The sequence below is a fragment of the Bacteroides sp. 1001302B_160321_D4 genome (assembly GCF_015667765.1).
In the GTDB taxonomy this organism is placed as follows: domain Bacteria; phylum Bacteroidota; class Bacteroidia; order Bacteroidales; family Bacteroidaceae; genus Bacteroides; species Bacteroides xylanisolvens.
In genome coordinates this window covers 1-115343 of the sequence record NZ_JADPLO010000001.1, presented here as the reverse complement: position 1 = coordinate 115343, position 115343 = coordinate 1, and the positions used below count along the sequence as shown (strand labels likewise).

The 115343-nt window shown below is 42.2% G+C and carries 86 protein-coding genes, 1 tRNA gene and 1 pseudogene (1 of these 88 running past the window's edge); 50 read left to right on the top strand and 38 right to left on the bottom strand.

The window, feature by feature from the left end; translation table 11 throughout:
• Both KFO40_RS00440 and KFO40_RS00435 read right to left on the bottom strand, forming a co-directional pair.
• Nucleotides 1-628, bottom strand: the 5' portion of a protein-coding gene (locus tag KFO40_RS00440) for a D-isomer specific 2-hydroxyacid dehydrogenase family protein (protein WP_211145958.1). The gene continues 257 nt to the left of window position 1, outside the view; only the first 628 of its 885 coding nucleotides appear in the window; its start codon is at nucleotides 626-628; its stop codon lies off the left edge, out of view.
• A gap of 170 nt (nucleotides 629-798) precedes the next feature.
• Nucleotides 799-1422, bottom strand: a complete 624-nt coding sequence (locus tag KFO40_RS00435; protein WP_211145957.1) for an HU family DNA-binding protein — start codon at nucleotides 1420-1422, stop codon at nucleotides 799-801.
• A 394-nt stretch (nucleotides 1423-1816) separates the two neighbouring features.
• On the opposite strand from KFO40_RS00435, the gene KFO40_RS00430 reads away from it, so the two are divergent.
• From KFO40_RS00430 to KFO40_RS00395, 8 genes are all read left to right on the top strand, one after another.
• On the top strand, nucleotides 1817-2383 hold the full coding sequence (locus tag KFO40_RS00430; RefSeq protein ID WP_211145956.1) for an RNA polymerase sigma factor: 567 nt from the start codon (nucleotides 1817-1819) through the stop codon (nucleotides 2381-2383).
• 146 nt (nucleotides 2384-2529) lie between these two features.
• Nucleotides 2530-3477 (top strand): FecR family protein, encoded by a 948-nt coding sequence (locus KFO40_RS00425; protein ID WP_004313822.1) that lies wholly within the window; start codon nucleotides 2530-2532, stop codon nucleotides 3475-3477.
• Nucleotides 3478-3699: 222 nt separating this feature from the next.
• Nucleotides 3700-6954, top strand: a complete 3255-nt coding sequence (locus KFO40_RS00420) for a TonB-dependent receptor (RefSeq protein WP_211145955.1) — start codon at nucleotides 3700-3702, stop codon at nucleotides 6952-6954.
• A 5-nt stretch (nucleotides 6955-6959) separates the two neighbouring features.
• On the top strand, nucleotides 6960-8246 hold the full coding sequence (locus KFO40_RS00415) for a RagB/SusD family nutrient uptake outer membrane protein (protein WP_004313820.1): 1287 nt from the start codon (nucleotides 6960-6962) through the stop codon (nucleotides 8244-8246).
• A 10-nt stretch (nucleotides 8247-8256) separates the two neighbouring features.
• The gene (locus tag KFO40_RS00410; protein ID WP_225450118.1) at nucleotides 8257-9198 is read left to right on the top strand and encodes a phosphodiester glycosidase family protein; all 942 of its coding nucleotides are present in this window, start codon (nucleotides 8257-8259) and stop codon (nucleotides 9196-9198) included.
• Nucleotides 9199-9210: 12 nt separating this feature from the next.
• Nucleotides 9211-10992, top strand: coding sequence for an IPT/TIG domain-containing protein (locus KFO40_RS00405; protein ID WP_211145953.1), 1782 nt, complete (start codon nucleotides 9211-9213; stop codon nucleotides 10990-10992).
• A 6-nt stretch (nucleotides 10993-10998) separates the two neighbouring features.
• Entirely contained in the window at nucleotides 10999-12258 is a 1260-nt protein-coding gene (locus KFO40_RS00400; protein WP_008023851.1) for an IPT/TIG domain-containing protein, read from the top strand.
• Between the two features lie 63 nt (nucleotides 12259-12321).
• On the top strand, nucleotides 12322-13224 hold the full coding sequence (locus KFO40_RS00395; RefSeq protein ID WP_008641676.1) for a glycerophosphodiester phosphodiesterase family protein: 903 nt from the start codon (nucleotides 12322-12324) through the stop codon (nucleotides 13222-13224).
• A gap of 137 nt (nucleotides 13225-13361) precedes the next feature.
• On the opposite strand, the gene KFO40_RS00390 is transcribed toward KFO40_RS00395, so the two are convergent.
• Both KFO40_RS00390 and KFO40_RS00385 read right to left on the bottom strand, forming a co-directional pair.
• Nucleotides 13362-14459, bottom strand: a complete 1098-nt coding sequence (locus tag KFO40_RS00390; RefSeq protein WP_211145951.1) for an SGNH/GDSL hydrolase family protein — start codon at nucleotides 14457-14459, stop codon at nucleotides 13362-13364.
• A 58-nt stretch (nucleotides 14460-14517) separates the two neighbouring features.
• A complete protein-coding gene (locus KFO40_RS00385) occupies nucleotides 14518-15738 on the bottom strand; it encodes a M16 family metallopeptidase (RefSeq protein ID WP_009040953.1) in 1221 nt (406 codons plus the stop codon).
• A gap of 105 nt (nucleotides 15739-15843) precedes the next feature.
• Between KFO40_RS00385 and KFO40_RS00380 the strand changes: the two genes are divergently transcribed.
• The 4 genes from KFO40_RS00380 (at nucleotide 15844) to KFO40_RS00365 (ending at nucleotide 19696) form a co-directional block, all read left to right on the top strand.
• The gene (locus tag KFO40_RS00380) at nucleotides 15844-16377 is read left to right on the top strand and encodes a TIGR00730 family Rossman fold protein (protein WP_004313813.1); all 534 of its coding nucleotides are present in this window, start codon (nucleotides 15844-15846) and stop codon (nucleotides 16375-16377) included.
• A gap of 4 nt (nucleotides 16378-16381) precedes the next feature.
• Nucleotides 16382-16987, top strand: a complete 606-nt coding sequence (locus tag KFO40_RS00375) for an SIS domain-containing protein (protein WP_004313812.1) — start codon at nucleotides 16382-16384, stop codon at nucleotides 16985-16987.
• Nucleotides 16975-17895 carry a carbohydrate kinase family protein gene (locus KFO40_RS00370; protein WP_008023844.1) on the top strand — a complete coding sequence of 307 codons (921 nt, stop codon included), beginning with the start codon at nucleotides 16975-16977 and terminating at the stop codon, nucleotides 17893-17895. The genes KFO40_RS00375 and KFO40_RS00370 overlap by 13 nt, the downstream gene beginning before the upstream one ends.
• A gap of 199 nt (nucleotides 17896-18094) precedes the next feature.
• Nucleotides 18095-19696, top strand: a complete 1602-nt coding sequence (locus KFO40_RS00365; RefSeq protein ID WP_008023843.1) for a DUF6377 domain-containing protein — start codon at nucleotides 18095-18097, stop codon at nucleotides 19694-19696.
• Nucleotides 19697-19798: 102 nt separating this feature from the next.
• Here KFO40_RS00365 and KFO40_RS00360 read toward each other — a convergent pair whose 3' ends face one another.
• The 3 genes from KFO40_RS00360 to KFO40_RS00350 are packed head-to-tail and all read right to left on the bottom strand — an operon-like array spanning nucleotide 19799 to nucleotide 24119.
• Nucleotides 19799-21328 (bottom strand): sulfatase-like hydrolase/transferase, encoded by a 1530-nt coding sequence (locus tag KFO40_RS00360; RefSeq protein ID WP_008023842.1) that lies wholly within the window; start codon nucleotides 21326-21328, stop codon nucleotides 19799-19801.
• Nucleotides 21329-21355: 27 nt separating this feature from the next.
• Entirely contained in the window at nucleotides 21356-22717 is a 1362-nt protein-coding gene (locus KFO40_RS00355) for a sulfatase (protein ID WP_008023841.1), read from the bottom strand.
• 22 nt (nucleotides 22718-22739) lie between these two features.
• Complete coding sequence (locus KFO40_RS00350) at nucleotides 22740-24119, bottom strand: sulfatase-like hydrolase/transferase (protein ID WP_118218530.1); 1380 nt, start codon at nucleotides 24117-24119, stop codon at nucleotides 22740-22742.
• A 409-nt stretch (nucleotides 24120-24528) separates the two neighbouring features.
• Between KFO40_RS00350 and KFO40_RS00345 the strand changes: the two genes are divergently transcribed.
• From KFO40_RS00345 to KFO40_RS00300, 10 genes are all read left to right on the top strand, one after another.
• A complete protein-coding gene (locus tag KFO40_RS00345) occupies nucleotides 24529-27684 on the top strand; it encodes a SusC/RagA family TonB-linked outer membrane protein (RefSeq protein ID WP_008023837.1) in 3156 nt (1051 codons plus the stop codon).
• Nucleotides 27685-27705: 21 nt separating this feature from the next.
• Nucleotides 27706-29559, top strand: coding sequence for a RagB/SusD family nutrient uptake outer membrane protein (locus tag KFO40_RS00340; protein WP_008023835.1), 1854 nt, complete (start codon nucleotides 27706-27708; stop codon nucleotides 29557-29559).
• Nucleotides 29560-29591: 32 nt separating this feature from the next.
• Complete coding sequence (locus KFO40_RS00335) at nucleotides 29592-31259, top strand: hypothetical protein (RefSeq protein WP_225450114.1); 1668 nt, start codon at nucleotides 29592-29594, stop codon at nucleotides 31257-31259.
• 114 nt (nucleotides 31260-31373) lie between these two features.
• The gene (locus KFO40_RS00330) at nucleotides 31374-32882 is read left to right on the top strand and encodes a sulfatase-like hydrolase/transferase (RefSeq protein ID WP_118218534.1); all 1509 of its coding nucleotides are present in this window, start codon (nucleotides 31374-31376) and stop codon (nucleotides 32880-32882) included.
• A gap of 44 nt (nucleotides 32883-32926) precedes the next feature.
• A complete protein-coding gene (locus tag KFO40_RS00325) occupies nucleotides 32927-34315 on the top strand; it encodes a sulfatase-like hydrolase/transferase (protein WP_118218536.1) in 1389 nt (462 codons plus the stop codon).
• A gap of 8 nt (nucleotides 34316-34323) precedes the next feature.
• On the top strand, nucleotides 34324-35829 hold the full coding sequence (locus KFO40_RS00320; protein WP_008023830.1) for a sulfatase family protein: 1506 nt from the start codon (nucleotides 34324-34326) through the stop codon (nucleotides 35827-35829).
• A 22-nt stretch (nucleotides 35830-35851) separates the two neighbouring features.
• Nucleotides 35852-37012 carry a glycoside hydrolase family 76 protein gene (locus KFO40_RS00315; RefSeq protein ID WP_118218538.1) on the top strand — a complete coding sequence of 387 codons (1161 nt, stop codon included), beginning with the start codon at nucleotides 35852-35854 and terminating at the stop codon, nucleotides 37010-37012.
• A gap of 38 nt (nucleotides 37013-37050) precedes the next feature.
• The gene (locus tag KFO40_RS00310; RefSeq protein ID WP_118218540.1) at nucleotides 37051-38520 is read left to right on the top strand and encodes a glycoside hydrolase family 125 protein; all 1470 of its coding nucleotides are present in this window, start codon (nucleotides 37051-37053) and stop codon (nucleotides 38518-38520) included.
• Nucleotides 38521-38682: 162 nt separating this feature from the next.
• Nucleotides 38683-39750, top strand: coding sequence for a tyrosine-protein phosphatase (locus tag KFO40_RS00305; RefSeq protein WP_118218542.1), 1068 nt, complete (start codon nucleotides 38683-38685; stop codon nucleotides 39748-39750).
• Nucleotides 39751-39864: 114 nt separating this feature from the next.
• Nucleotides 39865-41790, top strand: a complete 1926-nt coding sequence (locus tag KFO40_RS00300) for a DEAD/DEAH box helicase (protein WP_128858647.1) — start codon at nucleotides 39865-39867, stop codon at nucleotides 41788-41790.
• Between the two features lie 98 nt (nucleotides 41791-41888).
• Here KFO40_RS00300 and KFO40_RS00295 read toward each other — a convergent pair whose 3' ends face one another.
• From KFO40_RS00295 to ruvB, 5 genes are all read right to left on the bottom strand, one after another.
• Nucleotides 41889-44030, bottom strand: a complete 2142-nt coding sequence (locus KFO40_RS00295; protein ID WP_211145949.1) for a S46 family peptidase — start codon at nucleotides 44028-44030, stop codon at nucleotides 41889-41891.
• A gap of 19 nt (nucleotides 44031-44049) precedes the next feature.
• Complete coding sequence (locus tag KFO40_RS00290; protein ID WP_211145948.1) at nucleotides 44050-45405, bottom strand: TIGR00341 family protein; 1356 nt, start codon at nucleotides 45403-45405, stop codon at nucleotides 44050-44052.
• Between the two features lie 2 nt (nucleotides 45406-45407).
• Nucleotides 45408-46904, bottom strand: coding sequence for a polysaccharide biosynthesis C-terminal domain-containing protein (locus KFO40_RS00285; RefSeq protein WP_211145947.1), 1497 nt, complete (start codon nucleotides 46902-46904; stop codon nucleotides 45408-45410).
• Between the two features lie 30 nt (nucleotides 46905-46934).
• Complete coding sequence (locus tag KFO40_RS00280) at nucleotides 46935-47711, bottom strand: dienelactone hydrolase family protein (RefSeq protein ID WP_082436439.1); 777 nt, start codon at nucleotides 47709-47711, stop codon at nucleotides 46935-46937.
• A gap of 62 nt (nucleotides 47712-47773) precedes the next feature.
• Nucleotides 47774-48805: a Holliday junction branch migration DNA helicase RuvB gene (ruvB, locus tag KFO40_RS00275; protein WP_004313748.1), complete on the bottom strand. Its 1032-nt coding sequence runs from the start codon at nucleotides 48803-48805 to the stop codon at nucleotides 47774-47776.
• Nucleotides 48806-48932: 127 nt separating this feature from the next.
• Here ruvB and KFO40_RS00270 point away from each other — a divergent pair, with 127 nt between their 5' ends.
• A complete protein-coding gene (locus KFO40_RS00270; RefSeq protein WP_055278528.1) occupies nucleotides 48933-50165 on the top strand; it encodes a nucleoside recognition domain-containing protein in 1233 nt (410 codons plus the stop codon).
• Nucleotides 50166-50181: 16 nt separating this feature from the next.
• The gene (gene ybeY / locus KFO40_RS00265) at nucleotides 50182-50601 is read left to right on the top strand and encodes an rRNA maturation RNase YbeY (RefSeq protein ID WP_008770468.1); all 420 of its coding nucleotides are present in this window, start codon (nucleotides 50182-50184) and stop codon (nucleotides 50599-50601) included.
• A 168-nt stretch (nucleotides 50602-50769) separates the two neighbouring features.
• Here ybeY and KFO40_RS00260 read toward each other — a convergent pair whose 3' ends face one another.
• The 10 genes and pseudogenes from KFO40_RS00260 to KFO40_RS00215 all read right to left on the bottom strand — a co-directional run bounded on the left by KFO40_RS00260 (nucleotide 50770) and on the right by KFO40_RS00215 (nucleotide 68132).
• Nucleotides 50770-51186, bottom strand: a complete 417-nt coding sequence (locus KFO40_RS00260) for a lipocalin family protein (RefSeq protein WP_008770469.1) — start codon at nucleotides 51184-51186, stop codon at nucleotides 50770-50772.
• 5 nt (nucleotides 51187-51191) lie between these two features.
• The gene (locus KFO40_RS00255) at nucleotides 51192-53915 is read right to left on the bottom strand and encodes a prolyl oligopeptidase family serine peptidase (RefSeq protein ID WP_211145946.1); all 2724 of its coding nucleotides are present in this window, start codon (nucleotides 53913-53915) and stop codon (nucleotides 51192-51194) included.
• Nucleotides 53899-56253 (bottom strand): S9 family peptidase, encoded by a 2355-nt coding sequence (locus KFO40_RS00250; protein WP_211145944.1) that lies wholly within the window; start codon nucleotides 56251-56253, stop codon nucleotides 53899-53901. Before KFO40_RS00250 ends, KFO40_RS00255 begins: the two co-directional genes overlap by 17 nt.
• An 18-nt stretch (nucleotides 56254-56271) precedes the next feature.
• Nucleotides 56272-58632 (bottom strand): S9 family peptidase, encoded by a 2361-nt coding sequence (locus tag KFO40_RS00245; RefSeq protein ID WP_211145943.1) that lies wholly within the window; start codon nucleotides 58630-58632, stop codon nucleotides 56272-56274.
• 45 nt (nucleotides 58633-58677) lie between these two features.
• Complete coding sequence (locus KFO40_RS00240) at nucleotides 58678-60390, bottom strand: PKD-like family lipoprotein (RefSeq protein WP_004313742.1); 1713 nt, start codon at nucleotides 60388-60390, stop codon at nucleotides 58678-58680.
• Between the two features lie 17 nt (nucleotides 60391-60407).
• Nucleotides 60408-61166, bottom strand: coding sequence for a DUF4843 domain-containing protein (locus KFO40_RS00235; RefSeq protein WP_128858643.1), 759 nt, complete (start codon nucleotides 61164-61166; stop codon nucleotides 60408-60410).
• A 43-nt stretch (nucleotides 61167-61209) separates the two neighbouring features.
• Nucleotides 61210-62724 (bottom strand): RagB/SusD family nutrient uptake outer membrane protein, encoded by a 1515-nt coding sequence (locus KFO40_RS00230; protein ID WP_015531968.1) that lies wholly within the window; start codon nucleotides 62722-62724, stop codon nucleotides 61210-61212.
• Nucleotides 62725-62734: 10 nt separating this feature from the next.
• Nucleotides 62735-66076 (bottom strand): annotated as a pseudogene (locus tag KFO40_RS00225) (SusC/RagA family TonB-linked outer membrane protein).
• 39 nt (nucleotides 66077-66115) lie between these two features.
• Nucleotides 66116-67315, bottom strand: coding sequence for a FecR domain-containing protein (locus tag KFO40_RS00220; protein ID WP_211145942.1), 1200 nt, complete (start codon nucleotides 67313-67315; stop codon nucleotides 66116-66118).
• Between the two features lie 247 nt (nucleotides 67316-67562).
• Complete coding sequence (locus KFO40_RS00215; protein WP_004307824.1) at nucleotides 67563-68132, bottom strand: RNA polymerase sigma-70 factor; 570 nt, start codon at nucleotides 68130-68132, stop codon at nucleotides 67563-67565.
• Nucleotides 68133-69490: 1358 nt separating this feature from the next.
• Between KFO40_RS00215 and mnmG the strand changes: the two genes are divergently transcribed.
• From mnmG to KFO40_RS00180, 7 genes are all read left to right on the top strand, one after another.
• Complete coding sequence (gene mnmG, locus KFO40_RS00210) at nucleotides 69491-71377, top strand: tRNA uridine-5-carboxymethylaminomethyl(34) synthesis enzyme MnmG (RefSeq protein ID WP_211145941.1); 1887 nt, start codon at nucleotides 69491-69493, stop codon at nucleotides 71375-71377.
• A 50-nt stretch (nucleotides 71378-71427) separates the two neighbouring features.
• Complete coding sequence (locus KFO40_RS00205; RefSeq protein WP_004313735.1) at nucleotides 71428-71958, top strand: adenine phosphoribosyltransferase; 531 nt, start codon at nucleotides 71428-71430, stop codon at nucleotides 71956-71958.
• A 69-nt stretch (nucleotides 71959-72027) separates the two neighbouring features.
• A complete protein-coding gene (gene uvrC, locus KFO40_RS00200) occupies nucleotides 72028-73878 on the top strand; it encodes an excinuclease ABC subunit UvrC (RefSeq protein WP_211145940.1) in 1851 nt (616 codons plus the stop codon).
• Between the two features lie 166 nt (nucleotides 73879-74044).
• The gene (dtd, locus tag KFO40_RS00195; protein WP_074911122.1) at nucleotides 74045-74497 is read left to right on the top strand and encodes a D-aminoacyl-tRNA deacylase; all 453 of its coding nucleotides are present in this window, start codon (nucleotides 74045-74047) and stop codon (nucleotides 74495-74497) included.
• 39 nt (nucleotides 74498-74536) lie between these two features.
• Nucleotides 74537-74875, top strand: coding sequence for a nucleotide pyrophosphohydrolase (locus KFO40_RS00190; RefSeq protein ID WP_009041169.1), 339 nt, complete (start codon nucleotides 74537-74539; stop codon nucleotides 74873-74875).
• Entirely contained in the window at nucleotides 74862-75764 is a 903-nt protein-coding gene (gene deoC / locus KFO40_RS00185) for a deoxyribose-phosphate aldolase (RefSeq protein ID WP_117811792.1), read from the top strand. The genes KFO40_RS00190 and deoC overlap by 14 nt, the downstream gene beginning before the upstream one ends.
• Nucleotides 75765-76162: 398 nt before the next feature.
• The gene (locus KFO40_RS00180; RefSeq protein WP_211145980.1) at nucleotides 76163-76843 is read left to right on the top strand and encodes a DUF1266 domain-containing protein; all 681 of its coding nucleotides are present in this window, start codon (nucleotides 76163-76165) and stop codon (nucleotides 76841-76843) included.
• On the opposite strand, the gene KFO40_RS00175 is transcribed toward KFO40_RS00180, so the two are convergent.
• Entirely contained in the window at nucleotides 76844-77818 is a 975-nt protein-coding gene (locus tag KFO40_RS00175) for a polyprenyl synthetase family protein (protein ID WP_211145939.1), read from the bottom strand.
• 88 nt (nucleotides 77819-77906) lie between these two features.
• On the opposite strand from KFO40_RS00175, the gene polA reads away from it, so the two are divergent.
• Both polA and KFO40_RS00165 read left to right on the top strand, forming a co-directional pair.
• A complete protein-coding gene (polA, locus tag KFO40_RS00170) occupies nucleotides 77907-80756 on the top strand; it encodes a DNA polymerase I (RefSeq protein ID WP_211145938.1) in 2850 nt (949 codons plus the stop codon).
• A gap of 390 nt (nucleotides 80757-81146) precedes the next feature.
• A complete protein-coding gene (locus KFO40_RS00165; RefSeq protein ID WP_008023789.1) occupies nucleotides 81147-81542 on the top strand; it encodes a DUF3836 domain-containing protein in 396 nt (131 codons plus the stop codon).
• An 89-nt stretch (nucleotides 81543-81631) separates the two neighbouring features.
• Here KFO40_RS00165 and KFO40_RS00160 read toward each other — a convergent pair whose 3' ends face one another.
• Nucleotides 81632-82411 (bottom strand): LytR/AlgR family response regulator transcription factor, encoded by a 780-nt coding sequence (locus KFO40_RS00160; RefSeq protein WP_008023788.1) that lies wholly within the window; start codon nucleotides 82409-82411, stop codon nucleotides 81632-81634.
• Nucleotides 82408-84459: a histidine kinase gene (locus KFO40_RS00155; protein ID WP_211145937.1), complete on the bottom strand. Its 2052-nt coding sequence runs from the start codon at nucleotides 84457-84459 to the stop codon at nucleotides 82408-82410. The genes KFO40_RS00160 and KFO40_RS00155 overlap by 4 nt, the downstream gene beginning before the upstream one ends.
• 123 nt (nucleotides 84460-84582) lie before the next feature.
• Between KFO40_RS00155 and KFO40_RS00150 the strand changes: the two genes are divergently transcribed.
• The 17 genes from KFO40_RS00150 (at nucleotide 84583) to KFO40_RS00070 (ending at nucleotide 103685) form a co-directional block, all read left to right on the top strand.
• Nucleotides 84583-85488 carry a serine O-acetyltransferase gene (locus tag KFO40_RS00150; RefSeq protein WP_141408684.1) on the top strand — a complete coding sequence of 302 codons (906 nt, stop codon included), beginning with the start codon at nucleotides 84583-84585 and terminating at the stop codon, nucleotides 85486-85488.
• A gap of 16 nt (nucleotides 85489-85504) precedes the next feature.
• The gene (locus KFO40_RS00145; RefSeq protein ID WP_118196634.1) at nucleotides 85505-86944 is read left to right on the top strand and encodes a class I SAM-dependent RNA methyltransferase; all 1440 of its coding nucleotides are present in this window, start codon (nucleotides 85505-85507) and stop codon (nucleotides 86942-86944) included.
• Nucleotides 86945-87088: 144 nt separating this feature from the next.
• The gene (locus KFO40_RS00140; RefSeq protein WP_004313721.1) at nucleotides 87089-87637 is read left to right on the top strand and encodes an ORF6N domain-containing protein; all 549 of its coding nucleotides are present in this window, start codon (nucleotides 87089-87091) and stop codon (nucleotides 87635-87637) included.
• A 14-nt stretch (nucleotides 87638-87651) separates the two neighbouring features.
• Nucleotides 87652-89850: a S9 family peptidase gene (locus KFO40_RS00135; protein WP_141408683.1), complete on the top strand. Its 2199-nt coding sequence runs from the start codon at nucleotides 87652-87654 to the stop codon at nucleotides 89848-89850.
• Nucleotides 89851-89918: 68 nt separating this feature from the next.
• Complete coding sequence (gene purD / locus KFO40_RS00130; RefSeq protein WP_049701516.1) at nucleotides 89919-91193, top strand: phosphoribosylamine--glycine ligase; 1275 nt, start codon at nucleotides 89919-89921, stop codon at nucleotides 91191-91193.
• A gap of 114 nt (nucleotides 91194-91307) precedes the next feature.
• Complete coding sequence (locus KFO40_RS00125) at nucleotides 91308-92318, top strand: hypothetical protein (protein WP_117809303.1); 1011 nt, start codon at nucleotides 91308-91310, stop codon at nucleotides 92316-92318.
• Complete coding sequence (locus tag KFO40_RS00120) at nucleotides 92303-92782, top strand: YqaA family protein (RefSeq protein ID WP_117809304.1); 480 nt, start codon at nucleotides 92303-92305, stop codon at nucleotides 92780-92782. Before KFO40_RS00125 ends, KFO40_RS00120 begins: the two co-directional genes overlap by 16 nt.
• A gap of 58 nt (nucleotides 92783-92840) precedes the next feature.
• Nucleotides 92841-93638, top strand: coding sequence for a tRNA (5-methylaminomethyl-2-thiouridine)(34)-methyltransferase MnmD (gene mnmD, locus KFO40_RS00115; RefSeq protein ID WP_087317982.1), 798 nt, complete (start codon nucleotides 92841-92843; stop codon nucleotides 93636-93638).
• Between the two features lie 38 nt (nucleotides 93639-93676).
• Complete coding sequence (locus KFO40_RS00110; RefSeq protein ID WP_211145936.1) at nucleotides 93677-94606, top strand: metal ABC transporter solute-binding protein, Zn/Mn family; 930 nt, start codon at nucleotides 93677-93679, stop codon at nucleotides 94604-94606.
• Between the two features lie 37 nt (nucleotides 94607-94643).
• The gene (locus KFO40_RS00105; protein WP_211145935.1) at nucleotides 94644-95480 is read left to right on the top strand and encodes a metal ABC transporter ATP-binding protein; all 837 of its coding nucleotides are present in this window, start codon (nucleotides 94644-94646) and stop codon (nucleotides 95478-95480) included.
• A 562-nt stretch (nucleotides 95481-96042) separates the two neighbouring features.
• Nucleotides 96043-99456 carry a DUF2723 domain-containing protein gene (locus KFO40_RS00100; protein WP_211145934.1) on the top strand — a complete coding sequence of 1138 codons (3414 nt, stop codon included), beginning with the start codon at nucleotides 96043-96045 and terminating at the stop codon, nucleotides 99454-99456.
• A 110-nt stretch (nucleotides 99457-99566) separates the two neighbouring features.
• Entirely contained in the window at nucleotides 99567-100181 is a 615-nt protein-coding gene (locus KFO40_RS00095; protein WP_004313712.1) for a polysaccharide deacetylase family protein, read from the top strand.
• A 681-nt stretch (nucleotides 100182-100862) separates the two neighbouring features.
• On the top strand, nucleotides 100863-101093 hold the full coding sequence (locus tag KFO40_RS00090) for a hypothetical protein (RefSeq protein WP_004313711.1): 231 nt from the start codon (nucleotides 100863-100865) through the stop codon (nucleotides 101091-101093).
• 99 nt (nucleotides 101094-101192) lie between these two features.
• Nucleotides 101193-101684 carry a hypothetical protein gene (locus KFO40_RS00085; protein ID WP_165861457.1) on the top strand — a complete coding sequence of 164 codons (492 nt, stop codon included), beginning with the start codon at nucleotides 101193-101195 and terminating at the stop codon, nucleotides 101682-101684.
• A 20-nt stretch (nucleotides 101685-101704) separates the two neighbouring features.
• Nucleotides 101705-102340, top strand: a complete 636-nt coding sequence (locus KFO40_RS00080; protein WP_120067712.1) for an outer membrane beta-barrel protein — start codon at nucleotides 101705-101707, stop codon at nucleotides 102338-102340.
• Nucleotides 102341-102445: 105 nt separating this feature from the next.
• Nucleotides 102446-103165 carry a hypothetical protein gene (locus KFO40_RS00075; RefSeq protein WP_410489890.1) on the top strand — a complete coding sequence of 240 codons (720 nt, stop codon included), beginning with the start codon at nucleotides 102446-102448 and terminating at the stop codon, nucleotides 103163-103165.
• Nucleotides 103166-103214: 49 nt separating this feature from the next.
• The gene (locus KFO40_RS00070) at nucleotides 103215-103685 is read left to right on the top strand and encodes a lipocalin family protein (protein WP_004307810.1); all 471 of its coding nucleotides are present in this window, start codon (nucleotides 103215-103217) and stop codon (nucleotides 103683-103685) included.
• 117 nt (nucleotides 103686-103802) lie between these two features.
• Here KFO40_RS00070 and KFO40_RS00065 read toward each other — a convergent pair whose 3' ends face one another.
• The 13 genes from KFO40_RS00065 to KFO40_RS00005 all read right to left on the bottom strand — a co-directional run bounded on the left by KFO40_RS00065 (nucleotide 103803) and on the right by KFO40_RS00005 (nucleotide 115168).
• The gene (locus KFO40_RS00065; RefSeq protein WP_061447902.1) at nucleotides 103803-105044 is read right to left on the bottom strand and encodes a DUF4861 domain-containing protein; all 1242 of its coding nucleotides are present in this window, start codon (nucleotides 105042-105044) and stop codon (nucleotides 103803-103805) included.
• Between the two features lie 258 nt (nucleotides 105045-105302).
• Nucleotides 105303-106106, bottom strand: coding sequence for a gluconate 5-dehydrogenase (locus KFO40_RS00060; protein ID WP_049701506.1), 804 nt, complete (start codon nucleotides 106104-106106; stop codon nucleotides 105303-105305).
• A 40-nt stretch (nucleotides 106107-106146) separates the two neighbouring features.
• Nucleotides 106147-106989: a 5-dehydro-4-deoxy-D-glucuronate isomerase gene (kduI, locus tag KFO40_RS00055; RefSeq protein WP_008023755.1), complete on the bottom strand. Its 843-nt coding sequence runs from the start codon at nucleotides 106987-106989 to the stop codon at nucleotides 106147-106149.
• 409 nt (nucleotides 106990-107398) lie between these two features.
• Nucleotides 107399-107469, bottom strand: a tRNA-Gln gene (locus tag KFO40_RS00050).
• 107 nt (nucleotides 107470-107576) lie between these two features.
• The gene (gene tyrS, locus KFO40_RS00045) at nucleotides 107577-108869 is read right to left on the bottom strand and encodes a tyrosine--tRNA ligase (protein WP_211145933.1); all 1293 of its coding nucleotides are present in this window, start codon (nucleotides 108867-108869) and stop codon (nucleotides 107577-107579) included.
• A gap of 87 nt (nucleotides 108870-108956) precedes the next feature.
• Nucleotides 108957-109643: a TatD family hydrolase gene (locus tag KFO40_RS00040; RefSeq protein WP_118220203.1), complete on the bottom strand. Its 687-nt coding sequence runs from the start codon at nucleotides 109641-109643 to the stop codon at nucleotides 108957-108959.
• Nucleotides 109644-109667: 24 nt separating this feature from the next.
• The gene (gene yidD, locus KFO40_RS00035; RefSeq protein ID WP_008641574.1) at nucleotides 109668-109943 is read right to left on the bottom strand and encodes a membrane protein insertion efficiency factor YidD; all 276 of its coding nucleotides are present in this window, start codon (nucleotides 109941-109943) and stop codon (nucleotides 109668-109670) included.
• Entirely contained in the window at nucleotides 109940-110329 is a 390-nt protein-coding gene (gene rnpA, locus KFO40_RS00030) for a ribonuclease P protein component (RefSeq protein WP_009040713.1), read from the bottom strand. Before rnpA ends, yidD begins: the two co-directional genes overlap by 4 nt.
• Nucleotides 110330-110334: 5 nt before the next feature.
• On the bottom strand, nucleotides 110335-111081 hold the full coding sequence (locus tag KFO40_RS00025; RefSeq protein ID WP_008023747.1) for a uroporphyrinogen-III synthase: 747 nt from the start codon (nucleotides 111079-111081) through the stop codon (nucleotides 110335-110337).
• A gap of 4 nt (nucleotides 111082-111085) precedes the next feature.
• A complete protein-coding gene (locus tag KFO40_RS00020) occupies nucleotides 111086-111919 on the bottom strand; it encodes a DUF4271 domain-containing protein (protein ID WP_211145932.1) in 834 nt (277 codons plus the stop codon).
• Nucleotides 111916-112503: a TIGR00730 family Rossman fold protein gene (locus KFO40_RS00015; protein WP_049702242.1), complete on the bottom strand. Its 588-nt coding sequence runs from the start codon at nucleotides 112501-112503 to the stop codon at nucleotides 111916-111918. The genes KFO40_RS00020 and KFO40_RS00015 overlap by 4 nt, the downstream gene beginning before the upstream one ends.
• Before the next feature lie 499 nt (nucleotides 112504-113002).
• Complete coding sequence (locus tag KFO40_RS00010) at nucleotides 113003-113374, bottom strand: DUF3244 domain-containing protein (protein WP_008641569.1); 372 nt, start codon at nucleotides 113372-113374, stop codon at nucleotides 113003-113005.
• A gap of 126 nt (nucleotides 113375-113500) precedes the next feature.
• Nucleotides 113501-115168 (bottom strand): tetratricopeptide repeat protein, encoded by a 1668-nt coding sequence (locus KFO40_RS00005; RefSeq protein ID WP_008641568.1) that lies wholly within the window; start codon nucleotides 115166-115168, stop codon nucleotides 113501-113503.
• Nucleotides 115169-115343 lie beyond the last annotated feature (175 nt).

The following is a 115343-nucleotide window of genomic DNA, read 5'->3' as shown; positions in this document are numbered from 1 at the left end:
CTTCATGCAGCAGAACCGTATTTTTATTAAGGCAACAACAAATGACTTCACTCTCTGCAAGGAGTTTCTCCAATGGCAAAAAGCGATATCCTTTAGCAGTAGCTGCTTCTTTTTCACTGCGGGCATAATATGAAATATCAGCGCCAAAGAACTTCAAAGCGTCTGCTATCATGCCGCCCGACTTACCCAGTCCGACTATTCCGACTTTCAATCCGGTAATCTCACGTGGCAACTCCTCCCACGATTCCTGCCCGAAGCCATGCAAACAGCGCACCAATTCACTGACTACATATTCCACTACTCCCTCGTCACCATAATCCCGGATACCTGTTACCGTGATCCCCCGTTCATTGGCATAACGAATATCGACATTGGCACTTTCGGGAGAATAGAGTGAGCAACACATTCCAATGTATTTCACATTCGGACAACATTCAAGTACATACCGGTTGATACGGGAGGTGTAACTCAAAAGCACCGCATCAGCATCTCCGATACGGGCAATGATTTCATCATCACTCGCGGGTATATCAGGATACATCACCACCTGACTGGCAAATGAATACAACGCTTTTTCGGCCGACGGAACCAGGCTGACCGGTTCTATAGCTACAAGTTTCTGAAACATCGTTTTTTATTTTAGAAGTATTATAAAAACAAACATACACAGTTACCGGATTAGCAACCCAATATGGGCGCTAAGATACAAATTTCTAGCCATAATATCATTTAATGATAGACGATAACAGTATGTTTTAGACATACGAGCGCAAGTTAAACATATCCAATCAGAGTTCACTACTCGCCATCCGGTTCCTTTCGTGGCGGTGCTATGAAATGCATCTGATTACCCCGTCCCGCCCGCTTGATAATGCCTTCGGCTGCAAAAGATTTTAGATCGTCCAATGCAGTATTCTTCAAACGCCCGGTAAGTTCTGTATAAGTGGTTCTTGTGATGAAGCCATGCTCTCCGATATATTGCAGGACGAGTTTCTTCAGGTTCTCCCTGTCCCACTTACGCGAAGTGTTGAAATCGACACACTTTCTGCGCTCCAAATCTCCGCGAATACCTACACGCATACTCTTAGAGGCACGGAAATTCACCCCGTTGAAAGCTACGGATTCAGAACGAATATCATTCTTATTTGCCACCAATCGGGAAGCTTTCACTTTGGCTGAAAAGAAACCGAACTCTCCCAATTCGACACGGTATCCTTCACCCAGATATTGCAATACATCCTCTTTCAGTTCCATAAGGATACCTTCTATCACTCCTTCCTTAAATCCGGTTCTCTTAGCAACGCCACGGATCAATCGTTCTGCCGGAATCGTTCCACTGTAGACAATGTCGGCATACATTGTTTCCGTTTCTCCTTCCTTAGTAGTCAAGGCAGGCTTCTTCTTTAAATTGTAAAAGGCCATAATCTTATTGTTATATTTAAGACTTTTCAGTGCAGAGAATAAAGATTTTCAGTGCAGAGATTTATCATAGTTTATGCACTCGGGTAGTTGTCCAGTTGTAACGGGACAATAGTCACCTTATAGAAAAACAAATATCACCTTATAAAGTGATATTTATCACTGCATAAGATGACCACTTGTCTTTGCAAGGGTAAAAAACAGTAAAGATACAAAATTAATTAGCGGAAAGCAAGAGACGCTACAATAAAGCTCAATATATGATTGTAATATGATTGCAAAATAAAATTCATCTGCCAACTACCGGACATCGGTTTCTCTTTATTTATTCACATAGATTTGTTTATTTCTAAATTATTTCAGTACATTTGCCTGACCTACTTCTATTACAGAAAGGATGAAAATAGACGAAATACAGTGCATAAAAGAACTACGCAACGGCTCTTACCAGGCTTTTACCCAGATTTATGAAGCCTACGCCGACCGACTTTACAGCTTTGTTCTTAAACAACTAAAAAATCGTTCCCTGGCACAAGATATTGTTCAGGATACCTTTTTACGCCTATGGGACAACCGTAGCCAACTGAATAGCTTTGGCAACCTGCAAGCCTTTATTTTCACTATTGCCAAACATCAGGTAATCGATTATTTCCGCAAACAAGTCAACGAACTGCAATTCGAAGACTTTATGGAGTATTGCGAGAACCAAGAGAGCGATGTATCTCCGGAAGACCTATTATTGTATGATGAATTCCTGCAACAACTGAAGAAATCAAAAGATATTCTGTCACAACGGGAACGAGAGATTTATGAACTAAGCAGAGAAAAACAGATTCCAGTCAAACAGATTGCCAAGCAACTGGAGCTTTCCGAGCAAACAGTAAAGAACTATCTGACTTCCGCTCTGAAAATCCTTCGCAGCGAAATGCTAAAATACAACATTATCTTCCTATTCTTTTTATAATATCGTCACTGCAACACATCACAAGGGGGGCAATAATATCTTCTCCCACAAAAAAGATCTCTATCTGATTTTTATGTTATAAAACACAAAGAAATCATAGTACTCTCTTATTCCATTCACGTATAACCAATAGAAACACCTATAATATGGCTACACATTTTAAAGATTTATACCGCCGATATATGGAGAAGGGACTACCTTCTTCTGACTTGAGAGAGTTCAAAAAAGAACTTGAACACATACCGGATGAAGAACTTTGGAATACCATGATAAACATGGAAAAAGATTCTGCACCGGAAATCGGGATGCCCCCCATGATGAAAAAGCAGATACGTAAAGAACTTCATCAAATCATCTGGAGAAGACGCTGGTATCAATTTGCGAAATATGCCGCTGTCATTGCTCTACTCGTCACCTCTTCCTTCGGCATATATTCCTTATTCGATACTCCAAGTTCGCAACAAATGATAACTGCCAATGTAAAACCCGGCAGCAAATCAGAGATCATATTGCCGGACGGAACAAAAGTGCAACTGAATGGTGCCACTACCATCAGATATGACATCAATGATACAGAACAACGACTCGTACATCTATCAGGAGAAGCTTTCTTCGATGTAGCCAAAAACCCGGACTGTCCTTTCAGAGTCATGGTAAATGATTTCCAGATCGAAGTATTGGGAACTTCTTTCAATGTGAATACATATAAGAAAGATGTCATCGAAACCTCTCTGCTTACCGGAAAAATTAAAATATCCGGCGGCTCTCTCCCGCACGAATATACGCTTACTCCCGGTGAAAAAGCAACCTACTCCAGTGTAGACAAAGCCCTCAAAATTACAAAAGCTGATGTGCATGTAGAAACAGGCTGGTGTAATGATTATCTAATTTTCGACTCCGAGCCTTTAATTGATGTTATAGAGCAAATAGAACGGTGGTATGGAGTAGAAATAGAACTAAAATATCCACAGATTGCACAAGATTTACTGTCCGGTTCTTTCCGCCATGAAAATATACAGAATGTTATCCATTCATTGAGCCTTCAGTATAAATTCAAATATGAGATACATAAAGATAAAATCATTATTTATTAACCTCAAAAGAAAGGAGCCTATGAAAGATATAATATAAGCTATTTAAAGAAAAACAACCAAAGAATCGCCCAATCCTTTGGTTGTATGAAAGTCGATAAAATTAATCCATTAAAACATGAAAAAATAGTATCAACTATGAATTACACAAAGTTAATTTTTTCCTTTAAAAAGAGGAGACATAATCTCCTTATTTTTAGAAACTTTACCATTTTGCTCACTGGAATGATTTTACTATCCACAACAGGAGCATTGGCACAAAAAGGAAATGTGTCGGTAAACATCAATAATGGTACGGTGAAAACATTCATAAAGGAGATCGAGAAACAAACCCGGTATACATTCGTTTATCGGAACAATGTCCTCAACGACCAAGCGAAAGTGACCGTCAACTGTAAAAATAAGCCTCTCGATCAAGTACTGTCACAAGTATTCACTCCATTAAATGTTTCTTATTCGCTTAATAACAATACCATAGTATTAGTGAAGCAAGAAGTGCAACAACAGAAAAAAAACGAAAAGAAAACCATCAAAGGTACTGTGACAGATGGAAAAGGCGAACCGATTATCGGAGCCAATGTAATACAGGAAGGTGGCATCGGGACAATTACAGATGTTGAAGGAAATTTCACCGTCACAGCAGACCTATCCAAGCCGTTGGAAATATCCTACATCGGATACAAAAAGAAATCTATCCGCATCGGTGCTTCACCAACAATCAACATAGCGCTGGAAGAAGATGCACACGTCATGGATGAAGTTATCGTCATCGGATATGGCTCCAAAACCAAGCGGGATGTTACCTCTTCCATTGGAACTTATAAACCGGGAGAAGTCAATGTCCGCCAGGTATTAGGTGTTGACGAACTGCTGCAGGGACGCGTATCCGGAGTTAATATAACGTCAGCATCCGGTGTACCGGGAAGTAAAAATCGGGTCAGTATCCGTGGAATCGGTTCAATTACCGCAGGTAACGAACCACTATATGTAATTGACGGAGTACCTATCAACAATACGTCAGGAGATACTGGTGCCTGGGGAGCACAATCAATGAACGGTCTGAATGATTTCAATCCCTCCGACGTAGAATCTATACAGATCTTGAAGGATGCAGCTTCCGCTGCTATTTACGGCTCACGTGCAACAAATGGTGTTATCCTGATAACAACTAAAAAAGGAAGTAAGGGACAGGCCAAAGTAAACATTGACACAAATGTTAGTTTCTCCAACCTGACCAGAACAGACAAACTGGATATGACCGACACTGATCTGTTTCTGGAAGTTCTGAACGAAGCTATCGACAACTATAATCTGCAAACCAACAGTACGCAGGCACGTATCGATAACCCTGCACCGGGAAAAGCACAGACAAACTGGCTCGATCTGGTACTTCGTACGGCTGTTACCTACACAACTACCGCGTCTGTGTCAGGTGGAACAGATAAAACGAATTATTACTTGTCCGCCAATTACAAACACAACGAAGGTGTAATTATCAACAATCAGCTCAAACGTTACAATTTGAAGGTTAATCTGGACACGGAAATCAAAAAGTGGCTCAAGGTAGGAACCGCCCTAAATTTAAGTTACTCGCGTAATAACCGCGTTCCCACCGGCTATAATATAGGAACCAGTGTCATTACCCGCGCCATCGAACAACGTCCATGGGATTCTCCTTATCGTCCCGACGGAGAATATGCTGTCGGAGGACAGGAGTTGGCCAACCATAACCCGATACAGGCTCTTAACGAAGAAGATGTATATATCGATAATTACCGTGCCCTCGGTTCACTCTATATGCTGTTTAACATAACGAAAGACTTGAACTTCAAAACCACACTCGGAGAGGATTTCAACTATACAGAAGAACACATTTATTACACAGCCGATCACCCCTATGGCAATAAAGTAGGAAAGCTTATTGACGGACGAAAATCTTATGCGAGTACTTTATGGGAAAACGTACTCACTTATAAACACTCCTTTGAAGAAGATTTCTCTCTGGACGTCATGCTGGGGCATTCTATACAAAAGGATGTAACTTCCTCGGCCGCACAAACGGGTATCGGATTCCCCTCTCCTTCTTTTGACGTCAACTCTGTTGCTGCCGAATACTCGGATATAAGTACAGGACTTTCTTCATTCCTGCTCCAATCATTCTTCGGCCGTTTAAGTCTGAACTACAAGAACCGCTATTTACTAACGGGAACCATGCGTGCTGACGGTTCTTCCAAATTCATATCCAGCAATCGCTACGGATATTTCCCGTCTGTCAGCGCCGGTTGGAATTTGGGAGAAGAATCTTGGTGGAAATATCCACAAACCGATGCAAAGTTCCGCGCAAGCTGGGGTTGCACCGGTAATCAGGGAGGTATCGGCTCTTATGCTTATCAAGCATTAGCCGGTGGAGGATACAACTATAACGGTGAGAACGGTTTAGGACTGACTACTGCAGGCAACCGCGATCTTAAATGGGAAAAAGCCCAACAAGCTGACATCGGAGTAGACCTTTCTTTTTTCAGAGGTGCGATCACATTCACAGCAGATGCATTTATCAAAGATACCAAGGACTTGCTTTACCAAAAGCCAACTCCTGCTACATCGGGTTATACCAGCCAGGTATGTAATATCGGATCAATGCGTAATAAAGGACTCGAATTTACCTTAGGAGCCAACCTTAGCAAAGGTTCATTCTCATGGCATTCGGATTTCAATATCTCCTTTATCAGAAATAAACTGACTGCGCTCCTCGACAATAATGAGATATTGACAACCAGCTCGATGCACGCCCTTAAAGTCGGCGAGCCGATAGGGTCTTTCTATATGATTAAGTGGAAAGGTATTTACCAGTCGGATGATGAAATTCCTGCCAAGATTTACGATCAGGGCGTAAGAGCAGGAGACTGTATTTACGAAGATGTGGATGGCAACGATGTCATAGACGAAAACGACAAACAGTTTGTCGGCTCGGCTAATCCAAAGTTCACCGGTGGTTTCAATAACACATTCAAGTACAAAGGCGTTGACTTGAGCCTGTTCTTTACATTTTCGTCAGGCAACAAGCTCTATGAACTGTGGACCGGAGGTTTACGAATGGGTAACGGTACATGGCCGATACTGAAATCAGCTGCAGAATCCCGTTGGACGGGACCGGGCAGTACTAACGAAAATCCGCGTGCCATTTATGGTTATACGTGGAACTCAACCAAGTTTGTCAATACCCGAATGTTACACGATGCATCTTATATCCGTTGCCGTACAGCTTCTATTGGATATACCCTCCCAAAAAGTTGGATTAACCGGATACATATCGATAATCTACGCATATATTTCCAGGCAGATAACCTCTTCATATTAACGAAGTGGCCGTATCTGGATCCGGAAGTAAATGTAAGCCTCTCTGCAACCAATATGGGATATGATTATCTCTACCCATCCCAACCGCGTACGTTTACAATAGGTGTCAATCTTAAATTCTAACAGATATGAAGAATTTTATTATATCGTTATTAACAGTATTATTGGTGTTTGCCACTAGTTGCAACGAAATGGACCAATATCCGCATAATGCCGTATCCAGTGATAACCTCACCGAGGAGGATGCTCAATTACTGCTTACCGGACTCTACTTTTATATACAAAACAAACCAACAGTAAATGGTTATCTTACACAAGATATTGTCGGCGGAGATCTTGTCCGCGGCGGAGCGACAGGACTGAAAGATCCGGTATTATTGGTAAAAGACCTGGTTACCCCTGAAAGCGGTTTCGTCAGCGGACCGTGGGATGGATTTTATACTGCTCTCTACCAAGTAAATTCACTGATTGTCGCAGTTGACAAATTAGCAGCCAGCCAGTCACGAAACGAGATACTGGGAGTAGCCAGTTTCTTCCGTGGTCTGATTTATTATCACTTGGTTACCCGCTATGGAGAAGTTCCCATTCTCGAAGCTCCTTTTTCAGGAGACATCGCAGCATCTACCGAAACAGAAGGATGGAGTTTTGTAGAAAAGAATTTTCAGGTAGCAATAGATTATGCTCCTACTTTTTCCGACAAGTATTACGTCTCAAAACAAGCGGCAAAGGCTTTAATGGCAAGAACCAAACTTGCACAAGGCAAAATGACTGAAGCTGCCAAACTTGCTGAAGAAGTGATAGGTGATGCCAATTTCTCACTTGCCGACTTCGACCAGATCTTCCGTGGAAAAGCAAACCGAGAAGAAATATTCTCGTTTGTCAATCTGCTCAATGAATCAAGCGTAAACTTGAGTGCTTCCCTCTATTCACGTGCTTCTGCCAATGGAGGTAGCTATACATATGCGCCGACGACAAAAGTGATGAATATGTTCGAACCGGATGATAAACGAACCGCCATATCAATTGATATGCAGGAAACAAATGAAGTCATTAATAAATATCCCGGTGGAGAGGTGACTACCGATCCGATCATTATTACCCGTTTGGGGGAAATGTACCTGATTAGTGCTGAAGCACAAGGACTTTCCAAAGGGCTTACCCGTTTGAATGAGCTTCGGAACTTCCGTGGTCTTCCTTCTGTACACCCTGCCACTGAAGAAGACTTCATAGATGCAATTCTCAATGAGAGACATACGGAACTACTGGCGGAAGGTTTCCGTTGGTTCGACCTTGTCCGCCTCAACCGCCTGGAAAGTGATCTCGGCTTTGAGCGCAAGTATAACAAATTACCTATTCCTGCCAAAGAAAGGTCTCTCAATAAACTTTTAAATCAAAATTCATATTGGGCTAACTAAAACAATGAAAATGATGAACTTATTAAAATACATGCAGATTCTGTCATTTGTATTACCAGTGGCTTTCTTAAGTTGCTCAAACGATACAATTGAAGACGTACATTATACCCCGCAAACAAAAATCGGTCAAAAACTATTAGCGGGTAGTGAAACAGTGGCACGTGTATATACCGATACCAGCTTTGTTGTTGCATTGGGAGTTACGGAAACAGATGTCCACTTTCAAAAGGCAGACAGCCGCTCTACTCATATATTTATAATCGACATTGATTTGAATGAACCGGGGGTTTCATTAGAAGTAGGTATGCCGTATGATGCGGATGTACGCAACAACTTCCAGCGGCAGACACTAACAGAAATGGCAGATTACGCCGACCGTCCGTGGCACCGGGTAGCTGCCATGATTAATGCTGATTTTTGGGATGTCAGTACAATGGATATCAGGGGGCCCATTCATCGCAATGGAGTGATCTTAAAAAACTCATTCATCTTTAAAGAAACACTTCCCCAACAAGCTTTGAGTTTTATCGCGCTGACGAAAGACAACAAAATGGTAATTGCCGACTCTGTGGAGTATCGTGGGATGCAGTACAACCTCAAAGAAGTGACCGGGAGCGGAGTTATCGTGCTACGGGATGGAGAAATATCCGGCGCAACTTATCCAGGTATCGATCCGCGTGCTTGTCTTGGATATTCAGATGATGGTCATGTCTACTTCATGGTGGCTGACGGACGTGTAGAGTTTTATTCATACGGACTTACTTATCCGGAAATGGGTTCAATAATGAAAGCGTTAGGGTGCTCGTGGGCTGTGAACCTGGACAGTGGCGGTTCTGCCCAAATGCTTATACGACATCCGATAGCGGATATATTCCAAATACGGAACCGGCCTTCTGATGGACAGGAGCGGCCTGTGGTAAATACGTGGATGGTAACAGTCAATGAACCTTAAAAAACAGAAAATATGAAGAACTCAATATTTATTTTATCTATCCTATTTTGTTGTAACTTGTTCTGTGGATGTTCGGAATCGGACGAATCCGATTCCCGACAATTTCCTCCGAAACTCATTTCCATTATTCCGAAAGCTGGATCGACAGGAGGTACCGCAATTATTTCAGGAGTTCATTTTTCTGAAACAGCAATTGATAATGAGGTATTTATTAACGGAGTACAAGCGGAAATTATCGATGCAACCCAGAATCGTTTAGTGATTGCTCTTCCCAATAATCCGGAAGGTACTTATTCAATCAAAGTTAGTGTGAAAGGGGAAGTTGTAGAAGGACTCAAATTTACTTATGCAACACCTCAAGCCCCACCTGAACTTGCTGTATTACAGGTTATGCCCTCCTCTGCCTATGCAGGAGATTTAGTGACACTGATCGGTCAGTGTTTCAGCACAGTGGTATCAGAAAATCAGGTGACAATCAACGGAGTGACTGCTGAAGTTAAAGAGGCGACTTCCAGCCAACTCAAAATTATCATTCCCGACACCGAGGAAGGCAGTTACCCTATCCGTGTGAGAATTGGTACTAAAGAAGCTGAAAGCCCCCTGTTTACTTACCTTCACACAGTGACATTAACGACCTCTTCTCTAACCCCCGCACGTGGAAAAGCCGGAGAGGAAGTGGTGATTTCAGGAGAAGGATTTGGAACAACGGTCGAAGAGAACATGGTTTCCATAAACGGAAAGCAGGCAACCGTAAAAGTTGTAACCGCAACAACGCTAACCATTATTGCTCCGGAGAACCCTTCCGGTACCTATCCAGTCAAAGTTACTGTCGCAGATAAAACGGTAGAGAATCTAAGTTTCACCTACGAAGATTTATCTTACACAGTTGCAACAGTAGCAGGTAACTCCGCAACTACCTCTACTGACGGTAAGGGAACGGCTGCCTCTTTCAAATTCCCGCAGGGACTAGCTCTCGCACCCAATGGTGACATATGGATTGCCGAAAGAGGAAATAACGTCATCAGAAAAATGGATCAGGAATATAATGTTTCAACTGTTGCCCAAAGTGGCACCGTTACATTTAATGCTCCCTGGCAAGGTGGTTTCGATCTCTCGGGTATATATTATGTAGCCAATAAAGCTTTGAATAATATTATTAAGATTACACAGGAAGGCACTTGCTCTGTGTTCTCCACCGAAACGACCTTTAAAAGTCCGATGAGCGTCACTTTTGATAGTAACGGTAATATGTATATTGCGGACCGCGATAATAAGGCAGTAAAGAAAATAACATCCGGCGGTACTGTAACTAACTACGATATGTCTTCACTCAAAGCCGGTCCCAATTGTATGGCGGTAGATAAGAAGGGAAGAATTTTTGTAGGTACCGGCGGTACTTATCAGCTGCATATGTTCGATACGGACGGTACACTAAAAACTGTATTCGGAACTGGCGTAGTACCCACTGCCGCGACTTATTCTGATGGTGAACAGAACGACCTGTCAAAAGCAACCATGGGGGCAACATTCGGCATTGCATTCGGCCCGGATGAGGTACTTTATATCACCGATTATACAATGCATACCATACGTACGCTAACACCGGATGCAGAAGGCGACTATACGAAAGGAACATTAAAAACAATAGCCGGTATTCCGGGAACGAAAGGTAAAATTGATGGTTCTGCTCTGACAGCTACATTCAATTGCCCTGCAAGCGTACTGGTTTCGGATAAAGTATATATCGCTGATGAGCAAAACCATTTGATTCGTACCATAACAGTAAATAAATAAAAGACTATGAGAAAGATATACATACTACTGCTCGCCTGCTCACTCTTATCATTGTTTGTAGCCTGCAATGATAATGACTACAAAGCGTCAGTGACAGAGCTTAGGCTGGTCCTCGTGAAACCCACCAATGTTTATTCCGGTGAAATAGCTACAATACTGGGACGTAATTTCAGCACGGTGCCGGAAGAAAATGCTGTTTTCATCAACGACCAACAGGCAACCGTTATAGAAGCCTTCAAGGACGAACTGAAAATAATATTACCTGAAATGGCTCCGGGAAAATATTCCATCCGCGTCAAATCCCCCTCGGGTGAATTGACAGGCCTCGAGCTCAATTATCTGAAAACACCGGATCAGGAATATATCGTTCAAACAATCGTTGGACAGAAGGGAGTATTCGAAATGACAGACGGAGTCGGTACGGAAGCCACAACCAAGCTTCCCACTGGTATCGCTTTTGCTCCGGATGGCAGTTTATGGTTTACAGAACGAGGATACAACTATATACGACGTATCTCTCCGGACTTCCTGGTCACTTCACTCCTCGATGTGGCAGTAGACGGTAGCAGTGCTATCTGGCAAGGTGGATTCGATTCGAAAGGAAACTATTATTTCATCGATAAAGGAAAAGGAATGTTACGGAAAATAGAAACCGGCAGTATGTCTGTTTCAACCATAGCATCCGAAATGAAGAGTCCAATGAATGTTACATTCGATGATGAAGATAACATATATGTATCGGCACGCGACAATAAGGCGATTTATAAATTCACACCTTCAGGTACAAAAACAACTTTCGCCACTCTTAACGTATCTCCCAACTATATTGTGTTCGACAAAAACAAGAATATGATTGTTGGTACTTCTAATGGGTATGTGTTGATTCAAATCAGTCCGGATGGCACGCAAAAGACAATTGCAGGAGACGGAGTAAAAGGACAAGAGTATTATGACGGAGAACCCGGCAATCCGCTTAGTGCAAAAGTGGGTGCTACTTTCGGGGTAGCTGCCGGTTCAGATGGATGCCTGTATCTTTCGGATAACACGTACAACTGCATCCGCAAACTAACTCCTGACGCAAATGGAGACTACTCGAAAGGAACGCTGGAAACCATCGCTGGTTCTGGGAAAGCAGGTTTCTCCGACGGAAAAGGACTGAAGGCTACCTTCAACCAACCGTATGAAATCATAATTACGGAGGACTGCAAAACAATGTATGTGGCAGGCGCTGTCAATTACCTGATTCGCCGCATTACTGTCAAATAATAGCGAGCACCCGGGGCGATGCCCCGGGTGACTTTTATCATCATTAATGAATTCTATTAAGTTATGACGAAAAAACTTTTTTTCTTACTACCTATTCTGCTAACCGCATTTTCCATCAGCGCACAAACAAGGACTGATAAACTTTTGAAAAATCTACATGATAATGAATCGAAGTATATCTTTGTTATCGCTCATAGAGGAGACTGGCGCAATGCGCCGGAAAACTCCCTGCAAAGTATCGAAAAAGCAATTGCAATGAAAGTTGATATGATAGAACTTGACATACAACCGACTAAAGATGGCAACTTTATTTGTATGCACGACGAAACTCTCGACCGTACTTCTACGGGAAAGGGACCGATAAAAGATTATACGACCGAGGAACTAAAAAAGTTCGTCCTACGCAGCGGCAACGGAATCAAGACCCGCCAACCAATCCCCACACTGAAAGAAGCATTAAATGTCTGTAAAGGCCGTATTCTTGTCAATATAGACAAAGGAGGTACTTACATAAAAGAAATTATGCCTATCATCCAGGAATGTGGAATGGAGAAACAGGTCATCATCAAAGGATACTATCCTGTAGAGAAAGTGAAAAAAGAGTATGGCTCCAATGAAAGCATGCTTTATATGCCTATCGTTAATTTATGGGATAAAGAAGCAGTTGCCACTATACAAACTTTTATCAAAAACTTTACCCCAATTGCTTACGAACTATGCTTCAAAGATGATGCAAATCCGAATCTAAAAATAATAGATGAAATCGCTAAATCAGGTAGTCGGGTATGGATGAATACTTTATGGGATAGTCTATGTGGCGGACATGATGATGAGAATGCTCTATTGGAAAGTAAAGATAAACATTGGGGCTGGATGTTAAAGCATAAAGCGACAATGATACAAACAGACCGCCCACAAGAACTTATTCATTATTTGGAGGAAAAAGGATTGAGAGATCTGGAATAATCTTCTCTATAAGTCATTCGAAACATCTTATTAAAGAAGTAACGGGCTTCTTGTTTTCAGGAACAACTTAACACATTTGCAAAAAAAGGTCAATTCACCCCCATGAATTGACCTTTATTTCTTCTTATTTCTTTCCGTTATTCGTTTCTAAACTTAATTTTCAGAATCTTGCTGATAGCAGGTTTATACTTCTTCAGCATCCGGTCGAATCCCAAATCGTTCGGGTGAGTTCCGTCGATGGTTCCCTCGTGATCTGTTCCCAAGAAACGGTCTTCTTTGATGAAATACAAGTTCTTTACGCCTTTTTTACGCAGTACTTCTACTTGCTCGGCGATAGCCTCATTCTGTTGCTTTACATTCTCACGGGCTTTCTGATTAAAGTTTCCCGTTTCGCGTATCAATGTCTGTATGATAATAATAGGTATATCCGGATGTTTTTCCCGCAAGGTCATTACAAAGTCAACAGCCCGTTCGGTAATCTCTTTGGGAGAAGGATTAGGAATACAATCCAAGATAAAAGCGTCTGCATCAATATCCGCTAACATCCCGGCAACTTCTTTCTCCATTTTTCCATTGCCACTCAATCCCAAATTAATGAAATTATATCCACTGCTACGGGATAAGCGGGCCGGATAGGCCATGCCCGGACGGCTGGCAGACGCTCCCTGCAAAATACTGGATCCGTAGACTACTATTTTCTCTTTGAACGGATTTTCTCCTTTATGTATGTGAGCATCAGAAGAAACGCCTATCTCCAGACTCTTCAACTCATCGTATAAGGGCAGATATAACAAACATTCTTTCTCTTCGGTTCCCATATTATCGACAATCACTCTTTCCGTAGTCACGCCACCCGGCATCCCTACTCCGGCAAATTGCCATTTCCCATCCCGTTTGATATACAAGTCCAAGCCTTTCTGGGCTAGTCTGGTCAAGTTTGGCAATTGGTAATTGTCAGGAACAGTCCATTTAGCTTTTATCACTGGGCTGTTCGTTGTGAAGGAAATAGCCAAACCCGCAGAGTTGGTGAATAGCTTCTTTACTGCAGGAGGCATCGTACAATACTTTGCTGTGTCTACCCGATGGAAATATTCACCTTCGGTAGTCGCTTTTCCTACCAATAAAAGCTCTTGAGCCGGCACATAGGTAAAATTGTTCTTCTGCTGTCCGAATGTTGTAAGGGGAAATATTATCAGACCCAGGCAAATCCAGACATTTCGTGTTAAGTTTTTCATGGTCAGTTTAATATTAACAGTTTATTAATTGTCAGTGTATCGTAGCAGTATCAAAAAGCTACTTATAAATCAGCGTTGATAAATACTCTTCTGCAAACATTTCATTGGCAACCTCCAGTAGTTGCTCTGCTGTTAACTCTTCAATACGCTTAAAAACAAGCTCGGATGATTCATATTTATGATAATGAAGGTATGTTTTCGCCATTCCCAGTGCATTATTCTCAAAGTTATCAGATGCCACTCCAATTTGTCCGATCAATTGCTTTTTCGCTGCCGCCAACTGGGAGGAAGTCATTTTCACATCACGCATCCGCTTCAGTTCCTTATAGGTCAGTTTCAAACAGGTGTCCATATCATCTACATCCGTCCCGAAATAGATACAGAAAGCCCCTGTATCCGTATAGGAGGTCAGATTGGATTCGACGTTATAAACCAGCCCTCTGCGCTCACGAAGGGACACATTGAGTTTGCTATTCATCCCGGGACCTCCGAGGACATTGTTCAATAAATAGAGAGCTGTGCGTTTGTCGTCATACGCATTATAGCCACGGCTACCCATCATTACATGTGCCTGGTGTGTGTCTCTAGAAACCGTCAAATGTTCCGGCATATAAAGAGGCGGAGGTGTGCGACGATTCTCTACTCTTACATCAGGAATATCCGAAAGGTATTTTTCTACCAAGCGGATGATTTTCTTGAAATCATATTGTCCCTGAACAAAAAACACCATATTCCCCGGTTGGTAAAACCGGCGGGTAAACGATAGAACATCCTCTGTGCGAAAACTCCGCAGCAGTTCCGGTTTACCAAGAATGTTTCTTCCCAATGGATGATTGCGGAAGATCATATCTTCAAAATCATCGAAGATCAGTTCCGACGGAGTATCCTCATACGACTGGATTTCATCAATAATGACCTCCGTTTCTTTTTCTATCTCATGCTGCGGAAAGGTTGAATGAAATACAATATCCCCCAACAGTTCAAGCGCCCGTTCCAGATGTTCTTTCAGGAAAGCGGCATAGACCACCGTTTCTTCCTTATTAGTGTAAGCATTCAGGTCGCCCCCCACATTCTCCATCCGGTTGAGGATATGCCAGGCTTTCCGCTTCTCCGTTCCCTTAAAAATCAGGTGTTCTACAAAATGGGCCATTCCCTGCTCATTCTCCGCCTCATCGCGCGTTCCGGCATCGATCGCAAAACCACAATAAGCTACTTTTGAGAGGGTCGGTTCATGGATAATACGTAAGCCATTTGGCAATGTATATTCGTTGCAATGCATTGTTTTCTACTTCCTTATTGAATTAATGCCGCAAAAATACAATAAAACTTATTGCTGTTTATAGAAAATTGCAGATATTTGTGGACTATAACAGCAACAACGTATATGGAAAAGATAGGAATATTCTGTTCCGCTTCCGAAAACATTGACAAAGTGTACTTCGAAAGTGCCCGCCAAATAGGAGAATGGATGGGGCAGAAAGGCAAAACCTTGATATATGGAGGTGCCAGCCTCGGACTGATGGAATGTATCGCCCGCGCCGTGAAAGAAAACGGCGGCAAGGTCATCGGAGTTGTTCCCGCCAAACTGGAGGAGAACGGCAAAGTAAGCACTCTGTTAGACGAAGAAATTCACACCCGCAATTTGAGTGACCGCAAAGATATCATAACGGAGAAGTCGGAGGTGCTAGTCGCACTACCCGGAGGCGTTGGTACGCTCGATGAGATCTTCCATGTAATAGCCGCTGCTTCTATCGGTTATCACCGGAAAAAGGTCATCTTCTACAATGAATATGGTTTCTATGACGAACTATTGAAAGCACTCCACACGTTGGAGGATAAAGGTTTTGCACGGCAACCATTCTCAACCTATTACGAAGTAGCAAACACATTGAACGAATTAAAAGAAAAAATAAACTGATTATATGATAGACTCCATCAAACAACTTTTGCAACAGGAAGCACAAGCTGTGCTCAACATCCCAATAACAGACGCTTATGAAAAAGCAGTAAAACTGATTGTAGAACAAATACATCAGAAAAAGGGAAAACTGGTAACTTCCGGTATGGGAAAAGCCGGACAGATTGCCATGAACATTGCTACAACTTTTTGTTCCACCGGTATTCCATCTGTCTTTCTGCATCCCAGCGAAGCGCAACACGGGGATTTGGGTATTTTACAAAAGAATGATTTACTCCTGTTGATCTCCAACTCGGGCAAGACACGGGAGATTGTGGAATTAACCCGTCTGGCTCATAATCTGGATCCGGATTTGAAGTTTATTGTTATTACTGGTAATCCGGACAGTCCGTTGGCAAAAGAGTCGGATGTTTGTCTTAGTACCGGTAAGCCGGCTGAAGTCTGTGTGTTAGGCATGACTCCTACTACCTCTACCACTGCCATGACAGTGATCGGAGATATATTGGTGGTACAAACCATGAAAGAAACCGGATTTACGATCGCCGAATATTCAAAACGCCATCATGGTGGTTATCTGGGAGAAAAATCAAGATCACTATGCGAAAAGTAATCGGTATCGGAGAGACAATCCTCGATATCATCTTTCGAGGTGACCAGCCTTCCGCAGCCGTACCGGGAGGCTCTGTATTCAACGGCATCGTCTCATTGGGACGAATGGGAATAAACGTCGGCTTCATCAGTGAAACCGGGAATGACCGTGTAGGCAATATTATCCTACAGTTTATGCGTGAGAATAATATCCCAACCGATCATGTCAACGTATTCCCGGACGGAAAATCACCAGTATCTCTGGCTTTTCTCAACGAGCAAAGCGATGCAGAATATATATTTTACAAGGATTATCCCAAACAACGCTTGGACGTCCTATTCCCTAAATTAGAGGAAGATGACATTGTGATGGTCGGTTCGTATTATGCATTGAATCCGGTACTGCGGGAAAAGGTTCTCGAATTACTCGATCAGGCACGGGAAAAGAAAGCCATCATCTATTACGACCCGAATTTCCGCTCTTCTCATAAAAACGAAGCCATGAAACTGGCTCCAACCATTATTGAGAATCTTGAATATGCAGATATCGTACGCGGTTCATTAGAGGATTTCCTCTATATGTACAACATGCAGGATATAGACAAGATATACAAGGATAAAATCAAGTTCTATTGCCCACAATTCATCTGTACTGCAGGCGGGCAAAAGGTAGCATTGCGCACCAATCTAGTCAACAAAGATTACCCGGTAGAACCGTTACAAGCAGTCAGCACCATTGGAGCCGGCGACAATTTTAATGCAGGACTCATTTATGGATTACTCAAATATGATGTTCGATACCGCGATCTAAATAACTTGAATGAAGAAATCTGGGATAAAATAATCCAATGCGGAAAAGACTTCGCAGCGGAAGTTTGCGGAAGTTTCAGCAATTCTGTTTCGGTAGAGTTTGCAAAAAAATACAAATAACAATTATTCTTTAATTATACATAGACATTTCTGAAAAAGATTTCATATCATAAATTCCATATCAAACTGGTATTCTTTTACGGTTTGGTATGGAATTATAAATCTCAGACATGAGAATTAAATCACAAGCTAGCATTTATCAAATATTATATTTACCTTTATCCCAAATTCAGCTTTAGCGATAAAATCTAATATAATCATGAGAAAGTTTATTTTACCTGTGTTACTCTGCTTTATTTTTATCAATCCGGCTACAGCTAACGATGAAATCAAATCATTACTAAAAACATTAGATAAAGCCCTAAAGTATAAATTAGATTATGCAGAACAAAAGCAAGAGCAAATAGATAGTCTCAAAATAGAACTGAAGTTACACCATAAAATACACAAAAAAGTACAAATAGCCGAATTATTATGTTTCGCCTATTCTTCCTTTCAAAAAGATTCCGCTTTAACCTATGCTATTCATATGAATGAATTAGCTCAAGAAAGTGGAGATGGAGAGCTTATCATTGAAGCCAAGTTAGACTATGCACGTATTTTATCTTCCATGGGATTTTTCAAAGAAGCATTGTCCATTGTCAATCCCATACAACATGAATTATTGTCTCCCAAACTTAAAGTGGAATACTTCCTCGGGCAAGCCACTATCTACAATCACCAAAAGAATTTTGCTTCCAGTGAAATAGAATCACGCAAGAATGATTTGATAGAACAAACTTATCGTGACTCTTTACTTCAATGCGCAGAAGTCCCTTCCAATATACGGGCTTTCACAATTGCTCCTATCCTGCTACACAAAAAGAAATATAATGATGCCATCTATATGCTGGATAGTGCTTATTTAAGCTATCCCCAATATTCACGGAATGCCGGCATATTAGCTTATTCATTAGCCTCTGCCTATCAAGGCAAAGGTGACTCTAAGAATGCAATCAAGTACTTTGCCATATCTGCCATATCCGATGCAATAAGCGGAACTAGAGAGAACCGTTCTTTGCGAATATTGGCAAAACTTATTTTTGAGAGTGGAGACATAGATCGGGCATACACATACATGAAAAATGCAATGGAAGATGCCATCTTATGTAATGCCAGAATCAATACAATTGAAGCCTCGGATATGTACCTCTTCATCGACAAGGCTTTTCAAGAGAAAGAAAAACGCAAATTTGTTATTATTAGTAGCCTACTCAGTTCGCTGTGCCTTGTCTGTATCCTATTATTTATACTTTTCACCCAACTAAAAAAGCAAAAGAAAAAAGTGGAACAAGCCAATAAAAGCCTGTCATATCATTTGGATGAAATACAAAACATAAACTCTGCACTGGCTGATAGCAGTAAAATTAAGGAAGAATATGTGGGATTATATATGGAACAATACACCAACTATATCACTCAGATAGACAGTTTCAAAAAAAGAGCCCTTAAAATAGCAAAGAGTGAAGATATCAATAAAGTGGTTTCTTTCCTCAAATCTTCGTTGAACACGGAAGAAGACTTGGCCGAGTTCTACAATAATTTCGACAAAGCTATTCTCAACTTATTCCCCAACTTCGTAGCGGACTTTAACGCGCTCTTATCACCCGAAAATGCCATAATACCTGGTACTGGTAAACTACTGACTCCCGAACTGAGAATCTTTGCACTGATTCGGTTAGGAATCACAGATAGTGTGAAAATAGCCCATTTCCTGCAATACTCACTATCGACCATTTACAACTACCGCTCAAAAATGAGAAGCAAAGCCATTGGTGATCGTAACGATTTCGAGGAAAGAGTGGGACGTATCGGACAATAAAAAAACACCCACTGCAATAAGCTGTTTTTTTCTTATTGCAGTGGGAATGATTATTTTTCTCATATCGAGCTATACAAGCCCCCGAACACACATTCTTCTACATCAAGGATTGACTTTAACAACTTGTTCCCATTTCAGTTTCGTCGGATAGCCCCAATCCGGTTTAGTAGGATCACAGAAATCGCCAACAGACGCCATTCGAGCATAAAGTAATTTAGTAAGCTCTTCACGTTTTTTACTATACTTCGGATTGTCATAAAGATTATTCATTTCCATTGGATCCGCCTTAAGGTCAAAAAGCTGTGGATGACGCTGACCGTCCACATTGTAAAGTATAAGTTTGAAGCCATCCTTCTTGATGGCTCTTTGGAGGTTAATATATGTCAGCAATATGTCCTTGCGCTTTTTCACTTTCGGGTTCTGTATGGTTTGCGCTAATGAAATACCCTTAACAGTAGTTGGCGCCTTTATATTCGAAAGATCACAGAGAGTGGGGTAAAGGTCATAAAGATAACAGTAGGCATCGCTCATGACATTTTGCGGGATATTAGGTCCGCATATCACTAAAGGCACTCTCACCGCTGCTTCATATAAGTTCTGTTTCCCCAACAGTCCGTGTTCTCCGACACAAAGGCCGTTGTCCGCAGCAAATACGATGATGGTGTTATCGGCTTTGCCGCTTTTTTCAAGCATATCAAGGATACGTCCTATCTGAACATCTACCTCGTTCACCATACTGTAATAGCGGGCCCTTTCAGCAAGCACCTGTTCTGGTACACGCGGAGTAGGCAACAGTTTTTCATCACGTTCATTAAGATCACCATTATCAAACGGATGCTGTGTGACAAAATTCTTTGGCATCGTAATTTCCTTGCTGCCGTATTTGCGTCCGTAATCGGGTAATACGTTACGCGGATCATGCGGCGAAGTAAATGCGACATACATCAGAAACGGGTTATCATTCGATGCATTTGTTTCAATGAACTTGATGGCGGCATCGGCATACAACTCAGATGAGAAAGTATTGAGTGATGCATTTACCCATTGACCATTTTTGTATTTCCCTGTCGGGTCATACTCATGCAGATAAGGGCATCGGTGTCCCTTTTCTTCCTTTTCATTTCCATAGGGATGCATTCCTCCGAAAAAAATATTTGCACCCGTAGAGAACGAACGGTTGAATGCAGCTTTGTCACTATGCCATTTGCCGGTTCCGAAGGTTGTATAGCCGTTCTCGCGGAACAGTTCGGGAAATGTTTTCTCATTCTTGGGGATGATTTGTCCGTTGCGGTGTACATCCATCAGACCGCGCCCGGTAAGGAGCATCGCACGACTGGGCTGCGAGATGGCGCCATTGAGCCCGCCCATTACGTGAGTTTGGGTGAATGACATACCCTGATTGACAAGCCTATCCATATTCGGAGTCTGAATTTCGTTATTACCCCAGGCATGGATAGTGCTGAATGTCTGGTCATCCGTTAGTAATACAAGTACATTAGGACGTTTCGGGCTATTTTCTTTATTGACTTTTTCTGGATTTGCTCCGAATACGGAAGAGCCTCCAAAAGGGACATTTAATATAGCTGGAAGGCATAGGAACAGAGTCTTGTTTTTCATTTTTAAATTCATCATACTAGTTTTATTTTATGATTTAAGTTTCTATTTAGACGGTGCCTGGCAAGGGACTGCCCCCCAAGCACGGTAATGTTTAGTCATTGCATTGTTCAATTTCCGAAACATATCCCCTTGCAAAGGTAGCGGAGTAGTTTCCAAAGAGTCCTCTTCCAAATTGAACATCTGCGACTTTTCAAAGGGAAGATTCTGTAAAAGTTTATACTCATTATACCTCACAGCACTCTGTGACTTGCCACAAAACTGCGCGCCACCTTCATTTCGGAGCCAGAAGACAAAGCGGTCTTCTGTGTTCTGGGTCTTTCCCTTAATGGCATCCAGTACGGAAATACCGTCTATCTCATGCTTGACTGGTACATTTACAAAGTCACATATAGTAGGCATAAGGTCCATCATCACCACGAAGTGATTGTCACGTCGGCCACCTTCGAAAACTCCCGGCATATTCAATGCGCAAGCGACATGAATACCACCCTCAAACATATCGCCTTTGGCACCCCGGGTAGGACCATTGTTCGCCATACTTCCCCGGTCTCCTCCATTATCAGAAGCAAATATCACCAACGTATTATTCAATTGACCACTTTCCTCAAGAGATTGTATCACCTTACCTATATTATAATCCAAATGTTCAATCAGGGCTATCAGCCTTGCACGCTTAACCGGCAGAGACTTGTCTCTCTCTTGCACCTTGTTCACCCATTCTACCGGAGGTTGCAAAGGAGAATGGGGAGCATTGTAGGCAAGATAAAGAAAAAAGGGATTCTTCTCTTTTGCTTCTTTCTTGATATAATCCACACTCCATGAAGTAAACAATTCGGTAGCATGGCCTTTAGGATCGATTTCCTTGTCATTCAGGTACATATAATTTCCTCCCTGTCGCCGATGCGTGTAATAGTCATCCATCATATCCGCAAGAAAGCCATGAAAATGATCAAATCCTCTTTCATTAGGAAGATTCGGACTTTCCCAACCCAAATGCCATTTACCAATCAGCGCGGTTCTATAACCACCATTCTTGAGCACCTCGGGCATAGTGACGGCAGACGGATCGAAATAGCCCCAATTTTGGTCAACGGAGGGACGTATGACTCCGGGCACTCCTACCATAGCCGGGAAACGCCCGGTCAACAGTGCGGCACGCGAAGGAGAAGATACCGATGAATTGGCATAAAAATTATCCAAACGTACTCCCGTTTCAAAGATGCGATCAATATTGGGAGTACTCAAATCTTTGGCATATTGGCAGGACAAATCGCCCAATCCAAGATCATCTACAAGAATCAGCAAGACATTAGGAGTCGATTTATCAACCGTATTCGAGGCCAAAGCCGCACCGGAAGTCATAGCAGCTCCCAATGCCAACAAGGCTGTTTTTTCTATCTTCATAGTTACTATGTATGTTAACGTGTTATTTTTTATTCGTGCGCTGTACTTTTCGAGCAAACTGATCAGGAACTTCCGAATAGACGGACTCAGCCCAGTGGGTAATCTCTTTGTCCAGTCTTTCAACCAATTCAGGTTCCTGCTTGCTCAAATTGTTTTTCTCGTATGGGTCATTGTTCAAATCAAACAAATGCAGCGTAATGTCCCCCTTTTGATTGTAACGAACCAGTTTCCATTTACCGTCTCTCACTGATATAGTCTTATTACCATTACCCCAAAATAAAAGCCTTGGAGCAAGATTTTCTCCTTTGAACAAAGGCACCAGAGAGGTTCCATCCAGTTTCTTCTTTGAATCGTTATAATGAATGTCAGCCATATCCAACATAGTTGGAAAAAGGTCGAAACTCATCACTGTTTGTTCGCATGTTGTGCCCTCTTTAATAGTACCGGGCATATAACAAATGCCAGGAACACGATGAGCACCTTCCCATGGACTTCCTTTAGCACCTTTATATCCTCCGGCAGAACCTCCATTATTTATTACCGGACCATTGTCGGAGAAAAAGACAACGAAAGTATTCTCATCCAGTTTATATTTCTTCAGTGTCTCCAGAATCCGCCCTACACTCCAGTCTAATTCCTCTACCATATCTTTATAGATTTCTTTATTCGATCTATCAGAGTTTTTATCCCCTTCCGGAGTGGCCTCTGTACGAATCGCTTTCTCATGAGGGCCCTGCATGGGAGAATGAGGAGCCGCATGTGCTATATATAGACAAAACGGCTTATCTTTATTTTCCTTTATATAATCTTCAGAGAGCGTTGTTAATAGGGTTGTTGTGTATCCCGGCATATCTTTCACTTCCAGTCCATCCCACCAATCCATATCACCATAACGGTTGCGGTGGCTCTGATAGTCGACATTTCCGGACTTAAAACCTACAAACTTCTGAAAGCCGAAATTCATCGGATGATGTTTCTGTAAATATCCTAAATGCCATTTGCCAATCAAAGCTGTCCGGTATCCATTGTCTCCCATGACTTTTGCAAAGGTTATTTCTTCCGACGGAAGTCCCACCTCCTTATCTTTATCATTCCGGGGTACTAAAAGAACTCTCTCCAAACCAGCTCTCTGTTGATAACGTCCGGTTAATAGCCCGCAACGCGTCGGACTACTAACTGAACCGTTCGAGTGGAAGTCTGTGAACATCATCCCCTTTCGCGCCATTTGATCAATATTCGGGGTCCTTATATACTCATTACCATATATGCCCACATCACCATATCCCATATCATCTGCAACGATAATAACAAAGTTAGGTTGTTTCTGAGCCATCATTTCAACAGGAGAAAATGCTGCTAAAGCACAAGTAGCGGCTACAAAATGTCTTGAGTGATTCTTCATATTTTATGCGATTTTAGTTGTTGAAAGGGAAAACAAATACTTTTATATTTATGCAAATATACGAAATGCTAATACCATTGAGTCACATCTGGTTCCATTTTAAGATAAAAGTAAGTCTACCAACAGATAAAACTCTATAAATCAAATAAATACATTGGAAATAAAGACAATTTATGTAGTTATGGTAAAAATGAATATAAAATCCGATATCTCCATATTCAACACCTTCCTCAACTATAAACAGTTCACACACCTATTACATTTTCCCCATCACTCACGGCACATAAACAGCTATTATTCAATATATTATATATTATACTGTTTTACAAATTCTCTTTGGCGGCTTTACATCCTATAAAAAATTAGTATATTGATTGTATTTTTGTGGCATAACTAAATTTATTACTATATGAGAAATATTATTTCTATCCGCATTCTTTTCCTAATTATTGTATTCTCCATATTTGCAGTTTCTTCATATACAGATGGAAATACATACGCCCAGAATGCCCGAACATTTGCAACAGGAACTGTTGTTGACGAGCAAGGACAGCCTATACCCGGCGTGAATGTCCTTTGCCAAAATTCCAATTATGGGACCACCACTACTATTGATGGCACTTTCAAAATTCAAACGAAAGGTAAAAATCCAATTCTTGAATTTTCGTTCATCGGATTTCAAAAACAAGAGATCACAATCAAAGATCCAAAGAAACTTATTAAGGTAGTCATGATTGAAGACGGCTATATGTTGGATGAAACCGTAGTCATTGGCTATGGAACCCAGACCAAAAGAACAATAACGTCTGCCATGACCTCCATCAAATCCGAAGAATTATCTGGATATGTAGGTTCTTCCATCGAACAGACCATCTCGGGTTTAGTGCCAGGAGTTCGTATACAGACTTCCGATGCAACTCCCGGTGGTGATATTAATGTAGAAGTTCGTGGTATCGGTACCGTTACTGCTGGCTCGGAACCTTTATACATTGTCGACGGAATACCGATGGAAGGCGGCCTGTCAGCAGTCAATCCTGATGATGTATCCAACATTCAGATTCTGAAAGATGCCGCTTCAACCGCTGTATATGGCTCGCGCGGTGCCAATGGTGTAATACTTATTACCACAAAGCGCGGTGAAAGTGCAAAACCAACAATAACCATTAATGCCGCAACCACCATAGCCCAAATACAACATAAGTTTGAATTGATGAACACAGCCCAATTGCTGGAATATTATAAAGATAAGAATCTGAATGAAAGATTCCGTTACACAACAAATCAAAATCAAGACTATTTTCCTTTCGACGAGAATCTCAATACAGACTGGCAAGATGCCATCTTCCAAAATGCCATTCAACAGAAATACAACTTATCTATTGCAGGAGGAAGTAAAAATATGCGTTACCGAATTTCCGGCGAATACTTCGACCAGGAAGGTATTCTGATATGTACTGGAATGAAAAGATTCGCTTTCCGTTCCAACTTCGACATCGAATTAAATAAATGGGCCAAAGTAACTGTGAACTTTGCTCCTACGTTTATCAATCAGAGAAGGACCAGAGAAGGCGGAGAAGGCTCGAACAGTGTAATCCGAACCGCAATTTCCATGTATCCCTTTTTCCCGGTCAAACTCCCGAATGGAGAATATTTTTCCACATTAGAGTACAACCTGGCACCGACTAAGGCAACCGATTCAAGAGATCCCGAAACCGGTGCATTCCCCACTCTTACCGATTCGCCATTAGCTGACAACCAAGACAACCCAGTCAGAATCGCTCATGAGTACAAAAACGAAACGAGTCAGAATCGCATTGTTGGCGGTCTTAACTTCGAATTAAAGTTGGCCAAGGGATTAACGTTCAAACCATCATTGGCTATCGATATCATGTCATCCGAAAACTCAATATGGTATCCGGCTTCCATTGGCAAAAACCGTACTGACTCTGAGGCTTCCACCACAATGACCCGCAAGCTCATGTGGATTAACGAAAACATACTGACCTATCAGAAAGAGTTCGGAGACCATAACATCAGTGCCGTAGGAGGTATGACTATACAAAGCAACCAACTCAACAAGCTCTACACATCCGCCTATCATTTTGCGACAGAATCTCTACCTTCCATCAACGGAGGTGTAGTCAACGGAGGATATTATAATAAAACCGAAGACCGTATGCTATCCTACATAGCCCGACTGACCTACGACTACAAAAGAAAATATATGGTTCAAGGAGTATTCCGTGCAGATGGCTCAAGCCGCTTCGGAAAGAACAACAAATATGGTTATTTCCCCTCCATTTCTGCAGGATGGGCTATGACAGAAGAAAAGTTCATGAAACCACTCAGGAAAGTACTTAGTGAACTCAAATTGCGAGGTAGCTTCGGCTTGTCCGGCAACAATGCTATCGGAGACTACAACTATGAGACCAAAATGTCACAGCAATCGTATATAGTAGATGGTTCTGTTGTAAATGGCTGGGCTCCATCGAACATTGCTAATCCAGATTTGAAATGGGAAGTGTCCAAACAGACAAACTTAGGTATAGATATAGGTCTTTTCCACAACCGAATATTCATGCAACTTGATTTGTACAAGTCTATCACCTCCGATATGCTTCTCAATACAATCGTTCCAAGCACTTTAGGAGTTTCACGCATGCTACAAAACGTCGGTTCCGTTGAAAACAAGGGTATCGAGTTCAATATCGTATCACGTAACTTGACCGGCAAATTCAAATGGACAACTACGTTCAACATCTCCGCCAACCGAAACAAGGTATTGGCACTAGGACTCGATTCTGAAGCCATCACTGATGGAGTAGCAGAATCAAACATCACGAAAGTAGGCTATCCGATAGGTATGTTCTACGGAAATGTATTCGGCGGTATCTATCAGTCAATGGAGGAGATTCAAGCACTGCGGAACGACCCCTATTCAGGACTAGCTTTCGACCCGAACGTTCGTCCAGGAGACTGTAAATGGTATGATCTCAACGGTGACGGACTTTATGATGATAATGACCGTACTATTATAGGAAATCCTTATCCACGTTTCAATGCCGGTATGGTCAACACATTCTCATACAAAAACTTCTCATTTAGTTTTCAGTTGAACGGACAATACGGAAATCAGATTTACAACTATACATTACGTGAAACACTCCGCGGAAACAACAATAACAACCTTTCCATCAAAGTAGTAGACAGATGGCGTTCGCCCGAATCGCCGGGTAATGGTTTAGCGGACCGTACTTACACCTCCAATGATGTACGTCCAACTACGGAAATGAGTAAATTTACCAACCGATATCTCGAAGATGGTTCTTATCTGTCCATCCGTAATATCCAACTTTCGTACACATTCGACAAAAAGATGCTTCGGAAAACCTTTTTAAACGGATTAGTACTAAGTTTCAATATCGACAACTTGCATACTTTCACCAAATATACCGGTATGAACCCCGAAGCCAACACATTCCGTTCGGCCACCGCACCGGGCATCGACCGTACCGGATATCCTTTATCCAGAAATTTCACCATGGGACTGAAAGTTACATTATAAATCTAAAGCATGAAAAAGAATATGAAAAATTTGAAGAATATATTTACAATGGCATTGGTTACTACCTGTATGTCCGCTTGTACTGGTTTTCTAGACATTGAGCCGGAAACCACTTTAACGGGTAAAAATTTCTACAAGTCACCCGATGATATACGTTCGGCATTGTATTCAACTTACTCTTCATTGAGAGACAACGGACTGTATTCGGCCAGCATCTATCTCTTCGGTGATGTGCGTTCGGATGTCGCATTCCCGAATCAGACCAATTATTATGCCAATACTTTCCGACATGAAATTGAAAAATTTACCATATCTGCCAACAACAGCGGAAACCAAAACTACTGGGCTCATCACTACAAAGGAATCATAAGAGCCAACACGGTCATTGAGAAAGGAAAAGAACTTTTCGGAAATGATGAAGCCGTTCAGAAATACATTGCAGAGGCCGAAGTACTACGTGCCCTTTTCTATTTCAACTTAGTTCGCGCTTACGGCGGAGTACCCATCATTATGGATATCCCGCAAGAATACACAGATTCCAGAGGTCATCTGCGTGCATCCACAGAAGAGGTGTATATACGAATTCTCACCGATTTGACCACCGCCATCGAATCTAACAATCTTTATCGCTCAACAAATAACGGAGAGAAAACTCCAACAGGAAGAGTCAACAAATATGCGGCAGAGGCTTTACTGGGAAAAGTACTTCTATCCATGCCGAACGACATCACAGAAGCTGCTTATCCCAACGTAGAAGCATGGAAAGATATATCTGCCAATCCAAACATTACCGTATTTTATCCGGAAACGACCACTACGCAATACGAAGCCGCCAAGTATTATCTAGAAGATGTGATAAACAATGGAGGATACGAATTGTACCCGAATTTCAGTGAATTATTCAAGCCCACAAACAAACATTCAAGTGAGTCTATATGGGAAGTGGAATATAAAACAGGTCAGGCAGAAGGATTGGGCAGCCCGTTCTACACTCTTTTCTCACCCGCATCCTATGCACCCCGCAATAAAGCCAACTCAAACGGATATATCCCATCTCCCATTTCAAATCAAGGAAATGGCGCATGCGCACCGACCGGATATTTTATGGACATGGCAAAGAAATGGGATTCCATGTATCCCGATTATCAATATGAAGTACGCAAATTCGATGATGTTATCTACACCGATACACGCATCAGCGACGGTAATATCAAATTAGACACAGATGGTATTTCTTATCTTCCGGTTAATGAAAATAAAGATTATACACAAAACGTCGCATATCCTTACGACCCTTATACTGGTACCTCTTTCCGGACTTCTGTCAAAGGCTTTAGCGCAGACGACCAGTGGATGTGCGGCAAATACATGGGTTCATCAGAATATAAAGTAAATGATTCTGATGACAATTGGTATATCCTCCGTTTTGCGGACGTACTGCTGTTATTGGCAGAAGCGGAAGCACATATAAGTGACGGAGTTCTGTCACAAAGCGTTTTGAATAATACAATCAACCTTGTACGGGAAAGGGCCGGTATTGTTCCGTACCTTGCATCTGGAGACTCTAATAAAGAATGGGTTCTAGATACTCCAGAAAAGGTTTACCAAGCAATCTATGACGAACGAACATTGGAATTGGCGTTCGAAGGACATCGCTGGTTCGATCTCGTACGCTCAGGGAAAGCAGTAGAAGTAATGAACCAACACTTCACCAATTTCTATAATGCTTATACTTCCAACAGCTCTCCTAATGTGAACAACTACTATATGAAGAGCGAAAAATTTGAGATTGACCAATACTGTACCTTATTTCCTATTCCGTCACAAGAGATACGTTCCAATCCTAAGCTGACACAAAATTATGGTGCAAGATAACAAATGTTATATAAACGAAAGGAAACATGATTATGAATAAGATTACCGCATTACTATCCATATTGTTTATTTCAAGTCTGTTCTGTTCTTGCGAACACCCCGGAATAGAATATATTGTACAAGAAAAGGGGTTAAACGTACAAGAATCAACCATTTATGTAGACGGATTCCTAGCTAAAGGTACCCCCGCTTTTGCTGGTGATGAAAACGAACCGGGTGACCGCTTGGGTATTCCGTTCGTCAACGGGTTTGGTCGGAAACTACTCGTCAAGTTTGTCGATCGGTCATCCGAAACAGGATTGAAAATAGAAGACGGAGAGGTACAACTCTCCTTTCAGGGAGATAAACAATATGCTTATTTCCCAATAAGCGGAACCCCAACGCAAGACGGGTCGGTACCCATCTCATTTGATATTTTTGAAGATGGAGAAAAAATTGGCACTACTGTCACTAAAACAATTCCAATTTGGGCTGAGGGCACTCAACGTCCTGCACGTGAACTCATTCCTACCAGTGAGAAACCTTTTGTTCTTCTCGGTGGAGAAATTAACTGGGTAAATCAATCTGCTCCAGTGACCGGAGCACAAAACGAACAAATATTTTGGTATGCGCGAATGTCCAGTCCCTCCACAGAAATCAAAACTGCAGGACTTACATACAACTGTGTTGCTAACCTACGTTACAATTCCATTATGATTGCCAATAATGCCATTCGCCCCAGTTTTACCGAAGAAAATGGCGTAAAAGCACTTACCTTGTTTATTCCCACCCAAGAAAACATCGAACAATACCCCGAAGCTTTTACATTAAAAGACGGCGCTCTAAGCCACGTTTGGGGAGAAAATGACATATTCTTTCATGGGACAAACTCAAAACCAATTTCTGTAGGCATGTGGGACGAAAACACATCTGATATACTCTATGGCGGAAACCGCACACGCCCCATGTCATCTGCATCTTGGACTATCAGTGCTTCAACGCCCAAGTCTTATATCGAAAAGCCTGGTAACTATAAGATATATATCAAATATGCAAATACAGATGCCGGTAATGACATCGTGCAGTATTTTCCCAAACATCCTGTCACAGGAGAAACAGGATGGGTGCCTTTTGAATTTACAATTACTGAAAATCCGGTATCCGGATTTGTTGTCAATCCAAACCTTACTACTGATACTAACATACCGACCTTCAATGAAGATTGGGAACCTACAGAAAGTAATCCCGTAAAAGCAGTACGAGGAGAATTGGTATACAAAAGTAACCAGCAAACAAAAATTCTAACCAAAGGAGAGGCACTTGGAGGTAATATTGCTTTGCGCATTTGGTTTGCAACATACAAGTCAGAAGGAGCTACAGCACCAATAGGCTATAACTTCAAAGCGCATGATGACGGTAAGAACAATTGGTTTAGAGGATTCTACACACCAGATGTTGTAAAAGTAGCCGGTAACAAATCCAAAATTGGAGCTGGAACAGCCAACAAGAAAAGTAATGAGACCGTTCATTTCTTTGATGATCCAAAATTAAATGAAAAGTACTTCATATCGTATGTCGATTTTAATGCGGATGCAAGTACCTTATTAAATAAAGCGGGAACATTCACTTTCATATTCGATTCACTGCCTAACTCAGGCACGGCAACCCCCAAATTTGAGAATGGATTCACCTGTCCTATAAATGTTATAGTACAAGAATAAACAACAAATGTGAGTTCAATGATTTTTCACGTTATATTACTCTGAAAATTCATTGGACTCACATAGACTAATTGATAAAGATATAGAATTCACAAAAAGATTTAATCAAAAGTGATGAACAAACTAATAACAATCTCATCCGCACTCCTTGCGGCAACTGCCATAAAGGCGCAATCGCCCAATGTGATATTTATATTAGCAGATGATTTAGGCTATGGGGACATTTCGGCATTCAATCCGGAATCCAAAATCCATACTCCGAACATCGATAACTTGACACACTCCGGAATTTCCTTTACGGATGCCCATTCATCTTCCGCACTCTCCACTCCCTCGCGCTACTCCATTATCACCGGAAGGTATCCTTGGCGGACAACCATGAAAAGTGGAGTGCTGAATGGGTTCTCTCCAGCCATGATTACTCCCGACCGCCGGACAATTGCCCAAATGTTTTCTGAAAACGGCTACAGCACTGCCTGCATCGGGAAATGGCATCTTGGTTGGGACTGGGCATACATACAAAATAGTCAGAGAAAGCAGAAAGATGTAGACTTCTCACAACCCATCAAAAACGGACCTACAGAGAGAGGATTTGACTATTTCTACGGCATACCAGCATCGCTGGGCACAGCTCCACACGTTTATATAGAAAACAACAAAGTGACCGCTCTTCCCAACCGTACCATCGGTCCACAGAAAGGAATCAAACTGATACGCAACGGAGTGGCAGGCGCCGATTTTGAGCCGCAAGACTGCCTGCCTAATATCATACGCCACAGCGTGGATTATATCAACAAACAACGCAACAGTCAGAAACCGTTCTTCCTCTATCTCCCCATCACCGCACCACATACGCCCGTATTACCGGCAGAGAAATATAAAGGTCAAACAATTATAGGAGATTATGGCGATTTCGTAGTCATGATAGATGACATGGTGCAACAAATTGTGGAAACATTAAAGAAAAATAACCAACTGGAAAATACCATCATCATCTTTACATCGGATAACGGATGCGCTCCTTATATAGGTGTAAAAGAAATGGAAGAGAAAGGACATCACCCAAGTTACATCTACAGAGGTTATAAAAATGATATTTACGAAGGTGGACACCGTATACCGCTCATCGTATCCTGGAAGGGAAAATACGCAAACGAAATCAATGGATCACTGGTCTCACTTGCCGACTTCTACGCTACCTTTGCCCAAATGATGAACTATCGGCTAAAGGATAAAGAAGCAGAGGATAGTTATAGTATATGGCCAATACTAAACAAAAAAGGGACGTCTGCGCGTAAGAACCTTATTTATGCATCGGGCAAAGGATACCTTTCTCTGCGCACTCCCAAATTGAAGCTAGTATTCCACGGTGGTTCAGGCGGATGGGGTTATCCGAACAAGCCTACCGAACTTGCCCAGTTGCCTAGTATGCAACTTTTCGATCTGGAGAAAGATCCGTCGGAAACAATGAATCTCATCGGTGACAAACGTTATAAGAAAAATGTAGAAGAAATGACACAACTAATCAGGAAGTATGTAGAAGAAGGACGTTCCACACCCGGAAAGAAGAGCGCGAATGATACAGGCAATAGCTGGGAGCAAATCGAAATTTTCATGCAATAGCAGATTTCTAAAGTTAAAATATTAATATCTCAAAATATCGACAAATGAAAGCAATTAATTGTCTCTTATGGGAATGTCTCGCAATAGTTCCTTCGGCACTGATGGCTCAAACAACCAACAGTCAGCCTAATATCGTGTTAATCTTAGCCGATGATATGGGGCGCGAATGTTTAGGATGTTACGGTAGTACCTATCATACCCCAAACCTTGACAGACTTTCGGAAATAGGAGTGAGATTCGACAATTGTTTCTCCCAACCCCTAAGCACACCATCACGTGTACAACTAATGACAGGTAAATACAACAATAAGAATTACTCACGCTTTGGACACTTGAATCAAACGGAAAAAACATTTGCCCATTTGGCAAAAGATGCCGGATATACTACTATGATAGCCGGCAAATGGCAATTAGGCAGAAACAAAAACTTACCTCATCATTTTGGTTTTGATCGCTATTGCCTTTGGCAGTTAAGCTATGACAGGATGATAAAAGAAAGATATGCTGCTCCATTAATAGAACAAGATGGAGGTATAAAACTTTATTCAAACGATGAATATGGACCGGATATATTCGCTCAATATGTGACCGACTTTATTGAAGAAAACAAAGCTAAACCTTTCTTCGTGTATTATCCTATGGTACTGGTGCACGACCCATTTTACCCCACTCCACAAAGTGACGTATGGGAAGACCCCTCTATGCGCGAGGTACGCAATAACGCCAATTTTCCAAAGATGGTAGAACATGTAGACAAAAACGTGGGCATGATATTCAACAAGTTGGAAAATTTGAACTTATTGAGTAATACCATTATCATTTTTATAGGAGATAACGGAACAAATCGTAAAATTAGAACAACCATGAAAGATGGATCGGTAGTGAGGGGTGGAAAGGGACTGACAAGCGACACCGGAGTACGTGTACCCATGATAGTTTACTGGGGAAAGAGTGTCTATACAGAACATGAATGTACAGATATGATAGATTTTACCGATTTTATGCCTACTTTTGCCGAAGCCATGAATACTAAAGTGCCTAAAGAATGGGATATAGACGGACAAAGCTTTTTACCTCAAATAAAGGGGAAGAAAGGTAAGGCTCGCGAATGGGTGTTCTGCCATTACGATTCGAGATTCGGCACATCAGGAAGTAAAAATGCAAAACAATTTTTCAGAGATGTACGATATAAGCTCTATTCTGATGGCAATTTTTATGACACGATAAACGATCCCGAGGAAACAAATCCGATCAAAAAGGGTAGAGGAAGTGCAGAAGCGGAAAAGTCAAGAAAAAAGCTAGAAAAGCTCTTCTTAACTATACCAGCTTGGAAAGTGGGAGATCCTGCAGTGCCTATGTGCATATTACCAGAATTTCCTTTATTAGAAACTCCTAAAGACATGGGATTAGACCAGATATTACACTCATACTAAAAAATTATATGAATAAACTAATAACATTCTCATCGGCACTATTTACAACAACAGCCATAAACGCCCAATCTCCCAATATAATATTTATATTAGCGGATGATTTAGGTTATGGAGATATCTCAGCATTCAACCCAGAATCTAAGATTTCCACTCCCAACATTGATAATCTGACTCAAGATGGGATTACTTTTACGGATGCCCATTCGTCCTCCGCTTTGTCAACACCTTCACGATATTCCATTCTCACTGGAAGATATCCATGGCGCACTAAATTAAAAGAAGGAGTACTTGATGGATACTCTCCTGCCATGATTACTCCTGATCGTCGAACAATAGCCCAAATGTTATCTGAAAATGGCTATAACACTGCTTGTATTGGCAAATGGCATCTAGGCTGGGACTGGGGATATCCTCAAAATGCCCAGAATAAAAAAGATGTAGATTTTTCACTTCCTATCAAAAATGGTCCTACAGAAAGAGGGTTCGACTATTTTTACGGCATACCTTCTTCTCTTGACATAGCACCTTATGTCTATGTAGAAAATAACAAAGTGACTGCCCTTCCTAATCATATAATCGAACCTCAAAAAGGACTTAAACTGATGCATGGGGGAGTAGCAGGAGCTGACTTTGATCCACAAGATTGCCTTCCTAATATCATTCGTCACAGCATAAGCTATATCAGCAAACAAAAAAACAGCAAGAAACCCTTTTTCTTGTATTTGCCCATCACAGCTCCTCATACACCGGTATTACCTGCAAATAAATATAAGGGAAAAACCACAATAGGAGATTATGGTGATTTTGTCGTGATGATAGACGATATGATACAACAAATCATAAAAGCACTACAAAAAAATGGTCAACTAGATAATACCATTGTGATCTTTACATCTGATAATGGTTGTGCACCCTATGTTGGTGTAAAAGAGATGGAAAAACAAGGACATTTTCCAAGTTATATTTACAGAGGTTATAAAACAGATATTTATGAAGGAGGACATAGAATTCCCCTAATAGTATCTTGGAAAGGAAAATTCTCCAACGAAACAAATAATTCTCTTGTCTCTCTTACCGACTTCTATGCAACTTTTGCACAAATGGTCAATCACAAACTAAAAGATGAAGAAGCTGTAGATAGTTACAGTATATGGCCTATATTAAGTAAGCAAGGGGCTTCTAACCGCAAAGACCTTGTTTATGAATCAGGAAAAGGATATCTGTCTCTGCGTACACCACAACTTAAACTAGTATTCAATGGAGGTTCAGGCGGATGGGGATACCCTAATAAACCCGCAGATCTAGCACAATTACCTCCAATGCAACTATTTAATCTTAAAGAAGATCCATCGGAGAAAGAAAATATTATTCACGATAAATGCTACGAGCAAGAAGTAAAAGAAATGACACAGCTCATTAGAAAGTACGTGAAAGAAGGACGTTCTACACCAGGAGCAGAAGTAGCAAACGATACTGAGAACGATTGGAAACAGGTAAATATTTTTATGCAATAATCATTTATAAAACAACAAAACCATGCATTACTTACTAGTGAACATTTTCTGTGCATTGACTCTATCAACAACCAGTCCTAACGCAGAAAGAGCCCAACAAACTTTGGATGCCCTCTACAAATATTATGCAGCACCCAATACTTGTTTGCTGCGCGAAAATTATCCTTCTGACCAGAACAACAAAGCAACTTATCTGGCGTCAGAAGAACAAGCAAAAAGACATAATGAATATTCTTATCTTTGGCCATATTCGGGTACATTCTCTGCAGTAAACGCACTGTTGGAGAGCACTGGAAACAAAAAATACAAGAAACTTCTGGAAAATAAAGTACTACCCGGACTAGAAGAGTATTTCGACACACGAAGAGAACCATTCGCTTACTCATCCTATATCAGTAATCAACCTCTCTCTGATCGCTTTTATGATGACAACGTTTGGTTAGGCATTGATTTTACCGATTCTTATCGTATGACTAAAAAACAAGCCTATCTGGAAAAAGCCGAACTGATATGGGAGTTCATTCTTAGCGGTAAAGACGAAGTGCTCGGAGGAGGGATCTACTGGTGTGAGCAGAAAAAAGAGTCCAAAAACACTTGTTCAAATGCACCGGGAGCCGTTTTTGCTCTCAAACTATTTCAGGCAACTCAAGACAGCACCTATTTGAAACAAGGGAAAGAGTTATACGAATGGACTAAAAAGAATTTAGAAGATCCAACAGATCATTTATACTTTGACAACATTGCACTCAACAAGAAAATCGGGCGTGCCAAATTCGCCTATAATAGCGGCCAAATGATGCAAGCAGCCGCCCTACTCTACCAAATTACAAAACAGAAAAACTATCTGGAAGATGCTCAAAATATAGCCGAAGCATGTCACAAGCACTTTTTCACTCATTTCACCTCGCCGAACGGACAAACATTTCAATTACTGAAAAAAGGAAATATCTGGTTCACAGCAGTCATGCTAAGAGGATTTATAGAACTTTATCACACAGATCACAATAAGACCTATCTAGCCGACTTCCAAAAAAGCCTTGATTATGCATGGCAATATGCCAGGGATGAACGGGGACTCTTCCAAACAGATTGGAGCGGAACAGATAAAAATGAGAAAAAATGGCTTTTGACACAAGCAGCTTTTGTAGAAATGTACGGCAGATTAGCCGGAATCAAATTATAATAACCACTTTTAATAATCCTCTCAAAAACACTGTAAAGATGAAGAAAAGAAACATCGGAATATGCATTATTACAACCACCCTATTAATGGGAAGTCATGCGAATGCTACTGAACTTATTCTTGCTAAAGATCATACCAATGTAGTCAATCAGGCAGCTGAAGTGGCCGCTTATAAAAGTAACCGTCCACCTGTAAACAAGCGTCTTTTTACATCAAAAGCTGTGGAAGCAGAAATTATCAGAGTAAAAAAGTTGCTTACTAACCAAAAATTGGCGTGGATGTTCGAGAATTGTTTTCCCAATACCCTTGAAACAACGGTTCATTATCGCACAACAGACGGCAAGCCTGATACTTTTGTTTATACAGGCGATATTCATGCCATGTGGCTACGTGACTCGGGAGCACAGGTTTGGCCTTATGTACAACTGGCCAATAAAGACCCGGAATTAAAGAAAATGCTTGAAGGAGTGATCCGCAGACAATTTAAATGTATCAATATTGATCCATACGCTAATGCTTTTAATGACGGAGCTGTCGGAGGGGAATGGATGTCCGACCTGACCGACATGAAACCTGAATTACATGAAAGAAAATGGGAAATAGATTCTCTATGTTATCCACTACGTCTGGCCTACCAATATTGGAAGGAAACCGGTGACGCCAGTATTTTCGACAGTGAATGGATACAAGCCATCACCAATATCCTGACTACTTTTAAGGAGCAACAACGCAAAGAAGGAGTGGGACCTTATAAATTTCAACGCAAAACAGAACGTGCACTCGATACATTGAACAATAATGGCCTAGGTGCTCCGGTAAATCCTGTCGGACTTATTGTTTCAGCTTTCCGCCCATCTGACGATGCTACAACCCTGCAATTTCTCGTGCCGTCTAACTTCTTCGCTGTTTCTTCGCTAAAGAAAGCTGCCGAAATTCTAAATGCTGTAAATCAAAATGCAGAACTGGCAAAACAATGCACAGATCTGGCAAAAGAAGTAGAAGCTGCACTAAAAAAATATGCGACTTATAATCACCCTAAATATGGTACAATTTATGCCTTTGAGGTAGATGGCTTCGGAAATCATTTCTTAATGGATGATGCTAATGTACCAAGTCTGCTGGCAATGCCTTACCTTGGTGATGTAGAAATCAACGATCCTATCTATCAAAATACACGCCGTTTTGTATGGAGCAAGGATAACCCTTATTTCTTCAAAGGAAAGGCAGGAGAAGGTATTGGCGGGCCTCACATCGGTTATGATATGGTATGGCCGATGAGCATCATGATGAAAGCATTTACCAGTCAGGACGATCAGGAGATCAAAGATTGTGTAAAAATGCTGATCAATACGGATGCAGGGACAGGCTTTATGCATGAATCTTTCCACAAAGATGACCCCAATAACTTCACCCGTGCTTGGTTTGCATGGCAAAATACCTTATTTGGCGAACTTATTCTAAAGTTAATCAATGAAGGAAAAACGGATTTATTAAACAGTATTCAATAAAGCTGATTCAAGCAACTTCTCATTCAGGGCGCTCTTCCACCGGAAGATGCGCCCTTTTTTAACACGTAAATTACTATTAACTTTGGCTAATTATCGCAAAGGAATTATCACATCTTCGGGTAATTCTTATCTTTGCAGTATACGATTCAAGACAAAGAAACTATGTATAAAAACCTGTTAAGCTGGCTTACTGTTTTATTAGTGCTCCCGTCGTGCTCCGGCACATCACCTGCTATATCTGTGGTGTGTGAGGAAAATAATATAGGAAACTGTATTATCAAATGGGAAACAACACCGATATTAAAAGGACAGGTAAAAGTATACACCTCTACTTCTCCGGAAATAATTCCGGAAGATTCTCCCATTGCAATGGCTAGCATCTCCAGTGGTAAAATGACAATCGTAACCAACGATCCGTCCCAACGTTATTACTACTTGATGGTGTTTAACAACAAATACCGTATCAAAGTAGCTACCCGCAACATCAATATCCCCGGTATACAGAACTTCCGCGACTTAGGAGGATACGAATCTGCCAACACCGGAAAATCTCTTCGTTGGGGAATGATATACCGTTCCGCACAAATAGACAGTATCCCTCCTTGTTCCCGCCAAGAGCTTAAGAATATGGGAATACGAACAATCATAGACTTACGTTCTGAAAGTGAACGCCAAAACTATCCGCAACTACATGATGACAAGTTTAAAATCGTACATATTCCCATCCTCACAGGGAACATGGAAAAAATTCTGCAAGGTATTCGGGAAGAAAAAATAAAAACTGATACCATCTACCGCCTCGTAGAACGAATGAACCGGGAATTAGTTACAAACTACCAAAAGGAATTCAAAGAGCTGTTCACCATTCTTCTCGACCGTAGCAATTATCCGGTTGTCATTCATTGTACATCCGGAAAAGGACGTACAGGAATTGTTTCCGCACTCTTACTCGCCGCTCTAGGCGTCAATGAAGATGTGATAATGGAAGATTATCGTTTGAGTAACGATTATTTCAATATCCCCAAAGCCTCTAAATACGCCTACAAATTGCCGATCAACTCTCAAGAAGCAATCACTACCATCTATTCGGCTAAAGAAGATTTCCTGAATGCCGCAAAGGAACAGGTTGAATCTGAATATGGGAGTGTACAAACCTATCTGAAAAAAGGAATCGGACTTTCTACGGAAGATTTAAAACAGTTGCGCAGCATTTTATTAACAGATAATTGATTGTTGATAAATGATAAATACGATGACGTCTACAATAATTATCCGTTATCAACCATTTATTATCAACTAAATTAACTATCTTTGCAGCTGAAATAAAAGATATACAGAGATTTAATGAAGACATTTGAAGAGCTTGGCGTTTCTCCGGAGATACGTAGAGCAATTGAAGAAATGGGATACGAGAATCCCATGCCGGTACAAGAGGAAGTGATTCCGTACCTTTTAGGAGAAAATAATGATGTAGTAGCTCTTGCACAGACAGGAACAGGTAAAACAGCCGCATTCGGTTTGCCCTTGCTCCAACAGATTGACGTAAAAAACAGAATTCCACAATCGCTTATCCTCTGCCCTACCCGCGAGCTTTGTCTCCAGATAGCAGGAGATCTGAACGACTATTCCAAATACATTGACGGACTGAAAGTGCTGCCTGTATATGGTGGTTCTTCCATTGATAGCCAAATACGCAGCCTGAAACGAGGTGTACATATCATCGTTGCCACACCAGGACGTCTGCTGGACCTGATGGAACGCAAAACCGTATCTTTATCTACCATCCACAACGTTGTAATGGATGAAGCGGACGAAATGCTTAATATGGGATTCACAGAGAGTATCAATGCCATCCTGGCTGATGTACCGCAAGAACGTAACACACTACTGTTTTCTGCAACAATGAGCCCGGAAATCGCACGTATCTCCAAGAACTACTTACGTAACGCGAAAGAAATAACTATTGGCCGTAAGAATGAAAGTACCAACAACGTTAAACACGTTGTTTATACCGTACAAGCTAAAGATAAATATGAAGCTTTAAAACGTATCGTCGATTACTACCCACAAATATACGGTATCATTTTCTGCCGTACCCGTAAAGAGACTCAAGAAATTGCAGACAAATTGATGCAGGAAGGTTACAATGCCGATTCTTTGCATGGCGAACTTTCCCAAGCACAACGGGATACCGTTATGCAGAAATTCCGCATCCGTAATCTGCAACTGCTCGTTGCAACTGACGTGGCTGCCCGTGGACTTGACGTAGACGATCTGACACATGTCATCAATTACGGATTGCCTGACGACACAGAAAGCTATACACATCGTAGCGGACGTACAGGGCGTGCCGGAAAAACCGGAACTTCCATTGCCATCATCAACCTCCGCGAAAAGGGAAAGATGAGAGAAATCGAACGGATTATCAGCAAAAAATTTATTGTCGGAGAAATGCCGACAGCGGCAGGTATCTGTCAGAAACAGCTGATTAAGGTAATTGATGATCTCGAAAAAGTAAAAGTGAACGAAGAAGAGATTGCCGACTTTATGCCGGAAATCTATCGCAAACTGGAATGGCTAAGCAAAGAGGACTTGATTAAACGAATGGTTTCTCACGAATTCAACCGTTTTGCAGAATATTACCGCAACCGTCCTGAAATAGAACAACCAACCGATATGCGTGCAGAACGCGCCGGACGTGGTGATCGTAAAGAAGGTGGTTTCGAGAAAAGAAGCCGAAAAGCTGCTCCAGGCTTCAACCGCTTATTTATCAATCTGGGTAAAACAGACAGCTTCTTTCCAAGTGATCTTATCGGACTGTTGAACAGCAATACAAGAGGGCGCATTGAATTGGGACGCATTGACCTGATGCAGAACTATTCTTTCTTTGAAGTACCCGAAAAGGAAGCGACCAATGTAATTAAAGCGCTGAACAAAGCTAAATGGAACGGACGTAAGGTCGTTATTGAAATAGCCGGTGAAGAAAGCGGAAAAGGACGCGAAAGCAGTTCTAATGAGCGCAAGGGAGGTAAACGATTCGGCGGCAAAAGTGACGAACGTGCACCACGCTATGAGAATAAGGATAGAAAATCGAGAGATGCTTCTGCAAAAGGTGCTAAATCAGCTAAAAAAGATAAACCTAGTCGTGCAGAACGAGGTTATTCTGATGCCCGTGGTCCAAAAAAGAAAGATGACTGGCAAGAATTTTTCAAAGACAAAGAGCCTGACTTCAGCGAGGAAGGATGGGCACGTAGAAAACCCAAAAAGTAAAAAGGAATTCATTTAAATAAAATAGAAAGGCAACTAACTACCACAGATTAGTTGCCTTTCTATTTAGTAAATATATATCTTTTATCGAAACATTTACTTCATCGAGCTATCTTCAACTCCTGAACAAGATTGCCCGCCTTACCATATTTCTCCATAATAAAGAGCATATACCGCACATCTACTCCGATGCAACGCTGCAAGTCAGGTTCAAATACGATGTCACTGCTCATTGCTTCCCAGTTGCCATCGAAAGCCAGCCCAAGCAATTCTCCTTTAGCATTGAACATGGCACTGCCGGAATTACCGCCTGTAATATCATTATTAGAAATAAAGCAAACATTCATGTCTCCCTGTGCATTGGCATATCTTCCGAAATCACCGGAAGAAAGCAAACTCAACAACTCGGGCTGGACGGCAAAGTCAATATCACCTGCATGTTCTTTCACCTTCTCAAAGATGCCTTTCACGGTGGTATAATAATCGTAAGTGGCCCCATCAAAAGGAGTATATCCCCCAACCGTTCCGAAACTAAGCCGCATAGTGGAATTGGCATCCGGATAGAAATTACGATCAGCATACATACGGCGCATGGCAGCGTTGAACAAGCGTTCCCCTTGCTCTATCTGCTCGGAAGCTTCGGAAATACTCTGATTCATCTCATAATACTTCACGATCAGGTCCAGACTCAAGGAAACAGCCGGGTCCTCTATCAGATTATACGTAGTATCCCGCTCCAGGAAACGTTTTAGGCCCTTAGGAGACGTTATATTGGACGTTGCATACAAAGAGTCTACATAAGCCTGAATATTCCCGTTATAGAGTGTATCTATCTTTTCATACATAGCAGGCAGATACTTCTTATCCACTTTCAACTGATACTCTTTGAGCATGGCAGCAAAAACCTCCTTATCAATGGAAAGATCAAGATTATCATACTTCTCCAATAACTTCTTCATGCGGGTAATCACCAGCTTCTCCTCGGCCTCAAAGTCGAAATTGAGAATTTCAAGAGCAAACTGCACCAATTCGGGACCATTGATAAACGATTCACCGAAATAAGCCAACGCACGATTTGTTTCCCGACGATTACTATAACTCAACTCCAGAGAAGAGAATAAACGAATCAGTTTCTCTCTTTCTTCCGGATGAGACTGAATCCAGTCGCGAAGTGCTGCTTCAGCCGCCCGTTTCTTTTCCAATACCTTCAGATGCTTGATGGCCTTGTTTGTCCCGATACTATTTTTCCAATAATTGGAGCTTTCATCGTATTTTGAAGCATACTTGATACGAATATCCGGACGACGATCCATCTCCCGTTTCCAAACTGCTTGTTTTACTCCCCGCACATCAATCATTGCCTGATTGATTCCATTCATCATCTCTTCGATACCATACGAAGAAAGATAGCGTTCCGTACTTCCCGGATAGCCAAGCGTCATGCAGAAAGAACCTTCCTTGTATCCATCCAAAGAGATGGGCGCCACATATTCAGGGTGATAAGGGACGTTGTCAGGAGAATAATCAGCCGGACCATTCTTGGTGTTTGCATAGATACGAAATACGCTGAAATCGCCCGTATGTCGCGGCCACATCCAATTGTCCGTATCCCATCCGAACTTCCCGACAGAAGAAGGAGGTGCAAAGACTAAACGAACATCGTTATAATCACGATAAACGGAAAGCCAGAATTCATTACCTGCATAATAAGCATCGACAATACCGGTCAGCGTAGAATCTTTTTCGGAAACTTCCAGACCGATTACATTCATGATCGAATCAACAGCTACACGGCGTTCTGTTTCCGTTTTAGCATGACGGGCGGCAGATAATACCCGTTTGGTTACGTCTTCCGTACGAAGCAGAAAACGGACATACAACTCCGGATTCGGCAGCTCTTCGTCAAGGCTACGTGCAAAAAAGCCATCTTTCAGATAATCATGTTCCACAGAAGAGTGTTGCTGGATACTGCTGAAACCACAATGATGATTAGTAAACACCAGACCGTCTTCGGAAACCACCACTCCCGAACAGAAACCTCCAAAGCTGACAACAGCATCTGAAAGAGAGGGTTTCTTCGGATTATATATTTTATTCACAGGCATTTGCAAACCAAGTTCTTTCATTACCCGGTCTGACTGTTTGTTTTTGCGTAGGTTTCCCAGCAGCCACATTCCCTCATCGGCAAATACATTTGACAGACAGAGGGAAAAGACTATCAAGACAGTTAGTCTGAATTTCATATTACTATTTTTAGATTCATTATTCGGTAATCAGCCTCAACTTCTTCGCTCCTACACGGGCTTTCAGCCATTCGCTGATTTTCTGTTTCTCGGCAACAGACGGATGTCTGTCGAATTTCAAAACAGCCAATGTTACCGTATCGGTCTTCATCGAGTCAACCCGTACTTCGAGCGAATGAGCGATGGAGAGCGTAGTGATGGAAGGGTAAAGCACTTTCAGTTCGGGCACTAATGTACGACTCATTGCGTCATACGTTCTGTATTGTTCCAGCGTTGTCTCCAGTTGGGAAATCTTCACTGCCTGTTGCTGAAGTCGCTGCTCGCTGTTTTTGTAGAAGTCTTCCATGACCATGGCACGGATAGAAGTCACATCTACCGCTTCATTATTCATCCCCTGCAATACAACCAGCTTCGTATCTTCCAACTTATATTCTTTCATCTTGCTACGGGCAATAGAAATCGAAGCATCGGGCACTTCAGGACCAATCAAAACAACCCGCACTTCTTTATGCTCATAGCTGATCTTTTTATCAAGCACCTGTGTATTTTCAAAGCTCAACTGATCGCTAATAAAACGATTGGCTGCCGCCTCATAGAAGGTGCTTTTTATAATTCCAAATGTCAGATAAACCGCAGGGCACATGGTAAGCACCACAATCAAAACGATGTATTTACGTACGGTCTTCTCACGGGTTTTATCTACAAACTCTTTTCGTTGGAAATGCATCACACGAACTCCGAGGAAAGTGGCCAGACTGATAAAAACAGAATTGATGAAGTAAAGATAAAAAGCACCCAGGAAATAAATAAGATTACCAGAAGCCAGTCCGTAACCGGCCGTACAAAGTGGTGGCATCAATGCAGTAGCAATGGCAACGCCCGGAATCACATTTCCTTTTTCCTTGGTAGAGAGAGCCACCACGCCTGCCAAACCACCAAAAAGCGCGATGAATACATCATAAATAGTGGGCGATGTACGTGCCAGCAGCTCTGACTGTGAACCGGCAATAGGGGCAAGAAGGAAGAAGATAGTGGCCGTCGTCACACTGAAAGCGGTCGTTATGAGAAAGCTCTTTAAAGAGCGTTTCATTAATTCGAAATCGTTCAGTCCGACAGAGAGTCCTACTCCCATAATAGGCCCCATCAGCGGAGAAATCAACATGGCACCGATAATTACTGCGGTAGAGTTTACATTCAATCCGAGTGATGCCATAAAGATGGCAAAAATCAGAATCCATAAATTGGCACCTTTGAACTCTACACCTTTACGGATAGAATCCACGGTGGCCAGTTCGTTATCCTTGTCTTTTTTCAAGTCCAGATATTCTCCCAGAAAGGACTTGATAGCAAACTTATTACGTTCATCTGTCTTCATAGTTATTTCTTCTTTATAAAGCGATTAATAACAGGAATCTGACTCAATGGTAAATCCTTCTTGACAATATAAGCTATAAATAGCAATAAAAGTACGGTACGGAAAGCGAGACGGAGCACCAGATTAGGGATAGGCACCTGTTCTCCAATAACGTAAAGTACCGCTGCCAGCAGAACATAAAGTCCGAGGCTTTTCAAATCATAACGAATCGGGTATTCTTTCTGTCCTATCCAGTAGGATAACAGCAAAATTACCGCATAGCCTGCAACAGAAGCCCATGCCGAAGCAAGATAGCCGTAAACCGGCACAAATAATATGTTCAATACAACAATAATGACACAGCCGATCACCGAGAAGTAAGCTCCCCAATAGGTCTTATCCGTCAGTTTATACCAAAAGGAAAGATTGAAATAAATCCCTTTACAGATTTCTGCAAGCATCACAATAGCTACCACTCCAAGACCTTCCCAGTAACCTTTTGCTACAAGATAACGCAGCAAATCGAGGTAGAACATTACAGCAAGGAAAGCCAACAATGAAAAGATAAGAAAATATTTCATCGCAGCCGCATACATTTTTCGGTTATCTCCTTCGCGGTCTTTACCAAATACAAACGGTTCGTAAGCGTAACGGAAAGCCTGTGTAAACATGGCCATCACCATCGCTATTTTGCTGGTTGCCGCATAGATACCCAGTTGTACCAACCCTTCCTGTCGATCTTCAAAGAGAAACGGATAGATCATCTTGTCAACAGTCTGATTCAGAATACCTACCAAACCTAAGATTAATACCGGAAAAGAGTATACTACCATTCGCTTCAGCAACACCCGGTCCAACTTATAAGCAAATCCTGTCAGTTCCGGGATAAAGAAGAACATTTGGACAACCGAAATAATCAGGTTGCTGATGAAGATATATCCCACCAGATAGTCCGGATCATAAAACCAAGAGATGGTTGCCGGACAATGTACATTCAGCCACGGACACACCAACAGGAAAAACAGATTCAAACCGATGCCGCCAATGATAGAAAGCAGTTTGATAGCTGCAAACTTGACAGGGCGTTTTTTATATCGCAAATAGGCAAAAGGGATGCATTGAAAAGAGTCTAAAGCTACCACAACAGCCATCATCGCTATAAATTCCGGATGATCGCCATAATCCAGCAAATTGGAAATCGGTTGCAGGAATAACAGACAAAGGAGAACGAAAATCAAAGATACGCCTCCTACTGACAATAGGGAGTTGGCATATACTTTCATCGGGTCTTCTCCCGATTTATTGGCGAAACGGAAGAATCCCGTTTCCATACCGAACGTAAGCAGTACGAGCATCAGGGCTGTAAACGCATACACGTTCGATACGACTCCGTAACCTCCGGTGGAAGCCGGTAATACAGCTGTATACAAGGGTACCAGCATGTAGTTAAGGAATCGTCCGACAATACTACTTAACCCATAAATCGCAGTATCTTTAGCTAATGATTTTAGTCCAGCCATGTTTTATTAGTGATTATCATTCAGATTGGTTCAACGTTTCTTCTTTTGTTTAAACAACCAATCCATAAATCCGGGATAATTGAAAGCCGGATTCCAGCTTCCATGATTACAACCGGGAAATTCAATATATTCCACATCTGCACCGGCAGCTTTCAGTGCTTTATATGCTTCGCGAGAACCTTTCACCGGAACTACATCATCCGCATCTCCATGAAAGATACGGAACTTCACATCTTTGGCAGCCGACAACCGGCTTGGATTGACTATACCGCAGATAGGAATTGCAGCAGCAAATATTTCCGGGTAGCGTATTACTAAATCATACGTTCCCATCGCTCCCATTGAAAGGCCGATAATATAAACCCGTTGCGTGTCCACTTCGGGCATCACCAGATAGGAATCAAGCAACTGTTTGAGTGTCTGCAATATAGGACTGATCTCCTGTCCTACCGGCATTTCAGCAGGTATAAAAGACTTCGGACGTTCCGTATAAGCCCAGTAACCGTCTGTCGGACACTGCGGAATCAGCACAAAAGCAGGATACTTTTCTTGATTGACCGGATTAAGAAACATCTGTCCGCCATGAGTCAATTGCTTCTCATTATCATTTCCCCGTTCGCCGGCTCCATGCAAGAACAGCACGAGGGGGTACTTCTCACCCGGTTTCACCGATTCGGGGTGAATCATCCGGTAAGGTAAGGAATCTCCTTTAGAAGAAACAAAAATGTCTCTCCCATATCCCTGTTGAGCCGATAAAGAAAGGCTCAAAAAGAGAAAAACAAATAAAGTAATCCATTGCTTCATCATCCAACTATGCTTTATAAAGTTCTTTTATACCGTTAATACCACTTGTCACATGACGCTTTATGTTAGTCATTAAACAGTGTTTTCTGACTATTATAAAGACTTCTTCCCAAATGCTTATAGGCAAGTTCGGTCACTTCACGTCCGCGGGGAGTACGTTTCATGAATCCTTCTTTTATCAGGAAAGGTTCGTAAACCTCCTCAATGGTTCCCGCATCTTCTCCTAAAGCCGTAGCAATGGTCGTTATACCGACAGGGCCGCCTTTAAACTTGTCTATAATGGTACAAAGTATCTTGTTGTCTATCTCATCCAGTCCGTACTTGTCGATATTCAATGCCTCCAGCGCAAACTGGGCAATCTCCGTATCGATAGAGCCGGTGCCTTTCACCTGTGCGAAGTCACGTACCCGGCGAAGCAAAGCATTGGCAATACGGGGCGTCCCACGGCTGCGGGAAGCAATCTCCGATGCTGCACGTACCGAGCAAGGCACATCCAGTATGGACGCAGAACGACGGATGATATTGCTCAAAATATCATCATCATAATACTCCAAATGAAGGTTAATACCGAAACGTGCACGAAGCGGAGCCGTCAGCAGACCGCTACGCGTGGTTGCACCAACCAGCGTGAAAGGATTCAAATCGATCTGGATGCTGCGTGCCGAAGGTCCCTTATCAATCATAATATCGATGCGGTAATCTTCCATGGCCGAATAAAGATATTCTTCCACTACGGGCGACAGACGATGAATTTCATCAATAAAAAGCACGTCGTTCGGTTCGAGGCTGGTCAATACACCTGCCAAGTCACCCGGTTTATCTAGCACCGGACCGGAAGTTACTTTAAAGCCGACTCCCAATTCGTTGGCGATAATATTTGAAAGAGTTGTTTTTCCTAATCCGGGAGGGCCATGCAACAGCACATGGTCGAGTGCTTCGCCGCGCAGACGTGCCGCCTTCACAAAAATGCGAAGGTTTTCCACCACCTTGTCCTGGCCGCTAAAGTCTTCAAAGCTTAACGGACGGAGTGCATTCTCGAAATCCCGTTCTTTTGAAGTAAGCTGATGTTCGCGTATGTTAAAATCTTCCTGTTCCATTTATTTCTTGAAAAGTAGGAGACAAAGATAGAGATTTACATTCATTTTCAGTATAAGAAAGACGAAGATTTAGTTTATTTGAAACGTAATAACTACTTTTGCACTATCTATATACACGCTATCAACTATGGTTCTAAATTACATTTGGATAGGATTCTTTGTCGTCGCCTTTATCATCGCCCTTGTAAAAGTGATTTTTCTGGGAGATACGGAGATATTTACGGCTATCATGAACGCTACATTCGATTCTTCAAAGACAGCTTTCGAAATTTCTCTAGGGCTTACGGGTGTACTGGCCCTTTGGTTGGGTATCATGAAAATCGGCGAGAACAGCGGATTGATTAATGCACTGGCTCGCTTTCTTAGTCCGGTGCTTTGCCGACTGTTTCCAGATATTCCTAAAGGACATCCGGTGTTAGGGTCCATCTTCATGAATATGTCTGCCAATATGCTTGGCCTCGACAATGCGGCCACCCCATTGGGACTGAAAGCGATGAAAGAGCTGCAGGAACTGAATCCGAAAAAGGACACTGCTTCCAATCCGATGATTATGTTTTTGGTGATTAATACATCCGGCCTTATCATCATTCCGATCAGTATCATGGTATATCGTGCACAAATGGGGGCTGCACAGCCTACAGATGTATTTATCCCTATTCTGCTAAGTACTTTCATTTCAACTCTAGTAGGAGTCATAGCAGTCAGTATCGCTCAAAAGATAAACTTAATCAATAAGCCTATTCTCATTTTAATGGGCGTTATCTGCCTTTTCTTTTCCGGCTTGATTTATCTGTTTCTAAGTGTCTCGCGGGAAGATATGGGTACTTATTCTACATTGATAGCGAATATTCTGCTGTTCAGTGTCATCATTCTGTTTATTTTGACGGGAGTCAGAAAGAAAATCAATGTATACGATTCGTTTGTGGAGGGAGCTAAAGAAGGGTTTACGACGGCTGTACGCATCATTCCTTATCTGGTTGCTTTCCTTGTAGGAATTGCAGTGTTCCGCACTTCGGGAGCAATGGATTTTCTGGTGGGAGGCATCGGCTATATAGTAGGCTTATGCGGAGTGGACACGAGCTTTGTAGGAGCGCTGCCTACCGCATTGATGAAATCGCTTAGCGGTAGCGGTGCAAACGGATTGATGATCGATACGATGAAAGAACTGGGACCGGATTCGTTTGTAGGACGTATGAGTTGTGTCGTTCGCGGAGCTTCGGACACCACATTCTACATTCTGGCCGTTTATTTCGGCAGTGTGGGGATCACCAAGACTCGTAATGCGGTGACTTGCGGTCTGATAGCAGACTTCTCGGGTATCATAGCCGCTATCTTAATCAGTTATTTATTTTTCTTTTAAATCATAACATTCAATTATGGCTGTAACTTATCAAACAGAAGGCGTAAAAATGCCTGATATCAAGAAACGTGAGACTACGGAATGGATAAAGGCCGTAGCTGCTTCTTACGGGAAAAGACTCGGTGAAATCGCTTATATCTTCTGCTCGGACGAAAAGATTCTGGAGGTAAACCGTCAGTATCTGCAACATGACTACTACACGGACATTATTACTTTCGATTATTGTGAAGGCGATCGTCTATCAGGTGACTTATTCATCAGTCTGGATACGATACATACGAATGCGGAGCAGTTTGGCACCTCATACGAAGACGAACTACATCGTGTGATTATCCACGGAATTCTTCACTTGTGCGGCATCAACGATAAAGGTCCCGGGGAGCGGGAGATTATGGAAGGTGCTGAAAACAAAGCATTATCTATACGAAAAGTGTAAACAAGCCTCAACAGCAAACGATTTCAATAAACAAGCGATTTATTCAAACATACTATACTGTATAAATACTGTAAAACGAAGACGCCTCATCGTAATCACTACGACGAGGCGTTTTCATTAGCAACGTAATGCTAATTTAAACACTAAATTATTTAAGAGAGAGATTTATTACTTCTTATCAGGGGTTACTTCTGGAGTAACCAATTTCTTGATTGATTTCATATTCAGATACAGAAAGGCCAACCGCGGCTGTGCTTCCTGAACAACCAATTCCAATGAATCTGATGTTACATAACCAATACGTTCACGTGTTTTATACACTTCTACTTTTCCGTTGTCTTCTTTACTAAATCCTTCTATAATCAAATAGCCGTTGTCGATCTTCCATGTTCTAAGATCTAAAGACGGTACATTGATAGCAGAACATTTACCGCCTTTTTTAAACTCAAACCCTTTGAGTTCCCCTGTAGATTCATAGGTATAAGGATTACACCATTTACCAATAATTTGTTTCTCCACTTTCTGTCCATAGCTGCTGAATGCAAAGCAAGACAGAACCATAACTGTCATTAATAGTTTCTTCATTTTATTTATTTTTCTAGTAAATCATATTTCTGATCAATTCCACGTTCTCGCAAATGAATACCCTCTTTCATCCAACGCGGTTCTTTTGTTCCTTTCAGATAATAATCAAAGAACTGTTTCATCCGGATAGTCCAGTCTTTCTGTGCAGCCTGATTACCAAGAAAATGCCCTTCACCTTTGTAATTAAGATGCCATGCCGGACGTTGTAAACGACGCATAGCTAAATAAAGTGCACGACCTTGTTCGTAGGCAACAGCCTCATCCTTATCATTATGCCAAATTAATAATGGAGTATGTATTTTATCCGCTTCCACGATAGCAGAGCTTGCCAAATACTTATCTTTGGCTTCCCATAAACTCTTTCCCATACGGCTTTGCCATTCTTCATACATGAAATAACGCGGCAAACCGCTTCCACCACGAATACCCAAATAACCGGTTACCATATCAGTAATAGGAGCCCCGATATTAGCACAAGCGAATATATCCGTCTTCGTCACCAGATAACTAGCTTGGAAACCTGACCAACTATGTCCCTGAAGACCTATTTTTCCCGGATGCGCTATCCCCTGCTCTATCAAGTATTTCGTTCCGCTTACTACTGCATCATAACTACTCTGTCCCGGTGTTCCTATGGTGAAATGCACATCCGGCATAAATACAATGTACCCATTACTTACAAAGTACATCACATCCGCCATTGCGCTACTCAACATAGGAGCGTGATAAGTGTTCAGTCCTCCGGAATGTGTTTCATAGAACTGTACCAGAACGGGATATTCTTTCTTAGCGTCATAATCTTCCGGCAAGTAAAGTATTCCCTTGTTAGGCTTATTCTCATAATTAGTCCATTCCACTAACTTTGCAGTACCCCATTTGTATTCGCTTTGTTGAGGATTAGCGTTCGTTATACGAATCGGATCAGAGAAATCCGATTTACTCCACCACAGATCACGGAATTCTGATATATTCTGACGATTCCAAATACAATACTTCTGATTGTCAGAAAAACGATGAATTGAATAGATGTAAGGACCTTCTGCGAGCTTCTTCAAGCGACCTTTCATGTCAAGTGAATAAATACCTTCATCCATTGTGTTTTCATCCCATACACTAACTATAATCGTCTCGTCCGGATTGAATACTTCTTTGTCAATATTGCTGGTCATTTTACGGATAGATCTCTGATTTTTGCGACCATACCCCTTAGTGATACATTCCGGCTGACGTTCTCCGGTCAAATCGATCTTCCACCAGTCATAAGCATCATAAATCAACACATTATTACCATCAGCAGTCCAACCAGCAATACCATAAGCAGGTGCAGGATTTGGTTTGTCATAAGTTTCCTCGAATATCGGATACCCAATAGCTGTTGAAATATCGGTAACCTCACCCGTTTTTCCGTCAAACTTATTCCATACCTGTGCAACAGGATCATACATCACAGCCCATTTGCCGTTCACCGACCACCTCGGTCTTGTCCGGTAGCTACGTCCTACCAATTGCTTTTCTCCCGTATGTACATTCACAGAATAGATGTCAAACGGCATTTCATTAAGCCAGTCTTTCTGCGAACGATAAGGCGTTTCGTCCGTATAAAGCACATAATGAATCTCTTCCGCACGGTCCGGCTCCAACAAATCAGCATGTCCAGGAGCTACTTCCGTCAATTTTTGGGAAGTAATGTCATAGATATATTTCGAATATTGAGGATGGGAATAACGGCTACGAGTCTGCAAAGTAGGTACTTCATATTCATCCCAGGTCCACAACTCCAGTTCAAAACTCTTATCCGGCTTTATTTCCTCTTCTTTCTTATCTTTATTTACTTTCTCCTGATAAGGTCTGAGTTCCATTGTCAGAAACTTCTGGCTACTTGACAGACTAGCCCGGACAAGTTCCATCCTTGCAGGAAGAACTATCTCTTTTCGGTCAAAGACCAAATCACAGGTGTTCTTCTTTAAGGAAAAGTTGTACCATAGTGAATCTTTAATACTGAACCCTCCTATCATCTGTTTTGCATTCAAGTTGAAAGAAACTGGTTCTTTCTTTACGGAACTCTGATAAATAGTCTGATAGGGTCCGGTTAATGGACCATAACACAATGCGTTACCTTTCGCTTGTTTACGTACAAAGATGATAGATCGTCCTTCGTTGTACAAGGTATAATAACCAATACTGTCAATTTGAAAGGAAGTGCCGTTTTTTAGATGACGAACTATCAAGCGGTCGAAAGATGGAACATGATTGATGGTATCCTTCGGCACATTTGTTACAGAAATTGAGTAAGGAATTCCTTTTGCTGGTCGGAAAGCTTCCTTATAAGTCCACTCGGTCTTTGTGCCTGAAGGCAGTTCTAACAGGATTGTTTTCGCATTCCCAGTAGAATCGGACACTTGATAATATGCAGCTTGATCTGAATTATAAAACTCAATATTTTCTACATCCTCCAACAGAATCTCCTTACGGGTGCGTGAGTCAAACAGGTGCAAGATCTTTCCGTCTTTGTACTCGGGATTATATTCCATAGGAGTTATACGATAAGTCACCCATCGCCCTGTCGGAGAAATATCAGGCGACTCTACACGCATCCATGACATACACGCGTCAATATCAATCGGCTTCTTCGGTGTTTGTGCCTTAATATTCTGACCAAATCCGATCAAAAGTCCTACTGCTATTCCGATTCTTATTATTGTCCTGTTCATTTTATCTTCTCCTTTCATCTTCTATCATATATTTATTCAGATCAATATCTGCATCCGCCGAATGATCGTTCAATAGTAAACGTGCGAAATGGCGCCACATTTTATGTTCAAAGAATACTTCTGATTCACCAAAGAATCCATGAGTGCATTTCGGTAGTACAAACATATCAAAATCTTTGTCTGCTTTAATCAATGCATGTATCAAACGTAATGTATTCGCCGGATTTACGGTATTATCGACCGCACCAGTAAATAACAACAAGCCATGCTTGTAATTCTTGGCTAGTTCCTGATTAGGGCGTACACGAACACTGTAATCATAAGTCGTATGCTCCACTCCCAAACTATCTTTCCCTGTTTTCACCTTTTCATCTACGCCAAAGTGAATTTCCACAAAGCCCTTATTATAGATTCTGTTATCATGGTTACCCGCCGAAGAGACAGCAGCTGAATAGAAGTCGGGATAAGTACATATAGCTGCAGCCGACATGAATCCTCCTCCGGAATGACCATAAATACCGACTTTTGTACCATCAATGAAAGGATAACGGGCAGCCAGTTGCTCAATAGCATACTTATCATCTGCCAATGGATAGTCACGCATATTGTTGTATCCATATGTATGATATGCTTTTCCACGCATCGGAGTACCACCTCTATGACCTACAGTAATAACAATGAATCCCAGTTGTGCCAGACGGGTATTATATACATCATTCACAGTAAAGCGTGTCGGCACATATTCAAAAAAAGGTCCCGGATAGACGTTCGAAATAATGGGATAAACCTTCGTCGAGTCAAAATCTGCAGGTTTCCACATCACGCCATAAAGATCAGTCACACCATCAGCCGCTTTCACCCTAAAACGCTCCGGAGCTTTCCATCCCATCTCATAAACAGGTTGCAAGTCCGGTTTTTCCAGTTTCATAACCACCTTTCCACGTGAGTTGCGAACGACATTGACAGGTTCTTGTGAAACTGTGGAGTAGGAATCTACAATATAATGGTTAGAGGGAGAAATTCTAGCTTCATGTGATGCGTTTTCGGGTGTCAACAAACGAATATCATTCAGTTGATCCAGTTTAGCTTCATAAAGGATATAATAATAAGGGTCGATGCTTTTCTCACGACCATAACCATAAAAATAAAATTTTCGACCGACAGTATCAATCTTTGCAATCGGACCAGCCACCCAAGTTCCGTCTGTCACCTGATTTTTCAGGTTTCCGGTAGCAGTATCATACAGATAGTAGTGTCCCCACCCGTTCCGTTCCGAACGAAATAATATTTCTTTTCCATCTTTCAGGAAAGACACGCTACGCATCTGATAATCAAGGTACGGCTTATTCTCTTCATGAATTACGACGCGTACCTGTCCAGTTTCGACATCCACCTCACAAATATCTGATTGATTCCAAGAGCGGTTATAACGTTGAAAATAGAGACGTTTACCATCATTTGTTGTATACAGTACATCGATATACTGATCAGGCCAACGATTGATATCTACTTTCTTCACTTCCCTTTTATCTACGTCGCCAAGTAAAAGTTCATATTGTGTCACGTCTTTATCTCCTGCCAACTCGGCTTTATAAGTCGTTAATTCAGGAAACTTTGACAATGAATTGATTAACCACAGATCGCGCACTTTCCGATTGTCCTCACGAACAGCATAAAAACGATGAGTACCCGGAAGCCAATGAGCTGATTCAGCCCCGAAACGTCCCTCCATCTTTCCTTCATCCTCACGATTGAATGTATAGTCCGGTCCCCCGTCTGTTGTCAACTGTACAGGTATTGTATCCTGTCCCTTTTTCGGATTTCCGACAAAATACAGGTTGTCTTTACTGGCATACAACATATACAAGCTATCCGGAGAATATTTCTTCCAGTATGGATCACCGTCTTTATAAATAGGCTTTTCATCGAGTTTCTTCAACACTTTCGTACGAATGTTATAGGTATATAGCCCACGGTCGAAGTCGAGACGAATTGTCTCATTATCTTTCATGAAAGTGAAAGACAGATGAGGATCTGCAGCAGAGTAAGCTTTTTTGGTATATACTGCAATCTTACTCAAGAGTTCGGGGGTATCAAACAACAGACGTTTTTCCTTTTTCTTCGGATTCACATAATAGTATTTCTCTCCCTCACGGGTAGTGAAAGAATAGTAGAAGCAGTCCGTATCATTGATGAACGTAGGGTTGACTTCCGTAGAATACTTCATGATAGGATTCTGTGTCAGTAAACGAAACTTCTCCGCCAACTGATAATTTGCTTTTTGCTGTGCGCTGGCCATGTTGCATATTAATGCAACAGCCGCCAAGCACAGATATCTAAAAAGAGAGTTTTTCATAAAATCTTGTCTATTGTCTTATTTGGTACAGTTTATATCCCCCCAATAATCTGCCCGGTTATCACCCAGCAAGTGTTTAGCAAAGAAGCGATACATCTTTTTCTCAAAATATTTATCTGCAGAGCCATATCCATGCCCTGCACCGGGTATTACCAACATATCGAAATCTTTGCCAGCTTCAATCAATGCTTGAGCTACACGATAAGTGTGTGCAGGATTAACATTCTTATCCATATCTCCCGTCACAAGCATCAGATGCCCTTTCAGATTCTTGGCAATCTCTGCATTAGACTTCACACTGAATTTGTACTCATATTCTTTCGTTTCGTTGCCCAAGCTGTCTTTCACAACCTTTTCAACTTCTTTCACGCCATTATAGCATTCGCCCCAACCACGATTATAGATACTATTATCGTGATTCCCGGAACAGGAAACGGCAGCCGTATAAAAGTCCGGATAAGTGAATATAGCAGCTGCAGCCATAAATCCGCCACCTGAGTGCCCGTATATACCTACTTTCTTGCCATTGATAAACGAGTGGCGTTGAGCCAACTGTTCGATTGCATATTTATCATCTGCAAGGGGATAATCGCGCATATTGCCATAACCGTAGCGATGATAAGCTTTACCACGCATCGGAGTATCCCCTCTATGTCCTACAGTAATGACAATAAAACCTAGCTGTGCCATACGGGTACAATAGCTGTCATCCAATGTAAAGTTTGTAGGTACAAAGCCGAAATAAGGACCAGGATAAACGACTGAAATAATCGGATATTTCTTTTCAGGATTAAAATCAGACGGCTTCCACATCACTCCATATAAGTCGGTAATATTATCTGCTGCCTTTACAACAAAACGTTCCGGCTTTTTCCAACCCGATGCATAGACTAAGTCCAAGTCAGGTTTTGCCAACTCCATTATCACTTTGCCTTTTCTATCTTTCAGCATGATTTTAGGCTCCATGTCAACTCTTGAATATGTATCGATATAGTAATTATGAGATTTCAAGAAATTCACATTATGCTGCCCATCTTCTGTACTTAATGGAGTAACTCCTTCTTTGTCAATATCAACTTCGAAAAGCATATAATAGAAAGGATTTACTTTCTTATCTCTTCCATATCCATACAGATAAACTTTGCGTTTCAGTGTATCAATAGAATTAATGTAGCCTGTTACCCATTCACCAGAAGTCATCACATTCTTGAGGTTTCCATCGCTATCATAATGATAATAATGTCCCCAGCCAGTACGCTCCGAACGGAATAAAATATCCTTACCATCGTTCAAGATTGCCACATTACGAGCATGAGGATCACGATACGGTTTATCTTCTTCATGAATGATCTCCTTTACTTCCAAAGTTGAGAGATTAACCGAGCATACATCTACTTCATCCCAAGTACGTTTAGTGCGTTCAAAAAACAAATATTTGCTATCTGAGGTAACATGAAGAGGCATTACATACTGGTCTTTCCATTTGTCCACCTTCGCTTTCTTTGCCGTTTTTTCTACAATATCAATAATCGTCAAATCATTTTGAGTAACATATTTATCACCAGGGAACTCATATTTATATTTGACCAATGACGGTGAATCTTCTATTGAATTAATTACCCAAAAATCTCGTAATAAACGGTTATCATCACGCACTGCATATACATGGCGATTATCCGGACACCAGCGTGCTAGCGTCGGTACTTCTCCGTCTTCTGCAGGTTCGTAATCATCTTCACGAGCATATGAAAAGTCTTTCATACCATCCGTAGTCAGTTGCACTTCAGTTGTATCTACTCCCAGTGACTTATTTCCTTTCACATACAAATTATGATTCTTTGCATACAAAATATATTTCTTGTCAGGAGAAAAGTTCATCCAAGTATAGCTTGGGTCTGATGATTCTTTCTTCTCTTCTTTCTTCTCAACTATTGTCAGTTTACCCGTCAAACGATTATAACTATACTGCTTACCCTTATAATCGAACTCAAATGAACGTTGATCTTTTGAAAAAGTAATAGATGAAATGTCCAGTTTATTTTTATCCACCACGCCTTTGGTGAATTCACTTAACTGCATAGCCATCTTACTTTTGTCAAAAAGAGGTTCACGTTTTCCTGCAGCAGGCATCACATAATAGTAATCTTTACCAGCTGTCGTTTGAAAATCAAACCAGAAATTATCTGTATCATTGATTTCCCGCGGATAAATCGATAGACTATTATTAGATAATTTACCTCCTAAGGTAAATTCCTGAAACTCCTGTACCAACTCGTAATTGGCTAGTATTGTATCATGCTTGCCAGAGGCTTGTCCCCATCCTTGCAATGCAAAAATAAAAGACAAGCTGCCGACAATAAAAACTCGTTTTAATACCATAATGGCTATTTTATTACTATATGAATCACTTTTAAAGCTATTCTTCTAGAAAGAAAATGACATATAATCATCACCACTTCCCCATTTATAAAGGACATCTACAATTTCTCCAAAGTTCTTATTTTCTTCTGAAGTGGTTTCATTCGGGAATTGCTGTTTAAGAGAAACCGCCGTACACGTACCGTCTTTTAGTCTTGTTTCTACAACACTATATATATAAAAACTTCCGTCTTCCAAAGCAACCCCTAATTGCCCGCTGTAAGGATATTTATATTTACGTAAATTGGTAGTCACATCCATACCTGACAAGGTCTTGACAGCAGCAGGCAACGGCTCACCCAATGGCATCAAACTCCCTCTATATTCCACATCTCCATAAGAATCCCATCCGTATTGATAATAATAAAGCTGGTTTCCGCTGGCAATAACCACATAACGTTTATTTCCAAAATTAGCCATACCACGATAATCATTGATAACTCCTAAAGGAGCCTCATAATACCAACCATCCATACAACTAACGGATCTGCTATCAGCCTCTAACCCGAAATAACGCAATTCATATACTGATGTAGCTTCATCTTTCAGCAAAACCGTCCAAAAAGGATAAGCCATTGTAAAATCATTCCCTCCATCATATGGAGCTGGCAATGCATCTACCACTGTCTTTTTTATATTTGAGAAGTGATCTTCACCACTCGGATCGGCAATATTATACATATTCCCACTTTCAGAACTAGTCATTTCGCCGATAGCTGAACTCTCACTTCCAGCTACATTACCCACATCCAAAATGCCCACTAATGAATTATCTTCTTTTGTCAACGCAAGCATCACATTCGTATAATAGTAATTAAACTTATAGGCTTGGAACAAGCGACTGAATCGGGTTTCATTATTTAATCCTATAGACATATAGGTACCTGCATGAAAATCAGCCGCATCTGCCTTTTTTTCCCAATAAATTAGTCCATTCTTATCCAACAATGCCTTAGCCGTATAAGTCATAGCAGCTTCTATCGGAGAAAAATGAGCAGGAATATCCCCACGGAACTCTTCATCTGTGTACACTTCACGTTCCAGCGTATTGCCATTAAGCTCCACCCAGCGATCTTGTTTCACTACCAATTCATCGTATACGCTAATACCGTACTGAAGATTATAATCTATATAACCAATGTTATTCATCAATCCTTTCGGATTTGATCCCAAATTGGAAACGACATCACGCTTCACTATATGATAAACCAATGAATCACGAGTAAAGGTTTCCCCATTATACGTTACCTGATAATGTTGTGTTGTAGGTACAATGAAATGAAGCACAGAACGTCCGCCTTCATCCGACAGAATAGTCCATCCACGTTGAAACATAGACATCACCTTAATAATCGTAGATTTTCCGAACTGGACCCCCGACTTATTGTCGGTCACTGCAAATGTCACTTGATACGTACCGCTTTTGTCGGCTTTAAATGTATAAGTGGCACCACTTTCACCTGTCTGCAACTGTTTGTCTATGTACCATTCGTAGCTGACGTCGGGCGTAATGCTGTCTATCGTAAACTTAAATGTAGGCGCCAATACCAATTCGTCTCCCTCTATCAAGTTATATCCAGAATTGATATTCTCAATATTGAAATTACCACCTTGTAAGTCATTAATCTGCTTGTAGTTATAATTATTGTCATCATCCAAACAACCGGACATAACTCCGACAAAAACAGCCATCACTGCATATATTCCTAATTTTTTCATACTTTGCAATTTTATAGTTATCCTGCCACTTCCACAGTAATCACATTTCCATGCTCATCTTTCTCCCAATCTTCCTTTTTCTTTCCTTCGTTCATCTGCTTCAGGGTATTCTTCAGTCTTAATGAATATTTACGTAATATTTGCTTGTTCTTTCCATCGAACACCATATCATCTTTTTTCAACTCGTCCAAAAACATCTGATACTTCCTTTCCGAATATTCACCTAGATAAAACCAATCGACCGAGTTCCCCGGATTGGATTCTGATCCTGCATCAATCACCGACCACCAGTGAGGTTTAAACAAACGATCGGTAACAGTAATAAAAGCACGAGAATATGAATGGTCACCTTGCTTCACCCCGTTTGCCTCCACTACCTGCAATGCCAATATTTTCGTTTCTTTCTCCAGCATTGGGGCATTCTTCAGTATCACATAAATGGTATCCGTGAGCAATCCCTTTCTAATCCTACAGTCTGTAGGCAGCACATATAAGTCGGCAGGCAAGGTTGTATATTCTGCATCTACACTTACATTAAAATGTAAATCATCTTCCTGTATTTGCCCGTAGACAGAGACTTCTACCGGTATTTCGGCATCCTCACCCTCATTATACATTTTAAAAGATACTGTAGTCGTGTCTTTTGTCATATCATTAGCAAATCTCAAATAGGCTGTATCGTTACTGTTGACCAGCAATCCCTTCTCTTCACACGAAACGAGCATCAGATCTGCAATACAAATCAACGCTCCCCATATAGCATATTTTATCTTCATTTTCATTTCTCCTAAATAGTTATTATGAAAATATTCCTTATATTTAAATATTTGATTCCGAATCAGGTTTCGGCAATACCACATTCTCATCAGTCGGCAAAATATCACTACTATAATAAGAGCTGGCGGGGATCAATCTATTCAACCGTTTATACATATAGAATATCTGCCCTTCACCCAGAAATTCACGACGGGCATCATTTACCAACAAATCTATAAACTCCGATTTATTTGTCACATTATCAAACTTCTTTGATATCCCTCTTCCTTTTTTCACCAATTCCAAATAGCCTCGTGCTTCTTTGGGTTTGGTATCAAAAATCGCTTCAGCAGCAATGTAATACACCTCAGACATACGTATCATAGGGAGCATACGATTATTTGTTTTCCCTTCATTTGTACTCTCTGTCTGTTTGTTATACTTCAATGTGCGATAATAAAACCCATAATACTTCTCTTCCAATTGATACTTAAACCGCCAGTCGCTATTTATTTCATCCCCATACAGTTCTTTCGCAACATCACCATCAAGACACAAATAATTCTCCTCACTGGCCCCATCGGAACCATGATTTATTTCCTGATCCCATTCCACCAACTCCTTTGAAGAATAGAGCCCGAAAATAATATCATTATACATCTTCATATTTCCATTCCTAAAGCCAGACGAATTAGTTGAAGCCTCGAAATAGCCGGTTTTATTTTCTTCATCAATGATTTTCTTGGCTTCTGCATAAGCCTCTGCATTCTTTCCCGCATACAAGAAAACACGAGCCAACTCCGCCGTTACCGCATAATAATTCAGGCGATAGCCTCTGCTTTTTGCAAACAGGCTCTCTGAAACCGTTTCGATATTGAATCTAGCGTTCGCCCCCATACTAGATGTTGCATCCACTTCCTTCAGAATGCGCTGTGCTTCCTTCAAATCAGCAATAATCTGTTCCAAACAATAACTAACAGTTTGATGGTTGTTAACATAGCTAGGATAAACATTAACATAAGGAATAAAAGTACGGTCATCTTTCCCGAAACCAACAGATGAAGGAGATGGAGCATAAATACGAAGCAAATCAAATTGTATAAATGCGCGCAATCCGATAGCCTCACCCAAAATCATCTGCCGCTCACCATCAAGTCCACTAAAGAGATTAGGGTCAGCTTTGGCAGCCTGTTGAGCCAATTCATTACAATTAGCAACCACATTCCAAGCAGCATTCCACATGGCATCTGTGACAGGGACTAATTCTGTATTTTTAAACTGAAGCGCTGCCATATTTCTCATAGCTGTTCCACCACCTATACTTGGAGCTTGATCTATATAATAAGACTGTGCCCAGGCATCCATAATCCCCCAAGTAAGGTTACTTCCATACAAATTGAAAGTAGCCATCTTCCGGTAAATACCGTTCGTTGCCGTACGGAAACCATCACCAGAAGAGAACAAATATTCCTCCTTTATCTCATCAGAAGGATAAAGGTCAAGCCAATCTGAACACGAAGAGAGTGTCAAGACTACAAACGCAAAAGAAACAAACGTAGTATATATTTTTCGTATCATAATGGTATACTTAGAATTGTGCTTTAATAGAGAAATCAACCGTCCATGATTTCGGGTAACTTAAACCTCGCTCCTGACGGATAGAATTCCAGTTAATAAAATCGCGTGTACTTGCTTCCAATCGGAGCATATTCATTCCCAAATACTTCTTTATCCATTCCCGATTGAAATCATAGCTTAAAGTTAATGCACTCAAACGCAGATAAGCCTTATCCTGAACGAAGCGTGAAGTCGGCATAGTGGCACTATCGGCATTTTTAATATCTTTAAACTGCGCAATATCTCCCGGCTGTTTCCATCTGTCGGTCAACACACGCAAGTCTACGTTTTGATATTGTATTCTGGCATTCTCCACCCGGTCTACCAAAGTCTGATTATACTCCTGCCCGCCCCATTCGTATTGGAAAGCAGCAAATAAGCTCCATTGTTTATAAGCAGCATTAAATCCGATAGAGCCATTGAATTTAGGTTCAGTATTACCAACAGCCACTTCTTGAGTGGCATTCCATGTGTCGGACACGCTACCATCACGGTTTAAGAATATTTCCTTACCTGTAGTAGGATCAATACCCAAAGATTTCACAGCCCAAATGGAAGTAAGTGACTGTCCTTCCTCATATTGAGAAATTGGTACTCCATATTTAGAATTATAGCGGCCATACTCTTCATTCACTATATTCTCATAGAATTCTTTTACTCGCTGATTGTAGGCACGTTGCGAATCAGAAATTTTTAGAATCTTATTCTTGTTGTGTGCCATATTTCCCCATAACGCCACCAACCAGTCACGATTACGGAATACTTCGCCACGTACCTGCAACTCAAATCCCTGATTCAGTACTTCACCCATATTGTCTTTATAACTAGAGAAGCCGGAAGTTTGAGACAGGCTGACATCGTTCACCAAATCAATTGTTTTATCATGATAATAATCTGCATCCACCGTCAAGCGCCGATTCAGAAATTGCATTTCAATACCTACATTAAACTTATCAGTCTTTTCCCAAGTCAAGTTGTTATTTCCCAAAGCTTTCAACACTGCGCCAAAACCTGTTGCATACCATTCATCAAAAAGCGCTTCGTACATAGTTGTAGCAGCATAAGCTGGAAAACTAGCTTTACCAGTCCGCCCATACGATGCACGTACCTTCAATTTGTTAACCATCTCATTTCCTTTTAGAAACTCATAATTATGAATGTTCACCCCCAAACCTCCGGAGAAGAACGGTGCCCAGCGTTGCTTGGAGCCAAAATCAGATGACCCATCAAAACGAACGGAGAAATCAGCCAAATAAATATCATTCCATGTATAGTTTCCGGTAGCCCATGCACTGACCATGCGTGAAGTACCTTCGGTACGTGACGGCTTTTCATATATTTCGGCTGCATAATTCGATGAATGGAATTGTCCACTCGGAAATCCGCGGTAATGAACGTTTGTCGCATCTGATGAACCAGAAGATGCCTCCCATGCCACAGACAGATTTAAATTATGTTTATTGAAAGAACGTGTATAATATAAAGCTGCATTTGCATTCCAATTCAAACTATTTCCATCATCCACATAGAGGTCACCCAAGTTATGTCCACCTTCATTAGGAGCAGCCGTGGTTTTTGAAGACAGCGGGTCAATAAACCGTTCTCCACTAGAATATTTACGGTTCACACTAAATTGACCTCTAACAGTCCAGTAATCGGTCAGATACCAATTCAAACTCAAATTATTGGATACTTCATCATAAGCACTCCAAGTATAATTGCCAAGAGTCGCTTCGTATAGTGGGTTGTTAGCCTCGCGTAAATTGCTATTCTTCGAGAAGCTCAACCTTTTTCGCAACGTCCCGTCATCATTATAAGGTGTATCATAGGGTTGCAAAATGGTATAGTCACTAAACGAACCATAAGGCGACTCTTTCGATTTAGAATGAGTGAACGATACAGTGTTCTTCACTTGCAAAGACTTCATACGATAATCCAGAGAGAAACCAACACTATAGCGATCACGTCCTGACCCCTTCATCACACCATTCGCTGCATTGTAAGAAGCATCTACACCCCAACGCAAGTTTTGCGTACCTCCCTCTATAAAGAGGCTGTGTTTATGGTCGAATGCATTTCGTAGAGGCAGTACCATCCAATCAGTATCCACACCACGTTGAATTTGTGCAAATCTCTTATTATAATCAAGAATTTGATTTTCCATGTTACTATTATCGAAAAGTCCGGCAAGGCGTTCCATCTCCAGTTTTTCTGAAGCATTTGCCAGATTATAGTCGCTCAAGTCGGGCATTTCCACCGTACCTGTAAAGTTGTAAGAGACACGCACTTCACCTGGTTTCGGAGTGACGGTAGTGATAACTACCACACCGTTAGCGGCACGCGAACCGTAAATAGCGGTAGCTGCAGCATCTTTTAGGATGGTCATGCTCTCTATGCGGCTGGGATCTAAGTCGTATACCTTTTCGATGCTAACTTCAAATCCATCCATAATGAATGTAGGCAGATTGGGATTATTTTCCAGATTCGATTTAGACAATTGATTCTTATCCAAATCTCTGGTACCTACCCCCGAACGTCCACGAATATACATTTCAGGCAATGCGTTCGGATCGGAACCAAACTGCGTATTGCTCATCAAACGAAAAGAAGGGTCGAATGACTGCATGGCATCCAGAACATTGGTTTGCGATACCTTACGCAACTCATCACCTGTTATTTGGGTAGAACTACCAGTAAAGCTTGATTTACGAACATTGCTATATCCGGTTACAACTACATCCTCTAATGTCTTCACATCATCCAACATAGTAATCTCAAGCATCTTCTTACGTGTAGCATCTACCTGAAGAGTCTGTTTCTTCATACCAATAAAAGAGATTTCCAAAGTCACCTTATCATCCTTAACATCCAAAGTAAACTCACCTTCAATATTGGTAGAAGTACCCGTACGAGTACCTTTTACGATGATGCTGGCTCCTGGAATCGGTTCCTTATTCGAATCAATAACCGTACCACGGATACGATTATCACGCTTCTCGGCCTGCAATTTACGAACAACAACAATACCGTCTTTCACCACATAATCAAATCCCTAGGGATTTAAAATCAACTTTAGAGCGACTTCCCATTTCTCATTTTTTGCATTAATTGATACGGGAGGAACTCCTTTAAACATTTGTGAATTATACAACATATTCACTCCTGTTTGTTTCTTCACTGCATCCAAAACTGTCTCGATAGAGACATTATGCAGATTCAAAGTTACCGTCTTATCTTGTGACGGTAGAGCCCATGTGCTAAATGTGCAACACACTGCCACTAAAAAACATAGTAGCCATCGTTTTTCTCTCATAAATTAATGATTAAACTTTACCTAATATTCTATTTATTCTTACTCTTTCATTCCATCGTATATCAATACTTTCCGGCCACTGATTTTATAAGTCAGATCGCCTGTCAGTTCCAAGGCATCCAAGAAAGAATTGACTGCTCCATAACGTTTCAAACTACCACTGTAAGTTATGTCGCGTAGATCTGGCGTTTCATAATAAACCTGTATATCATACCAGCGTTCGAATGTCTCCATAATCTCCCCTAAAGAGCGATTTTTAAAGTTGTACACACCGTTTACCCAACCGATATATTCGTCCAGATCAACGGTACGTTTCTCTGTGCCATTGGCAGAAACTACTGCTTGTTCGCCCGGCTGAAGAGTTACCGTTCCGACATCCGGTGCAGAGAATTGTACTTTTCCGCGCACCAATGTAGTGTAACAAACGGAAGCATTAGTATAAGCATTCACATTAAATGCCGTACCAAGCACCATCACTTCACCAAGATGAGTTTGTACCACAAATGGATGAGATTCATCCTGCACAACCTCAAAATAAGCCTCACCTTCCAGAGCTACAATCCTGCGTTTACTCGCAAAGCGTACCGGATAAGTCAACTTAGAACCAGCATTCAAATGAACTGTTGTCCCGTCAGCGAGGACCACAGTATTTTCCCCTCCACGTGGTATGACTAGTTCATTTGATATTACCGGCTTCTCTACGACGCTTTTCTCTGTGTGTTGTGTTGTGGCGGTCGGTTTATATGACAGCACTCCTTCCTTATATTTTACCTGAACGCCGTCTACTATTACGTTAATTTCTTTCTTATGCACATCAATAATGCTACCATCAGGTAAAGTCAATTGTGCCTGTTGAACTCCCGGCTGAATCAATGGTCTGTTTTCCTCTTCAGTCGAACCATAATTCGACATATAGAAAGATAAACCGATTACTAAAACAACAGCTGCTGCAACAGACCACCAAATCCGGAAAGCACGAGGCTTCTTTATTACCTCCGGTTCCGTTTGTCCGATTTTCTGAAGGAAAGATTCATAGGCTTTCTTTGATGAATAATTTTTATATTCTCCAAATGCAACTCTTAATGTCTCACCATTCTGCAATTGCTCATACACTTTTTGCAAGTCCGGACATTCCGCCAATCGCTTTTCAAGCTCTTGCTGTTCCGATTCATTAGCTTCTCCTAAAAGAGCTTTCTTCATTAAAGCGGCATCTTGATATACATTTTCGAACTTCTTCATCTTATTTTTCCTTTTTAAATCAAACAACTGTTTAATTTGCTTTATTATAGATATACATAACTCACAGAAAAGGGTGACAAAAAGATGATATTTTTTTGAGATAAGAATATAAAGGAGAGGATTTTAGAGGCAAAAATATAACATTATGTCACGATATAAAAGGAATCCGTTCGCTTTTAACAAAGAAAACAAATCTTAAGTAATCAATAAAAAGATAAAGATGTATCAAATTGATTTTTTTATCTTTTTAGAGAAATAAACAAAGAATAATAGAATGAACAGAGTCGCCCAGCCTCTCACGAAGGAATTTATAGCTGCGTGTCTTTTGAGTTTTAACAGTATTGATACTTATTTCTAAACGTTCCGCTATCTCTTCCCATGTATGTCCTTCGATTCTCATTAAGATAATCCGGCGTTGCTCGGACGGAAGTTCTTCGATATAGCAATAGAGTTGCCGGATAATTTCTTCTTTCACCGTCAATGCATAAATCATATCTTCGTCCTCCACGCTTTCTTCTTCGGCTAAAGAATTCAATATGGTATCATGAATTTGATTATTGCGTATATATAATAAGGTATTATTATAGCAAGCACGATAAAGATAATTGGTAAGCTCTTTAATATCAGAAAAGGTACGCTTCCCTTCCCATACAGAAATAAAAACGTCTTGCACCAAATCTTCTACCGCATCGGGGACCGGCAATATCTTTGATACATAAACACATAAGGCAGTATAAAAACGATCGTAGAAATCGCCCCACATCTTTTCATCCTTCCGGTTTACTCCCGCTACTATAGTGTCAATTTTATCGTTCATACTGTCACATTACCTGCGAAAAAAGGAAACAGAATTCATAAAAATCGCCGTAACTACTTACTTTTACGATATTTACGATTGCAAATATATTGTTTTTTTTCAAAAACGCAGACTTTGCCGGCTTACAAAATAGAAAATAAAAAAGTTCTTTCTCATACATAGAGATTTTTTCACTTTCATCTTTCATCTATCACCAGACTTCTTGAAACAGTTTATTCATAGTACTTTCAAGCATGGTGATAGATTGCCGGTAACCTATCACCTTATCTATCATCTATCACCACCATTTATCGCTCTGATTTCTTGCTTTTCCCTTCAATTTTACCGGGAATCTTGTCCTATGATAGCCACCAGACTTTATTTTTTTGATTTCAAATATGAGTCAGACAAGAGAAATGCTGACAAAACAATCGTAAGCTATAGGGCGGCGGTTCGTATCCCACAAGACGACAATCTGTTTCATGCTTTGAAACATTCTGTTTCATTACGGGAAACACTTTGTTTCACACCGAGAAACGAATCGTTTCAAACCTTGAAACAAACTGTTTCAAATAGGGTTGAAACTAATTGAATCCAGACAAATAACAAATTGCCCCAAAAGAAACTCGAACGAGCTTACCATACAGTTCAAATGAGAAGCAAAAGAAAATAATAGTTGGAAATGAAAGGGCACAAAAAAAGAGCGAATCATTCCGCTCCACCTTTAAAGAATCCCCATAAATGGGATTCTTCTTTTTCTTCATCTTTCATTTACTCTTTACCTGAAAACGTCTTTTTCCTAATACCTAATCAAAACAATCTTTTTCCTAAAAACTAATCTTAAAATCTAATACCTTAATTTTATAAACTAATACCTTTTAATTATTACCTTTTTCTAATACCTAAAATATAAGTAGTTTCACAACTACACTGCAAAGGTATAGCTGTTTGCGAAAACAGCAAAAGCCATCATGCAAAAAATTACATTCAGATTTATTTTTTTGACTTATGTCAAGACGTAGGGTAGATTTTGAGTGTAAACCTCACGTTTATTCCCACAACAATCCGTCTTTTCAACAAATCTTTCCTTTTACTCTCTAGTTGCATTCATAATTGAGCAAGCACACAACTAACAAAAAGAAAGCAAAACAGGGAATTTAAAACACAATCTATTACCATTCTATTCAAAAACATACAATCACAAAAACCAATAAGCGGCCTATTTTCGAACAATCTGCATATTTCTAACTCAAAATTACGGCGATTTTTTCAGTCAAACCGGATTCCTCCCCGGATTTTCAGAAGCAAAAACAGCTTGAAGATACAAGTCTCGCAACTTTTCCGTAACTTTGCAGCGTTTGATAATAAATAAGATAGGAATGGATTTTAAGTACGACGTAATTGTAATTGGTGCCGGACATGCTGGTTGTGAAGCAGCGGCAGCCGCAGCTAATTTAGGTTCCAAGACTTGTCTCATCACTATGGACATGAACAAGATTGGGCAGATGAGTTGCAACCCGGCTGTAGGAGGAATCGCCAAAGGACAAATTGTACGTGAAATAGATGCACTGGGTGGACAAATGGGATTGGTGACAGATGAAACAGCCATTCAGTTCCGAATTCTAAACCGTTCGAAAGGCCCTGCCATGTGGAGTCCCCGCGCCCAATGCGACCGGGCTAAGTTCATTTGGTCCTGGCGGGAGAAACTAGAAAATACACCCAACCTTCATATCTGGCAAGATACAGTATGCGAACTGCTCGTTGAAAACGGTGAGGTTACCGGATTGGTCACTGCGTGGGGTGTCACCTTCAAAGCGAAATGCATTGTGCTCACCGCAGGCACTTTCCTCAACGGACTGATGCACGTAGGTCGCCATCAATTACCAGGAGGAAGAATGGCCGAACCAGCTTCTTATCAATTGACCGAATCCATCGCCCGTCACGGCATCACCTATGGAAGAATGAAAACCGGTACTCCGGTACGAATCGATGCACGCAGCGTTCATTTTGACCAAATGGAAACACAAGCCGGCGAATGTGACTTCCACAAGTTCTCTTTCATGAATACCAGCACGCACCACTTAAAGCAACTTCAATGCTGGACATGCTACACTAATGAAGAAGTACATCGGATTTTGCGCGAAGGTTTGCCCGATTCTCCCCTATTCAACGGACAGATACAAAGTATCGGACCACGCTATTGCCCTAGCATCGAGACCAAGATTGTTACTTTCCCCGATAAAGGCCAGCACCAATTATTCCTGGAACCGGAAGGCGAAACAACACAAGAGCTATATCTTAACGGATTCTCTTCTTCACTTCCGATGGAAATACAAATTGCGGCACTGAAACAAATCCCGGCTTTCAAAGATCTGGTTATCTATCGTCCGGGATATGCTATCGAATATGATTACTTCGATCCGACCCAATTAAAACATACGTTGGAATCGAAGATTATCAAAAACCTGTTCTTTGCCGGACAAGTAAACGGCACTACCGGATATGAGGAAGCAGGAGGACAAGGATTGATAGCCGGCATCAATGCGCATATCAACTGCCACGGCGGAGAAGCATTTACTCTAGCTCGCGACGAAGCATATATTGGCGTATTAATCGACGATTTGGTTACCAAAGGTGTGGATGAGCCCTACCGTATGTTTACCTCCCGTGCGGAATATCGCATTTTGCTTCGCATGGACGATGCAGATATGCGCCTGACAGAAAAAGCATTTAAGCTTGGATTGGCAAAGGAAGATCGCTATCAATTGGTAAGAAGCAAGAAGGAAGCTGTGGAACAAATCGTCTCTTTCGCACGCAACTATTCGATGAAACCGGCATTAATTAATGATGCTCTCGAAAAGATAGGAACTACTCCCCTACGTCAGGGATGCAAGTTGATAGAAATTCTAAACCGTCCGCAGGTGACAATTGAGAATATAATAGAACATGTTCCGGCGTTTCAACGAGAACTGGAGAAAGCGACAAGTTCGGATCAGGATCGAAAAGAAGAGATTCTCGAAGCGGCTGAAATCTTAATCAAGTATCAAGGATACATTGACAGAGAACGGATGATTGCTGAAAAGCTGGCACGATTGGAGAGCATAAAGATCAAAGGGAAATTTGATTATTCTACCATTCAGTCCCTATCCACCGAAGCTAGGCAAAAGTTGGCAAAGATAGATCCGGAGACGATTGCGCAAGCGAGCAGAATTCCGGGAGTCTCTCCAAGCGACATCAACGTACTGCTCGTGCTTTCGGGACGATAGGCGGCAACGTTTCACGTGAAACAAATCATTTAAAGAAACGATATAATTCAATGATTATGAGCAAAGAAACACTAATCAAAAGTATTCGGGAAGTACCCGATTTTCCGATCCCCGGAATCCTGTTCTACGATGTCACCACTCTATTCAAAGATCCGTGGTGCTTGCAGGAATTATCAAACATCATGTTTGATATGTATAAGGATAAAGGGATTACCAAAGTAGTAGGAATAGAATCAAGAGGTTTCATCATGGGACCGATTTTAGCCACCCGCCTGAACGCCGGTTTCATTCCTATCCGCAAGCCCGGAAAGCTACCTGCAGAAACGATTGAAGAAAGCTATGACAAGGAATACGGGAAGGACACCGTGCAAATTCACAAAGACGCTTTGGATGAGAATGACGTAGTTCTATTACACGACGACTTGCTGGCAACAGGAGGCACGATGAAAGCGGCTTGCGAATTGGTGAAAAGATTAAAACCTAAAAAGGTATATGTAAACTTCATCATTGAGCTGAAAGAACTGAATGGAAAATCAGTATTCGGAGACGACGTAGAAGTAGAATCGGTATTGACTTTATAAAGGACTTGCATCTATTTGCAGCGAATATGTCAAAAGTAAGCAGCTAGCGATCTCTCATACCTAACGATTATGAATGTAGAACCGGAAAGCAAAAGCAAAACCAATGAATATCTGAAAGGGATTGTAGCCAACCTTCCCGAGAAACCGGGTATTTACCAATACCTGAATACGGAAGAAACGATTATATACGTTGGAAAGGCGAAAAATCTAAAGAAAAGAGTCTATTCTTATTTCAGCAAAGAGCATGAGCCGGGAAAGACACGAGTATTGGTCAGTAAAATCGCTGATATTCGCTATATCGTAGTCAACACAGAAGAAGATGCGTTATTGCTGGAGAATAATCTGATAAAGAAATATAAGCCGCGCTACAACGTTCTGTTAAAGGACGACAAGACCTACCCTTCTATTTGCGTGCAGAATGAGTACTTTCCGAGAATCTTCAAAACAAGAAAGGTTATCAGGAACGGTTCTTCTTATTATGGCCCGTACAGTCACATTCCATCAATGTATGCGGTATTGGACCTGATAAAGCATTTATATCCCTTGCGCACATGCAATTTAAACCTAAGTCCGGAAAACATACGGGCGGGCAAATTTAATGTATGTCTGGAATATCATATAAAAAACTGCGCCGGACCATGCATCGGGTTGCAATCACAGGAAGAATATCTCAAAAACATAGATGAAATCAAGGAAATCCTGAAAGGGAATACACAAGACATCAGCCGTATGCTATTGGAAAAGATGCAGACGTTGGCAGCCGAAATGAAGTTTGAAGAGGCGCAGAAAGTGAAAGAGAAATATCTTCTGATAGAGAGTTACCGCTCCAAATCAGAGGTAGTAAGCTCCGTATTGCACAATATCGATGTATTCTCAATCGAAGAAGACGAGTCGAACTCTGCTTTCATCAATTATCTGCACATCACAAACGGCGCCATCAATCAGGCTTTCACGTTCGAATATAAAAAGAAGCTGAACGAATCAAAAGAGGAACTTTTGACGCTTGGTATTATTGAAATGCGGGAACGCTATAAAAGCCAGTCCAGAGAGATTATAGTGCCTTTTGAACTCGATTTGGAGTTAAACAATATCGTATTTACCGTTCCACTGCGGGGAGATAAGAAGAAATTGCTGGATCTTTCGGTTCTAAACGTGAAACAGTACAAGGCCGACCGCCTAAAACAGGCGGAAAAGCTGAATCCGGAACAAAGGAGTATGCGTTTAATGAAAGAAATTCAGCAAGAATTACATTTGGAAAGGCCGCCGCTGCAAATCGAGTGTTTTGATAACTCAAACATACAGGGCTCTGATGCCGTGGCAGCCTGTGTTGTATTTAAGAAGGCCAAGCCATCAAAGAAAGATTACCGGAAATACAATATAAAGACGGTTGTAGGGCCTGATGACTATGCTTCCATGAAAGAGGTCGTCAGAAGGCGTTATCAACGCGCTATCGAGGAGAATTCTCCTCTACCCGACCTGATTATCACTGATGGTGGAAAAGGTCAAATGGAGGTCGTCAGAGAAGTCGTTGAAGACGAACTGAATCTGGCTATTCCTATTGCCGGACTGGCAAAGGATAACCGCCACCGCACATCGGAACTGCTTTTTGGATTTCCTCCGCAGACGATTGGCATCAAACAGCAAAGCCCATTATTCCGTCTGCTGACACAGATTCAGGATGAAGTACACCGTTTTGCTATTAGTTTCCATCGTGATAAACGCAGCAAACGACAAGTTGCGTCCGCACTGGATAATATCAAAGGCATCGGAGAAAAGACAAAAACAGCACTTTTGAAAGAGTTTAAGAGCGTAAAACGAATAAAAGAAGCCTCTTTTGAGGAGATTGCCGTTATCATCGGAGAAGCGAAAGCCAAGACCGTAAAAGAGGGATTAAACAATGAATCATCAAAAAATGAATAAGAAGCCGGCGGAGTGGAGCCAGTTATCTTCCTATCATTTTTAGGCCTAAATAATAAGCCATTAAAGCTTTCGGCAAAACCTTATAATATTTTCCTGTCAACACACCGTTTTCTCTTTCGAATTTTGTAAATTTGCCTTTCCTAACCACGAAATAGAATAAATAACAATGCGAATAGTTATACAACGGGTAAGCCATGCGTCAGTAACCATTGAAGGACACTGCAAATCGTCCATCGGAAAAGGGATGCTGATATTAGTTGGCATCGAAGAATCAGACGGGCAGGAAGACATCGACTGGCTCTGCAAAAAGATAGTAAATCTACGTATCTTCGACGATGAAAATGGGGTGATGAACAACTCTATTTTAGAAGATGGAGGCGAAATTTTAGTTATCAGCCAGTTCACGCTACACGCTTCTACCAAAAAGGGAAATCGCCCCTCCTACATCAAAGCAGCCAAACCGGATGTCTCTATCCCACTCTACGAGCAATTCTGCAAAGATTTAAGCGGTGCACTGGGAAAAGAAATAGGCACAGGAATCTTCGGAGCAGACATGAAAGTTGAACTTTTAAACGACGGTCCTGTTACTATATGCATGGATACCAAAAACAAAGAATAGATATTCCATACTAATCATTAATCACTAATCATAAAAAAAATGACTCTGGAAGAAGCACAGAAACAAGTGGACCAATGGGTGAAAACATACGGTGTCCGCTACTTCAGCGAGTTGACCAATATGGCAGTCCTGACGGAAGAAGTAGGAGAACTGGCCCGTGTCATGGCCCGCAAATATGGCGACCAATCCTTCAAGGAAGGAGAAAAAGACAACATAGATGAAGAGATAGCAGACGTCTTATGGGTGCTTCTCTGCATCGCCAACCAAACGGGAGTAGACATCACTGACGCTTTCCGGAAAAGCATGGAGAAGAAAACGAAACGAGATAATAAAAGACATATCAACAACCCAAAACTGAAAGATCATGGAAGAGAATAACTCACAGCCCAACAAGTACAAAGCCGCATTGGCAAAGTATAATACCAATCTGAGCGATGCAGATATTCAAGCTCGCGTAGCTGAATTGATTGAGAAAAAAGTGCCGGAGAACAACACGGAGGACGTTAAGAAATTCCTGTTCAACTGCATTGATCTGACCACCCTAAACAGTACTGACAGCGACGAAAGCGTGATGCACTTTACTGAAAAAGTCAATCAGTTTGACGACGAATATCCTGATCTGAAAAACGTAGCAGCCATCTGTGTGTACCCCAACTTTGCAGCCATCGTTAAAAACACGTTGGAAGTAGATGGAGTCAATATTGCCTGTGTATCAGGAGGTTTCCCCTCTTCACAGACATTTATTGAAGTGAAAGTGGCAGAAACAGCACTAGCCATTGCAGACGGTGCAGACGAAATAGATATTGTGATTTCCATCGGCAAGTTCCTTAGCGGAGACTACGAAGGAATGTGCGAAGAAATACAGGAACTAAAAGAAGTTTGCAAGGAACGCCACCTCAAAGTAATCCTCGAAACAGGCGCATTAAAGAGTGCTTCCAACATCAAGAAAGCCTCTATCCTATCCATGTATTCGGGCGCAGACTTTATCAAGACGTCTACCGGAAAGCAGCAGCCTGCCGCAACGCCGGAAGCCGCTTACGTGATGTGTGAAGCTATCAAAGAATACTATCAGAAGACAGGAAACAAGATTGGATTCAAACCGGCAGGTGGTATCAACACTGTTAACGATGCGATTATTTACTACACTATTGTAAAAGAACTATTAGGTGAAGAATGGCTGGATAATCAACTGTTCCGTTTGGGAACCAGCCGTTTAGCCAACCTCCTCCTTTCCGACATCAAAGGCGAAGAAATCAAGTTCTTCTAAAAATTAAAGGCTACATTAGCAATCAAATACGCCTTACCGCGCGACTCCCGTATCACGGGAATCGACGCGGTATTTTTTATTTAAGAAAAACTAAAGATAGTTACTGGGCAATTCAGAAAAATAATTATCTTTGTAAATGGTTTAGCGATGAAAATATAGCTAATTAGTTATATTAGAGAACGTTTCATTTATTACCAGTTCCTGGAATTCGGCAAAATTCAAAGTTATGAATGGTAATAAGCAAACGGGTCTCACGCACCTTCATGTATATAATTTTGTTATATATCGAATGGAGCGTGGGACTGTTGCTTGTATACTCATAACGGCTTGCCGAAGCCTCAGGAAAATACATGGCAACAGTTCTCACGCTTTTCATGAACTTTATGGAGGTATTAAGGATGGACGCTTACACGAGAACCTTACGATTCAATCACAACCCTCTGAATCTCATCCTCGGAACAGAGAAAAAGAAGGGGCTACGCATCGGTTATATGGAAGCTGGACTGCAAGGCTTCTATCTCAACTCCATGGAGACCGGAGTCCATCCGCAAAAGCTATCCAGACTGCTGGCAGAAGAGTTCCACTGCACCGATACCGAGTCCGTCACCGGATTATTCCAGTTCCTGATCAACGAAGGAGACAGAGTCTCCTACCAGATTATGCTCCCCTACTTACTCTCCACAGAGAACATCAACGAGTTCGAAAGTATCATCCAAAAGCGCTTTTTCGGAGTAGAACGCTTCATCCGGCAAGGAAAGAATCTATACAAATTCGTGAAATATACAGAGGAAAGAAGAGACCCGATTATATGGATAAATGACTTAGAAAAAGGGATTATCGGATGGGACATGGGATTGCTTGTCAGCTTGGCGCGCGCCTCCCAAACATGCGGGCACATCAGCAAGGAACAAGCCTGGAAGTACATAGAACAAGCAGCCCAATTATGTTCTCTAGATCTTCGTACAACTGAAGAAATAGACAAGAGTTTCCTTTTAGGAAAAGCGATGAAATCGGGAAAGATAGAAGATTGGGATCGATTATTATCGTGCTATTCACTTCTGGGCAAGCACCGGAAGTAATTATTTTTCGCGGTCTACTACGTAATCCAAGTAAGCTCGGAGAGCTACACAAATATCAGATTCCGGCAAAGAAGCCAGTAAATCAAAAGCCTTTTGCTTATAGACATTCATCGTCTGAACGGCATATTCAATACCCCCGTTTTCTTTGATAAACGAGATCAAATGGGCAATTTCATCGAGAGTAGCTGCACCCTCCTTTACCTTGATTGCCAATTCTTGCGCCTCATCGTTTTTTGTCGTGTTCAATACATACAAAGCGGGCAATGTCAGTTTACCTTCAAGCATATCATTACCTGTCGGTTTGCCAATCTCTCTATTATCAAAGTAATCGAAAATATCATCTTTTATCTGAAAGCAGATACCAATATATTCGCCCAACAAACGAGCTAGTTCGGCTTCTCCCTCCCCTACACCTACCGAAAAAGCGGCAGCTTTCGTACAGGCAGCAAAAAGAGCGGCAGTCTTCTTACGGATTACATCAAAGTAAACCTCCTCAGAAAAGCTATGATTACTTACATTTGAAAGCTGAAGCAACTCGCCGTCAGCAAGATCCTGCCCAAGAGTAGACACCAGTTGAATAATGCGGTGGCTATTCGTCAGTTCGGCATGCACCAGGCTGGTTGCCAGCAAATAGTCGCCCGTCAATACGGCTACTTTATTATTAAAGATAGCATTCACCGAGAGTTGTCCACGGCGTTCGGTACTTTCATCCACGACGTCGTCATGTACCAAACTGGCTGTATGAAGGAGTTCCAATGAAACAGCTGCATGAAGAGTGGAAGGACATACAGCACCATAAAGACGTGCCACCAGCAAAACAAGAATAGGACGCATCATCTTACCATTCCTCTGCCGTATGTGAGATACGACACTATCGAGCAATGCATTTGAACTGGAGAGAGAACTATCAAAAAGTTCTTTGAAGTCTCTCAGTTCTGCTTCAATCGGAGTTCTGATGAGTGAGATGTTGTCCATTAATTACACAATTTGAGCACAAAAGTAATAATAAAACGCTGAATACCGTATTTTTTTGTACTTTTACCATGAAAAATTAATTAAATCTATGGATTCAAGTAATAAATTATTTCTTTTAGACGCTTATGCACTGATATATCGGGCGTATTATGCCTTTATTAAGAACCCAAGAATCAATTCCAAAGGATTCAACACTTCAGCTATACTGGGTTTTGTAAACACCCTCGAAGAAGTGCTGAAAAAAGAGAATCCCACTCATATAGGAGTAGCCTTCGACCCTGCAGGACCTACCTTCCGCCACGAAGCTTTCGAACAATATAAAGCGCAGCGTGAAGAAACTCCGGAAGCGATCCGCCTTTCCGTACCTATTATAAAGGATATTATTCGTGCTTACCGCATCCCTATTCTGGAAGTTGCAGGCTACGAAGCCGACGACGTGATAGGTACGCTTGCCACCGAAGCCGGTCGTCAAGGTATCACCACCTATATGATGACTCCCGACAAAGATTACGGGCAGTTGGTAAGCGACAAGGTATTTATGTACCGTCCCAAGCACACAGGAGGTTTCGAAGTGATGGGTGTTGAAGAAGTGAAAGCCAAGTTTGACATTCAGTCTCCGGCACAAGTGATTGACATGCTCGGACTGATGGGAGACTCTTCAGATAATATCCCCGGATGTCCCGGAGTAGGAGAAAAGACTGCTCAAAAACTGATTTCCGAATTCGGAAGCATCGAAAATTTATTAGAGCATACCGACCAACTGAAAGGTGCACTGAAAACAAAAGTGGAAACGAACCGAGAAATGATTACTTTCTCGAAATTCCTCGCCACGATTAAAATCGATGTGCCCATCCAACTTGAAATGGATTCTCTTGTCCGCGAAGAAGCAGACGAAGATTCACTTCGCAGTATTTTCGAAGAACTGGAATTTAGAACGCTCATCGACCGGGTACTAAAAAAAGAGGTTTCCGGAAATGGAATAACCTCCGCTCCCGGAAGCAAAATCGCCACCGGAAAAAGTGCCCCCTTTCCTCTTCCACTTTTTCCCGAAGAAGGAGGCGGAATACAAGGCGATTTGTTTGCGAATTTCACGCCCAATGAGCCGAATGAAGCAAAAAAATCAAATCTAGAGACGTTAGAATCGCAGCCACACAACTATCAACTCATTGATACAGAGAATAAAAGAAGAGAAATTATTCAAAAGTTACTTACATCTAAAATTCTCTCGTTAGATACGGAAACCACTGGAACCGAACCAATGGATGCAGAATTGGTCGGAATGAGTTTTTCCATTGCCGAAAATGAAGCATTTTATGTTCCTGTTCCATCAGACCGGGACGAAGCGTTAAAAATCGTGAAGGAGTTCCGCCCGGTCTTCGAAAATGAGAATTCGTTAAAAGTCGGACAGAATATCAAATACGATATGATCGTTCTCCAAAATTATGGTGCAGTAGTAAAAGGTCCGCTTTTCGATACGATGATCGCTCACTATGTTCTTCAACCGGAGCTCCGTCATGGTATGGATTACCTGGCAGAAATTTATCTGCATTATCAGACCATCCATATTGACGAACTGATAGGCCCCAAAGGAAAGAATCAGAAGAACATGCGCGACCTCGACCCGAAAGATGTATATCTGTACGCTTGCGAAGATGCGGACATCACTCTGAAACTGAAAAACGTATTGGAGAAAGAGCTGAAAGAGAATGACGCCGAACGTTTATTCTATGATATAGAAATGCCTCTTGTTCCGGTATTAGTCAATATCGAACGGAACGGAGTATTACTGGACACGGAAGCACTGCAACAATCATCCGCTCATTTCACCGCCCAGATGGAGCAAATCGAAAAAGAAATCTACGAACTGGCCGGTGAGACCTTCAACATCGCTTCACCCAAACAAGTCGGCGAAGTCTTGTTTGACAAGCTGAAGATTGTAGAAAAGGCGAAAAAGACCAAGACCGGGCAGTACGTCACCTCGGAAGAAGTGCTCGAAAGCCTCCGGCATAAACATCCTGTGGTAGAAAAGATTCTGGAACATCGCGGACTGAAAAAGCTATTGGGCACGTATATCGATGCGCTTCCCCTACTTATCAACCCACGCACAGGAAGGGTGCATACCTCTTTCAACCAGACTGTAACCGCTACGGGACGCCTTAGTTCAAGCAACCCGAACTTACAGAATATCCCTATCCGCGACGAGAATGGAAAAGAAATCCGTAAAGCATTCATCCCCGATGAAGGCTGCCTCTTCTTCTCTGCCGACTATTCGCAGATCGAATTGCGTATTATGGCGCACCTTAGCGAGGATAAGAATATGATCGACGCTTTCCTTAGCAATCACGATATTCATGCTGCCACCGCTGCCAAAATCTATAAGATTGATCTGAAAGATGTAGGTTCCGATATGCGCCGTAAAGCCAAGACTGCCAATTTCGGTATCATCTATGGCATATCCGTATTCGGCCTTGCCGAACGGATGAATGTAGACCGCAAAGAAGCCAAAGAACTAATCGACGGTTACTTTGAAACTTATCCGGGAGTGAAAGCCTATATGGACAAAAGTATTCAGGTGGCCCAGGAAAAAGGTTATGTAGAAACAATTTTCCACCGGAAGCGCTTTTTGCCGGACATCAACTCCCGCAATGCCGTTGTACGCGGATATGCGGAACGAAATGCCATCAACGCCCCTATCCAGGGAAGTGCGGCAGATATTATAAAAGTAGCAATGGCACGTATCTATCAACGGTTCCAAGCCGAAGGAATACAAGCCAAAATGATCCTGCAAGTACATGACGAATTAAATTTCAGCGTTCCCGTCAATGAAAAAGAGCGCGTAGAAGAAATTGTCATTGAAGAAATGGAGAAAGCATACCGCATGCACGTCCCCTTGAAAGCAGATTGCGGATGGGGCAAAAATTGGCTTGAAGCACATTAAACCATTAAGTGAATAAAGGCCAGCTTAATAAGGAATTGCTATCTTTTAGATACTAATTGCGCAGACTGACTCCACCTTATCCGGGGTTTCCGCTTACAAAATAGAAGCAAGTATAGATAATAACATTATTTAACTCATTATCCAGAAAGCTAGAAAAAGGAATCCTTTTTCGACGAAGTGATTCATTCTATATCCGGCAGATTGACTGCCGGATATTTTTTTGTCACCAATCTTGGCAAAAAGCAACCTATCCTCCGCCCCACCCATTGACATTTTGACAATATTTCATCTTCTAAAATGCATAAATACCAAATTAATATGTAGATTTGCAGCGTAAAACCAATACATTTGATAGACAAATGAAAGTATAATTCAAAAACTTAAATAGCCATGAAAGCAAAAGTATCTTTAAAAATGTTCGTTTTATCTGCAGCTCTTCTTGTTGTATCGCTTGCTACTTCTGCACGTAGCTACGATAATCAATTGATTTATAATCCAATCGAAGAGAATGGTATGACAGTAGGACAGACCGTTTACAAAATGGACGGAAACACACTTGCCAACTACATGAAGTACAACTACAAGTACGATGACAATAAACGTATGATTGAAAGCGAAGCCTTAAAGTGGAATAGCAGCAAGGACGAATGGGAAAAAGACCTACGCATCAACTATATGTATGAAGGCAAGACCGTTACTACCAATTATTATAAATGGAACGCTAAAAAACAAGCCTACGTACTGGTACCAGAAATGACCGTTACGATGGATAATACAAATATGTAACATAAACTCTCTCTCATTCTAATATTCTAACAAAAAAGATACGCCGCTTCTGCTGAAGAAGTGGCGTATTGCAATTTATAAGGTCTACATTACAAAACAAAGAAACGCTCTTGCAGTTCTTTTAGAAAACTTCGGGAAATCATCAGATCATTCTTATCATGGAAAGGCGGATAAAGCTGGCAACACTTACCATCAATCATTGCCAGATAATTAACATTTACAATAGCCGATTGGCTAATCTGCACAAAAGCTTGTGAATAACTGATAATATCTTCTGCTTTTGTATTCCGTTTCAAATTCAGGCGAGTCTGATTAAACAAGACTACCTGCCATTGACGTTTGTCTTTCAGATATTCAAAAAAGCCGATTTCTTCCAGGCGTAAAAGCTTGAAACCCGTCACTGTGCTAATCATAAACATGCCCTGTTGTGGCATTAATGCACTGATAGAAGAGGCAAAAGAGGGCAAAAGAGGAAGCGAAGCAGAGGTCATCGCCTTCCGGTAACGCTCCATAATCACTTTCAGGTCTTCCGCTTCAAAAGGCTTTAACAGGAAGTCGAAAGCCGACTCACGCAATGCCTGAAGCAAGTATTTATCATAAGAGGTGTAAAACACCACCTTCATATCCCACAAAATATCCTCTCTAATTTCACTTAGCAGGTTAAGCCCCAATGTATCCGGAAGCTCCACATCGAGAAACAATAAATCCGGATGCAACTCCATAATCATCTTTTTACCCTTTGCACCATTCCCTGCAATTCCTTTTACTTCAAATTCACGATAGGGCTCTAACTCGCGGCGCAAAGCATCAATCGCTGTACGTTCATCGTCAACGATGACTACCTTATACTTTTCTTCTGTCTCCATCATAAATCATAAGAAAAACGAAACGGGATATATACCGACACTTGCGTACCGGTTTGTCCATCGCTTCTGTTGGTTATATCAAAACGTATTTTATCACTTTTATTCTTTGTATTCAGTAATTGGATGGTCTGATAAAGCACTTTCAGCCCTGTGCCAGTCCCCCGTGTGGCGGAAGCCACTTGCGGAAGATATCCGCGTCCGTTGTCAGTAATCGTCATGCGAATCCCATTTGTTTCACGGGAAACATATACACTTAGTTCCTTTTTTCCGTCCTTTCCCGCCAGCCCATGCTTAATCGCATTTTCTACCGGAATTTGTACAATCATAGAAGGAATCATAATGCGGGTTGCATCTAATCCATCCTCCACTGTGACTGTCGCAACAAAATCTTCCCCCACACGCCCGCGCTCCAATTCGATGTATGTACGCACGAAATCCAGTTCATCTTGCAAGGATACACTCAACTTCTCGGTCAGTTCGAGGCTCCGACGAAGATACTTCACCAGCTCCATCAGATTATGTTTCACCTCTTCCGAGTCGTTAAACTGGTTAATTTCACGTCCCAATACATTAAAAGTGAAATGAGGAGAAATACGGCTCCGCAAATTCTCCATGCGAACCCGGTTGATTTGCTGGAAGAAACGCTGACGAAGAAACTCTCTCTTTTTACGCATATACCAGACAACCACCACTACTCCCACCACAAGCAGCAAGCAGACAAGCACCCAGATAAATACGCTCAATTTGAGCACCCTCATCTCTCCTGCCTGTCGCTGAATCTGCATTTCTTTACGAAGCACGATTGTATCTTGCCGGTAGCGCATATCCAGTTCGGCAACACGCATCTGTACTCGTTCGCTACGAATGGAATCATCCAGATGACAATCGCGTTTCAGATACTCATAGGCATGACGGTAATCACCAATCTGCTCAAAATAATGTTGTAGATACTGATTGCGTATAGTCAGCATATTGGCGTCAAGATGCCCGACAGGAGCAGTCCGGGCAATCATTGTTTTCGCTTGAGCTATATTTCCTTTCTTCAATGCCAGTTCAATCATCTGGGTTTCGATGTAATGTACGGCCGAGTTATGCTGTATATCGGAGAAGAATCGATAACTCTCATCCAGACAGGACTGTGCGGAGTCCAGTTTGTCAGTCAGCAGGTACAATTCTCCCAGGTTTACTTTGATAAAATTCTGTTCAAACACCATCTGCGGATAAGAAGAGACAAGCACATTGGCCCTGCGCATATACTTCAAAGCTTCCTGATAGTCTTTCCGGTAATAATAATGATTACCGCGATTGTTGAGATAAGTCCATCGTTCGCTCACGTTCATCTCATCGAAATACTGTCCGGCCAATTCATAGTAATGATTGGATAAATCGAAATCCCGCAGTTCCATATAGGTTTGCCCTAATCCGTAGTAGACAGGGAATTTCGCGTGCTCGGACAAGTTTAGCGAATCACAGAGAAACAGGGCACGACGATAATACGAAGCAGTGTGTGCCAAGTCACTGCGATGCAGGTAGGCATCAGCAGTATTGATACAAATATCCGGGAGCAGGTGCAGTTTTTTTCCTTTCAGGCGATATTCGTAGGCTTTCTTATAGTCGGTAATTGCAGAATCAGGGCGGTTCAGTTGCATCCACACGTTGCCTTCGATATTATAAACATCGGATAATACATCATTCCATTGTGGAGATTGGAGAGATTCAGAAGATTGGGAAGCATTGCGGGAAAATTCTTTTACCCGGCGGTTGTAATAGAGTATAGAATCATAATCGGAAGAGACAAAGAATGTTTTCCCATAAAGGGCAAGCAGACGATAATAGACCTGGGAATCTTGCGTCTGTGTCAGTGCGTCAAGCACCTGTGAGCGGGAATAATGCACATTGGAAAACAAAGAATCCTGTATACGAACTTCCAGAGAATCAACCAACACCTGTTCGCACGAAGAGTTATTGCGGTGTCTATCAGCATATCCGCAACTCAACAACATCAACAACCCCAACAGTCCAAATAGTTTCATAGCAGTCTTCCGATTCATCAGTCCCCTTATTCATGTCATGTTTTGAATGTGACAAAAATACATTATTTATCCTGAATCCCAGCGAATTTTATTATTTTTTTTAATACCTTTGTGCCCATATAAATATGAGTAACTGACCTAATGAGTCCACTGAACTTCACCCACATTTTGACACAGGCAGTCGATGAGCTATCGGAAAGCGAATCTTATAAAGGACTGTTTCATCAGCACAAAGATGGCGAACCACTGCCCTCTGCTAAAGTCTTGTATGAAATTATTGAGCTTTCACGCTCCATTCTCTTCCCCGGATACTACGGAAATTCTACTATTAACAGCCGGACAATTAATTATCACATCGGCGTCAACATTGAAAAATTGTTTGACTTACTTTGTGAGCAGATCCTGGCCGGATTGTGTTTTAGCACTTCCATAGAGGGGAAATGCAACGTCTGCTCCGACTCGAAACGGGAAGAGGCTACACGTCTTGCTGCTAAATTCATCAGTAAGCTACCTGCCATGAGAAGAATACTGGCAACCGATGTGGAAGCCGCCTATAACGGCGATCCGGCTGCCGAAAGTTATGGAGAGGTAATTTTTTGCTATCCGGCCATTAAAGCGATCAGCAATTACCGTATCGCGCATGAACTGCTGGAACTGGGTGTTCCTTTGATTCCCCGCATCATCACGGAGATGGCGCATAGCGAAACGGGAATTGATATCCATCCGGCCGCAAAGATTGGCACTCACTTCACTATCGACCACGGTACGGGTGTTGTAATCGGTGCCACGAGTATCATCGGAAACAATGTTAAACTATATCAGGGTGTCACCCTAGGAGCCAAGAGTTTCCCGCTGGATGCCGACGGAAAACCAATCAAGGGAATCCCCCGCCATCCGATCCTGGAAGACAATGTGATTGTTTATTCCAACGCCACTATTTTGGGAAGAATCACCATCGGACGTGACGCAACCGTAGGCGGTAATATCTGGGTAACGGAGAATGTTCCTGCAGGAGCAAGAATCGTACAAACTAAAGCAAAAAAATAAAATCAAAAGAATCTATATGAGCGAACAATTCGAGATGATAGCCAAGACTTTCCAGGGACTGGAAGAGATACTTGCAGAAGAACTGACAGCATTAGGAGCCAACGACATTCAAATAGGACGCCGCATGGTTTCATTCACAGGAGATAAACGTATGATGTATAAGGCGAATTTTTGCCTTCGCACCGCCATCCGTATCCTGAAACCAATTAAAAACTTTACAGCCAAAGATGCCGATGAGGTTTATAATCAAATACAGGCTATTCCATGGGAAGAATATCTCGATGTGAACAAGACGTTCGCTATCGATGCAGTAGTATTCAGTGATGAGTTCCGCCATTCGAAATTCGTTTCGTATAAGGTGAAAGATGCGATTGTGGATTATTTCCGTGATAAAACAGGGAAACGTCCGTCGGTACGTATCAACAATCCGGATGTACTTCTGAATATTCATATTGCACAGACTACCTGTACGTTGTCTTTGGACTCGTCCGGAGAATCACTTCACCGTCGCGGTTATCGCCAGGAAGCAGTAGAAGCCCCGTTAAATGAGGTATTGGCTGCCGGCATGATTCTAATGACCGGATGGCGCGGAGAATGTGATTTGATCGACCCGATGTGTGGTTCGGGTACTATCCCTGTTGAAGCGGCACTGATTGCTAAGAATATCGCTCCGGGAGTGTTCCGTAAAGGATTTGCTTTTGAGAAATGGGTAGATTTCGATGCGGATATGTTCGATGAGATTTACAATGATGACAGTCAGGAGCGCGAATTTGCTCATAAGATTTACGGATATGATAACAATCCGAAAGCTAATGAGATTGCGACTCACAATATAAAAGCTGCCGGCGTATCGAAAGACATCGTGTTGAAGCTGCAGCCGTTCCAGCAGTTTGAACAGCCGCAGGAAAAGTCGATTATCATCACTAACCCGCCATATGGTGAACGTATTTCCACTAATGATTTGCTTGGACTTTATCAGATGATCGGTGAACGTCTGAAACATGCGTTTGTAGGAAACGAGGCATGGGTGCTTTCTTATCGGGAAGAGTGTTTCGACCAGATTGGTCTGAAAGCAAGTCAGAAAGTTCCTTTGTTCAATGGACCATTGGAGTGTGAGTTCCGCAAATATGAGATTTTTGACGGAAAATACAAAGAGTTCAAGAGCCAGGAAGAGGGAGAAGAAAAAAAAGAGGCTGAAGGAGAACAGACTCCAAGATTCAGAGAAAGAAAAGAATTTAAGCCACGCCGCGAAGGTGAGTTCAAACCGCGTCGGGATGGTGAATCCAGACCTCGCAGAGAGGGAGAATACAAGCCGCGCAGAGAAGGTGGTGAGTTCAAAGGCGGTGACAGAGATAGAAAGCCGCGGGGAGAGTTTCGTGGAGGAAGAGATTCAAGAGGGCCAAGAGAATTTAGGGGGAACCGGGAGCCGAGGATTCCGAAGAAGGAAGAGGAATAAACCATTCAATAGTTAATGACACATTATAACATCACACACTCATTAACACCCTGATAACCAACTTGAGGTCACAAATTGCAACCTCAAGTTCAAATAACATTTTCGCCAATAAGCTATCTATGATAGCAACCAATTAAAGAAAAAATGAACGACATTGTTATCATTGAAAATAAAATTTATGAGATCAGAGGTCAAAAAGTTATGTTGGACTTTGATTTGGCGGAGATGTATGAAGTTACCACAGGTAACTTCAATAAAGCCATTAAACGAAACATCGAACGATTTCCTGCAAGATTCATGTTTCAATTAAATAAAGACGAGTTCAACTTGATATTCCAAAATGGAATATCAAGTTGGGGTGGTACTCGCAAAATGCCTTACGCTTTTACAGAACAAGGTGTAGCAATGTTATCTGGAGTTCTGAAAAGTCCCCGTGCTATTGAAGTCAGTATTAATATTATGGATGCCTTCGTCCACATGCGTCAATACCTGCTCTCCCATGCTCCGAAACAGGAATTGGAAGAATTGAGGAAAAGGATTGAATACTTGGAAGAGGACATATCCTCCGACAGAGAAAGCTACGAGAAGCAATTTGACGACCTATTCACCGCTTTCGCCAAGTTGAGTGCTGCCATTCAAATAAAGCAGACTCCCTTGGACAGAGTAAAAATAGAAGGATTTAAAAACAAATAATAAAGAAAAGAGCAATGAGTAAAATTGGAAAAAGAGCCATGCTTTTATTGTTGGCACTACCAATCGGATTCAATGTTATGGCACAAGAAACCAAAAAGCCGACACTGGAAGAATTGATTCCGGGTGGCGAGAGTTACCGCTATGCAGACAACCTGTACGGACTGCAATGGTGGGGTGACGAATGTATCAAGCCGGGCGTAGATACCCTTTATTCTATCCAACCCAAAACGGGAAAGGAAACAATGGTTATCACTCGTGAACAGATCAACAAAGTGCTTGAAGAGAACAAGGCAGGAAAGTTATCACACCTGTATTCCGTCAGTTTCCCATGGGCCGATAAGCCACAAATGCTATTCAAGATAGCAGGAAAGTTCATTGTATATGATTTCAAGAGCAATCAAGTTGTCAGCACTCTCAAACCCAAAGACGGAGCAGATAATGAAGACTATTGCGCAGCCAGTGGAAACGTGGCATACACGATAGGTAACAATCTGTATGTGAACGAAAAAGCGGTAACCAATGAACCTGAAGGCATCGTTTGCGGGCAGACTGTACACCGCAATGAATTCGGTATCAACAAAGGTACTTTCTGGAGCCCGAAAGGCAACCTGCTCGCTTTCTACCGTATGGACGAGAGCATGGTGACACAATACCCGCTTGTAGACATCACTGCACGCGTAGGCGAAGTGAACAATGTACGTTATCCGATGGCAGGAATGACGAGCCATCAGGTAAAAGTGGGTATTTACAACCCTGCTACCGGTAAAAGCATTTATCTGAACGCAGGTGATCCCACAGACCGTTATTTCACCAATATCAGCTGGTCACCGGATGAAAAAAGCCTCTACCTGATTGAAGTAAACCGTGACCAGAACCACGCCAAACTTTGCCAGTATAACGCAGAGACAGGAGAGCCGATGGGCGTTCTCTACGAAGAAATGCATCCTAAATACGTGGAGCCACAAAACGCAATCGTATTTTTGCCGTGGGACCCTACCAAGTTCATCTATCAAAGTCAGCGTGACGGCTACAACCATCTTTATCTCTTTGATGCCAATGCAGCCAACATGAAAGGTGAAACTTATAACAGCGCCAACGGTGGTACTTACTTCCAGGCCGGCAAAGTCAAACAACTGACCAAAGGCAACTGGCTGGTTAGCGACGTCCTGGGATTCAACACAAAGCGTAAAGAAATCATCTTCACAGCCGTAGAAGGCTTGAGAAGCGGACATTTCGCTGTAAACGTGAGCAATGGAAAGATAAGCCAACCGTTCGAGAACTGCAAAGAAAGCGAACATAGCGGCATGCTTAGCGCTTCCGGCACTTATCTTATCGACCGTTATTCAACAAAAGACCAGCCTCGCGTCATCAACCTGGTAGACACCAAAAACTTCAAAGAAACAGCCAATCTGCTGACTGCTGAAAGCCCTTACGAAGGCTACCAAATGCCAAGCATCGAAACCGGAACAATCAAAGCGGCAGACGGCACCACCGACCTGCATTATCGCCTGATGAAACCGGCCAACTTTGACCCGGCCAAGAAATATCCCGTCATCGTATACGTCTACGGAGGTCCTCACGCGCAATGCGTCACCGGAGGATGGCAAAACGGCGCACGCGGATGGGACACATACATGGCAGGTAAAGGCTATATCATGTTTACCATCGACAATCGTGGCAGCAGCAACCGTGGACTGGCATTTGAAAATGCCACCTTCCGCCGTCTTGGCATCGAAGAAGGTAAAGACCAGGTAAAAGGCGTTGAATTCCTGAAATCCCTCTCCTACGTAGACAGCGAACGCATCGGCGTACACGGATGGAGCTTCGGAGGACACATGACTACCGCCCTGATGCTTCGTTACCCGGAAATATTCAAAGTAGGCGTTGCCGGAGGCCCGGTAATCGACTGGGGCTATTATGAAGTGATGTACGGCGAACGCTATATGGATACACCGGAAAGCAATCCGGAAGGCTACAAAGAATGTAATCTGAAAAACCTTGCCGGCCAACTGAAAGGTCACCTATTGATTATTCACGACGACCACGACGACACCTGCGTGCCACAGCACACCCTGTCGTTCATGAAAGCCTGTGTAGATGCCCGCACTTATCCCGACCTGTTTATCTACCCGTGCCACAAGCACAACGTAGCAGGACGCGACCGTGTACATCTGCATGAGAAAATCACCCGGTACTTTGAGCAGAACTTATAAAACTGACAAAGACACCACCGTATCCATACAAATCATAGATAACAGTATAAATCCATAACAATACAAAGATGAAGATATTATTACTAGGCTCGGGCGGCCGCGAACATGCACTGGCATGGAAAATTGCCCAAAGTCCGAAAGTTGAAAAACTATACATTGCTCCGGGAAATGCCGGAACAACTGCCGTAGGCGAGAATGTCAACATCAAAGCAACCGATTTTGAAGCAATCAGTGCTTTTGCTCTAAAAGAGAACATCCAAATGATAGTAGTAGGTCCCGAAGATCCGTTGGTAAAAGGAATCTACGATTACTTCCAAAACCGTCCGGAGCTAAAGCATATTGCCGTGATCGGTCCCTCGGCTCAAGGAGCGCAACTGGAAGGCAGCAAGGAATTTGCCAAAGGCTTCATGATGCGCCACAACATCCCGACAGCCCGCTACAAAAGCATCACTTCCAAAAACCTCGAAGAGGGCCTCGCTTTCCTCGAAACGTTGGAAGCTCCCTACGTACTGAAGGCTGATGGCCTTTGTGCCGGGAAAGGAGTTCTCATCCTTCCTACGCTGGATGAAGCGAAGAAAGAACTGAAAGAAATGCTCGGCGGCATGTTCGGTTCCGCATCGGCAACCGTTGTGATTGAAGAGTTCTTGAGCGGTATCGAGTGCTCTGTATTCGTACTGACAGACGGAGACAACTACAAAGTCCTCCCTGTAGCAAAAGACTACAAACGTATCGGTGAAGGTGACAAAGGATTGAATACAGGCGGCATGGGTAGCGTAACTCCGGTTCCGTTTGCCGACGAAGTATATATGGAGAAAGTACGCACACGTATCATCGAACCGACCATCAATGGTTTGAAAGAAGAAAAGATCACCTACAAAGGTTTCATCTTCCTCGGTCTTATCAAGGTGAAAGGTGAACCGATGGTTATCGAATACAACGTCCGCATGGGCGACCCGGAAACAGAAAGCGTGATGTTGCGCATCCAAAGCGACTTCGTAGAGTTGCTTGAAGGCACAGCGGCAGGCAACCTGAACGAGAAAACACTAGTGATGGACCCACGTTCGGCCGGCTGCGTCATTCTTGTCAGCGGCGGTTACCCCGAAGCCTACGAAAAAGGATTCCCTATCAGCGGACTGGAACAGGCTGCCGCCACCGACAGCATCATCTTCCATGCCGGAACAGCCATGAAAGACGGACAAGTGGTGACGAACGGCGGACGTGTGATTGCCGTTTGCTCTTACGGTGCAACGAAAGAAGAAGCACTGGCACAGAGCTACAAAGTGGCAGACATGATCGACTTCGACAAGAAGTATTTCCGCCGCGACATCGGATTCGATTTGTAAGAAACAACCTGTAATGATACGCCACGGCAGGCATAAATCCCCTATTTGCACGGCATATAGATCCTACAAAGCGATGATATATGCCCGCCGGGCGGCAAAAGAACTGACAGACAAATGAGAAATAAAAGACTACAAAGTCAAGTGACGGCAGGACGGTGGACCCTGCCTGCCGTTATCTTTATCTGCGCCCTATGCTGGGTGTTGACTTACTTTTTATTTCCCGACTCCATAGCCTCAACAACACCCAAGGACAGCTCTTCTTTCTTGCAATCCACCCGCGATTTACTGCTTCCGGGATGGGCAGAACGAATTGTCAGCTTTCTGGTTTACGCAATCATCGGCTACTTTCTGATAGAGCTGAACAACCAGTTCAGTATTATCCGCATGAGGGCTTCCATGCAGACAGCTATTTATTTCCTGCTGGTCACCGTCTGTCCGGGAATGCATTTACTATACATAGGAGACATTGTCGCCCTAGGTTCTCTTATTTCCATTTATTTTCTGTTTAAAAGCTATCAGCAAGCTCAAGCTGCGGGCTATCTATTCTATTCCTTCTTCTTTATCGGAGCGGGAAGTATTCTTTTCCCACAGCTCACCATCCTCTCGGTGCTTTGGTTGCTCGAAGCCTACCGTTTCCAGTCGCTCACTCCGCGTAGTTTCTGCGGCGCGCTGCTCGGATGGATGCTGCCCTACTGGATGCTGTTCGGACACGCCTTCTTCTATAATGAGATGGAGTTGTTCTACCGCCCTTTCAACCAGCTATTAGCTTTCGGAGAAATCTTTAACTTACAAATCCTTCAACCCTGGGAATTGGCTATACTGGGCTATCTGCTCGTGATGTTTATCGTCAGTGCTGTCCATTGCATCGCTGCCGGATTTGAGGATAAGATACGCACACGTGCCTATCTCCAGTTCTTGATAGACCTGACGCTCTTCCTGTTCCTGCTGATTGCCTTGCAACCGATATATTGCAGTGCCCTGCTGCCTTTGCTTATCATAAGCAACAGCATCCTGATCGGGCATTTCTTTGTACTGACCAATAGTAAAAGTTCGAATGTGTTCTTTATCATTTCATTGGTCGGCCTCATCCTCTTATTCGCTTTTAATATATGGACGCTTTTGTAGATTCAACGATACAACTCCTCATAGAATGGGGACTTCCGGGATTATTCATCTCGGCTTTATTGGCTGGGAGCATCGTGCCTTTCAGTTCCGAACTGGTACTGGTGGCATTGGTGAAGCTCGGCTTGCCCCCGATAGCCTGTCTGATAGCCGCCACTCTGGGCAATACAGTGGGCGGAATGACTTGTTACTACATGGGACGTCTGGGTAAAGTTAGCTGGATTGAGAAATACTTCAAGGTAAAGAAAGAAAAGGTAGACAAAATGGTGAAATTCCTGCAAGGGAAAGGGGCATTGATGGCATTCTTCACCTTTCTTCCTGCCATTGGCGAGGTGATCGCCATTGCACTGGGATTTATGCGAAGCAACACATGGCTTACTATTGTTTCCATGTTTGTCGGCAAACTGATACGTTATATCCTTCTCCTGTATGTGCTCGAAAGTGCCTGGGATGCTATGGCGGGGTAGAGGTCTTTTTTAAGTATTAAGTATTAAGTATTAGGTATTAAGTATTAAAGATTGAGTGATGGAAAGAATAATTGAGAGAACCGATGACGGGAGCGCTACTCTGTTTGTTCCGGAATTGAATGAACATTATCATTCGACGAAAGGGGCACGCACGGAGTCTCAACATATTTTCATCGATATGGGGTTGAAAGCCTCTCCTGCCGCTACTCCACGTGTTCTTGAAATCGGCTTCGGGACAGGGCTAAACGCTTGGCTCACCCTTGAAGAAGCGGAAAGAAGCAGACGAAATATACACTATACAGGGTTGGAACTCTATCCGCTAGACTGGCAAACAGTAGAACAGCTAGGATATATCTCCAGCGATGAGCAGCTTACCATACATCGAATACAAACAGCAACCGACGAGCAATTTACCCCGAATGAAGAAGAACAACAATCGGCTATCGAATTGTTTAAGCAGCTTCATACATCGCCCTGGGAAAAAGACGTGCAGCTTACGCCACACTTCACCTTACGAAAAATAGAAACGGACGTGAATAAGTTGAGAGTTGAGAATGGAGAGTTGAGAGTGAACAATAGCAATGACAGCGTAGCCGACTCTCAACTCTCAACTCTCAACTCTCCATTTAATCTAGTCTATTTCGACGCCTTCGCCCCGGAAAAGCAACCGGAAATGTGGTCGCAAGAACTATTCAACCGCCTCTATGTTTTATTAGATAAAGACGGAATTCTGACTACCTACTGTGCCAAAGGTGTAGTACGCCGAATGTTACAGACAGCCGGATTCACAGTAGAACGTCTCCCCGGACCTCCGGGTGGTAAACGGGAAATATTACGGGCCCGGAAACAAGAGTAGAAACAAGATAAGATTGAAACCCCGAAACAGAAAAAATCATGAAACAACAACTAAAAGATATGAGAACACTTTTCCTTCTTGGTGCTTGCCTCCTGATGGCAGCCTGCACAGGACGTTCCTCCCAAGCAAGTAACGGTGACGAGACAAAGCCGGTGATAACCGTCACACTGGAACCGCAACGTTATTTCACCGAAGCTATTGCCGGAGATAAATTCAAAGTAGTCAGCATGGTGCCCAAAGGTTCCAGCCCGGAGACATACGATCCTATCCCCCAGCAACTTGTTTCTTTAGGAAACAGCAAAGCCTATTTCCGCATCGGGTACATCGGCTTCGAACAAACCTGGATGGACCGCCTGATGAACAATACTCCCCATATCCAAGTGTTCGACACCTCGAAAGGAATCGACCTCATACTCAATAATGATGACCATGGCCATGCCCACGGCCACAACAGTCACGACGGCCATATCCACGCCGTAGAGCCACACGTATGGAATTCTACCGGTAATGCTTTAATCATCGCCGGAAACACCTACAAGGCCCTTAGCCAACTGGATAAAGCAAACGAACCATATTATAGAAACCGTTACGATTCTCTCTGTCAGCGCATCCAGCACACCGACAGCCTGATTCGCCGACAACTCTCTGTCCCCGAAGCAGCCAAAGCCTTCATGATTTATCATCCGGCCCTCTCCTACTTCGCCCGCGACTACGGATTGCATCAAATTTCGATCGAAGAAGGAGGCAAAGAACCCTCTCCCGCTCATCTGAAAGACCTGATAGACGTCTGTCAGGCGGAAAATGTAGGCGTTATCTTCGTTCAACCGGAGTTTGACAAACGCAATGCGGAAACCATCGCGCAGCAAACCGGAACGAAAGTAGTCCCTATCAACCCGTTAAGTTATGACTGGGAGGAAGAGATGCTGAATGTAGCCAAAGCCCTTGCGCCGCAAGCTACCACCAAATAAACGTATAAAGAAAGAACCAATCAAGCCCTTTCCAATAATGAAACCAATAATCGAAATAAAGAATCTTTCCGCCGGATATGACGGTCGCACTGTTCTCCACGATGTTAATCTAAGCATCTACGAACGGGATTTTCTAGGTATTATAGGTCCGAACGGAGGCGGCAAAACAACGCTTATAAAGTGCATCCTCGGTCTGTTAAAACCAACCGGAGGGGAAATTATATTCCATACTCCCGAGAAGGCTCCCATAAGAACATCTACGGAAGGGACTTCAACAGAAACATCTGCCAAAAGTTCCTTTCAAAGTTCTTCCGCAAAATCCCAGCTTTTCCTCGGTTACCTGCCGCAATACAGCACCATAGACCGGAAGTTCCCTATTTCCGTGGAAGAAGTGATCCTGTCCGGATTGAGCATACAAAAGTCGCTCACCTCCCGGTTCACTCCCGAACAGAGAGAGAAAGGCAAACAGATTATCGCCCGCATGGGGCTTGAAGGGCTTGAAAGCCGCTCTATCGGACAATTAAGCGGTGGACAACTGCAACGTGCCTTGTTAGGACGTGCCATCATCTCGGACCCTGCAGTGTTGATTCTTGATGAGCCCAGCACGTATATCGACAAGCGTTTTGAAGCACGCCTTTATGAGTTATTGGCTGAAATCAATAAAGAATGTGCCATTATCCTTGTCAGTCACGACATCGGCACTGTATTGCAACAGGTAAAATCCATCGCCTGTGTCAATGAAACGCTGGATTACCATCCGGACACGGGCGTCACTACCGAATGGCTGGAAAGAAACTTCAACTGCCCCATCGAACTATTGGGACACGGCACACTGCCTCATCGGGTTTTAGGGGAACATCATCACCATCATTAAAGGATACACATATTCAATATCCCAAACATATATATACAGCAACCCAAGTATTAATACCTGAAATCTCAACCATTAACAGCTGATATTACAAGTGTTAACACCTAACGGCCAAGCTATTAATAGTAAACTTCCGTTGTATTAATAGTAAACTTGTTCTTCTCTAACAGGAAAGTTATGCTTGACTAAGGATAATCTATAAACGCAAGTTACGTTTATAAAATTGCAAGCTTTGTTTTTATAATTGCAAGTTTCATTTATAAAAACAAAACTTGCAATTATAGTTTATGACTAATGAAAAGGAAGTTTGTTATTAAGGCAAAAGAAGTTCACTAACAGGATAAAGGAAGTTTATCTCTAATACACCAGAGCTTATTTATTAAAGGGCTAAAAACAAATTCCTTACTTGCCAACACACAAGTTCCCGCCTTCCGGAAGAGTGAAAGAGATAGTAAATCACCCCTTCGTTACTTAATATTTCTTACTTTCTTCCTCATTATCCTTACAAATCACTATCTTTGCGACCTCATAATTTGTTTTTAACGAATAAACTACGATAGTGCTAATGAAACAGTACAGAACCGTAAACAACCTTATGGGTTGGCTTACATTCATCATTGCGGCAACCGTCTACTGCCTGACAATAGAACCGACCGCAAGTTTCTGGGATTGCCCGGAGTTCATAACCACCGGCTATAAACTGGAAGTCGGTCACCCGCCCGGCGCACCTTTCTTCATGCTAGTGGCGAATCTGTTTTCTCAATTTGCTTCCGACGTAACAACTGTTGCTAAAATGGTGAATTACATGAGTGCCCTCATGAGTGGCGCCTGTATCCTGTTCCTTTTCTGGAGCATCACCCACCTGGTACGCAAACTGGTTATCACTGACGAAAACAATATCACCAAAGGACAGCTTATCACAGTGATGGGTAGCGGACTGATCGGTGCACTGGTTTATACATTCAGTGACACATTCTGGTTCTCGGCCGTGGAAGGTGAAGTATATGCCTTCTCCTCCCTCTTTACCGCTGTTGTTTTCTGGTTGATTCTGAAATGGGAAGACGTAGCCGACCAGCCGCACAGCGACCGTTGGATTATCCTCATCGCCTATCTGACCGGATTGAGTATCGGTGTGCACTTATTGAACTTGCTTTGTCTGCCTGCCATCGTATTGGTATACTACTACAAAAAAACGCCGAATGCTACCGCCAAAGGTTCGTTAATAGCGCTATTAGGTTCAATGGTGCTCGTTGCAGCCGTGCTTTACGGCATCGTACCGGGTATCGTGAAAGTAGGTGGCTGGTTTGAACTGTTGTTCGTCAACGGACTCGGAATGTCATTCAATTCGGGCGTAGTGGTTTATATCATTCTGCTTGCGGCCGCTCTGATTTGGGGTGTATACGAAAGTTACACCGAAAAGAACAAAGCGCGCATGGCTATCTCCTTTATCCTGACGATCGCTTTGCTGGGTATCCCATTCTACGGACACGGAGCCAGCAGTATCATCATCGGTATTTTGGTTATTGCCGCACTGGGACTTTATCTTGCTCCGAGTGTACAGGCTAAAATCAAAGAGAGATGGCGTATCACCGCCCGCACCATGAACACAGCATTGCTGTGCACCATGATGATCGTAATCGGGTATTCTTCTTACGCACTGATCGTTATCCGTTCTACTGCCAACACTCCGATGGACCAAAACTCACCGGAGGATATATTCACCCTGGGCGAATACCTCGGCCGTGAACAATACGGAACCCGTCCGCTCTTCTACGGCCCTGCTTTCTCTTCGAAAGTGGCACTCGACGTAAAAGACGGCTATTGTATTCCGCGCCAGTCGGAAGCAGGAAGCAAGTTTGTCCGCAAGGAAAAGACTTCTCCCGACGAAAAAGACTCTTATATCGAACTTCCCGGACGTGTGGAATACGAATATGCACAGAATATGTTTTTCCCGCGTATGTACAGCTCGTCACACGCACCACTCTACAAGCAATGGGTAGACATCAAAGGACACGACGTTCCTTACGACCAGTGTGGAGAAATGGTAATGGTGAACATGCCTAACCAATGGGAAAATATCAAATTCTTCTTCTCCTACCAGTTGAACTTCATGTACTGGCGTTATTTCATGTGGAACTTTGCCGGACGGCAGAACGACATACAGGGTAGCGGAGAAATTGAACACGGCAACTGGATCACCGGTATTCCGTTTATCGACAACTTGCTGGTAGGTAATCAGGAACTGCTTCCGCAGGATCTCAAAAACAATAAAGGACACAATGTATTCTACTGTCTGCCGCTGATTCTCGGCTTAATCGGACTCTTCTGGCAGGCTTATCATAGCCAGCGGGGTATCCAGCAATTCTGGGTGGTCTTCTTCCTGTTCTTCATGACAGGTATCGCTATCGTGCTCTACCTCAACCAAACCCCTGCACAACCCCGTGAACGAGATTACGCGTATGCCGGTTCGTTCTACGCCTTTGCCATCTGGGTAGGTATGGGAGTGGCAGGTATCATCCGTATGCTGCGAGAATACTGCAAGATGCAGGAACTTCCGGCAGCCGTACTGGCTTCAGTGCTCTGTTTGTTCGTCCCCATCCAGATGGCGGGACAGACTTGGGATGACCACGACCGTAGCGGACGCTTCGTTGCCCGCGACTTCGGACAGAACTACCTGATGACCTTACAGGAAAAAGGAAATCCGATTATCTATACCAATGGTGATAACGATACTTTCCCATTGTGGTACAACCAGGAAACGGAAGGCTTCCGTACAGATGCCCGCACCTGTAACCTAAGTTATCTGCAAACAGATTGGTATATCGACCAAATGAAACGTCCGGCCTACGATTCCCCGTCGCTTCCTATCACTTGGGACCGTGTGGAATATGTGGAAGGACAAAATGAATATATCCCTATCCGTACGGAAATGAAGGCTTTCATCGACAGCTATTTCAAACAGGCAAACGAACTGGCTGCACAGGGAGACACTACCATATTATCACTCGTTCACTCCATTTTCGGTGAGAATCCATACGAATTGAAGGAAATCATCAACCGCTGGATGCTCGGTAAGAACGACCAGTTGAAAGAGCTTCTCAAAAAGACTGGAAAAGATATCCAACTGCCGCTTATCCCTACGGACAGCATCGTAATGAAGGTGGACAAAGAAGCCGTACGCCGCTCCGGCATGAAGATACCGGAAGCTCTGGGCGACTCTATCCCCGAATACATGACAATCACCCTTAGAGACGCCAACGGCAACCCGAAACGCGCCCTCTACAAGAGTGAACTAATGATGCTCGAAATGCTTGCCAATGCCAACTGGGAACGTCCTATCTATATGGCAATCACCGTAGGAAGCGAAAACCATCTGGGCATGGGCAACCACTTTATGCAGGAAGGTCTTGCCTATCGTTTCACACCGTTCGATACGGACAAACTGGACAGCAAGATTGACAGCGAAAAGATGTACGACAACCTGATGAACAAGTTCAAGTTCGGCGGTATCGACAAACCGGGTATCTATATCGACGAGAACGTGATGCGTATGTGCTACACGCACCGCCGTATCTTCACGCAACTCGTAGGCCAGCTTATCAAAGAAGGCAAGAAGGATAAGGCACTCGCCGCACTCGACTACGCCGAAAAGATGATTCCGTCATACAACGTACCGTACGACTGGGCAAACGGCGCCTTCCAAATGGCAGAATCTTATTACCAACTGGGACAGAACGAGAAAGCCAACAAGATCATCGACGAGCTTGCCAACAAATCGCTCGAATACATGATCTGGTATCTTAGCCTGAACGATAACCAGCTTGCCATCGCCGGCGAAAACTTCGTGTACAACGCCAGCTTGCTTGACGCCGAAGTCCGCTTAATGGAAAAATACAAATCAGAAAAACTCGCGAAACATTACTCCACGCAGCTCGACCAACTTTATAACGAGTACGTGACAAGAATGAAAGGGAAATAAATAGTAAGTATTAAGTATCAGGTATTAAGTATTACCATAGCTTCCGATATGTTTTCCGCATGGATAATACTTAATACTTATTACTTAATACTTGTTTAACACAGACTCTCATGTTTATAGAACAACCACCTTGGCTTTTCCGGGCGTTGTATCCACAAGCTATCTTCCGGATGGATCCGAATGAACGGGCAGTCTATCTGACTTTTGACGACGGTCCCATCCCTGAAGTAACTCCCTGGGTACTGGAAGTATTGGAAAAGCATCATATTAAAGCTACCTTCTTTATGGTAGGCGACAATATACGCAAGCACCCGGATGAATACCGGATGGTGGTAGAACACGGACACCGCATCGGTAACCATACCTTCAACCACATCCGTGGATTTGAATATTCTAATCCGGATTACCTCGCAAACGCCAGAAAGGTAGACGAAATTATTCATTCCGATCTCTTCCGCCCGCCACACGGACACATGGGGTTCCGGCAGTATTATACCTTGCGCTATCATTACCGCATTATCATGTGGGATCTCGTAACTCGTGATTATAGTAAACGGATGCGCCCGGAACAGGTATTGAACAATGTGAAGCGCTATGCACGCAACGGTTCCATCATCACTTTCCATGATTCGCTGAAGTCCTGGAATAATGGTAACCTGCAATATGCACTTCCTCGTGCCATTGAATTCCTGAAAGAGGAAGGGTATGAGTTCAAGGTGTTATAATAACAACCTTTGAGAAAACAGAAACTTCGAAAAAAACAGAGATTTTTGAAAAAAGTCTCCAATGAGCCAAGCTTCCTGATAAGAAGATAAAAATATAAGCCGAGGTCTTACGCCCCGGCTTTTGTAGTTTAAGGCCTGTTTCGTGCCCGAAATTGGGAGATCACTCCTCTTTCTTATAAGATGTCAGTACAAGCGCATTTCGCCCGGCAAAGGAAAAAAGAGGGCAAAATAACCAGTATTCAAAAAGTTTCTGATTCACATTACCTTTTCCATCCGTATTTTTTTATACATTTGCAACGGTCTCTTCCGCAGAAAGCCTCCGGGTGGCGAGGGAGAGATGTTTATATTGAGAAGACGTTTACAAGCGTTTGTCATTTATGTTCAAAACTTCGCAAACTTTGACCTATCGGAATGACTAACAGCAACAAAGACGTCCTCCTGATGTGTATTTATATACATCCGTGCCTCACTTTGATAAACAAAGGGGGGCTACGGGTGTTGTACATATCGGCGTGGGCTTTCTGCGTTGTTCGTTCCCGATAATTGGCATTGCGAAGGCCTTGAACATGGAACGGACGAAGGTGAGAGATTCCCACGCCATTTCTATATATTCCTGTCAATAATAGATTGAATTGTCCGCCCAACGGGAGTCCGGGGGACACACATAAGCAGAATAGGCACATGATTCATGCAGGACAACTTATTGAACGCACGCTTCACGAACAGGGACGCACCGTCACCTGGTTCGCTACCCAACTATGCTGCACACGCCCCAATGTTTACAAGATATTCCGGAAAGAGAATATTGACATCCACCTGCTCTGGCGCATCTCCTACATCCTCGGCCACGATTTTTTCCGTGATCTGTCTGACAGTATCAACACCGGAAGCTTCCCCAGTGTATCCAAATAGGATACAATTTCGTATCGTTCTTGGAACTATGTTTTCACCCGGTAGTATACTCCTTTCGCATACCTTTGCAGGCATATTAACATATAATCACAAAAGGACATGAAAACGAAAAAACTATTTCTGATTATTGCTCTGGTTATCGGTTGTGCCGTCGGAGCCCATGCGCAAAAGACGGTCTTCAAGTTTCGCGACGCACAGGCACGTGCAGGCGATGCAGTTACTGAAGTTTGTGTCAAACCGACAGTTGTCGAGGTGAAAATACTGGAAGATAAGGGACGGATCAAGGATGAATGGACACTAAGCAAAGAGGAAGTGGAGATCGCCATGAAAGGAGAACTTGACAACATCCGTGCTTGGGGGACTTATCTGTCCACCATTAAATATAATTGCGACGTCATCATGGGGGCCACTTTCAAAGTGGAAGATAATGAAAAAACAGGTGGGTACACGGTTACGGTGGTAGGTTATCCCGGAATTTTCGTCAACTGGCATCCGGCCACTAAGGACGATTACGAATGGATTCGCCTACAGAAGTTGTCACCCACAGATGGAAAAAGCCAGATAGCGCCCGTCGTTAAGAATAAGAATTAATCACTAAAATATCAATAACAATGAAAAAAGTACTATCAATGGTTGCCGCACTCTTATTGTGTGTAGGAACTCAAGCGCAAATCGTATCATCCAGAAGCGCAATCGTCAAAACAGAGAAGCAAGCCAGCAGCACACAATGGTTCTTGCGTGCAGGTTTGAATATCATGAATTTCTCCGGTGACGGGGCCGAAGGAGCTGATTCAAACATCGGATATAACGCAACATTTGGTTATCAGAAGCCTTTAGGCAGTACAGGAGGATACTGGGGGATGGAGTTTGGACTTGGCTCCCGTGGTTTCAAAGTGGACGACACGAAATGTATGGCTCACAACATACAATATTCTCCGTTCACATTCGGATGGAAATTTGCTGTGGCGGACAACGTCCGTATCGACCCGCATGTAGGAGTCTTCGCTAGTTACGATTACACAAGCAAAATGAAAGAAGATGGAGAAAGCATCAGTTGGGGTGATTATGCAGATTATATGGAGGTTGACTACAATCATTTTGATGCCGGTATGAATATCGGCGTAGGAGTCTGGTATGACCGTTTCAATCTGGATCTCACCTACGAACGCGGATTTATAGATGCATTCAGCGATGCCGACGGATTCAAAACCAGTAACTTTATGATTCGTCTGGGTATTGCCTTCTAAGGACAACCAAACCTCAATAAACCATATTATTTATTCAGCGTCCACGATCTTTTCTTTTCACAAAAAGGGCCGTGGATGCTGTTTTCTTAAAAAGAACGGAATATGATGACCAAACGACAATTTCTGGTAATCTTATATCTACTGGTAGGAATTATCCCACTGATAGCACAGACCTTCACCGAACAGAAAAAGAACTATCCTATCAGTGCAGACGGCAATAAATATGTGGTCAGCGGATTTACCCCTTTCAGCGATATGCAAGACGAAAACATCTACGCTAATGCACTGCTATGGATCGTCAAAAATGTCTGTCCACAGTTACGGGAAGGAATAGCGGAGGTCAACGTACCGGCTAAAAACTTCAGTTGCGATCTGATACTTGCCTCGCAGGCAGACTCAAGCCAAAAGAATACTTACTATTGCAAGGCCCTGTTTCAAGTAAAGGACGGTAAACTGGTTTATTATCTTTCCAATATACGGATAGAGTCATCAGCAGTGATAATGAAAAAAATCACTCCTATGGAGAAGCTACAACCGGACAAAAAAGCATCTCACAAAGAAATCATGGATGATTTCGTACAGATTGAATCGCAAGTATTGAACAAAATGTTCGACTTCATCATAACGAACCAGCTTTCACCGATTACTCATTGGAATGAAATCAACATCAACAAGCCGGTGAAAGGCATGACGGAAGATGAATGTCTACTGGCTTTCGGCAAACCGCAGACTATTCAAGAATCAAATGGAGAAGTGCAATGGATGTATTCCAGCTCGTTCTACCTGTTCTTCAAGAACGGACATGTGGAAACTATTATCAAATAGAGTCTAAAAAACGAATCATCTCAAAATCAAACAATTAAAACAATTTATTATGAAAACAATCTGGAAAGCAACTGTTTGCATAGTTGCAGTATTACTGTCGTTCAGCATTTATTCCTGTGGCGACGACGATGACGACGCTGTCGGTTCACGCGATTTATTGTTAGGAACATGGAATGGAGTGTATTATCTTTCACAAGAATGGGAAGATGGTGAAAAGGTAAGTGACTCTAAAGAAGATTTTGTAAATGGAACCAACCGTTATTCCATAGAGTTCAAGGAAGACGGTACGTATGTAGAAAAAGATGTCTATAACTCCTCCGGAAGTACTAATTATTATCATGGTACATGGAGCTACTCCGGTAATAAGCTGACTCTCATCGACACTGAAGAGGATAATTACACAGAAGTGTGGACAGTGACCACAATGACAGAAAATGAATTAGTCTATGAACTTCGTGAAAAAGAGAAAGAAGACGGAACAACATACGAATATTACGAACAACACGCTTTTACGAGATAATTCAAAGGCGTTATAACATAAAAACTTTCTTTCTTTTTCAGGAAGATAAAATTAAGCAAAGGTTTCTTTTCACCAAAGAAACCTTTGCTTAATCTATTGGAAAAGCAATTCAACACATCAATATGCTACTGCCAGCGGCGTGCGCAACTTCTGCGCATATTCAGCCATATATTTATTCCAGGCATCTGGAGTCTTGATAGCAGCCTTATCCCAGGCAGAACCCCAGTAATAAGTATATTCAGAACCCGGCTCATATTCGCTGATAGCTAAAACATGACCGTCGGCCCCGCCACGTTCTTTCTTTTCCTTTTCAGAAAAAAGAACCACTTTCGCTTCTTTCACCTGTGCAGGAAATGCAGCACCGACAAATATCTTGCCGTTTGCACCGCTACGATCTGTTGTAGGATCCACGTAAGTGATATAGCCATTGGCAGCATCTGCCACAGTCGCACCGTCCGGTTCACGCAGAACCAGTCCGGTAGTCACCGGCATTGCTTCTTTCAGATTGGTATATGAAACAATCGTTTTGTTGAGATAAGAACCCGCATCCAGTGAGATTACACGTGTCTCCACTACATTAGAGTCTCCACGAACTACCAGCGGATTAAATTCCAGCTTCACCGTGAAACGCAGCGGGCCATTATCAAGAATTTCCTGTGTACGATAGCAGTAAGGATAGATAATAGTGTCACCCGCCATCAGAGCAGCAACACCGGCACCCAACGTAGGTCCTACGGCATAGCAATCCATGCCATATCCATGATCGATATGGTAAGAGATAGCTTTTTGTAGTTCGGAGGCAGCTTTAGGATCTGTCTTTTTCAATTCAGCTATCTTGGCACGCTTTTCAGGATTCAGTTCTTCCGCATAGAGAGATTCCAGAATCGGCTCCGTTGTGTTGTACTTCGTGAAAAGGTCGTAGCCGAAACCACGCTCTCCGCGGGCTTGCAAAGCAGGGCCATACGCACGGAATCCGCCAAGATCATTCTCCCAGGCAACGTCGTCCAGACGTTCGGGGTAGTACTTACCGCAAGCAACGACATCGAAAGGTGCCGGTGTACCCGGTTGAATAGTGTAAACAGCCGTTCCGTTCGCTTCTACCGTAGCGGGGAAAACAACCTTTTCGTCATACGTCACCTGATAAGGCACTTGCTGACCGTCAACATCAAGCACTACAATCTGCGCTGTATCTGCCAGTTTCAACTTGGCAACAACATCGCTCATCGGCACTTCAACCATCTCCCCCACCCGTTCAAGAGCCAGCGGATTGGTCACTGTGATTGTCATTGACTGTTTACTGTCGGCACAAGAAGCAAACCCTATCAAGACTACAGCAAACAGAATTAATATCTTTTTCATAATTAGTCTACATTGAATGAATAATATATACTTTGCAAATAGAGGCTATTATATCCGCATCTGTTGGATATATAGATCCAACGCATCAGCTATATATATCCAACGTGTTGGATATATATGTTCAACACGTTGGGCATATATGTCCAATAAGTCGGTCCTATAGCTCCTGCAAAGGGAATGATAAAAAATAAGGTGACAGATGAAAAGAGGATGCTCTTTGCCATTCTATCACCTTATCGGAATCTCTTCTATCTTACATTATTTCGGCTGTTTTCCGATATAAGCAAGGATACCACCATCTACATAAAGAACGTGGCCGTTGACAGCGTTAGAAGCTTCAGAAGCAAGGAACACAGCAGGACCTGTCAGTTCTTCAGGATCCAACCAACGACCGGCAGGAGTCTTGGCGCAGATGAATGAATCGAATGGGTGGCGGCTTCCGTCTGCTTGTTTCTCACGAAGAGGAGCAGTTTGCGGAGTAGCGATGTAACCCGGGCCGATACCGTTACACTGAATGTTGTATTCACCATATTCAGAGCAGATATTGCGAGTCAGCATCTTCAGACCACCCTTAGCGGCAGCGTAAGCAGATACAGTTTCACGACCCAGTTCGGACATCATAGAGCAGATGTTGATGATCTTACCAGCACGTTTTTCCATCATAGCAGGAAGAACAGCCTTAGCAACGATGAACGGAGCATTCAAGTCGATGTCGATTACACGACGGAAATCAGCAGCATCCATCTCGTGCATAGGAACACGACGGATAATACCTGCATTATTTACAAGGATATCAATTGTACCTACTTCTTTGGCAATTGTAGCCACCATAGCCTGAACAGCCGGTTCGTCTGTCACGTCGCATACATAACCGTGAGCTTTGATACCTTTTTCTGCATAAGCTGCCATTCCTTTGTCTACCAACTCTTGATTGATGTCGTTAAAACAAACTTTAGCGCCTTGTTCTGCGAATGCAGAAGCAATAGCAAAACCGATACCATAAGAAGCACCTGTAACGAGCGCTACTTTACCTTCCAAAGAAAAATTCAAATACTGATTCATAATTCTTTTTATTATTAAATTAGGAAAACTATTGGATTTGTTATTTCAAATCTGTAATCAACGAGAAGTCCTGATCGCCATAGTCGAGGTTCTCACCACCCATTCCCCAGATAAAGGTATAGTTGTGGGTAGCAGCAGCCGAGTGGATAGACCATTCGGGCGAAAGAACAGCCTGATCGCCTTTCATCCATACGTGACGTGTTTCGCCTACCTCACCCATAAAGTGGCAGATAGCATGATCTTCGGGAATCTCGAAATAGAAGTAGGCTTCCATACGACGGCTGTGTACGTGGGCCGGCATCGTATTCCATACACTTCCCGGAGCCAGTTCCGTCATACCCATCTGCAACTGGCAGGTGGGCAACACCTGATTCACCAGCATCTTATTGATATTACGGTGGTTGGAGCCTTCCAAAGAACCCATTTCAGCTACTACGGCATCGGCTTTCGTCACCTTACGGTCGGGATAATTGCGATGTGCAGTCAGTGAGTTGAAGTAGAATTTGGCAGGATGAGCAGCGTCCTTGCTTTCGAAAGTCACTTCACGGTCGCCCGAACCCAGATAAAGAGCTTCTTTATAATCCAGTTCGAAGGTTGCGTCGCCCGCTTTCACAATACCGGGACCGCCGACATTGTAAATACCCATCTCGCGACGGGTGAGGAAGAACGGAGCTTTCAGCGGATCGATTGCTTCAAGCGTCAGCACCTCTCCTACCGGCAGCGCACCACCTACCACCATACGGTCGTACATGGAATATACCATATTTACTTCATTGGGGACAAATATCTTTTCAATTAAGAAATCTCTGCGGATTCTTGTAGTATCATAACTTTTTGCATCTTCAGGATGCGCAGCATAGCGAATTTCATAGTTCGTTTTCATACCTTATTTATTTATAGTTATTGAATAAGTTCTCTTTCTACGTGCACTTCGTTTACGTACACGATGCAAAAATAGCAAAAGAAAACGGGTTTACCTTGCAATTTTGTTCCAATTATCCACCAAAAATGTCCAGAATCTGTGCAATGTACACTTTTTTAACGAACTATAATACGATTTGGGAGAGATTTCTACCTAATACAGTTTGAACCTTCTATAATAAAATACAAGCTATTCAACGACCAACACGATAAGCATTAAAATAGTCAATATAACGAATAAAATAAGATTAATGAATTCTATATACGCTGATCCCCTATATACTTCAATTTTATAAGGATATACAAAAACGACGACTTCAGAGTCACGAAAGAAAAGCCCCGAAAGATGTCTCTTTCGGGGCTTTTCTTCGTTGGACTACCAAGATTCGAACTTGGACAAACAGAACCAAAACCTGTTGTGCTACCATTACACCATAGTCCAAACTTATGTGCTTTCTGTTAAAAAGCGGTGCAAAGATAGAGGTTTGCAAGCAAACCTCCAAATATTTCGTTCACTTTTTTACGTTCTATCGAGTGAATCGTGCATTATTACTTTGCAATCAGCAAAAAATAGTTCTTTTTACCGCGCTGAACAAGCAGATATTTTTCATCGAGCAAGTCAGCAGTTGTGATTACCTGATCAAAGGCTGTTAGTTTCTCTTTGTTCAACGAAACGCCACCGCCTTGAACCAACTTACGCATCTCACCTTTCGAAGCAAATACAGCCGCATTATCGACGAACAAATCTACTGCCTTCACTCCTTCTGCCATCGCATCACGGGAAATCTCAAATTGGGGTACTCCTTCAAATACAGCCAGCAATGTATCCTCGTCCAATTTGCGCAAAGCGTCGGAAGTAGCATTACCAAACAAAATATTGGATGCGTCAACCGCTGCGTTATAATCTTCTTCCGAGTGAACCATCACAGTTACTTCTTTAGCCAGACGTTTCTGAAGGAGACGCAAGTGCGGAGCAGCCTGATGTTCGGCAATCAGTGCTTCAATTTCTTCTTTTTCGATAGAAGTGAAGATTTTGATATAACGCTCGGCATCGGAGTCGCTTACATTCAGCCAGAATTGATAGAACTTGTAAGGTGAAGTATAGCGAGGGTCCAGCCAGATATTTCCGGATTCTGTTTTACCAAACTTACCGCCGTCAGCTTTTGTAATCAGCGGGCAAGTCAGTGCGAACACCTCTCCCCCATTGGTACGGCGGATCAATTCGGCACCGGTAGTAATGTTTCCCCATTGGTCAGAACCACCCATCTGAAGCTTACAGCCCTTTGTTTCATACAAATGAAGGAAGTCATATCCTTGAAGCAACTGATAAGTGAACTCGGTAAATGACAATCCATCACGCGCTTCACCATTCAGACGGCGTTTTACAGAGTCTTTTGCCATCATATAATTCACAGTAATGTGCTTACCTACTTCGCGAGCAAAATCGAGGAAAGTGAAATCTTTCATCCAGTCATAATTGTTCACCAGTTCGGCACGGTTAGGCACATCCGACTCGAAGTCGAGGAACTTGGCAAGCTGTTTCTTGATACACGCCTGATTGTGACGCAATGTTTCCTCGTTCAGCAGGTTACGTTCTGCTGATTTTCCGGAAGGGTCTCCAATCATACCTGTAGCGCCACCGATCAGTGCCAACGGCTTATGACCGCAGCGTTGGAAATGACGAAGGATCATCACTCCACAAAGGTGACCAATGTGTAGCGAATCAGCAGTCGGGTCGATACCCAAATAGGCAGTCACCTGCTCTTTGCTTAACAACTCTTCTGTTCCCGGCATGATGTCCTGCAACATGCCACGCCATCTCAATTCTTCTACAAAATTCATCGTATTACTCTATTAATTAGTTGTTTTTTATTGTATTTCAATCCCATGTGCGACAAAAGTACGACTCTTTCTCGGAAGATACAACTCTTATGCCCTAAAAAAGACATTTTGGATATTTCGGCGGATCGTCTCACGCAACGCTTCCACTTCTACCCCACGCACTTTGGCTGCCCGGCACAGGATATCTTCAATATCAAGCGAACTGTTGTCCGTTTCCAGAAACAACCGTTCGTCGGGTACTGTCTGCATCGTTTCATCAGGATAATACTCTCCAAAAGAGAGATAAAAACCCTTTTTCAACAACTGCATCGCCTGCTCCGGTTTTCCACGGAAACCATGCCATACCCAAGCTTGTTGGGGACGAAATTCTTTTTTCACTGCTAACAGCTCGTCCATTGCTTTCACGCAGTGGATAATCAACGGCAAACCATACTCTTCCGACAGCCTCACCTGCGCTTTAAACACCGTTAACTGAAGTTCCATTGAAGCTACTGCCAATTTATCCAATCCCGCTTCTCCTACGGCGACAAACTGCTTTTTCCGCAACTGCTGCTTAAGATAATCCAAAAGCTGTCCGGCATTATGCTCTGTCAACTCCCAGGGATGAATACCGACAGAATAATAATATCCCCTATCCACTTCCACATCTCCTGCGAAAGGCATATACAATGGAGAGTCCGCCAACAGCGGATAATTCACGATAGATTTTCCCAGAGAATCGGCCTCCAGTTTATGAGTATGAATATCCAAAATGTCAGTCACATTCTTTTTCATCTTCTATTTCTCATTTTAATTGCTTCAAGGTACGGGATCATAGCCGGAACCACCCCAGGGATGGCATCGCAGAATACGCCGCACAGCGAGGTAAAGCCCCTTTACAGGACCGTGTTTCTTAATTGCTTCGACAGCATAAGCCGAACAAGTTGGCGTGAATCGACAAGAGGGAGGAGTAAGAGGCGAAATACAAACCCGGTAAAAGTAGATGGGAACAAGCAACAAGAAAGAGAATACTTTCCTCAAAATTCCCGTTACGAATACCCACAGGGCAGATATCCGGGAGTTACGAGGTTTCATGAGGATAGTTTTTCAGAGATGCGCGCAAGCGCTATTTTCATCTTTTCTTCCAATTCGGAAGTTGCAATAAGCTCGTCCGACAGATAGATAAAGGCAACGGCTAACCGCTGCTCCCGGCGTTGCAATTCGTCCACCAAGAGAGATTTGTTCTTCCGGTAGGCTTCGCGTATCTGACGTTTCACACGGTTGCGTTTCACCGCTCGTTTAAAACGACGTTTCGATACGCTGATTAATATAGAAGCAGGAGCCTCGCCCTGCTCAACAGGCATGTATACAACGCGTATCGGAAAGATGGAAAACGACTTCGAAACGCCGCCTTCAAACATCTTTCCGATCAAAATTTTACTATTCAGCCTTTCGGCTTTACACAAAGTATATATACCCACTCTGTTTATTTATTGTTTTCTCTGATAAACATATCAAGTGCGGCAGTCATTGACGGAGCCTGCACCGTAGGAGCTTCAAGGTCCAGACGGAGACCTGCGTCACGTACAGCCTGTGCGGTAGTAGAGCCGAAAGTGCCGATCTTAATCTCTCTCTGATTAAAATCAGGGAAGTTCTTCTTCAATGAAGTCACTCCGGCAGGGCTGAAGAACACTAACATGTCATAATCAAACTCCTCGTCCGGTGTAAAGTCGTTGCTCACTGTACGGTACATCACAGCTTCTGTATGCTGAATGTTATTCTTGTCGAGCAAGTTTTTCACATCGTCATTGTGTACGTCTGACATCGGAACGAGATATTTCTCCGTTTTATGCTTCACAATGGAAGGTATCAGGTCCTCAATCTTTCCGGTAGCTCCGAAGAAGATCTTACGCTTGCGGTATTGCACATATTTCTGAATATACAATGCAACAGCTTCCGTCACGCAGAAATACTTCATCGTTTCGGGAATTGTCACGCGCAATTCAGTACACAAAGTGAAAAAATGGTCAATAGCATGGCGCGAAGTGAATATTACGGCAGTGTGGTCGAGAATCGAAATTTTCTGTTGCCGAAATTCTTTCGCCGAAAGACTTTCAACCTTAATAAATGGTCGGAAATCTATTTTAACGCCATACTTTTCAGCTATGTCGTAATAGGGAGATTTCTCTGACGCAGGCTTAGGCTGCGACACTAGTACTTTTTTAATTTTCAACGTCCTAAAATTTTATTAGCAAAATATTGTTCATTTGAATCATACCTTGATAGAGTAGCAAACAAGGTACTATTTCAAGAGCGCAAAAGTACAAAATTAATAGGAAAAGCCCGCTAAATTGATGAAAAAAAAGCTTTATCCACTTATAAAACATCAATATTTTAGTGAAAATTAAAATAATAGCCCCAATTATGACCAAATTTGTGAGACTTAAATCAAAATAAACTAGAAAAAGAACGAATGGAAAGAGGGCAAATCCGACATAATATATGAGCGCAGAATAGGATTCCAGCCATATATTTGTCTTATTTTTATCAAAAAACGTCCACCCAAGAAACATGTAAATCAGCCATTTTAGTAAGAAATAGGCAAGGCAGAATCCAACGTAGATACCCAGCAAAAGGAGGGGGGATACCCGGTTCATCAAAGCAGGGCATGTATCATGAAAATAATTGAGAAATGTGATACCCGACAAGACACAAGTCTGCAACACAAGCACAAGGAGATAACGCACATCGGCTGCCGTAGAACTATCAAAAATACTCGTTCGTTCACGGTGCAATACAAAGTCTTTCACCTGTTGGGAGAGAAATTTCTTTCCGCGCGCCAAGGCTATGGAGGAAAGAAAGAAGCAAGCCAGCAAGGTCAACGCAATGGCATCGTCCGTGCGGGGAGAGTAGGAGATAGGTGTCCCCTCAAAGCCGGAATCAACTTCTTGCACAGTATGAAGATCAACCAACTGCAGACTATCAGTGTCCGCCTTTGCCGGACTAGTCTGGTTCTGCCGAAGAAGGGACAGCGTATCCGCACTTCGGGAACTTAATATATCGCCTATCATATCGCCGCAAATTTACGAATGGAAATGTCCCATACAGGAGTTTCATAAAGCAATTGAACCGCTTCTTCCGGCGTCTGCGCCACTTTCCATATATCACCATGCTGCCGGCGCATAAAGTTCTCATCAATAGCCTTTTCAAGCATTTCGAGGAGTGGATCGAAGAATCCGTTTATATTGAGGATTACAATCGGATTGAGATATAATCCCAATTGTTTCCAGGTAATAATCTCCAGCAGCTCTTCAAGGGTACCGCATCCACCGGGCAAAGCAATAATGCCATCGCTCAAATCTGCCATCTTCCGCTTGCGTTCGTGCATGGATTCTACTTCAATCAGTTCTGTCAATCCCGTATGATGCCAGTTTTGCTCTACCATAAAACGAGGAATCACACCTGTCACCTCACCACCATTTTTCAATACAGCATCTGCCATAGAACGCATCAGGCCAATACTTCCGGCTCCATTTATCAAACGAATACGGTGTTCGGCAAGCAAACGGCCGAGAGTATCGGCTGCTTGGAAGTAAACAGCGTCTATCTTGGTACTGGAAGCACTATATACACATACGGAATTTATCTGATTCATCTTCATCACTATCCATTATTATATCGAGAAGGCAAAATTACGAAAAAATTCCGTTATTCACATTCAACTTAATCAGAGATCATTTTTATCTCTACATTTATCTATCCCTATAAAAAAATCTTGGACTCCTTATCCAGAAGTCCAAGAACCTTTCTCACAGAGAATACATCTATCACAGATTTCTCATCTACTAACAGGTGTATCAAATTGTTGCTGAATGAACTTTATTATTCGAATCATAAAATCATTCGAACACCCTACCAGTAGTATTCAGCATACAATTTAAAAAAGTGATTTTAATTCTACGTTTCAATATACCTTTATGCGCCTTTCACAAGGTTTATTAAGCCCACGGATAGAATTTACCGATCTTTCCCCTTTCGGTCATCTAATCGCCATTTCAGCAATGCGCCATATATTTCAACAGCGGGGCTTCATCAGTTAATGATTTAGGTATATCATCATTATGTTAGTTGCAAATAATATATATTTCAAAGATTTATTCTAATTCAAAATCTCCGGTAAAGGCCTCCTCCGAAAGCTGTATTTCCAAGATATATTTACCTTTTTCCTCACCAGCAAGATCGACATAAACCTTATTTACATTTAAATCAGTAGAAGTATAAACAACTTCTTCTGTTTCTGCATCTTTTATAATAACAGTCACAACAGGAACAGTAGAAAGAAGATCAATAGACAATAATGAGTTTTCAATAAAAGCTTCAGGAGTAACAGGAATAGACCGATGTTGTACCTTAGTTTTATTTTTCAATCTGATTTCACGCGCAGATATCATTTCATCTGCAAAGGAAAACGTACTCACTTGAAGTAAAACAGCCAACAATAAAAAAGGTAAGAATTTAGCTTTCATAATAAATGGGTTTAAAATTTCGCTTCAAAAATACACAGATGAAGCAAAAGAAACGATTATTATGTGGTAACAATGGTAACAGACATTCATTAAAAAATAAAACAAGCAAAAAGTTCGTATCACATCTCACTGATTATCAACACCAAACACACGCTCAAAAATTTGTGCATCCATTTTATTCTTTATGCGATTTTTACGTGTTTTAAGAGCATCTGATGTGGCATCCATTAACTCCATTACAACAGTTTTTGAGCAACAAAGTAATGAAAGAACACAAAAAAACACATCATCACCAGTTAAAGCAGGATAACGTTCTTTTAAGTTCATCATCACATCAACAAATGCATTAGAAATATCAGAACGTATTTCCTTCCTCAAGCTACGCATCACCAATAACTGTTTAGGAGTTGCTCTCTCCAACGCTTCCAATTGATCGTAGCAATCAGTTGTTTTAAGTACTGATATACATAATTGAATCTGTTGTTCGGTCAATTCCGATCTTTTCTTATCTATATGTTCCTTATTAGATTCAGAAAGCTCTTCTTCTTTTAACAGCATAGTATCCACTCGTTTTTGGGTCAATTCATGCTGTAGAGCTATATAATGCTTTTTCCTTTTTCTGTCGTTCCACATAAAACAGAAAACACATATAATCATTAAAGAAGAAAATGCAGTAATCAAACTAAAAATTAGCGTTCTAGTATGCTCTGACAATAATCTTTTATGCTCTTCCAGTTGATGTTTATCCATAAGGCGGTTTAGCTCCTCATTATCAGTCATAATCTGCATAGAATCATAAAGTATCTTATAAGCATCCATATTCTCTGTTGCAGTTTTCCACTCTCCCTTTCTCTTCGCTATCTGATACATACCATCATAACAAACGGCCTTTCCATAAATATCAAGCTCATCCATGTTCTTACTAAAAAAATAACTGGCAGAATCTAGTTTATTCAGATTCAACATAATTTGAGCCTTTGACAAACAAGTATTAATAGCATCCTGCCCCTGTAATAGAATTGCTTTCGACACAAATTTATCTGCTTGAATATAATCCTTTTTCTCACTATAAACCATAGCTAAATCGTGATAAAGAGCTCCTATCAAACTAGAATCTTGATCTGCCAATGCACAATCAAGAGCTTGTTGATAATAATATAATGCACTATCCTTTTCATTTTGCAATAAAAACACACGCGCAATCCCTCTCATCGGATATGTCTGTTCATCTTTGCCTTTCAATATCTGATAAGCCGCACGATAGTTTTCTATTGCTACATTGTACAAACGATCCTCTTCATAACATTCTGCAAGATTATCATAAATCATTGCTAAGAATTCATTCCTAACAGGCATCAATCGAATTGCCGTCAGATATTCTTCGACGGCAAATGAGGCATATCCTTTCTCGCTATAAATAGCTCCCCAGTAATAATGAGCCTTTGCAGCACGCAGACTTTTCTTCTTATCGCCATAATAGTCAACAGCCGTTTTTATCAACGAATCATCCTCTAAAGCAATATAGTTTTTATGCCGTGCCTGTGTGAGCAGTAGCGCATAAAGCGCCCGGTCAGCACGTGGCATCTTCTGTGGATAAGTAATTGATTCCAAAATAGACAAAGCACTATCTGGATATGTCTCCATTAATGAATCAGCGCATAATAACAATTGATTCTTCACTGAAGGAGAGGAACAGGAAGAAAGAGAGACAGACATAAAAATGCTACCTACGCTGACAAGTAAAATAGAGAACACCAATAAATAGCGTTTAGAACAACAACATCTTGTTTTCATTTAGCAGTCTGTTTTATTTTACGATACAAAAGTAGCAATTTCCGATAAAACATACTTAGTAGCCAAAAAACATTTATTTAGGGATATTCAGTAAATGTTCCTCTTTCTAAAAAATCAAGAGAAAAGCTTTGCTTTACGTGAGCTTTTCTCTTGATTTTTTCGTTCAACTCTCCCA

Bases quoted from the DNA above. Each gene is read 5' to 3' on its own strand.
- KFO40_RS00090 (WP_004313711.1), top strand. From the start codon at position 100,863: ATGATTCATGCAGGACAACTTATTGAACGCACGCTTCACGAACAGGGA.
- KFO40_RS00135 (WP_141408683.1), top strand. From the start codon at position 87,652: ATGAGTAAAATTGGAAAAAGAGCCATGCTTTTATTGTTGGCACTACCA.
- ruvB (WP_004313748.1), bottom strand. From the start codon at position 48,805: ATGGAACAGGAAGATTTTAACATACGCGAACATCAGCTTACTTCAAAA.
- KFO40_RS00120 (WP_117809304.1), top strand. From the start codon at position 92,303: ATGGACGCTTTTGTAGATTCAACGATACAACTCCTCATAGAATGGGGA.
- mnmG (WP_211145941.1), top strand. From the start codon at position 69,491: ATGGATTTTAAGTACGACGTAATTGTAATTGGTGCCGGACATGCTGGT.
- KFO40_RS00380 (WP_004313813.1), top strand. From the start codon at position 15,844: ATGGAAAAGATAGGAATATTCTGTTCCGCTTCCGAAAACATTGACAAA.
- KFO40_RS00350 (WP_118218530.1), bottom strand. From the start codon at position 24,119: ATGAAGAATCACTCAAGACATTTTGTAGCCGCTACTTGTGCTTTAGCA.
- KFO40_RS00105 (WP_211145935.1), top strand. From the start codon at position 94,644: ATGAAACCAATAATCGAAATAAAGAATCTTTCCGCCGGATATGACGGT.
- KFO40_RS00150 (WP_141408684.1), top strand. From the start codon at position 84,583: ATGAGTCCACTGAACTTCACCCACATTTTGACACAGGCAGTCGATGAG.
- KFO40_RS00310 (WP_118218540.1), top strand. From the start codon at position 37,051: ATGAAGAAAAGAAACATCGGAATATGCATTATTACAACCACCCTATTA.
- KFO40_RS00270 (WP_055278528.1), top strand. From the start codon at position 48,933: ATGGTTCTAAATTACATTTGGATAGGATTCTTTGTCGTCGCCTTTATC.
- KFO40_RS00155 (WP_211145937.1), bottom strand. From the start codon at position 84,459: ATGAATCGGAAGACTGCTATGAAACTATTTGGACTGTTGGGGTTGTTG.
- KFO40_RS00040 (WP_118220203.1), bottom strand. From the start codon at position 109,643: ATGAAAAAGAATGTGACTGACATTTTGGATATTCATACTCATAAACTG.
- KFO40_RS00365 (WP_008023843.1), top strand. From the start codon at position 18,095: ATGAGAAAGTTTATTTTACCTGTGTTACTCTGCTTTATTTTTATCAAT.
- KFO40_RS00280 (WP_082436439.1), bottom strand. From the start codon at position 47,711: ATGATGAAGCAATGGATTACTTTATTTGTTTTTCTCTTTTTGAGCCTT.
- KFO40_RS00425 (WP_004313822.1), top strand. From the start codon at position 2,530: ATGGCTACACATTTTAAAGATTTATACCGCCGATATATGGAGAAGGGA.
- KFO40_RS00330 (WP_118218534.1), top strand. From the start codon at position 31,374: ATGAACAAACTAATAACAATCTCATCCGCACTCCTTGCGGCAACTGCC.
- KFO40_RS00060 (WP_049701506.1), bottom strand. From the start codon at position 106,106: ATGAATCAGTATTTGAATTTTTCTTTGGAAGGTAAAGTAGCGCTCGTT.
- KFO40_RS00080 (WP_120067712.1), top strand. From the start codon at position 101,705: ATGAAAAAAGTACTATCAATGGTTGCCGCACTCTTATTGTGTGTAGGA.
- KFO40_RS00410 (WP_225450118.1), top strand. From the start codon at position 8,257: ATGATGAACTTATTAAAATACATGCAGATTCTGTCATTTGTATTACCA.
- KFO40_RS00215 (WP_004307824.1), bottom strand. From the start codon at position 68,132: ATGAACGATAAAATTGACACTATAGTAGCGGGAGTAAACCGGAAGGAT.
- KFO40_RS00345 (WP_008023837.1), top strand. From the start codon at position 24,529: ATGAGAAATATTATTTCTATCCGCATTCTTTTCCTAATTATTGTATTC.
- KFO40_RS00005 (WP_008641568.1), bottom strand. From the start codon at position 115,168: ATGAAAACAAGATGTTGTTGTTCTAAACGCTATTTATTGGTGTTCTCT.
- KFO40_RS00395 (WP_008641676.1), top strand. From the start codon at position 12,322: ATGACGAAAAAACTTTTTTTCTTACTACCTATTCTGCTAACCGCATTT.
- polA (WP_211145938.1), top strand. From the start codon at position 77,907: ATGGATTCAAGTAATAAATTATTTCTTTTAGACGCTTATGCACTGATA.
- KFO40_RS00360 (WP_008023842.1), bottom strand. From the start codon at position 21,328: ATGATGAATTTAAAAATGAAAAACAAGACTCTGTTCCTATGCCTTCCA.
- KFO40_RS00315 (WP_118218538.1), top strand. From the start codon at position 35,852: ATGCATTACTTACTAGTGAACATTTTCTGTGCATTGACTCTATCAACA.
- yidD (WP_008641574.1), bottom strand. From the start codon at position 109,943: ATGAAACCTCGTAACTCCCGGATATCTGCCCTGTGGGTATTCGTAACG.
- purD (WP_049701516.1), top strand. From the start codon at position 89,919: ATGAAGATATTATTACTAGGCTCGGGCGGCCGCGAACATGCACTGGCA.
- KFO40_RS00205 (WP_004313735.1), top strand. From the start codon at position 71,428: ATGATTATGAGCAAAGAAACACTAATCAAAAGTATTCGGGAAGTACCC.
- KFO40_RS00190 (WP_009041169.1), top strand. From the start codon at position 74,537: ATGACTCTGGAAGAAGCACAGAAACAAGTGGACCAATGGGTGAAAACA.
- ybeY (WP_008770468.1), top strand. From the start codon at position 50,182: ATGGCTGTAACTTATCAAACAGAAGGCGTAAAAATGCCTGATATCAAG.
- KFO40_RS00140 (WP_004313721.1), top strand. From the start codon at position 87,089: ATGAACGACATTGTTATCATTGAAAATAAAATTTATGAGATCAGAGGT.
- kduI (WP_008023755.1), bottom strand. From the start codon at position 106,989: ATGAAAACGAACTATGAAATTCGCTATGCTGCGCATCCTGAAGATGCA.
- deoC (WP_117811792.1), top strand. From the start codon at position 74,862: ATGGAAGAGAATAACTCACAGCCCAACAAGTACAAAGCCGCATTGGCA.
- KFO40_RS00180 (WP_211145980.1), top strand. From the start codon at position 76,163: ATGGACGCTTACACGAGAACCTTACGATTCAATCACAACCCTCTGAAT.
- KFO40_RS00320 (WP_008023830.1), top strand. From the start codon at position 34,324: ATGAATAAACTAATAACATTCTCATCGGCACTATTTACAACAACAGCC.
- KFO40_RS00340 (WP_008023835.1), top strand. From the start codon at position 27,706: ATGAAAAATTTGAAGAATATATTTACAATGGCATTGGTTACTACCTGT.
- KFO40_RS00305 (WP_118218542.1), top strand. From the start codon at position 38,683: ATGTATAAAAACCTGTTAAGCTGGCTTACTGTTTTATTAGTGCTCCCG.
- KFO40_RS00070 (WP_004307810.1), top strand. From the start codon at position 103,215: ATGAAAACAATCTGGAAAGCAACTGTTTGCATAGTTGCAGTATTACTG.
- KFO40_RS00175 (WP_211145939.1), bottom strand. From the start codon at position 77,818: ATGGACAACATCTCACTCATCAGAACTCCGATTGAAGCAGAACTGAGA.
- KFO40_RS00295 (WP_211145949.1), bottom strand. From the start codon at position 44,030: ATGAAATTCAGACTAACTGTCTTGATAGTCTTTTCCCTCTGTCTGTCA.
- KFO40_RS00255 (WP_211145946.1), bottom strand. From the start codon at position 53,915: ATGAAAGGAGAAGATAAAATGAACAGGACAATAATAAGAATCGGAATA.
- KFO40_RS00335 (WP_225450114.1), top strand. From the start codon at position 29,592: ATGAATAAGATTACCGCATTACTATCCATATTGTTTATTTCAAGTCTG.
- KFO40_RS00355 (WP_008023841.1), bottom strand. From the start codon at position 22,717: ATGAAGATAGAAAAAACAGCCTTGTTGGCATTGGGAGCTGCTATGACT.
- KFO40_RS00220 (WP_211145942.1), bottom strand. From the start codon at position 67,315: ATGAAGAAGTTCGAAAATGTATATCAAGATGCCGCTTTAATGAAGAAA.
- KFO40_RS00290 (WP_211145948.1), bottom strand. From the start codon at position 45,405: ATGAAGACAGATGAACGTAATAAGTTTGCTATCAAGTCCTTTCTGGGA.
- KFO40_RS00145 (WP_118196634.1), top strand. From the start codon at position 85,505: ATGAGCGAACAATTCGAGATGATAGCCAAGACTTTCCAGGGACTGGAA.
- KFO40_RS00420 (WP_211145955.1), top strand. From the start codon at position 3,700: ATGATTTTACTATCCACAACAGGAGCATTGGCACAAAAAGGAAATGTG.
- mnmD (WP_087317982.1), top strand. From the start codon at position 92,841: ATGGAAAGAATAATTGAGAGAACCGATGACGGGAGCGCTACTCTGTTT.
- KFO40_RS00405 (WP_211145953.1), top strand. From the start codon at position 9,211: ATGAAGAACTCAATATTTATTTTATCTATCCTATTTTGTTGTAACTTG.
- KFO40_RS00415 (WP_004313820.1), top strand. From the start codon at position 6,960: ATGAAGAATTTTATTATATCGTTATTAACAGTATTATTGGTGTTTGCC.
- KFO40_RS00260 (WP_008770469.1), bottom strand. From the start codon at position 51,186: ATGAAGAAACTATTAATGACAGTTATGGTTCTGTCTTGCTTTGCATTC.
- KFO40_RS00095 (WP_004313712.1), top strand. From the start codon at position 99,567: ATGTTTATAGAACAACCACCTTGGCTTTTCCGGGCGTTGTATCCACAA.
- KFO40_RS00100 (WP_211145934.1), top strand. From the start codon at position 96,043: ATGAAACAGTACAGAACCGTAAACAACCTTATGGGTTGGCTTACATTC.
- KFO40_RS00375 (WP_004313812.1), top strand. From the start codon at position 16,382: ATGATAGACTCCATCAAACAACTTTTGCAACAGGAAGCACAAGCTGTG.
- KFO40_RS00300 (WP_128858647.1), top strand. From the start codon at position 39,865: ATGAAGACATTTGAAGAGCTTGGCGTTTCTCCGGAGATACGTAGAGCA.
- KFO40_RS00235 (WP_128858643.1), bottom strand. From the start codon at position 61,166: ATGAAGATAAAATATGCTATATGGGGAGCGTTGATTTGTATTGCAGAT.
- KFO40_RS00020 (WP_211145932.1), bottom strand. From the start codon at position 111,919: ATGATAGGCGATATATTAAGTTCCCGAAGTGCGGATACGCTGTCCCTT.
- tyrS (WP_211145933.1), bottom strand. From the start codon at position 108,869: ATGAATTTTGTAGAAGAATTGAGATGGCGTGGCATGTTGCAGGACATC.
- KFO40_RS00390 (WP_211145951.1), bottom strand. From the start codon at position 14,459: ATGAAAAACTTAACACGAAATGTCTGGATTTGCCTGGGTCTGATAATA.
- KFO40_RS00435 (WP_211145957.1), bottom strand. From the start codon at position 1,422: ATGGCCTTTTACAATTTAAAGAAGAAGCCTGCCTTGACTACTAAGGAA.
- KFO40_RS00430 (WP_211145956.1), top strand. From the start codon at position 1,817: ATGAAAATAGACGAAATACAGTGCATAAAAGAACTACGCAACGGCTCT.
- KFO40_RS00400 (WP_008023851.1), top strand. From the start codon at position 10,999: ATGAGAAAGATATACATACTACTGCTCGCCTGCTCACTCTTATCATTG.
- uvrC (WP_211145940.1), top strand. From the start codon at position 72,028: ATGAATGTAGAACCGGAAAGCAAAAGCAAAACCAATGAATATCTGAAA.
- KFO40_RS00165 (WP_008023789.1), top strand. From the start codon at position 81,147: ATGAAAGCAAAAGTATCTTTAAAAATGTTCGTTTTATCTGCAGCTCTT.
- KFO40_RS00250 (WP_211145944.1), bottom strand. From the start codon at position 56,253: ATGAAAAACTCTCTTTTTAGATATCTGTGCTTGGCGGCTGTTGCATTA.
- KFO40_RS00085 (WP_165861457.1), top strand. From the start codon at position 101,193: ATGAAAACGAAAAAACTATTTCTGATTATTGCTCTGGTTATCGGTTGT.
- KFO40_RS00010 (WP_008641569.1), bottom strand. From the start codon at position 113,374: ATGAAAGCTAAATTCTTACCTTTTTTATTGTTGGCTGTTTTACTTCAA.
- KFO40_RS00245 (WP_211145943.1), bottom strand. From the start codon at position 58,632: ATGGTATTAAAACGAGTTTTTATTGTCGGCAGCTTGTCTTTTATTTTT.
- KFO40_RS00065 (WP_061447902.1), bottom strand. From the start codon at position 105,044: ATGAAAAAGATATTAATTCTGTTTGCTGTAGTCTTGATAGGGTTTGCT.
- KFO40_RS00230 (WP_015531968.1), bottom strand. From the start codon at position 62,724: ATGATACGAAAAATATATACTACGTTTGTTTCTTTTGCGTTTGTAGTC.
- KFO40_RS00325 (WP_118218536.1), top strand. From the start codon at position 32,927: ATGAAAGCAATTAATTGTCTCTTATGGGAATGTCTCGCAATAGTTCCT.
- KFO40_RS00075 (WP_410489890.1), top strand. From the start codon at position 102,446: ATGACCAAACGACAATTTCTGGTAATCTTATATCTACTGGTAGGAATT.
- KFO40_RS00385 (WP_009040953.1), bottom strand. From the start codon at position 15,738: ATGCATTGCAACGAATATACATTGCCAAATGGCTTACGTATTATCCAT.
- KFO40_RS00160 (WP_008023788.1), bottom strand. From the start codon at position 82,411: ATGATGGAGACAGAAGAAAAGTATAAGGTAGTCATCGTTGACGATGAA.
- KFO40_RS00110 (WP_211145936.1), top strand. From the start codon at position 93,677: ATGAAACAACAACTAAAAGATATGAGAACACTTTTCCTTCTTGGTGCT.
- KFO40_RS00125 (WP_117809303.1), top strand. From the start codon at position 91,308: ATGAGAAATAAAAGACTACAAAGTCAAGTGACGGCAGGACGGTGGACC.
- KFO40_RS00015 (WP_049702242.1), bottom strand. From the start codon at position 112,503: ATGAATCAGATAAATTCCGTATGTGTATATAGTGCTTCCAGTACCAAG.
- KFO40_RS00285 (WP_211145947.1), bottom strand. From the start codon at position 46,904: ATGGCTGGACTAAAATCATTAGCTAAAGATACTGCGATTTATGGGTTA.
- KFO40_RS00240 (WP_004313742.1), bottom strand. From the start codon at position 60,390: ATGAAAAAATTAGGAATATATGCAGTGATGGCTGTTTTTGTCGGAGTT.
- KFO40_RS00370 (WP_008023844.1), top strand. From the start codon at position 16,975: ATGCGAAAAGTAATCGGTATCGGAGAGACAATCCTCGATATCATCTTT.
- dtd (WP_074911122.1), top strand. From the start codon at position 74,045: ATGCGAATAGTTATACAACGGGTAAGCCATGCGTCAGTAACCATTGAA.